This window comes from Nocardia sp. CC213A (genome assembly GCF_030766805.1).
Lineage (GTDB): Bacteria > Actinomycetota > Actinomycetes > Mycobacteriales > Mycobacteriaceae > Nocardia > Nocardia otitidiscaviarum.
The window spans coordinates 1-115343 of the sequence record NZ_JASFXA010000021.1 but is presented as its reverse complement, the minus strand read 5'-3'; the positions used below and the strand labels follow the sequence as shown (position 1 = coordinate 115343).

The following is a 115343-nucleotide window of genomic DNA, read 5'->3' as shown; positions in this document are numbered from 1 at the left end:
GCGGTGGCGCTCGGAGGTGTCGCCGGGGCTCGGGTCGTTGTCGTGGCCGTCGGGCATCTCGAAGTTGAGCACGGGGTAGGACAGGTCTGGTTTGTCGTTGAGCGCGGCGACGGCCGGATCTTTGCCGAAGGCTTCGATGGAGGCGATCATCGGCGACCAGATGTATTTCTCGCCGGGTAGGAGTTTGACGGGCAGGTTGATCCATTCCTTGGCGGCCAGGTAGCTGGCGCCGTAGAGCTCCTTGCGGTGGTTGTACTCCGCGGTCGCGTCGTAGTTGTTGAGACCGATCTCGGCGGCGAGCCCGCCCTCGACGAGGCCTTGTAGTCGCCCGGAGTACACCGCGAGATCTTGGCCGCCGTCGCCGCGGGCGAAGGCGCGGTCGAACTCGTAGGCGGTGGCGATCGCCGCGCCGTTGAGCAGGGCCCCGCCTTCGCCGTCGGCGTTCATGAGCGCGAAGACGCGGGTGGCTTCTACGGGGTTGAGGGTGCCGAATCCGTGTGTGCCGACCAGGTTTTCGTCGACGTCGACCATGTTGCCGACATACGGTACGAGCGCTTTGGCGATGTAGCGTTCGGCGGTGTTGTCGTCTTTGAACAGTGTGTCGAAGTTGTTGACGCCATCGGGGGACTTCGCGGAGGAGATGATGTCGGCCAGTGCCCGCGCGGACTTGCCGGCCTGGGTGGCGTCTGCGAGTTGGCTTTGATAGTCGGGATGCCCGGGCGGCACCTCGACGTGGGCGTTCTCGGGAATCCAGTTGAACATCTTCTGCACTGGTGAGTTCTCGACGCCTTCGGGCCAGTCGTGCTGGGCCAGCGCCATGACGGTGGCATCGCGGCGGTAGTCCGCGCCCAGCTGTTCCGGGGTGCCCTCGCCGGTGAAGATGATCGCCGAGGCGTCGGTGTTACGGGAGGCGACCTCGACGGTGTTGCGGATGGTGTCCTGCAGGACAGCGGGGTCGCTTGGAAGGGCTCGTTGCGTACCGGGGTCGGTGACGACCTCGGCGAGGAACCCGCCTTGCCGGTACAGCTCGGTGCTGAGTTTCGTGCCCGGGGTGTAGCCCTCGTCGGCGAGTGAGAGCGCGGTGGTGAGCCCGCGCAGGTTCTCATAATGCGCCAGCCCCGCCCGGTACTGGCCGACGTTATCGGGATCGGGGTAGGTGATGGTGTTGCCGTCGGGTAGATGTCCGGGTTCTCCGGGCTGTTGGGCGGTGGGAAATTCGACCACGCGGCTGGAGATCAGGTCGCGGTATTCCTGCGGCAGCTGTTCGTAGCCGCCCTCGATCTGCTTTCCGTCGGCCTTGACGCCCTTGACGTTCTCGTTCGACAGCAGCATGAACGAGTTCGCCAGTGCCTGCGCCTTCGCCTGCCCTTCCGGTCCCTGGGAGTTGAGCTGTTCGCTGAGCCGGGAGAAACCTTCCGGCCCGGCAGTGTCGAGGAATCGTTGCGTGAACTCCAACGTCGAAGCTGGCACCACCACCGACCGGCCGTCCTGCAGAGCGGCCTGCTCTTCATCGGTCAGTGTGACCTGGTCGAGAATGGTATCGACCTGGTCGAGCACCTCTGGAGGGATCTGGTCGGAGCTGTTGACCTGTGCGCCCAGCCGTTCGCCGGTCGTGCCGTCGACCGCGGGATTCTCCACGCCCGGCCCGTGGCTCGGCAGTTCGGCCATGGCCTCGTTGATGCCCGTGGCGACGCTGTCGGCCATGGCCCCGGCCGCGATCAGCCCGGCCTGCAGCGACGATGTGTACTGCTCGGCCTGCCGCTGCAACGCCGCGAGTTTGATCGCCGCGCTAGCGCTGTCCTTGTCTGACATAGCGTTGGCCAGCTGCGACAGCGACACCGTCACCGTGCCGTCCTCACCCCACAGATAGCCGCCCGCGGTGATGGTGGCCAGCAAGTCGGTGACGGTCGTTTTGGCGAACCGCAACGGCTCCACCCCGAGGGCGATCGCCTGACCCGCTGTCTCGAGCGCCCCGGCGGCTTTGTACCCCTGATCGCGGATCACCATGCCCTTGTCCCGGGCGGCGGTACCGAACTTCCCGACCAGATAGTCCACGGAGTTGCCGACCGCGTTGTAGGCGTTATCGAGGTCGGTCGTGAACCGTGCGGCCTGCTGCGTCCAATAGGTTCCCTGCCGAGCCAATGCGTCGAGGTCCCACGCCTTCACCTGCGATACGGTCGGGATCGACGTCCCGCTCACCGCAGACCCTCGCCTAACCGCGTGAACCCACCCGCGGTCTGCGCCTCCTGCGCCAGCACCGCCGCCAGCCCGTTGTCGGTACGCACAGCCAGCACCCGCACCTGCTCGGTGGCCGCCTGCATAGCATTGGTCGCCGTCGTGGAACCGGACAGGCACGCCGCATTGATCGCGGTCCCGGGCAGCAGCGGACTCATCGAGATAGCCGACTCGAGTGTCTGGTCGTCCGCGCGGATCGACGCCAGCGTGTCCGCCGCCGAGTTCAACGTGGTGACTAATCCGCGTGTGAGTTCCGGATCGACGTAGATGAACTCCTCGGCGTCATACCCCACAGCCGATCCCCCTTTACGTGCCTACCAGTACGTTTCCGCCGGTCACTCTACTGGACCAGCACCACGGGCTCCACGGCCAAGATCAGGACCCACTACCAGTCGTTGTCGGCGGCGATGGGCGAACGCGGCCGCAACGGACTGTAATCCTCATCGGCGGGATCGCCGCGCCCGTAATCGTGGGCTGGCGAAGGGGAGGGCGCCGGATTCGCTCCCACCGCGGTGGGCAGCGACCGTTCGGGCGCATCGCCGATCTCGGCCACGACATCGGTCACCCGAGGGTCCGCCCACGCCTCTCTGACCAGATCCTCGACCTCGGCTTGGGCCTGCTCTCGTGCACCGTTGAGCAGGCGGGTGAGCAGCGGCCCTAGCTGCCGACCACCAGGAAAGACGCCCTCGTCGATATGGACCGCAGCAACCCGCCCGTCGGCGTGCACACTCACCGAAACGCCAGCAACCTGCTGCACAGCGTGACCGCTGGTCAACGCGTCAGCGACCTTATCCAGCTTCGTCCCCAGGGACTCGCTGTACGCGGGCGGATTCGACGGCGCTGAACTCACTGGATAACCCCCTGCCTGCTTCGGGCGTGCTCGTCGATCACAGTACGGGACACATCAACGGAACGAACCTGCGTCCCGGCGCAGCTGGTCCGAATGTCACGGACCGCCCGCTCGTTGTTCGAACCGCTGGAATCCGGCGCATTCGCCGCGCCTGGGTTCGGCGGATCGGTCATGCTGGATGCGGTAGCCGTGCGCAGGGGGCTGGTCACGATGCAATCAAGGTGCTGTCCGATCACGTCGGCGAGCAGTTGCGGCTCTCCGAGCAGCACCTCGACGAGACCGCGGCGAATCAGGCTGCCTGGCACAGCTATTACGCGCAGGCGCAGACCGAGGGGGAGGCCGCCAAACGCGCCAAACCCTTCTGGAAACGGATACTGGCCATCCCCACCGAGGCCGAGGAAGCCGCACAGCACCACGTCGACCAAGCCGCTCGGCAGGTGGCGTGGGCGGACTACAGCACGCAGCAGGCATACGGCCGGATGCAACAGCACGGGTCGGGTGCCTACGGTGAGGACCTGCTGGCCTGGAACCTGTCGGCCCTGCCCGACGACTGGGTCATGCTGCGCGGCTACCGAAACCGGCGCGGCGAGACCGACAGCGTGCTGATCGGACCCGACGGAATCTGGGCCATCGAGGTCAAGCGCCGCCGAGTTCTGCTACACGCGGTCGACGACCAGTGGTGGTTCCAGAAGATCAGCACGCGCGGGAATGTGTACGAGTCCGAATGGGCCGTCGACGGCGGCGGCCGCAGCTGGCCTCAGCAGGTCGGCCAGATCGCGCACGACCTGGAGACATGGCTGACACGACAAGGGCATCAGATCGCAGTCCACACAGCGGTCATGCTCATGCACGAGCACGCCCAACTCGTCGAAGTAGCGAACCCCGCGGTCGATTTCGTCGGCACCGACCCCCACCGGCTCCTGAATACGATCAAGTGCCTCTCCTCGCACCTGACCCCAAGCGACTGCGCCGACGTCGTTCGGCTGGTCGAGCGCGACCATCGCTTCCACGCCAACCGCCGACGACCGTGAATCGATATCGGGTCTTGTCCATGGCTGCTGGCAGTCCGTTCCTCGGATCCGTCCATCGAATAAACGCCCAGTACTTCGCCCCTACATCCTCCCGGGTCATCCGGCGACCAATGATTCGCAGAAGCGACTCGGAACGTCACACCTGGCGACTACCTTAAGAAGGTGACTCCAGCGCTACGTGCAGCAGAGTTCCGCATTCGGCCTGCCGGGATCTTCAGGAGCTCTTGGACACCCTTGCGGGCCGTGAGGTCGACTTGCCCGCCCTTCGCGCGCTTCCTGCTCGATCCGCCGCCCGGAAGCTGACATGTACATGAATGTTGTTGTACCAGTACACTTTCCAGTGTGTCAGTGGTGGAGCGTAACGTTCTGTCGGCTTGGAGCTAAGCCATGATGAAGGTGCTGCGCGTGTGCGCGGCTGACGATGGGAGTGCCGGGGATGGGCATTGGGGATGAAGTTCGGCGCAATGTGGAGCTCAAGAAGCCGCTGACAGCACTGATCAACAGGGGGTGTCTGCCGGTTGGGGGCATTTTCAGGCTCGACTATGATTCAGCGATCGTCCTCACCGATGACTTCAAGAAGCGCGAGGCGGGCGGCGTACCGCGGGGTGGGTTCCTACTCGCGGTTGCCGGCGATAACACCGACTCGGGATTCATCCTTGAGGATCAGGAAATTATCCTTCTCCGAGTGCGGGGGACGGCACCGCTTCCCAACGAGTCGGAGCTGATCCAGACTCGATTGGCGGTCGTGCGCGATGCCGGTGCGTCAGGCGTCGGGTTCGACGACGTCACCGACGTGCTTACCCGAAATGAGCTGCAGCAGTCCGCCTTTGATTGCGAGGTTCTCGGCACCTTCTACACGGAGACCGACGACCGCGAAGCGTCGATCGAGTTCGGCGCCGATATCGACAACGTTGTGGTTTCCGCTCGCTATCAGGTCTTCTTGCCTTCGACGAAGGTGCTGTCCTGGCTGGCTTCCTACCCCGAGCCCGCCCAGGCTCGCGATTCCTTGCCTATCGGGAAGGTTCGATTCGCCGCAACCCGACGGAAGGCACTGATCGCTGGCACCGACCAGGCCGAGGTCCGGATCGATGTTTCGGACTTCATCGGCCGCAAAACGGCGGTGTTCGGCATGACTCGGACAGGAAAGTCGAACACCATCAAGACACTGGTTACGGCGGTACATCGGTATGGTTCGGAGCACGACCGTGCCATTGGCCAGTTGATCTTCGACCCGCAAGGTGAATACGCCAACGTCAACAGGCAGGACGGTACGGGACTCCGTCTACTGGGGGACGACGACAGCACTGTTCGCATATATAAGGTCGAACCGAGCCAGTCCGACAGCCGCGAGAAGCCGCTACGGATCAACTTCTACGACCGCGAGGTACTCGAGGCCGCCTGGAGCCTCGTGAGCGACGCCACCTGTTCGGTGAATACCAACTACGGCAGGGACTTTCGATCCGCAGTTCTTGCCGAACCCGATGTCAACGACCACAGTGAGCGATCCCGGTGGGGCTGGGCGCTGGTCGCCTTCTACGGCCTGCTCGCCAAATGTGGCTTCCCGGGCGCCTCATTTCCACAGGAACTGAAGATTACCGCACCAGCGGCACCGATGAACGCCTTCATGACCGCGAATCCTGATGCTGTACTTCAGGTCGGAAGGGCTGGAAATTATCGCGTAAAATCGCCTTCTGCCGCTCGTGCTCTGGCAGAATGGGTGGGCGAAAACCCCGATGACTTCCCTAAGTGGCATGACACCGAAAGATGTCACTTCAGTGCTGTTTACGGCGTTTATAAATATACGGGCGTAACCTCCGCGATCCGCGCAATCCGCCCGTTCCACGGCGCCCAGTCGACTGGAGACGTGAGCGAACATCTGTGGCAGGATATGCTTGCTGGCCGTTTGGCGATCGTTGATCTTTCCAGCGGCAACGACGAAGTCGCCAAGGTCATGTCCGAGATAATCGTCAACCACCTCCTCAATCGCGCGGGGGAGCGATTCCGTTCCGACGACGAAGCAGTCGATATGCAAATCGTTGTCGAAGAAGCCCATAACCTCTTCGAGCGAGGTGGGCGCAACGTAGTCGACGATCCCTGGGTGAGGCTGTCCAAGGAAGCAGCTAAATACCGCATGGGCCTGATCTACGCGACCCAAGAGGTCACCTCCGTCGACAAGAGAATTTTGTCGAACACCTCGAACTGGTTAATAGCCCACCTCAACTCCGGCCACGAGACGCGGGAGTTGGCGGACTACTACGACTTCAAGGTCTGGACACCAAGCATCATCCGTGCCGAGGATATCGGCTTCGTACGGATGAAAACTTACTCGGGCAAGTACATCGTGCCGGTACAGATTGCCAAGTTCGACCACAGCATGGTCAACGCCGCCCGCAAGGCCGCCGGCCTTGAGGCCGTGTACGTCCAGCCCGAGAGCGAGTAGTCGATGTCCTACACCGGAGAGAAGGCTTCCCGTCTAGGACACGTCGGCACAGCCCGTAACCAGGCCGTCAAAGACGCCCTTGAGCGTTGGGCGGTCACCAGCGCACGCCCGACTACCGACAGCGACATTGCCGGACTGTGCGCACCGCTCAAGGACTTGCCGTTGGTCGGGAGTATCGACGACGTGGACTTCTCGATCACGGTCGATGGTTCGGACACCGAGGTTGAGGCGACACGCGACCACCCCACCGTGAAGGTCGGCTACCTTCGGGTCGCCGGATCAATGGTTCGACTAGATGTGTTCCGGGAACTCGCGCGCGCCAGATACATCGACCCGCGGGATGTCCGGCAAGCTCACAGCGAGTATGCATTCGACGTCGCTCTTCCCGGCTGCCAGCTTGCCCGCCCGGGTATGAGTGGCGTCGAGACCTGGCGGGCCGAACTCGATGACTTCCTCAGCAGCGCGCGCTTTGACTCCAGCACCACAATGACGCTCGCTGACGGACTTCTTGCGTTGCACGGCACCCGCGATGCCCCTGCCCGCCGGATCGGATTACGTGTGTGCCCCAGTTGTGGGCTCAAGGCCACAGATGCTTCGACCCTCACCGTAACCCGCACCGGCGGGTCCTGTCCTTCATGCAAGAAGCCCCTGTTTCTGGCGGATGTGCTCCGCACATATGAGGAGTACAAGGTCGAGGGATCGAACTTCGAGCCGCTCGGGCGTGTCATGACCGCAGCCGAACGCCTGATGTCTTTGTGCTATTTGAACTTTTTTGCCGACAGCGCCCCCGACGTGCTAAGACACACGATCTTCATCACCGACGGTCCGCTGGCACTCCACGGGCCCCTTGCCCCACTCAAGAGGCGCTTCCAGGAACATCTGAGCGATCTCAGCAGTTGGTGCACGCAAAGAGAACTGGCGGCACCGCTCATGGTCGGTATCGAAAAGCAGGGCGCCTTTGTCGAACATGCTGAGCTGATTAAGGACTTGATCCCGGCCGGTCACATGATGCGGCTCCCGACCCGCTACATCAACCGAGTCCTGGGGAGACCAGAGGGCAATCAATACGGCGAGGACGAGTTCTACGGCCGACGCTTCATATATCGCACGCGTGCGGGCGACCCCCTGGTGATCACAGTCCTGCCAGCAGCGGGACTTTCACCCTACAACCTGAAGACTCCCGAGGTCGAAGGCTGGGATGCCTACCCGACGCTTCGGCTGATATGTGAGGTGCTGGACTCACTCAGAACTCGCATGTACCAACATGCCGTCGTTCCTGTCGCGCTGGCTCACTCGGCGGCCGCGCTGCCGCTCGGCGTCGGGCGATCTGTGCTAACTATGATGGCGCAACAGAACATCCCAGGGCTGAAATCCGACTTCCAGGCGGTCAAACCACCGACTTACTTCAGCAGATAGGCGGGACCGTGCGACCGAACGTTCAACAGTCCGGCAGAATACCACCATGCCGTCGTTGATCTTGCCGCCCGCTAACCTCGACGCCCGCGAACTCGCCAGGGGCGCACATCTTTACGGCTCTGGCGAAGCGATCAACACCAAGCCACGCCCGCTGGTGTCAGAGCTGGATCCAATCTCACACGACCTCGCCCACGGCCGCTACCAGTCGCCCCTGCGCTACCCCGGTGCCAAATCATCGCTCGCGCCCGTCCTCGGGCGGGTGATTACCTCGGCGAAAGAATCACGGGAGGTGCCCGAAATCAACCTCCTCGTAGAGCCATTCGCGGGTGGCGCGTCAGCATCACTGCGCATGATCGGCGACGGCACTGTCGAACGCATCCTTCTCGCCGATGCAGACCCCCTGGTCACCGCCTTCTGGCAGGCCGCCGCCGATGACACAGAGCGCCTGGTCGATCGGATGCACGACGAGTGGAAGCGCTACGTCCGGGACGGCGGCCAGAAGGCCGTTGAACGGTGGGACCACTGGCGCACTTGGACCCCCCGCCCCCGAATGAAACCGCGCAATCGTCGGCTGGCGACCGCGACGCAATGTCTGTTCCTGAACCGGACTACTTTCTCAGGCATCTTGCACGGCAAGGCCGGGCCGATTGGGGGGCGGGCACAGAAGAGTGCGTATCCGATTAGCTGCCGCTGGAATCCAGGTGCGCTCGAAGACCGACTTCGATATATCGGACATCTCTACAAGACGGGCCGTCTTGTAGACGTCTGGTGCAAAGATTGGCGCCAGACATTGGACGACGTTCCCGAGTACTACCCGCAGCTCCTTCCATCCCGGGTGGTCGCCTACCTCGATCCGCCTTACGTCGAGAAGGCCTCTCACCTCTACCGGGCCTCGTTCGATCCCCTCGGAGGCTACGGCGGCGACGGGCTCGGGGCGGCCCGACCCAGCGACTACACTCTGCATCTCACTCTGGCTGACTACCTTAGAACGAAGGCGCAGTTCCGGTGGTTGTTGAGCTACGACAACTACCCTGCACTCACCGAGAGCAAGTGGCTCTACGCCCACAACCAGATGACACCGTCGCACTCTGACCGCGAAGTGCTCGGCGTACGCTCCTGGCGAATCAGCAAACGCCTAGTCAGCACTCGGTACTCGGCAGCTGGTCGAGTCGGAAAGCGGGCTGCCGAGGAACTGCTGATAACGACTCTCCCGCCGGCCACCGTTCCGATCGACGAGGAGCTGCGTGCGCTCAAGAACACTCCCACCACGAAATAGGAGTGAGAGACCCGAACCTATCGCGGCTGCGGGAGGGGGTCGTCCCACTCCGGAATCGTCAACGACCCCAACGACTGGTGCGACGAACATGACACACCTACCTACATCGTCGACCTCATCAAACGAATCATCACTGTCAGCGTCGAGACGATGAAGCTCGTTGACCAGTTGGGTGAAGCCGTATAGGTCCGCTGCCTGCAGTCCCTGAAGTCACAACGCAAAGTCCGCTTCGGCTATAACTGTCCGTGAAAAATTCCCCGGTTGGCACTGTTCCCATCTATGTCGGGCCCCGCCAAGGGCCGAACCTGCGATAAGTCCTAGATGGACGGCACAGCGCTATATCGTGGTACGGGACGAAGGATTTGACCCAGCCCAAAACTACCCCAAACTTTCGGGGTGACTATTGGTGATCAGCCATGATCTGTCAGGCGAAGAATTTCGTCATCACCCCAGGTAGCGCACGCTACGGGGACTGTGCGTGATCGGCCGTGACGCCAGAAGACCCCCGAACCCTTAACAGCGGGTTCGGGGTTCGAGTCCCTGATGGCGCACCATATTCGGTGCGATCGCACCACACCGCATTCGGCGGCGGACAGCCCGGGCCACCGAAAATCTGTTCACCTCGTGCTGCCGACCGATTCCGGTTCACCACGGTCTACCTCGGTGAACCGGCGGTCAGGTCGGCCGGGCACCGATCACATCCGGTGTTCGAGTGCACTGCGACACGTAGCGGTCCGGATGGCCACTGACCATGTCAGTTCGGTCCTTGCCCGAGCGCCGCACATCAGTCGACCTCGCTTGCTGAAGGCCGGCAGAAGCGAAGTCCACAAGCGCGACGATGGCGTGATGAAACCACTATCCGCTTCATCTGCCGTTGTCGATGTGATTCCCGCTGTGACGCTCGGTGTGCTACCGCATACATCGGTGGTGTTCGCAGCGCTGCCTGCCCTGGCCCCCGAGTCCGCGCGACTGGATCCGGGTACCGACCAGTTTTTGTTGGCCGCGGCCCGGCTCGATGGCTCCGGCCGATTTCGTGCCCAGGCATTGCTGCGAGCGTTGGGCTGGCCACCATCGACACGACTGGAACTGCGTCAGACCGCGACAACAGTGACCATCCATGCCGACCCCGCCGGAAGTGCCATGGTCACGGCACGGGGACTCCTCGCGCTACCGGTGGCGACGCGACGCTGGCTCGGCGTCGAGGCCGCAGCCCTTGTCGTGGTGATCGCGCTACCCGCTCCCGGGCTGATGATCCTGGCCGCACCCGATCGGTTGGTCGCGGCGTTGTTGCAGTGTTCGGGGGCCGGTCATGTCTGCTGACCCGGACCGGATCGCCGAGGCCCGCCGAGTCTTGGCGGCTTTGGGGGTGAGCACGGCGGATTTGGAGCAACGCCCGCCGGTGCCGACGCTGGACGAGTACCTGCCGCAGATCATGGGTGCCGTCGGGCCCGGCATGCTGCGAACCTACCGCCCGTATTGGAATCACCTGTCGGTGGCGTTCGGTACGCGACGCCTGAACACGATCACAGCCACCGAGATCGAGAACCTCGAATATCGTGTCGCGGCCAACGCCGCCCAACGCAGCAGCAATCGCTACGGCCGATCCGCACGGGAGTCGTTCATCGCCGCGGCCCGCGCCATCTACAGCCGCGCCATCGCCGACGAACTGCTGCCGGCCGGATCGTCCCCGGCGCACCGAGTCGCCAAACCCCGCCGGTTACCCAGCACACGACGTGCACTGACCGCCGCCGAGCTCGAACAGATCAACACCGTCGCGCGGTCCTCCGGTAACGACCCGGTCCTGGATGCGCTGCTGCTGCGATTGCACACCGAAACCGCCTGCCGCCGCGGCGGTGCCCTCGGGTTACGGGTGTGTGATCTCGACGCCGAGGAGTGCCTGGTGCGACTACGGGAGAAGGGACAGACCATCCGGTGGCAGCCGATCAGTCCACCCCTGACCCAAGCGTTGATCCGCCTCGCCCACGCGCGAGGCGCCGGGAAACCGGGCACGAACCTGCTGCGCTACCGCGACGGTCGGCCGCTGACCTACCGCCGCTACGACAACCTGTGGAACCGTGTACGTGACCAACTGCCCTGGGCGGCCGCACAAGGCGTGTCGACGCACTGGCTGCGCCACACCACTCTGACCTGGGTCGAACGCAACTTCGGCTACGGCGTGGCCCGCGCCTACGCCGGACACACCGACCGAGCGGGCGCATCCACCACCACCTACATCAAGGCCGACGTCCAGGCCGTCGCCGGAGCATTGGCCGCAATGACCGGCCACCCGCACCCACTCGCCATCGACCCCGACAGCTACCCCGCAACCGCGCGGATCACCACCGCCCGGTCAACCGGGCCACATCCATCGTCCTGATGGTTGCCGTGACCTAGATCCTGCCTTGCCGGGGACTGTCGCGCAGTCCCGGCACAGCTCCCCGTCGTCCGAGCATCGGGCGGCGGGCGAATCGTCCCGCAGCGACACCCTCGGTCCCGGTCCTCACCCAGAGCAGCACAATCGCTCAACCTGTGGAAGGGCACAGCGAGGTTGGGCCTGGCTCTCGGGGGATGTGTCGCCTGCCAGGGTGATGGGACCACCGTTTTGCCAAGAGTATGGGACCGGGTTGCGTCCGGTCGCGGGGCCGTGTCGATGGTGACCGACGACCGGGCTGCCGGTCAATCCGGGTCGGTCGGATCGGCTGGTTTGCTGCGGCGCGGCTTCTGCCGCTGCCGGTAGGACTCGCCCTCGACGACGAGTTCGTAGGCGGCTGATTGCAGCCGGTCCATCGCCGACTGCGCCAGCAGCGGGTCGGCCATCATGGTCAGGATCTCGGGTGGTTCCCGGTTGCTGGTGATCACGGTGGAAGCCTTGCGGTGGCGTTCGACGATCAACTCGTAGAAATCGTTGGTCTCGATGGCTTCGAGCCGATGCAACGCGCCGCGGCCAGCACTACGCCAGCGTCCTGATCGACGCGGCCACCCATCAATGCATCGACGTGCTGCCCGATCGCCGCCGTCAGGTGTCGCAGTGGAGAGAGCGGTGCCGACAAGGTTGACCAACGCGCCCTCCTTTCGGCTGGTGGAGCAGCTCGAGCAGGCGGCTCACGGGCATGGCTGCGGCTGCAGCTTCGGCCCTGGCTTGCTGGGCGATCGTGAGAGCCTCATCGATCTGGCGGGCAAAACGAACGGCCGTGCCAGCAGGAGACGCGCCTGACCCGAGTGATCGTCGCGCTCGTGCTGGCGGTACTCGCCGCGGTCGTGGTCGCGGCGTTCACCTCCGGTGAGACCTTGTGGCAGCGACTGGAATTCGGTACCGATATCACCGTCGACGGGGTGCTGCAGGCGGCGGGGCTGTTGTTCTTCGCGTTCGCCGGGTACGCGCGCATCGCCACCCTCGGCGAGGAGGTGCGCGACCCGGCGCGCACCATCCCGCGCGCGATTCCGCTCGCCCTCGGTATCACCCTGGTCGTCTACGCCGCGGTCGCCGTGGCCGCGCTCGGGGTGCCCGGCCCGCAGCGGTTGGCAGGTGCGGGCCGAGCACCTTTGGCCGAGCTTGTTCGGGCGGCGGGCGCGGACTGGCTGGAGCCGGTGGTGCGCACCGGAGCGGCGGTCGCCGCACTGGGGTCGCTGCTGGCATTGATCCTCGGGGTGTCCCGCACAACCTTGGCCATGGCGCGGGATCGGCATCTGCCGCACAGCCTTTCGGCGGTGCATCCACGTTTCGCCGTGCCGCACCGCGCGGAGGTGGCCGTCGGGGTGATCGTGGCCATCGTGGCCGCCACCGCCGATCTGCGCTCGGCGATCGGATTCTCCTCCTTCGGCGTGCTGCTCTACTACGCGATCGCCAACGCCTCGGCCTGGACGCTCACCCGCGCCGAGAACCGTCCTGCGCGGGCCGTTCCGGTAATCGGGTCGGCAGGCTGCGTGGTGCTGGCGTTCACGCTGCCGGGCGGCATCGGTGCTGACCGGAATCGGGGTCGTGACGCTCGGGGCCGCACTGTACGCACTGCGGCGGCGCGGCATCTCCGCCGATACTGGATCCGCAGGCAGTTCGTAACGACATCCCGAACGCGGAAGGACAAAACGTATGTCCGAGAACCGAACTCGCTACCTCGATCGTCTCACCGCCACCAGCGCACCCGCGGCGGTGATCCTCATCCGCGGCTATGTGGGCGCGATCTTCCTGTTCGAAGGGATCCTGAAGTTCGCGCGCCCCGGCACCCTGGGCACCGGCCGCTTCGACAAGGCGGGAATCCCGGCCCCGGGATTCTTCGCCCCGCTGGACGGGATACTCGAAATCAGCTGTGGCGTACTCATTCTCGCCGGATTGCTCACCCGGGCGGCCGCGGTCCCGATGATCGTGAACATGCTCGGCGCGCTCCTGATCACCAAATCACCGATTCTGTGGGGCGATGCCGCGCTGTTCTCCGGCAAGTCCGGCTGGTGGGACTTCGTCCACGAGTCCCGCACCGATCTGGCCCAACTGACCGGCAGCGTCTTTCTGCTCCTCGTCGGTGCGGGCGCCTGGTCTCTCGACTCGCGTCGGAGCGCTCACCATGCTTCGGCGCCGGTATCGCGCTGAGACATTCACGGCTCGTTCCCGAGCACCTCGCGGGCCAGCTCCCGCAGCGTGCGCCGATCCTCGGCCAGAGCGCCACGCCCTGCCTCCGTGGCCCGGTAGACGCGCCGGGTCCGCCCGTCCACCACCTGCTGCTCGGATACGAGCAGTCCGTCGGCTTCGAGCCGATGCAGCGTCGGATACAGGGTGCCGGGACTTATCCGATACCCGTGATGGGCGAGTTCCTCGGTCAGCCACGCGCCGTGGACCGCACCCTCGGCGGCGTGATGCAGGATGTGCAGCCGCACCGCCGCCCGCTGAAACTCCCGCACCACACCACCTCACCCACGCGATGACGAAACCGATATCGGAATCCGATCCTACGGCGGTGACCACACCGACAACAGCGACGCCCACGGCCGACCCGTCCGGCAATTCCGGGCTGACTCCGCGACGGCGAGGACTCGCCGCGAACCCGAACCGATCAACTCCGACATCGACCTGATCGACCGGCATGCGCCCTTCTACGGAGGGAGGCCGATCCGACACGCGGCGCAGGGTCGTCATCGACGGGCCCTACCCACGCCCCTGCCTTCATGATCACCGACCGGGTCCGTCCAGTGGGACCATGGATGCACACGCGAGTCGCCGTGGCGGCGGCTCAGCCGACCGCCGGATCTCAGCGACGGTGCACAGGTCCGGTATCGCGAGTAGAGGTGAGCACGATGCGATTGGCGGGCGAGGCATTACGACTGACTATTTTCATCGGCGACAGCGATACCTGGCATCACAAGCCCCTCGCAGCGGAAATCGTGCACCGCGCCCACCGCAGCGGGCTGGCCGGGGCGTCGGTCTTCCACGGCGTGGAGGGCTATGGAGCCACCTCCCTGATCCACACCAGCCGACTGCTGTCGCTGTCGCAGGACCTGCCGGTCGCGATCGTCATCGTCGACGACGCGCAGCGTATTCGCCAGTTCCTGCCGCAACTCGACGAACTCGTCACGGAGGGCATGGTCATCCTCGATTCTGTCGAGGTCATCCGCTATGCGACCAGCGAGCACAAGAGGCGCTAGCGGCGACCGGCCGGGCGGTGATCTCGCCCACACGCGAGCCGCGCAGCGGCGGCCACGCGGCTACCCTGTGAACAACGATGCGGCGGTGGGGCTCGCCGCTCCGAGACCGGAGAACCGCGGCACCAGCGCCGCCAACAGTCCCTACCCGATACAAACCCCTAGCGGGTGGATCGAGTAGGAGAACTCTGTGACCAGCGAGCCGACCGTGGCCCGGAAGTCCGGCGGCACCGAACCGATCGATTCCGATATCGACCTGCGCTCCCCCGCTCAGCGCGGCGAATTGCCCCGCACGCATGGAGTTGTGCTGGCCGTTATCGCCGCCGGCGGTGGACTGGGCGCGGCGGCCCGCTACGGGCTCGCGCAGCTGTGGCCGACCGCACCCGGCGGGTTCCCGTGGGCGACATTGGCCGCCAACATGATCGGATGTTTCCTCATCGGCATGCTGATGGTCGCCGTCACCGAGATGTGGGTCGCTCACCATCTGCTGCGACCGTTCCTCGGGGTCGGCGTACTCGGGGGGTTCACGACCTTCTCCACCTATGCCAACGACGCGCGCGCCTTGCTGCAACCCGGCACGGTCGGCATCGCCTTCGCCTATCTGGCGGGCACACTGGTCTGCGCACTGTTCGCGACTCTCGCCGCCGTGCGGCTCACTCGCGCCGGGTACGAGACAATCCGCCGCCGGGCCCAGGAGGCGGCGGCGTGAGCGCGGTCCTCGTCGTGATCGGCGCGATGATCGGCGCACCACTGCGCTATCTCACCGACCGCGCCGTCCAGACCCGCCACGACAGCGTATTCCCTTGGGGCACATTCATCGTCAACCTCACCGGCTGCCTCATCCTGGGCGGGCTGGCCGGGGCCACGATCTCCACACCGTGGTTCGCGTTGCTGGGCACCGGATTCTGTGGCGCGCTCACCACCTACAGCACCTTCGGCTACGAAACCGTCCGGCTCGCCGAACAGCGCGCCTACCTGTTCGCGTCACTGAACATCCTCATCAGCGTGACCGCCGGGCTCGGCGCGGCGCTGCTCGCGTACACCACCGTCCAGGCCGCACTGGCTTGAAGTCCGTCCTGCCCTGTGACCGGCTACCGAGGCGAACGAAGTCGTGCCGGTCTCGCGTTGAATGCCATTGTGTCGGAGCTGTTTGCGACGATAGGGATGATGACTTCGATCGATATTCCGGCGCTTCGCTCCGCGCTGTATCCCTTGCTCGTCGACGGCGGCCACAAAGATATCGCAGCCCGATTTCGGGCGCTGGGCGTGATCGAGCCCGAACATGAATCCGAATACCCGCCGTCGAAGGCCCAGCGCGTCGCGGGTGTGCTGCGTGTCCTGCCGGATGCGGAGGTTCCTCGTGTGGCCGAACAACTGTTACGTGAGGCCGATTACCTCGCGCCGGGAACACGCATTGCCGTGCAGGACCTGCTCTGGGCAGGGCAAGGTCCGGTGATCGTGGAACGCACACGGCGTGAGTTGGCGGACGACCTCGACATCGAGGATCTGGCAGTCGACGCTGACCGACTCCTGAAGGTTCTCGCACGGTGGTGGGACATCGACTCCGGTGACGCACTCGAGGGTTGGATCGGCAACTCACCGACCCTGCGCACCGAAGTCCGGCAGCACGTGTTCCGGAATTCCGATTGGTCGGCCTCCGAACTGTTCGACAGGCTCGGCGCGTACGAAGCGGTCGATCGCAGGTTCGCAGGGTTCCTGCAGGATCTGGTGTCTCACCAAGCCGTGATCCACGAAACCAACCAGCGCCGCATCGTCGCGGCATTGACGCCACACTTGAATCGGATCCACCTGGACTTGCGTGAGGAGGGAACCGAAAACGGGTACCCGGTGTTCCGGTTGGTGCCGACCGGAACACCCGCCGCGCGTACCCCGAAGAGCATCGTCTTCGCCTCGACCCGCAAACCCGATCTGCGTGTCAGCAGCGTCGTGGACAACGAAATCGAGATCGTGAACAACGGCAGCGACGTCCTGGTGTACGACCAGCCGATCGGTTCCGACGGGCTGCGGTGGCGTGATCTGCACGCATGGTGGCAACGGCACCACCCTGAGCAGGACACTGACACCGCCAAGAACGCGCTCTACCGCCGGCTCCGCCTCTCCCTACCGGAAAACTCTCCGCCCCAACAGATTCTGTTCCAGCTGTACCACGAGATCCACCGGGGCCACATCTACGACCTGCCAGCACTGTTGCCCGAGGTCTGGCTGCACTGGGACCACAGGACGGTCGCGCAACGCGGAGTCCGCGCACTGCTCGGGCAGCGGATGGATTTTCTGCTGCTGCGCGGCCGGTACCGAATCGTCCTGGAAGTCGACGGAGCTACGCACTACACCGACCGGGATGGAAATCCGTCCCCTGCCGAGTACGCCCGCAATACGCGCATGGACCGGAGCCTGCGGCTGCGCGGCTATGAGGTATTCCGCTTCGGCGCCTCGGAACTGCGGTCTCCCGAACAAGCCGCCCCGCTGCTCACCAACTTCTTCGAGGAGTTGTTCGACCGATTCCCAGACCACAACGCATCATGATCTTCAACGCCCATCCACGTGCCTTCACGCATCCGTTGTCGGCATATCGACTCTCACGACTGCCCACGACGTTCGAGGAAGACGGTGTCACGCCACACGCCGTCGAGTTGCGCGATGCGTTCGCGGACGCCGACGGTGCGGAACCCGGCCGAGTGGTGCAGCGCGATGCTGGCACGGTTCTCGGGGAAGACGGAGGTCTGCAGTGTCCATAACCCGGCCTGATCAGCGGCGATGACCTGCGTGCGGAGCAGCGCTTTGCCGACGCCTCGACCGCGCATCCCATCGGCGACATAGACCGAGGTTTCGGCGACGCCGCGATAGCACTCCCGCGCCGACACGGAAGTCGCTGCGGCCCAACCCACTACGGCACCATCGACCTCGGCGACCCAGCGGTGCTCGGGAAGCCACTTACCGTCGAGGTCGTCCCGCGCGGGGGCCTCGGTTTCGAAAGTGGCGTTGCGCGTGGCGATTCCCTCGGCGTAGATGCGTAGCACCGCTTCCCAGTCGCGTTCTTCGAGAGCACGGACAGTGACGTCGTCGGGGATGTTGTCGGGGCAGCACGGCTGCGGCGGCAGTACTCCCATCACGGCGTCGGCGGCGTGGGGCAGGCCGGTGCAGCAGGCGGGGTTGATCGCGACCACGGTGCTGGTGCGGTCCTTGTGGACGTTGACGAAGCCGACCTCGGCGAGCTTGCGCACGTGGTGGGAGACGGTGGGCTGGCCGACGCCGAGGGCTTCGGCGATCTCTCCGATCGTGATGCCGGCCGGGCGGGTCGCGACGTGATGCAGCAGCCTCACCCGGGTGGGGTCGGCCAGGCAGGCGAACCAGCTCGCATAGGTGGTGGCATCGGCCACCGGTAGCGCATCGGCGCGGAGATCGGTGGCCGGTCGGACGACAGGCATGTCCAGCGACGTCATGCCACCACTATATCGATGAGAATCGATGGTTGCATCCATCGACATTCGTCGATACAGTTCGAGTCGATAATCGATGGGCATCGATGGAAGGATTCGTGATGGACGAGCTGCCCGTGGTTGTAGTGGGTGCGGGACCGATCGGCCTGGCGGCCGCGGCCGAGTTGCGGGAGCGGGGCCTGACTCCGCTGGTGTTCGAACGCGGTGCGAGCGCGGGTGCGGCGGTCTCGGAGTGGAATCATGTGCGCACGTTCTCGCGCTGGGGTGAGCTGGTCGCTCCGGCCGCGCGGCGGCTGCTCGAGCCGACCGGGTGGACCGCACCGGACCTGGATTCGTATCCGACCGGCCAGGAGTGGGCGCGTGACTATCTGATTCCGCTGGCGGATGCCTTGGGCGACAGCGTTATTCGGCTCGGTGTCGAGGTGGTCGGGGTGACCCGGCGGGGCCGGGACCGGGTGGTGGACGCTGGGCGCGACACCGAGCCGTTCGTGGTGCGGCTGCGCTCGGCCGACGGCCACGAGGAGAGGGTCACTGCACGCGCGGTGATCGATGCGTCGGGCACCTGGACAGGCCCGAATCCGCTGGGCGGTGACGGCCTGCCCGCGCTCGGGGAAGGCGCTGCCGCGGAGGCGATCTCGTACCGAGTGCCCGATCTCGGCGATGAGCAGGACCGCGCCCGCTACGCCGGGGTCCATACCGTCATAGCTGGTAGCGGGCATTCGGCGCTGGCGGCGATCGTGGCGTTGGCCGAGTTAGCGCAGGGCGCGCCCGGCACACGACTGACGTGGGTGCTGCGCCGCGGTGAGGTCGGCAATACCTTCGGTGGCGGTGAATCGGATCAGCTGCCCGCGCGTGGTGCGCTCGGCCTGCGGGCCAAGGCCGCTGTCGACTCCGGCCTGCTCGAGGTCGTCACGGGATTCCGAACGGCGGCAGTCGAGTCGGCCGACGGCGGTATCGCGCTGGTCTCGGAGGCTGGGGCCCGGATCGAGCACGTGGATCAGGTCGTGGCGCTGACCGGGTTCCGGCCCGAGCTGTCCTGGTTGTCGGAGATCCGGCTCGGCCTCGATCCGGTGCTGCAGGCCCCGGTGGAGTTGGCTCCGCTGATCGACCCGAACGTGCACTCCTGTGGCACGGTGTATCCCCATGGGGTGAAAGAGCTTTCGCACCCCGAGACCGGCTTCTACCTGGCGGGCATGAAGAGCTACGGACGCGCCCCCACCTTCCTGGCGCTGACCGGTTACGAGCAGGTCCGCAGCATCGCCGCCGCGCTCGCCGGGGATCACGAGTCGGCCAGCCGCGTCGAGCTCACGCTGCCCGAGACCGGCGTCTGCGGAGGCGCGGGCGTGTTCGACGAGCCCGACACCGCCGCCGAGAGCAGTGGCGGCTGCTGCGCGGCTCCGGCGCCGCAGCTGATCACGCTCGGAGTCGGCGCGCGGTAACCACTGCTCCATGACCGACACCGAGATCCCCTCGCGGACCGGCACTCTCACCCGTGCCGGTCTGCGACGCGTGCTGACCGTTCTGTGCCTCACCGAGATCACCAGCTGGGGCATCCTCTACTACGCCTTTCCCGTCCTGGGTATGTCCATCTCCCGCGATACCGGCTGGTCACTGCAGGTGATCACTGCCGCGTTCTCCCTCGGTCAGCTCGCCGCGGCCCTGGTCGGCATCCCGGTGGGCCGCATCCTCGACCGGGTGGGTCCACGCACCGTGATGACCGCTGGCTCGGTCCTCGCGGCGGTAGCGCTCCTGGTCGTGGCTGCGGCACCGAATCTGGCTGTGTTCTATGCGGGGTGGCTGATGGCGGGGGTCGCGATGGGTGCGGTGCTGTACCCACCGGCGTTCGCCGCGCTGACCCGCTGGTGGGGCGAGGACCGTATCAAGTCCCTGATGATCCTCACCCTGGTCGCCGGTCTGGCCAGCACAGTGTTCGCGCCGCTCACGGCGGTGCTCAACGAGCACACCGATTGGCGCGCAACTTATATCGTGCTGGCCGTCGTGCTGGCCGTGCTCACCGTGCCCCTGCACTGGGTGGGGTTGCGCGGTCGCTGGCCGCATCCACCGGCTCCGGCCGACGATGCCTTCGCCGATCACGCCGCGATCGTGCGCAGCCGAGGCTTCCTCGCCTTGGTGGTCACCTTGTGCCTGGGTGCGTTCAGCACGGCGGCGGGTGTGTTCAATCTCGTTCCGCTGCTGGAGGAACGAGGCTTTTCCACCGGGTTGGCGGCGGTCGCGCTCGGGCTCGGCGGCGCGGGCCAGGTGCTCGGACGGATCGGCTATCTCCCGCTGTCGGCCCGCACCACCGTCACCACGCGCACCGTGGCGATCCTCGCCTTGACGGCGGTCGCCACCGCGCTGCTTGGCGTGGGCTCCACCGTCACCGTGCTGATCGCCTTCTCCATCGGTGCCGGACTCATCCGCGGGCTGTTCACCCTCGTGCAGGCCACCGCCATCACCGACCGGTGGGGCGCAACCCATTACGGGCGACTCAACGGGCTGTTATCCGCTCCGGTCGTGATCGTCATGGCCGTGGCCCCGTGGGCGGGCACCGCGTTGTCGGCGTGGACCGGCAGCTACGCGAACTCCTACTTCCTCCTGGCAGCAGTCGCGGTCCTGGCCGTCCTCACGGCCGGGGCCGCGCGCATCACCACCGCATCGAAGGCACTTCCATGACCAGCGAATACGACGCCCTCGTCATCGGCGGCGGCCAATCCGGCCTCGCCGCCACCCACCACCTCACCCGGCACGGCCGCGCCGTCGCCCTGATCGAAGCCGGACCCGAACCGGTCGGATCCTGGCCGCACTACTACGACAGCCTCACCCTGTTCTCTCCCGCCCGGTACAGCTCGCTGCCCGACATGGCCTTCCCCGGTGACCCCGACCGCTACCCGCACCGCGACGAAGTCGTCGACTATCTGCGCCGCTATGCCCGCCGAATCGACGCGCACTTCCACCTGGGGCAGCGTGTGGATACCGTCACCCACGACGGCCACACCTTCACCGCCCACACCAATACCGGTGCCACTCTCACCGCGCCCCGCTTGATCGCGGCCACCGGATCCTTCGGAACCCCGCACCTGCCCGCGCTGCCCGGTCAGGACGCCTTCGGCGGAAAGCTGCTGCACGCCAGCGACTATCGCAGTCCTTCGGACTTCACCGGCCAGCACATCATCGTGATCGGGGCGGGCAATTCCGCCGTGCAGATCGCCGCCGAGCTGGCGCTCACCGCGACGGTCACTCTCGCGACCCGCGCACCGGTCAGGTTCGTTCCCCAACGCCCGCTCGGCCGCGACGTGCACTTCTGGTTCCGGGTCAGCGGATTCGACAGGCTGCCGATCGGCCCGCACCTACGAACTCCGCCGACCCAGCCGGTACTGGACACGGGCCGATATCGCGTCGCCCTTGCCGCCGGAAAACCCACCGCCAGAACGATGTTCACGCGCCTCGACGACGACGCAGCCGTCTGGCCCGACGGCACCCACACCCCGGTCGACACGGTCATCCTGGCCACGGGCTACCGTCCGCACGTGCCCTTCCTGGCGGAATTGGGAGCGTTGACCGAGACCGGACTTCCCCGACATCGCTCGGGCTTGTCCACCACGCACCATGGTCTCGGTTTCCTCGGACTGGAATGGCAGCGCAGCCCCTCATCGAACTCGCTGCGCGGCGTAGGACACGACGCTGCGTGGCTCGCGTCGCGCCTGTGAGATCTCGAAGACCGGAGCGCAGGGTTCGAGTGGTTAGCGGTTGCGCGATTCGCGGCGCACTCGAACCAGCTGGCTCTGCTCACCAGGCCGGACCGGCTGGTGACCGAGGAGGTCGACTACTTGCTCGGAGTGGGTCAGGAGGGCAGCGTAGGCACGGTACCGACGGTGCAATGCCTGGACGGAATCGTTGTCGCCTGCAGTCATAGCGTGAACGAAGTCGTCGCGAACAACGGCGTTCGCTCCCGCGCTCAAATACGTGCGCTCGAGCAGTTCCAGCGCTTGGTCCCAGGCGGCTCGGCTGCGTTCGGTCGCGGACTCGAGTGCGGCGGCGATATCGTCGCCGGGTTGCGGGAAGAGTTCACGCATCCGCAGCTCTATCGCATCGATATGGGATGTGTCCGGTATCGACCCAGTCGCCGCGGCGATCTCGGCGTCCAGCTCGCTCAGACGCTCCAGGAGCTCTTGCGACGGCTCGCTGGCCAGTTCGCCAACCGGAAGTTCGATCGTGGCGATGGTGTCGATCACGGCCGGATCGATCGCCAGCGACAACGAGCCCATTGCCTCGTGAACATTGAGGTAGCGGACTGCGAGTAGCCCGGAGTCCTCCAATTCATCGATGCCGAGCCGGCTTGCGGGATGGTGGTTTTCGTCGCGGAAGCCCTCCTCGATCGCCTCGGCGGCGATCCGGAGCGTCACACGGTGCAGGTAGAAGACACTGTCCGCGTCGGCTTGATTCTGCATGCGGCGCAACATGTTCTCCACCGCCGCTTCGTAGGTACCCAGGTGTAGCGCGCGAGTCAGCAGTCGCCGGCGCACTCGCTCGGCCGAGACCATGCGGCTCAGCCCGCCTTCATCGAGTCCTGCGCATGCCTTGTCTTCGTAGCCGGAGGACGGCCAGTCCGGATACGTGCTGCTGTGGAACCAGACCGCTTGTGCCGCCACCTCATTCGACAACAGCGGGTCCGCACTGTCACGCAGGGCAGCACTCGCCGGACCGTAGTGAATGTCCGCCTCGCAGTGCGCGCAGGGAGATAAAGCGTCGATGCCCATCCGCTCGTGATATCGGTGCGCGGTGATGACGGTCGTCTGCCCGCACGCGGCGCACCACATGCGGTAGTCGTAATCGAACCCTGCCAGCGCGGGACCCTCAGCAACCACACCGACAACCTAACGTCCCCGCCCCACCGAGCGGCCGACGCCTCCGATCATCGGCAGCAGTTGGGATCCAGCACGAAACACAACGCGGACAACGCATCACGGCGGGCGCGATGATAGATGTTCATGCCTCGCCGTTCGGACTCGACCAGACCCGCCTTCCGCAGCTGGCCCAGGTGATGGCTGACCGTCGATTCCGCCAGCGCCAGCGCCGCGGCGAGGTCCCCGGTGTTCTCCTCACCCGGCTCGGAGGTGAGCAGCAGCGACATCAGTTTGACGCGGACCGGGTCGGCGATCGCCTTGAGGCGCAGGGCGACCTCCAGTGCGGCGGCATCGTCGATCGGGCCCGCTGCCACAGGTGTGCAGCACACCGGTGCGGACATGTCGATCACGGGGAGTGCTTTGGGCATGAAACCATCCTAGACAGGATATTGACATATGTCGAAAAGGTGGCGCAGACTGAGCGGGTCAGCTTTTCGATATATGTCTCACAACTGGAGGTTGGTGCCATGTCTCAAGCTCAGGTCCCGTTCTCGGGCAACGAAACCGCCGCTGTCGAATTCGCGTCGACACAGCAACCGGTGCCGGGCCGGTCGGCTCCGTGTTGCGGCACTGCGGAAGAGGCCGCTGCGGAAGGAGCCTGCTGCGGCACCGCGGCCAAGCAGCAGGCTATCTCCACCGGCCAGAGCTGCTGCGGCTAGGCCCGGCGAGGATGTGGGAGGTAGCCATGACTCTCGATCAGGATGGGCTGCGCGAACAGGTGCGGGCTCGATACGCCTCGGCGGCACGGCAATTCACCGAGACCGCGCACATCTCCGACGACGGTTGCTGCAGCGGGGCCGACTGCTGCTCCGGGCCCGCCACTTTCGACCCGGGCGGATTCGGAGGGAGTCTGTACACCAGTGACGATCAGGCCGGCGCACCCGCCGACGCCGTGGCCGCCAGTCTCGGCTGTGGTAATCCGGTCGCCGTGGCGGATGTGCGCGACGGTGACACCGTGCTGGATCTGGGCAGTGGGGCCGGGCTCGATGTCCTGCTCTCGGCCCGCCGTGTGGGACCGACCGGCAAGGCGTACGGGTTGGACATGACGGCGGAGATGCTGGCCTTGGCCGAGCGCAATGCCCGTGCAGCGGGCGCGGACAATATCGAATTCCTTTCCGGCACCATCGAAGCCATTCCGCTGGCGACAGAGTCGGTGGACGTGGTGATCTCCAACTGCGTGATCAACTTGTCGGCCGACAAATCGGCGGTGTTCGCCGAATCCTTCCGGGTCCTGCGCCCCGGAGGACGGCTAGGCGTCAGCGACGTGGTGGCCGAGGACCATCTCACGCCTGCCGACCGTGCCGCGCGCGGCGATCACGTCGGCTGCATCGCCGGAGCACTGACCTTCGCCGAGTACCGTGCCGGGTTGGAGGCGGCCGGCTTCGGCGCTATCGAGTTGATTCGGTCGCATCAGGTCGCCGATGGCATGCATTCGGTGATCGTCAAGGCCGTGAAACCACTCTGACCGACGATGAAGAAGATTCCGGGCTCGTCGGCTATCCGCCGATAGTGCGGCGTGCCGACCTGGCGGTCGCATCGAACCTGTCCGCGGTCATGGGCAGCAGTCCGGTGACGAGCCCGAATCCGATGATGCACCCGCCGAGTTGGGCGGTCATGATGACGGACGCATCCAGCAGCGCCAGGGTGGAATCGGCAAGAAAGAGATACCCGACAACCAGGGCGGGGTTGCCGAGAAATTGGGCTCCGACCCATGAAGCGGAGATCGCGAGGTAACTACCCAGGACGACGGCGGAGACGAGTCGACGTGTCACGAGGGCAAGGGCGAGAGCGACAAAGCCTCCGGCCGTCAAGAATTCGGCGAACACCTCGAGCGCTCCCGGATTGCGGGAGATGACCCGAGTGGAGTGGCCCGCAGCGATACTGCCAACGAGGGCGGTAGCGGCAATGGCGCCGAACTGCTGGGTCGTCACGCGCAGCACAGTTCGGGTGAAGGTCGGGCCACTCCGACGCTCGAGCATCCACTCCGCGACTGCTACAACAGGATTCACCGACACCTGGACGACGGGAACGAGGACGAAGAATGCGCTCAGCGCCGTCGTGAGCGCCACAAGACTGAAAGCCATCCGAGCTTCGGACTCGTACGGGAAGAGCCGCCGCGAGACGAATACGGATCCCAGTGCCATGGTCGTCAACACAGCGGTGGCACCGAACTCACTGAAACAGCGCCGGATTTCAACGGCAGCGTGCCGCCTGCGCCACCACGAACTCGAACTGTCGCGCGTCGGCCCGGATGAGCGGCAACCCTCCGAGCCTTGAATCGACATATCCCGATCCTGACGGTCGCCGAATCGGGCATACAACATACGGCGGATGAACGCCTGATGAGTACACACCCATTCCGGGGCTATCGGTCGTCCTCGGATTCGGTTGGGCCACAGCCGGTCCGCGTGCGGCCGTCGGGAGCGACCAAGGGGAGCGACCGCTGCCGCTGCGGAGATGGCGGGTTCCCGGCGGCCAATGCCGTCGCGAACCCGCCTATCACGTCAATTATCGGTGAGCCGGCGGACAGCGCCCCCGGTCAGGGGCGAACCGTGCGGCGCGGATGCTTACCTGCCGATTTGCCCGCCGTCGCGCTTCCAGACCACGACGACCGAGGGGCGGGGCTGCGCGGTGCCGCCGTCGGGCCAGTGCGAGGTCGGGTTGTCGGGGGTGGCGGTGTCGGATTCGCCCGGGTGCTGGACGCACACCAGGACCCGGTTCTCCTCGATGATCGGTCCGCAGGTTTCCGCGCCGATCGGGACGGTGAGGAATTGTTTGGTCTCGCCGCGGCGGTCGCCCTCGAGGACGACGGAGAACAGGCCGTCGTTGGATTTGAGCGCATTGCCGTCGGTGGAGATCCACAGGTTGCCGTGCGGGTCGAAGGCGACGTTGTCCGGGCAGGAGATCGGGCTGACCTGGTTCTTGTCGAAACCGGCGAAGTAGGTGTCGGCGGCCTTGGGGTCACCGCAGACCAGCAGCAGCGACCAGGTGAACGTGGTGCCCTTGTGGTCGTCGTCGATCTCGAGGATCTGACCGTTCTTGTTCTGGTTGCGGGGGTTGACCTCGTCGACGCCCGCGTATCCTTCCTTGCCGCGGTTGGAGTTGTTGGTCAGGGCGGCATACACCTTGCCGGTTTTCGGGTTCGGCTGGATGTCCTCGGGGCGATCCATCTTGGTGGCGCCGACCTTGTCGGCGGCCAGGCGCGTGAAGACGGCGACGTCCGCGGCGCTCATGCCCTCGACCAGCGATACGCTCTGCCCACCGGCTCGCGCTTCGAGCAGTGGCAGCCACTGTCCGGTTCCGGTGAATCCCTTGTCCGAGGGGACTTTTCCGGATCCGTCGATCTGGTCGGGGTGGTCGCCGGTGAACTTGGCGACATACAGGGTGCCCTCGTCGAGGATGGTCATGTTCGCCCGGCGGGTGGCGGCGTCGGTGCCGGACTTGATCTTCTTCGAGGAGACGAACTTGTAGATGTATTCGAATCGCTCGTCGTCACCCATGTAGGACACGACCGTGCCATCGGCGGTCACGTGGATTTCGGCGCTCTCGTGCTTGTATCGGCCCAGGGCGGTGTGTTTGACCGGTGCGGCATCGGGATCCCAGGGGTCGATTTCGAGGACCCAGCCGAATCGGTTGGCTTCGTTGGGTTCCTGGGCGACATCGAAGCGCTTGTCGAACCGTTCCCAGTGGCGCGGAGTATCGACCTTGCCGACGCCGTAGCGTTTCGCGCGGGCGGCGGCGGTGGGGTCGGCGGCCTCGCCGGCGAAGTAGCCGTTGAAGTTCTCTTCGCCCGACAGCACAGTGCCCCAGGGCGTCACGCCGCCACCGCAGTTGTTGAGGGTGCCCAGCACGGTGGTGCCGGAGGGATCGGCGGAGGTCTTGAGCACATCGCTGCCCGCGGCGGGGCCGGTGAACTTGATCTCGCTGGTCGCGGTGATACGCCGGTTGTAGCGGGAGAAGGCCGGGGTGAGCTTGCCGGACCCGGTTTCTCCATGGACTTCGACGACCGTCAAACCGTGTGCGGCCAAGGCGATGTCGTACTGCTCGCGGGTCACCGTCTCCGATTGGAAGCCGCGGAACATCATCGGTTCGGTGGTGTACTCGTGGCTGACGACGAGTAGATACTTGTTCGATTCGCCGGGAATGGGCAGCAGGGCAGCGTAATCGGCGTTGAATCCGAACTGCTTGGCTTGCGCGGCGGCGGTTTGGTTGTCGAAGTCGAACTTCGGGGCGTCGGCGAGCACCGGGTCGCCCCAGCGGATCACGACCTGCTGGTCGTAGCCCTCCGGGATGACGACCTCGTCCTTGGTATTCGGTGCGACGATGGTGAATTCCGTGCCGGTTCCCGGGCTACCGCCGGTAGCGGTCGGTGCGGTTTCGTCGTCGCCGCAGGCGGCGAGCAGGCTGCCCGCTCCCACTGCGAGCACGGCGGCCGCGCCTCCTTTGAGCACGCCACGGCGCGACATCGCCGAGACGATGTCGCCGAAGTATTCGCCCTCCGAGGTGTTCGACACCTCATGCGAGCATGCGTTTCCGCACTTGTACTGGCAGGTGAGGGCGGCGCGCGAGGACTGCCCGTCGTGTTTTACGAAGAGGGCGAGCGGTTTCAGGTTCACAACTACTCCTGGGCTGATTCGACCAGCCGGACGCTAAGCGCGCTGGGCTATCCCGAGGAGTAGCGCAGATGAATACCGCACAAATTGATCGATATTTTTGGATTCAATCCGGCGCAGGTCGGTCTTGCCGCCCCGCACCGCGAAGCGGTCTCTGTCCCGGATGCCGTCCGGTCAGCACGCGCGATTATCGCAGCGATGGCTGCGTAGCGGCCCGCCGGTCCGCAGGATGGCTTCCATGGTGTCGAGGGCATCGTGATCGACGCGGTACCAACTCCAGGTGCCTCGTCGTTCGCGAGTGAGGATTCCGGCCGCGACCAGGATCTTCAGATGGTGGCTGAGGCTGGATTGGGGCATGTCGAACTCTTCGGCCAGATCGCAGAAGCAGCTTTCGCCCTGCGGCGCGTGGTGGACCAGGGTCAGCAGTTTCACCCGGATGGGGTCGCCGAGCGCCTTGAACAACTTCGCCACCGCGTCGTGGTCATCGGTGGCGAGTACTGCCGGGGGCGCGGTCGAGGTGGGTGACGATGCCATGATCGACATCGTGGTCACTCAGTGTGAACGTCCGATGAACGAGTCGGCACCTCGAACTGGTAGCCGAGTCGGCGTACGGCCCGGATCCACTCCGGGTGGCGGTCGTAGTCGCCGAGCCGTCGTCGCAGTCGCATGATGTGCACGGTCAGGCTGTTGCTGGCCGCGGACCGGTCGCCCCACAGCACCCGGATCAGCTCCTTGCGAGTGACGACCGCGCCGGGGCGCTCGGCCAGGTACCGCAGCAGCGTGAATTCCATGGGCGGCAAGGCGATCTCGTGGCCGTCGAGCCACATGCGCGGCACGATCCCGTCGATACGCAGCCGCCCCAGATCGATCGGCACCGGCCGGAGCTCGAGTGCCCCCGGCCTGCCCGCCAACGACCCCAGGATGGTCAGCAACTCCACCGCCCGGTACGGGCGGCGCACCACCGCCGTCGCTCCGGCACCGGTGGCCTCGGTAGCGAATTCTCCCGATTCGGCGTCCGCGCCGACGACGATGGGCAGGTCGGGTTCGTCTCGGCGGACGACGTCGAGGAACTCGATCGGGCCCAGCAGCCCGCGGACCGGGCCCAGCACCACCGCGTCCGGGCACATGCGGCCCAGCGCGAGCAGCGCGACGGCGGGATCGGCGCAGACCCGTAGTTCGACCTCCTGCCCGGTCACCGCCAGCGCGAGCGCGGCGGCGATGTCGGCATCGTCGATGACGAGCACCGCGAGCCGATCGCGGCGGCGCAGCGCCTCGGTGACACAGATGCGGCGACGCGTGCGGAACTGTGTGTCCGAGCCCTCCCACGCTGCCACCAGCGCGTCGTCCATGTCAGCCGAACCGGCCGGAGATATAGGACTCGGTGCGCGGGTCCTGCGGGTTCGCGAAAAGCTGTTCGGTGGTGGTGTATTCGACCAGTCGTCCGGTGCGCTGGCCCTTCTCGTCGGCTTCGGCGGTGAAGAACGCGGTGCGCTGCGAGACGCGGGCGGCCTGCTGCATATTGTGGGTGACAATGATGATGGTGAACCGTTTCGCCAACTCCGCCATCAGATCTTCGATCTTGCCGGTGGCGATCGGGTCCAGCGCCGAACACGGCTCGTCCATCAGGATCACCTCCGGCGAGGTGGCAATCGCCCGCGCAATGCACAGGCGCTGCTGCTGACCACCGGACAGCCCGTAAGCGTTCTGCTTGAGCTTGTCCTTGACCTCGTCCCACAATGCCGCGCCGCGCAACGCTTTCTCGACGGTCTCGTCCATATTGCCGTTCATGCCGGTGACGCGCGGACCGTAGGCGACGTTGTCGTAGATGGATTTCGGGAACGGGTTGGGTTTCTGGAACACCATGCCGATGCGGCGGCGCACCTCGATGACGTCGACCTCCGGGGCGTAGATGTCCACCCCGTGATAGGCGACCCGGCCGACCACGCGCGCCCCCGGCACCAGATCGTTCATGCGGTTGAGGCAACGCAGCACCGTGGATTTGCCGCAGCCCGACGGGCCGATGAGCGCGGTGATCTCCCGGCTGCCGAAATTCATATCCACATCGGTGACGGCACGGAAGTCCCCGTAGTACACCTCGAGATCGTCGAGGGAGATGACGCCGTCGGGATCGCCTTCCACCGGCGGAAGTTCACCGGGACGCTCGATATTGATCAGCGGTGTCCGGGTGCCCACGGCATCGGTTTCGGCAGGGGGCATGGTTGACTCCTTCACTGGCGGTTCACCACCGGCGCTGGTAGCGGTTGCGCAGCCAGATCGCGACCGCGTTCATGGCGAGCAGGACGATGATCAGCAGCAGGATCGCGGCATAGGCCAGATCGCGAAATGCCTGGCGGTCCTGCGGGACGAGGTTGTAGATCTGCACCGGCAGTGTGGTGTAGCGGGAGAACACGCCGTCGGGGTTGAAGGTCACGAAGGTCGTGGCGCCCACCAGGATCAGCGGCGCGGCCTCGCCGATGGCCCGCGACAGCGCCAGGATCGCGCCGGTGGTGATGCCCGGAATGGCGGCGGGCAGGGTCTGCTTCCACGTGGTCTGCCACAGTGTCGCACCCAAAGCCAGTGAGCCGTCGCGGATCTCGCGCGGCACCGCGCGCATCGCCTCCCGGGTGGTGATGATGATGACCGGCAGGATCAGCAGGGCCAGCGCGATGCCACCGGCCAGCACCACCCCGCCGATCGAGATCGGGCCGCGCACGACGAACGCGAGGGTGAGGATGCCGTAGATGACGGCGGGCACCGCCGCCAGGTTCTGGATGTTCAACTCGATCAAGCGATTCCACCACCGCGTTTGATCGGCGTACTCCTCCATGTACACCGCCGCGCCGATGCCGAGCGGCAGCGCGATGGCCGCGGTGAGCAGGCACACCCAGATGGTGCCCCACAGCGCCGAGGCCACTCCCGCGTTCTGGGGGCGGATCTTCGACGGCTGTTCGGTGACCAGGTCGGCGTCGAAGCGCAGCAGCCCCTTCTGCACGATGATCGCGAGGATGAAGAACAGGAACACCGTCACCACGGCCAGACACGCCCACAGGGTCAATGCGAAGACGATCGAGGCGGTGTCGCGGCGACGTCCGGACCGCAGGTTTCGAACCAGATCGGCTGTCGGAGTGTGGAACTGCATCAATACACCTGCCGATACTTGCGGACCAGCCGGATGCTGATCAGGTTGATCACCAGGGTCATCAGGAACAGCAGCGCGCCGACGGCGAACAGGGCGTAGTACACCGGGCTGCCGTGCGGGGCGTCGCCGGAGGCGATCTGCGCGATGAATCCGGTCATGGTCTGCGCGCCCTCGCGCGGGTCGAACGACAGGTGCGGGCGGCTGCCGGCGGCGATCGTCACGATCATGGTCTCGCCGATCGCGCGGGAGATGCCGAGCACGATGGCGGCCACGATGCCCGAGATGGCGGCCGGGAACACCACGCGCAGTGTGGTTTTCATGCGGTTGGCGCCGAGCGCGTAGGAGCCCTGCCGCAATTCCAGCGGGACCGCGGACATGGCGTCCTCGCTGAGCGAGGCGACCGTGGGTACGATCATGAAACCCATCACGATGCCCGGCGCGAGATTGGTGTAGATGCCCTCGAAGGTGATGAACCGCGCCAGGATCGGCGTGATGATCGTCAACGCCAGAAAACCGTAGACCACCGTCGGGATGCCCGCGAGAATCTCCAACAGCGGCTTGAGGATTCGCCGCGCCCGCTCGGGTGCGTACTCGCTGAGGTAGATCGCCGTTCCCAAGCCGAACGGCACCGCCACGACGAGCGAGATGGCGGTGATCATCAACGTGGAGACAACCAGGGGCAGCACACCCCAGGATTTGTCGTCCCAGGCGAACTTGTCGCCGAACGCGGCGGTCCACTCGGTGCCGAACAGGAACTCGATGACCCCGACATGGCGAAAGAACTCGCCCAGCGGCAGGAACAGCGACAGCACGATGCCGACGGTGACCACCACCGACAGCAACGCCGAGCCCAGCAGCGACAGCCGAATGATCTTCTCCCCGATGCGGGAGCTCTGCGGGCGCAGATCGACCGGCGCGCCCGTCCACACGGCCGAGGGGCCGCCCGATTCCGGGCGGCCTTCGGTATCGCGCTGTCGGACGGTCATTGACCGGCCTTGTCCTTGATATCTGCGAGGTCGGCTCGCGCATCGCTGATCTGCGCGGAGGTCATCGGCACGAACTGGGCCGCCTCCACGATCTCGGTGTTGTTGTCGATGTAGAACTCGACGAACTTCTCCACCTGCGGCTTCTTCACGCCCCTGTCGGAGACGTAGATGAACAGCGGGCGAGCCAGCGGCTTGTAGGTGTTGTCCTGAGCCGCCTGCACCGACGGCGCGACACAGCCGCTGCCGCCGTCGATTTCGACCGCCCGCAACTTGGCGGCGTTCTCCTCGAAGTAGGAGAAACCGAAGTAGCCCATCGCACCCTTGGCGCCGGCCACCCCCTGGACGGTGATGTTGTCGTCCTCGGACGGGTTGTAGTCGGTGCGGGTGTCGCCTTCCTTGCCGTTGATCGCCTCGGTGAAGTAGTCGAAGGTGCCCGAATCCGCGCCCGCGCCATACAGAGTCAGCGGTTCGTTCGGGAACGACGGGTCGACCTCGCTCCAGTTCTTGACCGTCGAGTTCGGCTCCCAGATCTTCTTCAACTGCGCCACGGTCAGGCACTTGGCCCAGGTGTTGTCCTTGTGCACCACGACCGTCAGCGCGTCGTTGGCCACCTGGATCTGGCTGTAGTTGATCCCGTTGCCCGAGCACTGTTGCTTCTCGGAGTCCTTGATCGGACGCGACGCGTCGGAAATGTCGGTCTCGCCGTTGCAGAACTTCTTGAATCCGCCACCGGTACCGGATGTTCCGACCGTCACCCGGACTCCGGAGTTCTTCTCCATGAACAGCTCGCCCGCGGCGGCCGACAACGGCTCCACCGTCGACGATCCGTCGATGACGACCGGACCGGACAGATCTTCGCCGCTACCGGAATCACCCCCGCCGCAGGCGGTCACGGTCAGCGCGGTGACGGCGCCGAGTACCAGCAGGTGCACGCGCTTGACTTGGCGCATCGTCATGGTGAATTGCCTTCCTGTTCAATCCCGTTGCCCGGCCGCCGCGGTCGGACCCTCATCCCGGGACATCTGTATCGAAATATTTCGATGTGAACGGGGCGTGAACGCGGAACGGACACCATGCCTAAAGGCCGATAAATTTCGATCCAGAAACGGAGATGGATGTGGCCCGGTACGCCTCGGCATCGGAATTGCCTTGCGGCACAGGTAAATATCCTGCGACCCTCGCCTCGGACGGGGAGTTCAGCGACTCCGACAGCTCGCGCACGCGGGTGGCGATGTCGTCGCGGATCAGGCGCATGCGCTCGATCCCGTCGATCCCGCGCTCGGAGGGCTCATCGGTGTCCCAGTTCTCCGATCGCGTGCCGGGCACCGGGTCGAGCCGAGCTTCGCGACCGAGCGTGACGACGAGGTCGACGTCGTAAAGCAACTGTGGATCAATGGCTTTCGGTGTTTCACCAGTGATGTCCACACCGAGCTCGAGCAGCGCTTCGACCGACAGGGCGTTGAGAGCGACGCCGGGTTCGGTGCCGGCGGAGTACACATCGACACTGCCGCCGCTGGCATGGCGCATCAAACCGGCAGCCATCTGCGACTTCCCACCGTTCTTGACGCACACGAACAGCACCGACGGCTTCTTCGCCGACGAATGAGACACCCCGGTCGTGACGAGTTCTCCGGCGGTGAGCGTATTGGCGGCGAGGTCCCCGCGCTGGGCGAGCCACCGCTCGGCGTCGATGGCGGCGGAGCATCCGGTGCCCGCGGCGGTGATCGCCTGCCGATAGGTGTGGTCCACGAGATCACCGGCGGCGAATACGCCGTCCAGCGAGGTGGCCGTGGTCGGTGACTGCACGCGCACGTAGCCCGCAGCATCGAGTTCGACCTGGCCTTTGACGAGTTCGTTGCGCGGGTCATGGCCGATGGCGACGAAGACGCCGGTCACTTCGAGGGTGAACTGCCGGCCCGTGACGGCATGGCGGACCACCAGACCGGTGACGCTGCCCTCTCCGACGATCTCGACCGGCTCGACGCTGGTGAGGAATCGGATCTTCGGGTTCGCCTTGGCTCGCTCCACCATGATTCGCGAGGCCCGGAATTCCTCCCGTCGATGCACCAGGGTGACGCTGCGGGCGAACCGAGTGAGGAAGGTCGCCTCCTCCATGGCGGAGTCGCCACCGCCGATCACCGCGATGTCCTGGCCGCGGAAGAAGAATCCATCGCAGGTCGCGCAGGCGCTGACGCCGCGCCCGAGCAGGGCGGCTTCGCCCGGTACACCAAGGTATCGAGCCGCCGCGCCCATCGCCAGGATGACGGCGTGGGCTCGATGGACGGTATCCCCGGCGACGACCTTCTTGATCGGCCCGGCCAGGTCGAGTTCGGCGACGTCTTCGGTGCGAACGTCGGCGCCGAACCGCCGGGCCTGTTCACGCATCTGTTCCATGAGGTCGGGGCCCATGATGCCGTCGCGGAACCCGGGGAAATTCTCCACCTCGGTGGTCGTCATCAACGCGCCGCCGAACTGAGTTCCCTCGAACAGCACCGGCGCGAGTTCCGCTCGGGCGGCATAGATTCCGGCGGTGTACCCCGCAGGTCCGGAGCCGACGATGATCAGGTCGTGAACCGTGGCGGGAGATGTCATGGGAGCTTCCTTCGGGTCGTGCCGGGTCTTGACACCACATTATTGCTCAGTGATCATTGAGTCAATGAGTACTGAGCAATCTTGGTCTGCGGAGCGGCGTGCCGACGTGCATGCCGCGTTGGCCGATACCACCCGGCTACGCATCGTGGATGCGCTGGCCGTCGGTGACATGTCGTCGTCGGAGTTGTGCGGGCTGTTGTCGATCCCGACGAATCTGATGGCACATCACCTCAAGGTGCTTGAACGCGTGGGGTTGGTGGAACGCGGCCGGTCCGAGGGAGATCGGCGGCGCAGCTATCTGCGCCTGCTGCCCGGTTTCGAAGGAAAGCTGCTGCCGCACAGCAGATATGCGGCGACGCGGGTCGTATTCGTGTGCAGTCGCAACACGGCGCGGTCCCAGCTCGCCGCAGCGGCCTGGGCGCAACGCAGTAGCGTGCCGGTGATCTCGGCGGGCACCCACCCCGCCGAACAGGTGCATCCCGGTGCCGTGGCGACGGCTCACCGACACCGGATCCCGATGCGCCCTCGACGACCGCAAGGCATCGAGGGCCTGCTGCGATCCGGCGATCTCGTCATCGCCGTCTGCGACAACGCGCACGAGGAGCTGCCCTCGGGAATCGAACGCCTGCACTGGTCGATCCCGGATCCGGTCCCCGCCGGAACCGACGAGGCGTTCGACCACGCGCTCGAGCTCATCGCCGACCGCGTCGAGCGGGTCGCGGCCACGGTCGAACACGTCGCGGGCGAAGCCCCGCACCCCTGATTTCCGTCCTCACCTTTCTTCCAGCAATCCAGGAGCTTGTCATGACAGAATCACCCGTCACTGAGCCGGATCACCGGCGCGCGGAACTGTCCATCGATCAGAAGCTGCCGCTCAAAACCGCCGCGACCCGACTGCAATCGGAGTTCGCCACCACCTTCGGTGTGGAGACCATCGAACGGTTCCTGCACTCCTCCTACGACCAATTCGCCGGTCGGGCAACGATTGTCAACTTCCTGCCGCTGCTCGCCGAACGGTTCGCCCGCCAGCGCCTGCGCGCCCTGGCCAAGGTGGAAGGCAAGATCACCGACGGCAAGCCCACGGTCCTGTTCCTGTGCACGCACAACGCCGGTCGTTCCCAGATGGCACTGGGCTGGTTCACCCAGCTCGCCGGGGAGCACGCCGTCGCCTGGTCGGGCGGCTCGGAGCCCGCCGGGGAGATCAACTCCGCGGCCATCGCGGCCATGGCCGAGGTCGGCATCGATATCGCGGGAGAGTTCCCCAAACCCTGGACCGAGGAGATCGTCCGCGCCGCCGACGTCATCATCACGATGGGCTGCGGCGACGCGTGCCCGATATACCCTGGCCGCCGCTACGAGGAATGGGTTCTCGACGATCCCGCCGGTGCCGACGTCGCCACGGTCCGCCCGATCCGCGACGAGATCGAACAGCGAGTCCGGCGCCTGCTCACCGAACTCGACGTCCCGATCTCCTGAGTTCGGCCCCTAATGCGTGGACGCGCCCGCCCGATCCACGACGGCGCCGGTCAGGGAGGCCAGTGCGGCGACTCCCACCGGACTGACGGCCTGCGCGGGCACTACCGCGCAGCGGGTGGCGTACTCCGATGCCACCCTGCGGATCTCGGCTGCCTCACCCCAGCTACGCCGTCGCAGCAGCGGCGATTCGGTACCCGCTGCGGCGACGGAGTTGTTGATCACCCAGGCCCATGGCGTGATGCCGGCGCGTTCCAGATCAGCCTGCAGCTCTGCGGCCTCCAGGACGGGGGTCGTCTCCGCGAGCGTGACGAGTACGACCTTGGTTTCCTCGGGGTCCTGCAATCGCATCAACGGTGTTGTGAAGGACCGGCTTTCGCCCATCTGCCGCGCGACTTCTCGGTGATAGGAGCCGGTCGCGTCGAGCAGCAGCAGGGTATGGCCGGTGGGTGCGGTGTCGACGACGACGAACCGATGACGGGATTGGTGCACGATGCGCGAGAAGGCTTGGAAGACCGCGACCTCCTCGATGCACGGTGACCGTAGATCCTCCGCCAGCGCGGCTCGGCCCTGCGCATCGAGTTTCGCGCCCTTCGTGGCGAGGACGCGCTCGCGATAGGCGTCGGTGGCCTCGGCCGGATCGATGCGCGACACCTCCAGATTCGCCAATCCGTCGGCGATGGTGGCGTCCACGTGCGCGGCGGGGTCGGTGGTGGTCAGGTGCACGTCGTGCCCACGGGCCGCGAGGGCGACCGACAGTGCTTCGGCGATGGTGGTCTTGCCGACACCGCCCTTACCCATGCACAGGATCAGACCGTGCCCGGCGACTTCCAAGTCGTCGACCAACGCCGCAAGAGGCGCGTCGGGAATCGCAGGCACGGGGATCTCGCCGGGCTCTGCCGCCGTCTCGGGGTAACCGGTGAACAGGTGGTCGAGGGCCGACAGTCCGACGATATCGACCGGAGCGAGTTCGAGCCGGTCGCAGGGCAATCCGGCCAGCGTCGCGGGCATGGCGGCCACCGCCGCCTGCTCGCGGCCGTAGATGGCCTCGGCCAGCGGATCACCATCGGCGGGCTGGGGCAGCATGGCGTTGAGGACGAGAAAACGGCTGCGGATCCCGGTGGCCGCGAGTTCGGTCGCGGTGCGGTCGAGTTCGGCGAGCGTCGAGGGCTGCGCGCGAGCGACCAGCACCAGGCGGCTACGAGCCGGATCCTGAAGTGCCGCAACAGCGGCGGCATAGTCCGCGCGCTGCCGCTCCAGACCCGACAGCGGGCCCAGGCAGCTGGCGTCGCTCTTCCCGTTGTCCAGGAAGTCCGTCCACGCGCCCGGCAACTGCAGCAGCCGGATGGTGTGCCCGGTGGGCGCGGTGTCGAACACGATGTGATCGAACTCCGCCGCGGCGCTCTCGGCCAGCAGACCGGTGAACTCGTTGAACGAGGCGATCTCGGTGGTGCAGGAGCCCGACAGCTGCTCGGTGATGGCCTCGATCTCCTTGACGGGCAGCAGGTTCCGGACCGGCCCTATTATCCGCTCCCGGTACGCGTGCGCGGTCTGCTCCGGATCGATCTCCAGCAGCGACAGCCCGGAAACCGCGGGCGCCGGGGTGACGGTCGCACCGACGGTCACGCCGAAAACATGCCCGAGGTTGGACGCCGGATCGGTGCTGACCAGCAGCACCGTGCGGCCGGAACGCGCGAGCGCGAGTGCCGACGCACAGGCGACAGAGGTCTTGCCCACCCCGCCTTTACCGGTGAACAGCAGAAAGCGCGGCGGATCGGTGAGGAATCCCGGTTGTGCGACCGACATCAGCAGCAGCCGCTGTCGGGTTCACACGACGTGCTCGCCGACAGATCGAGCAACCGAACTCCGCCCGGTGGCGACACCCGCGCGGGTTCCGATACTCCGGCCCAGCGCGCGAGCTGGTCGCGGCTGGGATACTGCCCGGTCAACACGGTCACGCCGTCGACCAGGACCAACGGCAGCCCTTCGGATCCGGACAGCTCCAGGAACCTCCGGACCGCGTCATTGGCCGCGAATACCATTGGGTCGCCCGCGAGGTTGTGGCGAGCAACCGTGCCGCCCCGGCTCGTTACCCAATCCAGGTCGGCGGAGAATTCCACCAGCGTCTGATCGACGTCGGGGCCGCAGACGCCGGTGTTGCAGCACAGGGCGGGCTCGAAGATCTCGACGGTGCTCACGGGCATTCCTCTCAGGCGCGGGCGGGAAGCAGTTCGGCGATCAGATCCTCGACGCGCTTGCGGATCTCGTCGCGGATGGGACGTACAGCCTCGACTCCCTTGCCAGCAGGATCTTCGAGCTTCCAATCGCGGTAATCCACACCCGGGAAATATGGGCAGGCGTCGCCGCAACCCATGGTGATGACGACAGTGGAGGCTTCGACGGCGTCCGGGGTGAGAATCTTCGGAGACTGATCGGTGATGTCGATGCCGAGCTCGGACATGGCCTCGACGGCGGCGGGATTGAGGCTGTCCCCCGGTGCGCTACCGGCGGAGCGCACCTCGATGTCCTCACCCGCCAGGTGGGCGAGGAACCCCTGCGCCATTTGAGAGCGTCCGGCGTTGTGCACGCAGACGAAGAGCACGCTGGGCTTGGATGCCATGAGCGGAGAAGTCCTTTCAGGAGGAAGCGGGGAGCTGTTCGGTGGTCTCGTGCGGGACGATGACATCGTCCGCAGTCCCAGCGCTGTCGGGATACAGCCACGCGATGGCAGCCAATCCGATGGCGGCACCGAGCATTTGGGCGGCAATGTAACCCGGCGCCGAACCCGGAGCGATACCGGCGAACGTATCGGAGAAGATCCGGCCGATGGTGACCGCGGGATTCGCGAACGATGTCGAACTGGTAAACCAGTACGCCGCACCGATATACGCCCCGACCGCGGCAGCAGACAGAGCCGCGCGCCCCGAGCGCGCCAACGCGAAGATCACCGCGATGAGTCCCGCCGTCGCCACCACCTCACCGAGCAGGTGCCCGCCGGTAATGCGGTCGTGCGTCGAGATCTGGAAGGCAGGCAGATCGAACATGGCATTGGCCAACACCGCTCCCACCGAACCGCCGGCTACCTGCGCGACGATATAGCCGAGCAAATCGACACCGGTGATACCGGTGCCCCGGCGGCGGCCCATCAGCCAATCCGCCGCCGACACCACCGGATTGAAATGCGCGCCGGAGATCGGACCGAACACCAGGATCAGAACCGCGAGCCCGAACACCGTCGCCGTCGAATTCTCCAGCAACTGCAATCCGACATTGCCGGGCGAGAGCTGCTCGGCAGCGATGCCCGAGCCGACGACCACCGTCACCAACAGCGCGGTCCCGAGAAACTCGGCCACCAACCGACGCGCGAGCCTGTTCACTGCCCCAACTCCCCGGCCTCGGCAGTCAGCAGATGCGACAGCTGTCGCAGCGCCGCCGGTTCCGCCCGGTAGTACACCCACGACCCACGCCGCTCACTGCTCAGCAACCCTGCCTCACGCAGCACCTTCAAATGATGGGAGATGGTGGGCTGACTGACATCGAACCCGTCCGACAGATCACACACGCACGCTTCCTGCCCGACATGGCTGACAACCACGCTCAGCAACCGCAAACGCACCGGATCCGACAACGCCTTGAACACAACCGCCATCCGGGCAGCGGCATCAGCAGTCAACGGCTCCTGCGCCATCGACGCGACCTCGCACGGCTCCGACACCGCGACGATCGGCAGACCTGACTTAGACACTCGTCGATATTGACAGTCATTGAATCGGTAAGCAAGCGAACACCTGGTGAACCCACCCCGCCCCACACCCCAAAGTTCACGAACCACGCCTCGCGCTGGACCAAGGGAGGCGCAAAGATGCTGTTCTCAACTCACCGCAGATTCGGGCCTGCGACCAGTCCAGGGTCGGCAAATTTACGGCCTTGACCGGCCCCGATCCGAGGGCTAACGTCTAGCGCATGAACCCCTACAGCCTGTCTGTAGGCGGGCAAAGTGTGTCAAAGTCCCTGATGGCGCACAGCGAGAAACCCCTGACCGAAGAATTCTGGTCAGGGGTTTCGCCGTTTCATCAGCGACGACGTGGGGTGCCCGAGCGACATCAGGGCTTGTAGTCGCTCAGAATGCTTGCCGCCCTGGCACAGGCGAACGGTTGTCCGCTCATGTGCGCTGGCCTGGTTCGGAAGGACTCGAGGCATCGCGGGTGAGGGCCAACTCTGCGTCGATGCGGCGTTGCTCGGCATCGTGGAGATTTTGATAGTGCTCCACTCGGGACTGGTCACCGACCTTGTCGGCCGCGGCGACAGCGGACCGCAATGCCGCCAACGGCAAGCCGGGTACGTCGCGTGCCTGCCGGTCCGCCTCGGCGAACACCTCCTCGCCCAGCTCGCCCTCTGCGGAACCGACCAGCAGGAACAGCTCCTCCACGTACATCCGCCCCAGGCCCACTTCTGCCCATCCGGACACGCCGTCGAGGGCTCGGCGGCACTCGCGGAGCGCATCCCAGGCGGCATGGTGGTTGTCGGCCCGGCGCTCCAGTCCGGCCAGGGCGAGCCAGGACGACGCCGAGTCCCAAGGGGTTTCGGCGTACACCAGGCTCTCTCGCTGGACCCGGGCCGCTTCGGCGTGGGCCCCTAAATCAGCCAACTGGTGGCGGAGCTGCCCCAATGTGGCACTGTCCCGCTCACGACCGGCGAGCCACCGGTCCAGCTCCCGGCGTGCCAGTTCACGGTCGCCGGCCAGTTTCGCGCGCCCAACCCAGGTCAGCGGGTCCTCGGCACCAGGATCAGCGGGGAAGCGCGACCGCTGCCGCTGCCACCACTTCGCCAACCCGTCCTCGGACACGCACGGCCGACCCTCTCCGTCGAGCAGAAGCTCGAGTACCGGGCCCCGGTCGGCGTGCCCGCTGTCGCGCACGTAGGCGATCGTGGCCCGCACCCCGGCAGCGCAGAGATACTCGCGGTCATAGCCACACCAGGTGTCGAAATTGGCTCGCTTGATCTCCCAGTGCAGCCACACGTCCTCCACTCGCCGGTACTCGGCGAGCAGCAGACCGGCCAGGTCGGTCTCCTCGCTCAACCCCTGGAACGGCGCCTCGCGGCGGCACCGCGCCTCCTGCTCGGCCACCCATCGAATCAATGGGAGGTCGTCGGGTCCGCGATCGTATTGCAACGCCCACAACACGGTCGCTCGCCGCACCGCGTTCCGGTCGCAGTCGTATCCATCGGCACCCGTGGCCCGCTCATAGCGCAGCTCCCGCCACACGCCCGCCGACCCCCGCATCCGCGCCAACTCATACCGCGCCGCCTCCATCACCCGCCAAGGATCCCACGAACCGGTGGGATGCTCATGCTGTCGTACACCTGAGTGGCGGGGGCCCTCGTCATCCCAGCCCTGTAACGCCACCCGGCTATGGGTGACGATCGTCCGCCACGACGCCGACGTAGTTTCCAAACCGGGATCGGGGATGGTCCATCGTGTCGTCCCGGTGGACATATCCAGCAAGGACAGCGCGCCCCGGTCAGCCTGCTCGCGTACGAGCACCGCTTGATCGTCGCCATCGATGGAAACCCCCGCGGCAGAACCGATCCACACCGCGTCTCCCGTTGCGAGATCGAACAGCTGCGGTCGCCCATCGGAGGTCACCGCGGCAATGCGTGACCCGCTACCGATGAATTCGTCGCTGCCCCACGGGGCAAGCGCCAGCTCACATTCGCCGTCGGCTCGTCGGCCGCTGTAGACAATGGATTCCTCTGGTGCTGTGGCCTTCTCGGCGTCGACACGCTTCAAGAAGACTCGGAAGTGAGGATCATCGTGATCAGACCCGACCAGGAACGTGCCAGCGCCGACAAGATGCCAGCCGCGGCTCGGCAGACGCCCGGGCAGGACCGGGCCCGTCTCCGCCTCCACCAGCGCCCACGGCGTCCGCGTAGGCTCATACACGTTCACCGGCAGATACTCCGGCTCGGCGGGCGCGGTCATACCGTGGATTCCCACCGTGTCCTCGGTAACCACGCCCGCGGGCAATGGCTGCGCCCACAGCGGGGCACCGGTCCGCACATCGTGACGCATCAGTTGTCGATCGACCACCTGGGTGCGCCCTCAACCGCCGGCTGCACCGATTCCGTTGTGCTCGTGATAGGAGCGACATGAGAATTCGACTCTGCCCCTGTGCATCCCGCTGTCGCCAGCACCACAGTCAGACTCGCGACAACCGAAAACAGACGCACGATCCCGATGCTGCGGTCACCCGTTGGCGCGCGGTGGTTTCCAGTTCGCGGCTGTCTTCCTCGTACGAGATGCGTACCCGAGACGACGACAGCAGCCAGGTGTCGTTCCGCCGGGTGAGGCCGATCGTGTAGCGGCAGCCGATCACCCAGATCCGTTCGCCGACGGCCTCGGTGAGCACGTGCGTGACTCGGGCGTGAGACCGCGCCGTCGCCGTGGTCTCGGAATCCAGCTCAACCACGATCGGACCCAGTAGGTGCCGCGTGGCATCGAACCCTGGCAGGAATCCCCGCAGTCCGGCCAGGAAATCGTGGTCCTCTCCGACCGGCTGACCCAGCTGACCGGGGCTGGAGTCGTCGAGCGCAGACGCACACCCGGGTGGCCGGCCCGAGTCTGCTACACGCTCACCGAACGCGGACACGCGCTTGTCCCGGTACTGCGGGTCCTATGGGACTGGGGCTCGCGCCCCAGGTGACCACCAACCTCATCACCAAAGCCGTGCTGATGGGCGGCGTCATCGGGTGCGCGGTACTGGCGGTCGATTCCAGGCCCTACAACGCGCGCATGTACTGAGAAAGTCAGTGACCTGCGGGGAGGACCGGCGGAGGGTTACTGCCTGGAACATCCGTGCGCTCCGATACGGACGAATACCTAGGTTCCCTCGACGGATGCGCCGAGGACTGGCGCATCGAGTACGGCAATCCGTTGCGGAAACAGCAAGCTTCTTTGCCGCCGCCGGTCCGCCGCGGGCACGCTCAGGTCATGCAGCGAGACAGCACCACCGACAGTCTTCTCGATGTCGTCATCATCGGCGGTGGCGCCGCCGGCCTGACCGCCGCGCAGGTGCTCGGACGCGCCCGCCGCGCCGTCGCGGTGATCGACAGCCACCTCCCTCGGAACGGGCCCGCCGCGCACGTGCACGGGTTCCTGTCGCGGGACGGAACGCCGCCCGCCGCCCTGGTGGCCACCGGACGGCAGGAAGCACGCGAATACGGCGTCGATCTCATCGACGAGCACGTCACCGAAATCTCCTGGCGTGGAGTCGATCCGGGATTCGTTGTGCAGCTGACCGATGGGCGAGAGCTCGAAACCCGTGCGATCCTGGTCAGCACCGGCCTCCGGGACGAACTGCCGGACGTCCCCGGGCTGCGGCAGCGGTGGGGCATCGATGTCCTGCACTGCCCCTTCTGCCACGGCTACGAGGTCCGCGACGAACCGATCGGCGTCCTGGGGGGCGATGTCCGAGAACTGTCCATCCACCAGGCATTGCTGCTCCCGCAGTGGTCGAGCGATGTGGTCTTCTTCCCCAATGGCATCGAGCTGACGGACGGAGAACGAGCTCGCATCCACGCTCGCGGTGTCGAGATCGTCGAGGGACCCGTGCGCGGCATCGTCGTCGACGACGATCGGCTCCGCGCGGTCGAGCTCGAGGACGGGCGACTCGTCCCCCGAGCGGCGCTCTTCGTCGGCCCCAGATTCATACCCAACGACTCCCTGCTGACCGGGATCGGATGCGATGTCGGAACCCACGGATTCGTCACCGTGGACGGGACCGGCCGAACCAGTGTGCCGGGCATCTGGGCGGCCGGAAACGTGGCCGACCCTCGGGCACAGGTGATCACCGCCGCGGGTGCCGGATCCGCCGCCGCTATCGCGATCAACGGATACCTCCTCGAGCGGGATGTCGACACCGCCCTCGCCCGGCGAGACCAAGTGCCGCCGGACGACATGTTCTCGCCCGCGATGGAACGTGAGGTCAGCGCGATCGTCCTGCACGCGAAGCGTTCCGACCCCCGCTCGCCACTGTCCTGAACACCACATCTCGCACGACACCACGGTCACGCGTTCGCGAGACCGGCGCCGAACCGCAGAGCACACTGCTCGACGACCAACCACTGTAAAAGGAGCACTCACATGAAGAACAACGAGACGACAGCCACCGACGTGCAACTTCCCACCGTGTGCGCCCCGGGCGAGGGCCTGCGGGTCGCATCGGGCGGGATCGTCTACCGCTTCCTGGCCACCAGCGCCGAAACCAACGACAAATTCTCCCTTTTCGAAGCTACTCTGCGCCCCGGGGAGGGCTCGCCGTTCCACGTGCACAGCCGTGAGGAGGAGGCGTTCTTCGTCCTGGACGGCGAGGTCGCCTTCTACACCGAGACCGAACGCATCCCCGCGGGGCCGGGGACGTTCCTCAACGCTTCGGTCGGGGTGGTTCGTGGTTTCCGCAACGAAACCGACCGCAATGCACGGATGCTCATCCTCGTGGCACCCGCCGGTCTGGAGGGCATGTTCCTGGAGGACGGCACCATCCTTACGGATCCGACGCAGGAAGCGCCCCGAGGCGGCACCGAATGTCCGGTCGTCGCCGGGCAATACGGGATCGAGGTCATGCCCTACGACCTGCCGCCCGTGTAGAGCGGCGGAGGTTCGAGAGCATGGAGAACAATCGCGTCCACACCTTCAGGGACGACGCACTCGCCGATCTGGATGCGTGCGGGATCGCGACGCGCATCGCCTCGGGCGAGGTCTCGGCGCGCGAAGTCGTCGAGGCCGCCATCGCCCGGGCACACGACGCGGACCCGATTCTGCGCGGCCTCGCCATCGAAGACTTCGATCGCGCAGTGTCCGCCAGTGACCGTTGTGGCGGTGGGGCCTTCGGCGGCGTGCCGACCGCGATCAAGGACAACACCGCCATGGCCGGGCTGCCGACACAGTTCGGCAGCACCTCGTTTCGCGCGGCCCCTGCTTCGGCGAACGGACACTTCGTCGACCAGATGGTGCGCACCGGAATGATCCCGATCGGGAAGACCCGGCTACCCGAGTTCGCGTTCAATGTCACCTGCGAGTACTCGCGCGCCGAACCGGTCCGAAACCCTTGGAACACCGACTATTCCGCGGGCGGTTCGTCGGGCGGCGCCGCGGCGTTGGTCGCCTCCGGGGTGGTTCCCATCGCCCACGCCACCGACGCGGGCGGATCCATCCGGATCCCCGCCGCGGCGTGTGGTCTCGTGGGCCTCAAACCGTCCCGTGGACGACTGGTGGAAGATGTTTCGGAGAAGGCCATGCCGCTCAGAATCGCGGTTCAGGGCGTCCTCACGCGGTCGGTTCGCGATACGGCACGCATGATGTTCGAGGCCGAGCGCCGCTACCGAAACCCCCGACTGCGCCCCGTGTGCGATGTGGCCGGTGCCAGTCGTACTCGCTTGAGAATCGGAGTCCTGTCCGCTCCCACCTCGAGCCCGGTCGACCGGGAAACGCGGGAATCCATCCGGGTCACGGCGGATCTGCTGGCATCTCTCGGGCACCACGTCACCGCGGTAGCGATGCCCGTCCGAGCGGACTTCCTGAACGACTACCTGCTGTATATGGGGCTGCTCATGACCTCCATCCGGATGGCCGCCACTCAGATCGTCGGGTCCGGCCTCGACCGGGCCGAACTCGAGACGACAACCAGCGGCCTCTGCGATCAGTACCGGCGCGCGTTCATCCGCACACCGATCGCTCTGCATCGACTTCGACAGGTGCAGAAGCGATTCAGATCGACATTCGACCACGTGGACGTACTGCTGTCGCCCGTGGTCGCGCACTCGACGCCGGTTCTCGGCCACCTGTCGCCGGATCAGCCGTTCGATTCGTGGTTGGAGCGACTGAGCGCCTTCGACTGTTACGCGCCGCTGAACAACATCTCGGGCACGCCTGCCATCACGCTCCCTCTCCACCGAACGCGATCGGGTCTGCCGCTGGCATCGCACCTGTCGGCGAACATCGGAGACGAACGCACCCTGCTCGAACTCGCCTTCGAACTCGAGGAAGCGATGCCGTGGGCGCGAATCGACGCCCAGCCACAGCCGATCCCGCCCCCCGACCGGGTCGGGAGTGTCGATGCCGAGCGCGATGCCTCATGATCGCCTCGGTGTCATTCCGGGGAAGCTGTGCCGTGAATCGTTGCGGCAGTGTGCGATTCCGATCCGGGTGACTGATACGCAATGTGTCCAGCACCGATAAGCGTAGCTGATCAACAGTTGCCGAATTGGTGTTGTTCGGACCACGCGACCCTGGCAGTCTGTCCTCAGTTGGCAACCAACAGAACGGACCTTCATGCGTAATTGCTTCCGCGCCAGTGTTTTCGCCATCGTCCTCGCGGCCGCGCCGGTGGCCGCCGTCGCTCCTGCCGGGGCTGTGCCGCTGGAGGAGTCCCGGCCCAGCGCGGCCCAAGCAGTCGGCGATCCCTGCTACAACCCTCGCGATCTGCCGTCCCTGCTCTTCTGCCTCCTGACCCGGATACCCATTCCCAGCGGCCTCTCGTCCGAGGGATGACGACGCCGCGCACGGTCAGCTGCTGGAACCGCTGGGCAGCCCCGACAGCGAACCGGTGCCGAGTTGGGGGTCACCGGTGATCTCGACGGTGAGCGTTTTGGTGGAGGAACCCTGGGTGGCCACGATGGTGTACGTGCCCTTGGCCGGGGGTCGCCAGGTGCCGCGTATCGCGCTGCGCTCCCGGTCCGGATAGTCCAGGCGCTCAGGCGAATCCAGGTCGCGGCCGTTGATGGTCACGGTGGCGGGCAGGTCGTAGTCGGGGCCGAACATGCGGGCCATGACCGTGCAGTTGGCTCCCACGAAATCGCAGGCGACCGGTACTTCACTGTTGCCCCAAGCGTAAATGGTGATGTCGTCCACCTCCGCGGAGGCCGCGGGAGCCAACACGGCCGGTAGGAACAGCGCGCCCGCCCAGGCGGCGGTCGATCCTGCGATTCTCATGGTTCGGCGATCCTTCGTGTCGTGGTGATCGCTCCGGCGCTCAGCCGGAGAGCCGTACGCGTCGCCAGGGTTGCAGAATCCGTCCGGGGTCGAAACCCCGAAAACCCAGGGCTTGACCATGGTCTGCCGCGATACGACCTGCCCACGGGGGGCGAAAACGTTCCGATCGGCCCGCGCCGTCACGCGGGCCGGACGATCCGCGGGCCCGCCAGCTGGCCAGCGACTACACCGCCGCCTGGGAGGCTGCGGACATCGACGCCATCGTGGCTCTGCTCGCGGCCGACGCCCGCTACGCCATGCCGCCGTTGCCCGAATGGTATGCCGGCCGTAGCGAGATTCGAGACTTCCTGATCGCGGGTCCGGCCCGGTTCCGTTGGCGGTTCCTGGCGACGGTCGCGAACGGTCAGCCCGCGTTCGGCACCTATTGGCGGGACGAGCGGCGGGACGCGTTCGTGGCGATGGCGCTCGACGTGGTGGCGGTGCACGACGGTGCGATCATCGATCTCACCGCAGCCGTCGAAGGCGCGGCGGCTAGTCCGGCATCCGGGACATGAGCCGGTGAACGGCTTCCGCGGTCGGCGTCACCCACGGTGCGGCAGGCTTTCGCGCTCGGGCAGAGTCACCCGGACGACGGCCGCGACCTGAGCGCGGAGTTGATCGAGATCGACCGGTTCGGGTCCGCGGGTGAGTTCGTCGAACAGGATCCCGTCGATGAGGGCGATGGCCAGCCGGGCGCGGTGGGGGTCGCCGGTGAGCGCCGACGCCATCGCGTGGAATTCGGCGATGACGCTTCCCATCGCCGACTCGATCAGTGCGCGGCTGCCCGGGTCGAGCCGCAGGATCATGCTGGCGCGACTGCGGATGCGGGCCGGGCCGAGCCAGTGCGACAGGGTCGCGGTGGTGCCGTCGACGAGTAGGCCCGGGTCCAGGTCCGGCGTGAGGGGGCCGGGCCGGTACCGGTCGATATCGGCGCGGTCGAGTTCGCTGATGCGGTGCAGCACCGCGGCGAGCAGGTCGCTGCGCGCCGGGTAGTGGTAGCTACAGGTTCCCGACGGCAGCCCGGCCCGTGCGTCGGTGGCGCGGTGGGTGAGCCCTCGAAGACCTTCGGTGCCGATGATGTCGGTCGCCGCGTCCGCCAGCAGGGTTTTGCGATCTCGCGCACTTCGTTCCACAACCTCGACACTACAGCTGTAGCATCCACTACAGCTGTAGCGGACCTGCCCGCGCAGCCCGGACGAGGAGCGGCTATGCGTTATCTCCCCTATCGAATCGGCGCGTGGAGTTGGATCGCGACCGGCGGAATCCACGCCACGGCCGATATCGTCTCGCGGTTCGTCGTCGCGGACACCGCCGCGGAACAGGTGATGCGCCGCGAGCGCTTCGCACTCGCGGGCGGCTCCAACGACCTCTACACCCTGAATATGGGATTCAGCATCGCCATGGGTTGCAGCATGCTGCTGGCGGGCGTGCTGTTCCTCCTGGCCGCACGCCGCACCGACCCGATCGAGCGAACCCGCCCGATCGCCTTCGTCGGTCTCGCCTTCTCACTCGGCGCGTTCGCCCTCGCCGCGGCCGTCATCAAACTGCCCCCACCCATCCTCACCTTCGGAATCGCCTGCCTCGCTTTCGGTGCGGCGGTGATCGCTCCGAGTCGGCAACACAGTGGTGCCCGTCGGCACGCGACGGCGGCCGGAAGCGCCTGATCCGACCTTCGGCCATGGCCGCCGCGGCGCGGACCCGATAGCCGAACGGGCTCGCGCGTATCGAGCCGGGCGGAGTTCGTACGCTGGCCGGATGATGCCGAACATGTCGAAACCCTGGCCGTCGCGTCGGGATGAGCGCGATGTTTGAGCTGCTCGGGATCTCGGTCGAGGGGGCGTTGGCGGTCGTGTTCGCCACGGCCGGGATGTACCTCGTGATGGTGGTCCTGGTGCGGCTGCTCGGGCAGCGGGTGTTGTCGGGGATGTCGAGTTTCGATCTGGTCGCGGTGATCGCGTTCGGGGCGGTGATCGGTCGGGCGGCGCTGGGGGACTCGCCGCGTCTCGCCGGTGGGGTTGTCGCGCTGGTGACGCTCATGACCATTCAGGCCCTCGTCGGGGTGGTGCGGGGTACCCGGGTCGGCTCGCGGGTGGTCAACCGGCCGGTGCTGCTGATGGCGGGACGGGAGGTGTTGGAGTCGCATCTGCGCACCTGTCACGTGTCCCGGTCGGAGCTGCATTCCCGGTTGCGGCAGGCGGGCATCAGCCGTCCCGACGACGTCGGTGCCGTGATCTTCGAACCGTCCGGCGGCATCAGTGTGCTGCGTTCGGACCGACCGATCGATCCCAGCCTGCTCGCCGACGTCGTCGGGGCGGAACTCCTCGATCAGGGACGCGCCCGCGACTGAGCGAACGGAGCACGTCCCACGCTACGGAACCCGGATCAGCGCGCGACGAGCGGGTGAAATGGATGACCGATGCGACCGCCCCAGCTGAGCGGGATCGGTCCGCGTCGCCGGGTCCTGACAGGTTCGTCCGCGCACCGCCGACATGCCGCTGCTCCGAAACACTATGGTCGAAGCTGCCGCAGGTCGCGCGCACGAGCCGGTCACGGCGGACGATCCGCCGGGCCGAGGAGTAAGGACGAGGGAGGAATTCACGATGGGTGTCAGTCTGGCCAAGGGTGGCAATGTCTCGCTGTCGAAGCAGGCACCGAATCTGACCGCGGTGGCGGTCGGACTCGGATGGGATGTGCGATCCACCACGGGGACGGACTTCGATCTCGACGCGAGCGCCTTGGCGTGCGGCGCGGATCGGAAGGTGCTGTCGGATCAGCACTTCATCTTCTACAACAACCTGCGGTCGCCCGAAGGGAGCATCGAGCACACCGGCGACAACCTCACGGGTGAGGGCGAGGGCGACGACGAGGTGATCAATGTCGATCTGGCGAATACGCCGCCGACGATCACCAATATCTTCTTCCCGGTGTCGATCCACGAGGCCGCGACGCGGCAGCAGTCGTTCGGCCAGGTTCGCAATGCGTTCATCCGGGTGGTGGATCGCAGCAACGGCACCGAGCTGGCGCGCTACGACCTCACCGAGGACGCCTCCACCGAGACGGCGATGGTGTTCGGGGAGCTGTACCGCAATGGTGCGGAGTGGAAGTTCCGGGCCGTCGGGCAGGGCTACGCCTCGGGGCTGGCGGGCATCGCCCGCGACTACGGCGTCAATATCTGAGGCCGGCCTCGGCCACTGCCCGGGGCGGGCAGACCCGCACGCTCCCAGGACCATCCGCACGATTCGACACGCCGTCCGCTCGATGCCAAGCTCTCCGGGGTTCGAACTCCGAAAGAGAGTGTGGCGGTGGAGGATACGGTGGGCTCTGCATCCCGAGCAGACTGGCGGGTGGCCTTGGAGCGGTGGGTCGACTCGCCGCGGGTACGCAGCGCGACAACCGCGCTCATCCTGGGCAATGCGGTGGTGCTCGGCGTCGAGACCTCCGCGGCGGCGCGGGCGCATGCCGGAGATCTGCTGGCGGGCCTGGACCGCGCCTTGCTGGCGGTATTCGTGGTGGAGCTGCTGCTGAAGCTGATCGCGACCGGACCGCGGTTCTTCCGATCCGGTTGGAACATCTTCGATTTCGCGATCATCGGTATCGCGCTGGTGCCCGCCGTGGGGCCGCTGTCGGTGCTGCGCACCCTGCGGGTGCTGCGGGTGATGCGGCTGCTGTCGACGGTGCGGCGGCTGCGCATGCTGGTCGACTCGCTGGCCCAGGCCCTGCCCGGCATCGGCTGGTCCGCGGCGCTGCTGGGACTGCTGTTCTACGTGTTCGCCGTCGTCGGCACCGAGATGTTCGGCCAGCGGTTCCCGGACTGGTTCGGCGATCTCGGCCGCAGCCTCTACAGCCTGTTCCAGATCATGACGCTGGAAAGCTGGTCGATGGGCATCGCCCGCCCGGTCATGACCGAATACTCCTACGCCTGGCTGTATTTCGTGCCGTTCATCCTGCTCACCAGCTTCGTGGTGCTGAATCTGTTCATCGCGATCATCGTCAGCGCCACCCAGGAAATCCATGACCAGGATCAGCGCGCCGAGCTCGAGGCGCGCGAGACGGCTGCGCACGCGGAGCGCCAGGAAATGCTGGAGCTGCTGCGTACCGTCAACGCCCGGCTCGACGCGCTCGAACGCGGCCTGGACCGAGAGCGACTGGTGTAGAACGCCTTTCCGGTCGGGCGGAGCGGTCAGTTCGCCCAGGGCGGTGCTACCACGGTGCCGTCGAGCAGCTCTCCGGTGAAGCCGACGGTGGTGGACACCAGCACGGTGGCAGGGCCGTCGGAGTCATTGCCGAGGGCGATGGTCGAGCCGGTGGGGGCGACTGCGGCGTCGCCGGGTGCGAGGGTGGCGGTGACGCCGTCAACGGTGAGGGTGATCGCACCGTCGAGCAGGACGAAGGCCTCCTCACGCAGAATGCGGTGCGGGACACCGGCGGTGGCGGGGGCCACCTCCACTTTCCAGACGCAGACCTCGGCGCTGCCGGAGGACGGGCGGATCAGCGGGGTGAAACGGGAGCCGTGCAGGTGGTGCACGGGTGCATCGGCGGCGCGGACTACGGGCATCGACACTCCTATCGGTCAAGCAACTTGTCTAAATAGTCAAGCTTGTTGACCTTCTTGTCAAGTGCCAAAATCTCCCCTATGCCCGCTTCCGCTCAGGACCTGCCGCTGCTCCTGCTCGCCGCCGCCGCGGAGGTCACCGATGCCATCCACGCGGGTGTGGTGGCGGCCGGATTCACCGATGTGCGGCCGACGCACGGGTTCGCCTTCGCCCGCATGGCCCCACACGGGGCCGCGGTCGGGGAGATCGCCGAACACCTCGGGGTGACCAAGCAGGCGGCCAGTCAGCTGGTGGACGAGCTGGTTCGCAAGGGCTACGCGGAGCGCAATCCGCATCCGCAGGATTCCCGCGCCCGGCTGATCACCCTGACCGAGCGCGGATGGGCCTGCACCCGGGCGGCCGATGCCGCCGCGGCGGACCTCACCGCCCGCTGGGCCGCCACGCTCGGCGATTCGACACTGGGCGCGCTGCGGGACGTGCTGGCGCAGGTGGTGACGCCCGGACGGGTCCGACCCGCGGCCTGGTGAGTGCGGATTCGCCGATCAGGTGAGACCGGCGAGATCGGCCAGCACCTCCGAGGCGGTCACCTCCGTCAACGTGTCGAGATCGCCTGCGGTGAAGCAGATCTCGGTGATCTTCTGGACAGGGTGGATGTCGACGGCTCCGACGACGATGCCCGGATCCAGCTCGACGATCAGCTTCAGCCCCGCACCCAGCGCGCGGTACAGGCCCGGCTGGACGCCGCCGTCCTGCGCGGCCGCCCGGTCCCAGCCCCGGCGAGTGAGTCCCAGCAGCGCACCCACCGAGACCTCGACCCCGTCGAACCGCCGGATCCGGCGCGTGGCGCGCTCCTCCGGCGTGAGCGCGTACACGGGCCGCCCGAGCTGCCGGAACGGTTGGGTGATCTCGTAGTCGGCGAAGACCTCACCCCAGCGCGCGACCGCGTCGCCGAGTTCGAGTGGGTGGGCGATGCCGATACGCGCCGATTCCGGGAGCCCCACCGGCGCATCCTCGATATCGGTCGGCGTGAAATCCTCCGCCAGCCGGAAATTCGTCTCGCCGGTCGTCCACACCAGACGGCGTGCGAGATGCCGCAGCAGCGGATGCGTCACCAGGTACCGGTCGAATTCGGCTGCGCTCCAGCGTCGCTGCGTGACCATCGCCCGCTCCAAGCGGAGAATCTGATCGCCGACCACACCGCGCGCGGACTTCTTCAGCACACCGAAGCGCTCATAAGCGGCGGGTGCGAGCTCGCCGTCGTCCTTGACGCCGGGTTTGGGCAGCGTCTTGCGCCGCGTGCCCGACTCGTCGATCACGAACGGTGACAGTTGCTCGTCGAATCCGACGGTGAAGCGGCGCGGCCCGTAGTCGAGCAGCAGGGTGCCGTCCGCGTCCAGACCGAGGTCGGGCACGAGGCGATCGGCGAGTTCGTCGGCGGTCAGGCCGCGTGCGGTGGCGGCGAGGTGCAGACAGCCTTCAGCCGTGGTTCGCTGGCCGGGAGCCTTGGCGCGCTGGGAGATTCGGTGCAGGTGCAGCAACGCGATGTCGGTACCGATGGCTCCGAGCACGCCGATGGCATGCTTGTCGCTGCCCGCACCCGGCCAGCGCAGCAGCAGCGCGCCCAACCGCTCGACGGCCGCGTCATCGGCCAGCCAGCAGAACTGATCGACGACCCAGGCGTTGCGGGCGGGCATACGGGCGTGCAGCCACTGCTCGAACAGCGCCCAGCCGAAGGCGGCCAGCGTTCGGGAATCGCACTGCTCCACGGCTTCTCGCAGCCCCGGATAGGCCTGCGCGGGACCGTTCCACCGGTAGCCGGGCGACAGCGCGAGCCCGCCGATCAGATTGTCCCGCGCGGTCGCGGACAGGGGGCTGCCGTCGTGCAGGCGCACCTCGGGCAGCTCGTCGCGATTCAGCCAGGGCAGCTTCGGCGGTTTGGCGGGTTTGTCCACCGGTCCGGTCTGCACGACCTCGGGAGTCTCGACGCTCAGCAGTCGCGCGACCCCGGCCGCCGTCTCCTCGCCGAACACGCGGGCAGCCGCCACGACCTCGGCCACTCCGTGCGTCTCGGCAATGAGAGCCAATGCGGCCGTGGCCTTTTCCCGCGGAAGCCGGCGCTTGGCGAGCGCGTCGGGCACCAGATAGGGCACGGCCGTGAGACCGTGCCGGCTGAACCAGCCGCGAGCGATCCGCTGCGCCGATTTCAAGCGCACCAACCAGTCGGCCATCAGGCGCGCCACCTCGACCTCGAGGAAGGGCACCAGCGCCGGGCCGTTGTCGTAGGCGTTGGACTTGGCATTCGAGACGATGACGTGCAGCGCGTCGCATTCGAACCGGGCGGCCAGCATCCGAAGATCGTGTCCCGCCCCGATTCCGGTGAGGCGCGGTTGCCACTCCGGCAGCAGCGGTGCCACCAGTTCGACCGGTGCGGCACCGAACATATTCGCTTGATACGAGGGGCGGGTGATCGCGCCGTCGCGGTAGGCCCGCACCACCTGACCCCAGTCCTCGGCACCAATCAGGGCACTGGCCGGGCGCAACCGGTCCGCGAGCCGCAGCCATCCCTCCCGTTCACCCGGTTCCCAGACGGCGCTCCGCTCCGTGGGCGGTTTCAGGCCGGGTACCAGCGGTATCTCCTTCGCTCGCTCGGCCGCCGCCGCCGCGGCGGCGGCCCGGGCCTGCTGCTCCCACAGCGGGTCGACGAACAGTTCGGGCAGTGCTGCGCTCATGCGTGTCGATCTTCCGTTCTCCGAGCAGGTTTCAGGCAGTATGCCGCAGCGTCCCGACACCCGGCACGGTCGTATTGCCACCGATGGCTCGGTCGCCGCGGCGCTGTCGGTGGCCGGGACTACCCTGGAATCGCCCCCTTCGAAAGCCTGGACCATGAACGACGCCGAGAACGACGACTACGCCCACAGCAAGGCCGCCGAACACGCGCGCCTGGACAAGGCGCGGCGGCTGGCGGCGTATGTCTGGCTGCGCGATATCAGCAGTGCGGAGCTGCGGGAGCTGCCCATGGCGCAGTTGCGCAAGCTGGCGCGGGAGGCGGGGGTGAATCCGCCCGGCAGCGAGGAGACATGGCAGGTGGTGGCGCGACTGCTGGACGCGAAGGATGCGTGGGCGGCGCGGCATCCGGACCACCCCGCGGCCCGGCGCAGCCATGCCGACGAAAAGATCACCTGGGTGAAGCCGCCGGTGAAACCGTGGGTCACCGGCGAACACTGATCCGCCCCCGGCCGTACGAACGCGGTGCCGGAATCATGTCGACTCTTGACATCAAGAAATGAACTGGCGTTCACTGCTTGGGTGTCCCCCGATGACGAGAACCATGCCGGTACCCGCCCCGCGGCCTGGCGCGACGACCTGACCGGCGGCGCGGATTCGCTGTTCGCGGATCGGCCCGAACCGGTGAACTCCTACACCGCGCGCACCCTCACCTACGAAGTGACCGGCCGCATCGCCCGCATCACCTTCAACCGGCCCGAGCACGGCAATGCCATCACCTCCGACACCCCGATCGAACTGGCCGCCGCGGTCGAGCAGGCCGATCTCGATCCGCGGGTGCACGTGATCGTGGTGAGCGGCCGCGGCAAGGGCTTCTGCGGCGGCTACGACCTGTCCATCTTCGCCGAGGGCGCGGGCAGCGGCGGCTTCGGACCGGCAGGCGGGACGGCCGACGGCAGCGTGCTCGACCCGGTGGTCCAGGCGCGCAACCACGACCCCCGCGGCACCTGGGACCCCATGGTCGACTATCAGATGATGTCGCGGTTCAACCGCGGCTTCGCCAGCCTGCTGTACGCCAACAAACCCACCGTGGCCAAGGTGCACGGATTCGCCATCGCGGGCGGAACCGATATCGCACTGTTCGCCGATCAGATCGTCTGCGCCGAGGACGCCCGCTTCGGCTATCCCCCCACCCGCACCTGGGGCATTCCGGCCGCGGGCATGTGGGCGCATCGGGTGGGCGATCAGCGCGCCAAGCGACTGCTGTTCACCGGCGACAGCCTCAGCGGCAAGCAGGCCGCCGAATGGGGGCTGGCCATCGAAGCACCGCCCGCCGAGCGGCTCGACGAGCGCACCGAAGAACTGCTGCGCCGGATCTCGCTGGTGCCGATCAACCAGCTCATCATGGCCAAGCTGGCGCTCAACAGCGCGCTGCTCAATCAGGGCGTAGCCAACTCGGGCATGGTCAGCACGGTGTTCGACGGTGTCTCGCGGCATACGCGCGAGGGGTACGCCTTCCAGATGCGCTCCATGACAGCGGGATTCCGCGAGGCGGTCCGGGAGCGCGACGAACCGTTCGGCGATTGGAAGCGGGCGCAGTTCGCGCGGGACCGAAGCGAGACCCCCGCCACCACAGCGGAATAGCGCCGCACGACCGGAGACGACCACCGCGATCCACCGCGGGCTCGGTACGGCTCCCGCAACGCTAGTCGAGCGCACCCTCGCGCTCGACCGCCTCCGCCACCTTCTCCCCCAGCGAGCGCAGCGCCGCCGCCTCGGCGTCGGTCATATGGTCGATGAAGGCCCGCCGGACCAGTTCCACATGATTCGGCGCGGCGTGTTCCAGGGCGGCGCGACCCGCATCGGTCAGCCGCACCTCGCGCCCCCGCGCGTCATCGGTGGCCGGGCACCGGGACACCAGGCCGCGCCCGTCCATCCGGGCGAGGTGTTTGGACAGGCGGCTCTTGTCCCAGCAGATCTCCGCACCCAGATCCTTGGCGCGCAGCTCTCCGCCGTGTGCCGACAGCGCGACCAGGATCTCGTAGTCCGAGGGTGAGAGCCCGTCGGCCGCCAGCCCGGCCGCGATGGCGGCGTCGAGACGCTGGCGCATCCGGATATAGGACTGCCAGGTCTGCTGCTCCTCGTCATTCAGCCAACGCACCATGGAATAGATCTTAGCCGCTAATGGTTGACATGGACACCAACAGGCCCACAGGAGGTTTCCATGCCCGCCATCACCGTCGACAACATCCTGGTGCTGCCGCGGCTCCCGCGCCCCGACGCCGCCACCGGACGCGAGCGTGCCGTCCGCACCCTGGTCACCGCCCACAGCCAGCGCGAGGGCGCGGGCTTCGAGGTGCGGCGCCCCTTCCCCAGCGTGGACCTGCGCACCGCCGACCCGTTCATCCTGCTCGACGAGATGGGCCCGGTCACCTACGAACCGCACGAGGCCAAGGGCGCGCCCTGGCATCCGCATCGCGGTTTCGAGACCGTCACCTACGTGCTCGACGGCAGCATGGTCCACCACGACTCGCACGGCGGCGGAGGCGTCATCGGCGAGGGCGATACGCAGTGGATGACGGCCGGGTCCGGCATCCTGCACGACGAGCTGCCCGCCGAGGAACTGGTGACACACGGCGGCCGGATGCACGGCTTCCAGCTGTGGGTGAACCTGCCGCGCGACAACAAGATGGCCGCGCCGCGCTACCAGGATCTGCGCGCGAGCGAACTGACCCTGGTCAGCTCGCACGACGGCGGGGCGCTGGTGCGGATCATCGCCGGGGATATCGGCGGATTCTCCGGACCGGGGTCGACCCATACGCCCATCGCCTACGCACACGCCTCCATCACGCCGGGCGGGCGGCTGGAAACGCCCTGGCCACGCGACTTCACCGCCATGGTCTACGCGGTCTCCGGCAGTGGCGCGGTCGGCGGCCGGCCGGTGACGGCGGGCCAGTTGGCGGTGCTCGGGCACGGCGATTCGCTCACCGTGACCGCCGACGCGAAACAAGAAACGCGCACCGGCGATATGGAAGTGCTGCTGCTGGGCGGTCGACCCATCCGGGAACCGGTCGTACAGTACGGACCGTTCGTCATGAACAGCCGACAGGAAATCATCGACGCCATCGAGGATTTCCAAGCCGGGCGAATGGGCCAGATTCCCGCGGAGCACCGCACGGGGCACCGCCTCGGAGAGTGAAACGCGGCGAAACGGGCCTGCATGCAATGCTTCTGCCTGGATGAATAGCGCAACCGGTTGACAATGCAACGGTCCGTTGTGATGGTGGACGGCGGACCGGACCGGCCACCGTGCCGTTCCCGGCAGCGGTGGCGCCCGCGTCGAGCCGGTCCGCCCCGTCCATCGCGCACGAAAACACAGAGGAATACATGAACGTTCGCAGGCTCCTCGTCACCGCCAGCGTCGCGGGTCTGACGACTCTCGCCCCCGCCGCGGCGGCCGTCGCCCAGGTTCCCGCCGGATCCTCGGGCACCGGCTCGTCCACCATCGACACCGGCTCGGCCGCGGTCGGCTCGGCCCAGCTGTCGCAGACCGGCTCGGCCGGCGGTTCCTACCGCAACTGCGATGACGCCCGCGCCGCCGGGCACGCACCCCTCTTCCGCGGCGAGCCCGGATACGGCCCGCACCTCGACCCCGACGGCGACGGCTTCGCCTGCCCCACGGTCTGATTCGCGACGCCATCGCACTCAGACAGAAACCCCCGGTGCCTCGATCGCACCGGGGGTTCGGCATTTCTCCGCATACCTGCCCGTACCGGTGACCCGGATCGGCGGCGGGACCGCTCTCAGTCCCGGAAGATCTTCACCAACAGCAGCAGGAGGAACAGCAGCCCGGCCCCGATGAGGCTGTACTTGATCTTGGGCTCGTTCACCTTCGCCACGAACGCCTGCTTGGTGTTGTCGGCCAGCCGCTGGGGATCGGCACGCACCGCCAGCTCGTCGAGGGTGTTCGCGAGCCGGTGCCGCGCGGCCTCGATCTCGCGCTGAATGTCCTCGGTATCCCTCGCCACGTCACACTCCTGTCTCAGGCCGCTCCCGTTGGGCGGCGCGATCGTCGTCCGCCAGCCGGCCGCCCATCGCCACATCCGCCGTGGTGAGTAGGGCAAACCCGATGTGCGCCGGCCTGCCAGCGAGTGTATAGCCCGGTGCCGGATCGGCTAGCGTGCTGGCATGACCGAGAATCACCGCCTCAGTCCCGGCGACACCGCCCCCGCCTTCACCCTGCCCGACGCGGACGGGAATCCGGTATCCCTGTCCGACTTCAAGGGCCGCAAGGTGATCGTGTACTTCTACCCGGCGGCGAGCACCCCCGGCTGCACCAAGGAGGCCTGCGACTTCCGCGACAACCTGGCCGAACTGAACGGCGCGGGCATCGAGGTGGTCGGCATCTCCCCCGACAAACCCGCCAAACTGGCCAAGTTCCGCGACAACGAGCAGCTCACCTTCGCGCTGCTGTCCGACCCGGACAAGGAGGTGCTCACCGCGTGGGGCGCCTTCGGCGAGAAGACGATGTACGGCAAGAAGGTCACCGGCGTGATCCGCTCCACCTTCCTGGTGGACGAGCACGGCAAGATCGAGGCCGCCCAGTACAACGTGCGCGCCACCGGGCACGTGGCCAAACTCCGTCGCGACCTGGCGGTCTGAGCACGACGAAGGTCCGGCCATCCGTCGGTTGGCCGGACCTTCGCGCGGGTTCCGCTGTGCTACAGCGCTATACGCGCGGCAACAGCTGCACCGCCCACTTCAGCATCATCGCCCAGTGACTGTCCCACCAGCTCTGGAATTCGGGCGTGCCCAGCGGCGGCGGAGCGGACTCGCCCGGGAACAGACCGAAGCCGTCCGGCGCGCCGACCGGGTTGGTCGGTGCGGGGATGATGGACTGCTGGCCCACGCCGGTCTCGCGCTCCGCGGGAGCGTCGAGCAGCGGTTTGGGACCCATGAGACCGAGCGGCTCGGAGTCCACCGGACCCCAGCCGGAGGTACCGGGATCCAGCGTCACCACGGTCGGCTCGGCCGCGGACTCCTCCTCCAGCACCGCACCTGCCTCCGAGGGTTCGACGACCGCGGGTTCCCAGTGCGTCTCATTGGACGAACCGACCGCCGAACCGGAATCGGCGATGGCCGGATGCGGGCCGCGGTGACCACCGTCCGCATTGATCCGGGCGTCGGTGAGCATGGGTTCGGGCACCGTGCGCGAACTGCCGCTGGCCGAGTACACCCCGCCCGCCACCAGACCGCCCGCGAGCACACTGGCCGCCGCGAACAGCGCCGCGGTGCCGCGGGTCCGCTTCATCCGCTCGGCCGCCTCGCCCGCGTACTCGACCTCCGGCAGCGCGGCCAGTGCCGCGCCGATGGCCGGGGCCTGCGCCGCCACCGCGCACGGGATGATGGGCGCCCCGAATCCGGCCTCCAGCGCCGCCACCACGGTGGGTTCGCTTGCGGCCGAACCGATCAGCACCACAGCGTCGGGACGCACCCCGGCCGCGTCGAACTGATCCCAGGCCGCGGTCACGGCGGCTCGCATGGTCTCCTCGGTGGCCGCGCCGCCACTGAGCGACACCGCCGCCAGCACCCGGGTGCGATCCCCGTCGATGAGCGAGAACGCCTGGAAGCCGGGCACGACCTCGCAGATGGCGAGATCCTCGAATTCGTCCACCCAGGTCATGGCCCGCGCGGCCGCGAGATGCGAGGACTTGGCCGAGACCAGCGACGCCTCGTGCCAGCGCCCGGAGGCCAGCCTGGTGACGATCGCGCGCCGCTCGGCGGCATCGCGGTAGGCGACCGCGGCCCCCACGACGTCGCGATCGGGACCGATCTTGTCGGCGACGGCATCCATGACCGCCTCGACAGCCGCGGCGAGGTCCGCCTTGGTCTCGCCGCCGACCCTTCCGGTGAGGTGCAGCAGCACTCGCTCGGGCAGCTTGTCGCCGTCGTCCGCGAGCGCCACAGCATGGACGGTGCCGCGTTCGGTGGAGACACCGATGGTCACCGCTGATCGAACTACCGCAGGAACAACCACAGATTCAGCCTTCCGCCTAGCGCGTTGGAGTCCAGCCGCTATAAGCAGCTGCAATGAGTGTTCGACGCCACACTCGGCGCGGATTGGTCATAACCGATGGGCCTTCGGAAAACACGCAGGACACCGCCGCGTGTCATCAGCGTGTCGCTACCAGTAGCCTGTTGAACGTGGAAACGCGCACGGGAGCGAGGGCAACGCCGAGGCCCGACCCTGCGTTGGAGTTGCAGGACGACCCGCAAGAGTTGATGCCCCGCCGCCGCCCGACGCAGGAACGGAGCAAACGGAAATTCGACGCACTGCTCCAATCGTCCAGGGAACTGCTCGTCGAGGTCGGCTTCGAATCCTTCACCTGTGAAGAGGTGGCGGCCCGCGCGGAAGTGCCCATCGGCACGCTCTACCAGTTCTTCGCCAACAAGTACGTGATCGTCTGCGAACTCAATCGCCAAGACCTGGTGGCGGTTTCGCAGGAGCTCGCCAACTTCCACGGGGAAGTGCCGTCCATGGACTGGCTGCGCTATATGAACAGCTTCGTGGACCACATGGCGCAGCTGTGGATGACCGACCCGTCCCGGCGCGAGGTGTGGCTGGCCATGCAGTCCACGCCGTCCACCCGCGCCACCGGCGCGATTCACGAGAAGGAGTTCGCGGAGGTGGTGGCGCAGATGCTGCGGCCGCTGATGCCGCGCACCCCCCGCGCCCGCCGGTCCATGATGGCGCAGGTGCTGGTGCACGTCGTGTACTCGATGCTGAACTTCTCGGTGCAGGACGGGCTCAGCCACGATGCGGCGGTGGCGGAGCTGAAGCGGCTCATGGTGGCGTATCTGCTGATCGCCGAGAAGGAATCGCGCACGGGCGGGCAGAAGGGCGCGGGGAGCTAGCCGCATGCGGCGGCTCTGCCCTGCGCGCATCGGCGGCTCGGCAGAGGATGCGCGCGGGCGTACACACATGGCGCGCTGCGAATACGTGTCCGGCGGACTACGTGCCGATCAGAATTACGTGCCGATGAGATCAGCCAGCTCGCCCGGATCCTCCAACACCACCATGGCCGCCGCGGTGTCGCCGTCATGGGTGAGCGACAGGTGGATTCGCACGCGCGGCAGGAATTCCGCGGCGAGGCCGTGCAATCGGATGCTGGGGCGGCCCCAGGCGTCGTTGACCACCTCGATGAGCGGGTACGGGTTGTCGCCGACCTGCGGGCTGCGCGCGAAACGCGAGGAGGCCCACGCCTTGAGCACCGCTTCCTTCGCCGCCCAGCGGGCCGCGTAGCTGCGGGCCGAATCGGTGGACTTGCTCTCGCAGTAACGGCGCTCCCCCGCGGTGAAGCTTTCCCGCAACATGGTGGTTCCGGTGCGTTTCAACTGCTCGGAGAACTCCGAGATCGTCACCAGGTCCAGTCCGATACCCAGGATCGTCAACGCGCCGCAGCTCCTCGTCGGTCGGTGTGCAGTCGTGGTCGGCTGAACATACCAGCGGAGCCTACGGGTCCGTAGGCTCCGCTGGTAGTCGATCGGTTCCGCTGGCTGACAGCAGTGCTTTGGTTTGCGCCGCAAGCGTTCCCGGGTCCGGGAGGCAGCGCGGCGTCGGAGGGGGCTGCGCTTGCCCACCCTGCGCCCCTGGCGCAGACTGCCCAAGCGCAGCCGGTTCCGGTCAGCTACAGGCCGGACCCCGCTGGGCGATGTAGACCCCGTCGGTGCCGAGGCGGGCGTCCCGGGTGAGCAGGACGTCTGCCTCGAGCTGGCGGGACTGCTTGGCGGGGGTGCCGTCGCCGCCGAGGCGACGGTCGGCCGGGCGCTCGTAGAGGGGCGCGCCGCCGCACATGGCCTCGACGAAGCGCTGGCGGCCGTGCAGCTTCCGCTCCTCGGCCTTGCGCAGGTACTCGTCGCGCCGCTCGGGGTCGATGGCCTGGACGAACGCCCGCGGGTGCACGACGGCGAGCAGCCCGGAGACGTGGCCGAAGCCGAGCGAGGTGACCAGACCGGCCTTGAGCGGCAGGCGATCTCCCACGGCAAGGGGTTCGCGCAGCCACACCAGATGCGGATACTCGCGCATCTTGGCGTCCACGCAGTCCAGGCTGCGGTTGGGCGGGATCACGCCCTGCTCCAGCACCTGGCACAGGCCGATGAGCTGGAAGGCCGCCGCGCCGCCCTTGGCGTGGCCGGTGAGGGTCTTCTGCGACACCACGAACAGCGGTGCGCCGTCGGACCGGCCGAGCGCCGTGGCGAGCCGCTCGTGCAGTTCGGACTCGTTGGGATCGTTGGCCGCGGTGGAGGTGTCGTGCTTGGACACCACCGCGATCTCGTCCGGCGCGACGCCCAGCTTCTTCAGCTCGGCAGCCAGTTTCGACTCCGGACCGCCGCGACCGGCGGCCAGCGCGCCCAGCCCGGGAGCCGGAATCGAGGTGTGCACGCCATCGGCGAAGGACTGCGCGAAGGCGACCACGCCGAGCACCGGCAGGCCCATCTCGACCGCGACGCTGCCGCGGGCGAGCAGCACCGTTCCGCCGCCCTGGGATTCGACGAACCCGCCGCGACGACGGTCGTTGGCCCGGGAGAAGTAGCGGTCGCTGATGCCCTTGGCGCTCATGGCCGCCGAATCCGCGGTGGCCGACATGTCGCCGAAGCCCACGATGCCCTCGATGCCGAGATCGTCGTAGCCGCCGGCCACCACCAGATCGGCCTTGCCGAGCCGGATCTTGTCCACGCCTTCCTCGACCGAGACCGCCGCCGTGGCGCAGGCCGCGACCGGGTGCACCATGCCGCCGTAGGAGCCGACGTAGCTCTGCACCACATGGGCCAGCGCCACATTCGGCAGCGCCTCCTGGAGGATGTCGTTGGCGCGCGGCTCTCCGAGCAGGTTGTCGATGTAGAGCGAGCGCATCGAGGACATGCCGCCCATGCCGGTGCCCTGGGTGTTGGCCACCATGGCCGGGTGCACCCAGCTCATGAGTTCGGCCGGGCTGAAGCCGGAGGACAGGAACGCGTCCACGGTGCAGACGATGTTCCACAGCGCCACCCGGTCGACGGAGCCCGCCATATCGGCCGAGATGCCCCACCTGGTGGGATCCCAGCCGGTGGGGATCTGGCCGCCGACGAAGCGCGACAGCTTGGCCTTGCGCGGCACCCGGATCTCGGTGCCCGCCTTGCGGGTCACCTGCCAGTCGCCCGCCCCCTCGATCGGCGTGACGACGGTCTGCTCCGGGTTGGCGGCGTGGAAGGCGCGCGCCTCGGCCTCGCTGTTGACCACGAAGGTCAGATCCTTGTCCAGGAACACCGAGGTGAGCAGCGGGGCGGTGTTGTCGATCATCGCGCCGTCGTCGGCGTAGCGGCGCACGCCGCAGCGTTCCACCACGGTGTCGTGGTAGCGCTCGGCCAGCTCGGATTCGTCTACGTAGTCACCGGTTTCGGTGTCGTACCAGCCCGGCTTGGGCTCGTTCTCCCAGGTGACCAGTCCGGTGGTCCAGGCCAGTTCGAGCACGCCCGCGGCGGAGAGCTCGTCGGAGACCTCCATCTCGAAGCGGGTGCGCGCCGAGCCGTAGGGGCCGAGTTCGCCCGCACCGACGATGACGACCATATCGTCGAGATCGGCTGTCACCGCGCCCCATTCGGGTACCGGCAGCGCCGACGACACCATGGTCGGCGGGGCGGGCAGCGCCGGAATGGTCGCGGCCTTCGCGGCCGTATCCTCCTCGGCCGCCGCGGCTTCCGCGGCCTCCCTGCCCAGCGCGGACAGATCCAGTTTGGCCCCGGCCAGGCCGCCGGTCAGGTCGATCTGTTGCGGTCCCTGCGCGGTGACGCCGCGCGCCCGCTCGGTGCACCACTTGAGCAGCTCATCGGCCATCTCCTGGGTGGACCAGGTCTGCACGCCCGCCTTCTCCACGGCCTCGACCAGCGGATCGTTGTGGCCCATGAGGCCGGTGCCGCGCACCCAGCCGATGAGGGCGTGCACCAGGGTGACCCGCTGCGCCCAGGACTTCTCGGCCCGCCACTTGGCGACCACGGCGTCCAGCGCGGCCTTGGACTCGCCGTACGCGCCGTCACCGCCGAAGAGGCCGCGGTTGGGCGAACCCGGCAGCACCACATGGAGTTTGGCGTCCACGTCGTGGTCCGCGCCCAGCTTGGACAGTCCGCCGATGAGGCGCTCGACCGACCAGAGCAGCACCCGCATCTCCATTTCGGCGCGGGCTCCGGCGTCGGCGAGGTCACCGGCCACCCGCGGCGCCGCGAAGGGCAACAGCAGGGTGGGGGTCATGGCCTCCTTGACGAGCACCTTGGCGCCGCCCGCGGTGTCGGTCTGCTCGTTGCCGACCCACTCGACGAGGGCGTCGATATCGCTGTAGGAGGCCATATTCGCGGGCACCACCCACAGCGCGGCGCCGTGGCGGGCATGGTCGCGGTAGAGCTGCTTGTAGAAGGCCAGGCGGGCGTCGTCGAGCTTGGAGGTGGTGACGACGACGGTCGCGCCGCCGCCGAGCAGCCGCCCGGTGGCCGCCGCGGCGATGGAACCCTTGCTGGCACCGGTGATCACGGCGATCTCCGAGGACCAGACACCGGGCTCGGTCACCTCGACGGCGGCCGCGGCGATGCGTCCGTAGAGACCGGCCAGCACCGAGCGGGCCTCGTGCATGGCGCGCTCACGCCACCAGTTGGCCTGCGCGGCAACCGCTTCTCCGGCACCGACGTAGCCGTCGACCGGCAGTTCGTCCAGTCCGGCGTCACCGCCCAGCCACAGCCGCGCGAGATCCTCGCGGGCGCTGGCCCAGCGGTCGTCGATGAGGACAGCCTTACGGGCGTCGAAGGCGGGAGCGACCAATCGCGGCCAGTCCGAACCGAGTTCGGCCGAGACCAGGTCCACCAGGGTGTCGTCGGTGGCCTCCGGTGCGGAGAGCTGTTCGGCGTGGCCCAGCGATTCCAGGATCACCCGGGCGGCCTGCGCCAGCACGCCGTCGCGGCCGGTGATCTGCTCGGTGAACTCGCCCAGCGCGGCGGCGTCGACGGTCGCGCCGCCGCCACCACCGGCCGACGGCATCGACACCGCGACACCCCGGCGAGCGGCCACGGCCTGCACGGCGGCGTCGATGGCGGCGTCCACGGCCGCACCGTCGCCCAGCGCGCCCGAGACCAGCCCGCCCAGATCGCCGCCGCGCACGGACGCGCCCTCGCGGGTGCCGAGCGAGACCTCGGCGGTGACGTGGCTGGCCCAGCCGTCGCCGAGCCCCCACACCTTCTTGACGCGCTCACCGATGGCGGCGGGACGCTTGCCGGAAGGGCCGAAGACCTTGCGCAGATGGTCGCCGATGGCATCGGAGAGCACCGAGCCGAACGGCTTGTAGGTGCGGGCCAGGCGGTCGACGGTGGCCGAGAGCGCGCCCATGTCGGCGTCGGCGGCGCCGTCGATGGCGCCGAGGGAGAGTTCGGAGCCGAGGTCGACCAGCAGCTGGTTGCGGCGCGAGGAGACGCCGTCGCACAGGCCCTCGATGGTGTCCACCGGACCGATCTGGTCCAGCCGCAGCTTGGTCCACAGCGCGATGAGCACGCGGGTGGCGTCGGCGGCGGAGAAGGCGATGTCGTCCGGAGTCGGGCCGCCGGTCGGGGCGGCCGGAGCGGCACTGGGGGCAGTGGGCGCGGCGGCCGCGGCGGGCGTCGCGGTCTCGGCCGGGGCCTCCTCCGGCTCCTCCACCGGGGCCGGGTCGGTGTCGGTGGAGTACACCACACCGGCCTCACGCTCGATGTTCAGCACCTCGACCGCGGTGTTGGCGAACATCGGCAGCTTGAGCGTGTTCGTCGCGAGGTTGGCCACGGTCGGCGTTGCGGCCAAACCGATTTCGACGAACCGCTCGACGCCGAGGCCACCGTGGGCGGTATCGGTGAACAGCAGGTCCTGGGTCTCGATCCAGCGCACCGGGCTGGCGAACTGCCAGGCCAGCAGCTCGATCAGCACCACGCGGCACAGTTCGGTGGGACGCGCGGCCCAGTCGTCGAAGTCGGCCAGCACCTCGGCGAGCGGTTCGGACGGCACGTAATCGGCGATCTCGGCGATGAATTCGCGCTCCAGCGAGAACGGGCGCGGCACCAGGTTCGGGATGTAGCGTCCGACCAGCAGTTCCGGGTGCAGGTCCGCGGGCAACAGCTCCTGGAGCTTGTGCCGGAACTCCGGCACCCCGGCGCGCAGCACGGTCGAGTGGAACGGCACGTCGATGCCGGGCACCAGTACGAAGGCGCGCTTACCGCCGAATTCGACACGGCGGCGCTCGATCTCGGCCTCCAGGGCCTCGAGTCCGGCCACGGTGCCCGCGATGGCGTACTGCGAGCCGCGCAGGTTGAGGTTGACCACCTCGAGGAATTCGCCCGCCTTCGCGCCCACGGTGGCGACGAAGTCGATCACCGCGGCGTCGGGCACGCCGATCTGCGAGGGGCGGATGGCGGCCATGCGATAGTCGCTGCGGCCCTGGGCATCCCGCGGCACCAGCTCGTGCATGGCGGAGCCGCGCTGGAACACCACCTCGAGCACGGCCTCGAGCGGCAGCACCCCGGCGACGGCGGCGAGCGCGTTGTACTCGCCGACCGAGTGGCCCGCCAGCATCGCGCCATCCACGAAGGCTCCGGCCTCCCGCAGTTCCGCGACCTGAGCGACGCCCAGGGTGGCCATGGCGACCTGGGTGAACTGGGTCAGGTGCAGTACGCCCTGCGGATGCCGGTACTCGACGCCGCGCGCCTTGAGGTAGGTCGGATTGTCGCGCACCACAGCGAGAATCGAGAAGCCGAGGGCCTCGCGAGTGTGCTTGTCGGCGCGGTCCCAGACCTCCTTGGCTGCCTTGGAGCGGGTGCGCGCGTCCAGACCCATCCCCTTGGTCTGAATGCCCTGTCCCGGGAAGGCGTAGACGGTCTTGGGCGGTGCGAGGCGACCGGTGGCGGTCATCACCAGATCCCCACCGCTGTCACCATTACCCGCGCCGCGGGTGCGGCAGGACACCTCGACGACCTCACTGCCGCGATCGACCGCGACGCGCTCGACCCGCACGTCGATCTGGGCACCCGGCCGCACCATGCCCAGGAAGCGGGTGGTCCACGCGGTCAGCGTGCGCGGCGGCAGCTTGTCGGCCGAGTCGATGGCCGAGACGGCGTGCTGCGCGGCGGCCGACAGCCACATGCCGTGCACGATCGGGCTGCCCAGTCCGGCCAGCTTCGCGGCGGCATCGGAGGTGTGGATCGGGTTGTGATCGCCCGACACCTGCGCGAAGGCGGCCATGGCGCGCGGCGCAGTGATGGTGACATCGCGGCGGCGACGGCGCGGGGTGTCGGCGGCGTCGGCGGACAGGGTGCCCGCGGCGCGCGGCGGATCGGTGAGTTCACCAGCGCCGGTGCGGCCGCGAATGGCGAAGCGCTCGGTGAGGGTGGCGATGGTCGGCATGGACATGCCGGTTTCGGGCTTGTCCAGCATGCCGGTGATGCGCACCCGCACCTCGACCACCCGGCCCAGATCGGTGTCCTGGGTCTCCCCCGCCTCGGCGCGCACCGCGAGAACGCTTGCGCCGTCGGGCAGTTCGCCCGCCAACTCGATGCGGTGGTCGAGGTGCACCAGGTCGAGCATGCCCTCGATGACGCTCGCGCCGTCCTCGGTGCGAGTCGCGCCCAGCACCGCGAACACGGCGGGCCAGCACGCGCCTACCAGCACATCGGGCACCGTGCGGCCGTTGGTGCTCAGGTTCTCGGGCAGGCCGGAACCGGTGACGCCCGCGTGGTCGGCGATGAGGTCGGGGGTCCAGGCGGTGTTGACGTGCGCGACCTTCGCGCCGTCGACGGTCTTCACCTCGGGCAGCGCCTGGCCCGCGGCGACGGCCAGCAGCGCCGACATGGCGGTCTCGGCGTCGGCCTCCGAAATGACCGGCGCGCCACCGTTGTAGACCGAGGTGGGGACGGTCATGCGAATGCGCACGGCGTCTTTCGCGGCAGCTACCGCGCCGCCCAGCAGCGGCACCGTCAGTTCCACGTAGGCGTGGTCGGTTTCGGGTCCCTCGGTGGCGCTGAGGGTGGCGCCGGTGGGCGGATGGATCGCGCCCTTGCCGTTCATGGTCCACTCGTGCACATCGCCGAGCCGGTGGACGGGGTTGACGGTGGTGCGTCCGGCCCACTGCACGTCGGGGGCGGCGAGCACGGTATCCAGTGCGCCGTGGGCGATATCGGCGCGGCGGCGGCCGTCCACGGCGGCGGGGGCCAGGCCCGCGCGCACCATGGAGTAGGCGGCGTCCTGCTCGAAGCGGTCCAGCAGCTCACCCACGGGCTCGTCCGCGCGGGTGATGCCCGCGACGGCGACGGTGCCCGGGATGATGCACACCTGGTCGGCGCTGTAGCGCGGATCGTGGGCCTGCCACAGCGAATCCGAGCGCCACCAGCGGCGCACGTCCTGGTCGACGACCGGCACGAAGTTGACCGGCTTGCCGGGGGTCTTGCACAGCGAGATGAAGAACGGCACGTCCGCCGGGTGCAGCACGGTGTCCGCGGCGGCCGGGTAGCGCTCCTTCAGCGTGCACAGCGCGCGCACCGGCTCCTCGAAGGCGGCGTCATCGGCGAAGAGGGTCTCGATCTCGCCGCGGTCGGCCTCGTTGAGGCGGGATTCGGTGCGGCGCATCATCTCCGCGAAGCGGTCGCGCCAGGTGATGTCCAGCCAGACCGAGCGGGTGGCGTCGGCGATGGCGTCGGCGAAGTCGCCGCCGCAGTCGAAGTCCTTGGGGCGGTCCAGGCCCACCGCCAGTTCGACGTAGCGCTCCAGCCACTCGCCATAGGTCATGGTGGCGACGTCGCCGAAATACGGCTTGGCGGTACGGTCGAGCGCCTCGATGATCTCGTCGCGGCGCTCGGCGACGGCCTCGGCGTCACCGGCGACCTCGTCCAGCAGGCGGCCGGTACGGGAGGCGGCATTGTCGATCTCGTGGATGTCGGCACCCAATTGGCTGCGGCCGGAGGCCATTCCGCCACTGGCGGTGCCCGCGCCCACCCAGTCCGGGGTGCCGGGGGTGTCCACCAGCATCCGCTTGACCTCGGGCGCGGTGGTGGCCTCCAGGGTGGCCATGGCGGCGGTGCCGACCAGCACGCCGTCCAGCGGCATCACCGGGTAGCCGTGTGCCTGCGACCAAGCGCCGGTGAGGTATTCGGTGGCGCGCTCGGGGGTGCCGATGCCGCCGCCGACGCAGACCACCACATTGTCGCGGCCGCGCAGTTCGGCGTAGGTCTCGAGCAGCAGGTCGTCGAGGTCTTCCCAGGAGTGGTGACCACCGGCGCGACCGCCTTCGATATGCATGATGACCGGGTAGTCCGGCACCGCGTCGGCGATGCGCAGCACGGCCCGGATCTGGGCGACGGTGCCGGGCTTGAACGCCACGTGGGTGATGCCGGCCTCGGTCAGCTCCTCGATGAGGGCGACGGCCTCCTCGAGTTCCGGGATGCCGGCGGTGACCACCACGCCGTCGAAAGGCGCACCGGCGCTGCGGGATCGCTGCACCAGGCGCTTGCCACCCAGCTGGAGCTTCCACAGGTAGGGATCGAGGAACAGCGAGTTGAACTGCACGGCGCGGCCCGGATGCAACAGCGTCTTCAGCTCCGCGACCCGGTCGGCGAAGATTTGCTCGGTGACCTGGCCGCCACCGGCGAGTTCGGCCCAGTGGCCCGCATTCGCCGCCGCCGCCACGATTTTCGCGTCCACGGTGGTGGGAGTCATGCCCGCGAGCAGGATGGGCGAGCGGCCGGTGAGGCGGGTGAAGGCGGTCTCCACCACAATGCGGCCATTCGGCAGGCGCACCGGCTTGGGCGCGAATTCCGCCCAGGCGGGTGCGATCTCGGGGGCCGCGCCCGGGGTGAACAGGCTGCGCTGGCCGGGGCGGGTGGAGGCGGCGAGCACGCCGACGCCGGTGCCCTTGAGCGATCCGGCGGTCAGGCGGGTGAGCAGGTCACCGGGGCCGAGGTCCAGAATCCACTGCGCGCCTTCGGAAACGACCTCGTCGACGGTGGCGACCCAGTCGATCGGATCGACCAGGATCTCCTTGGTCAGCGCGGCGGCCAGTTCGGTGTCGAGTCCGCACTGCCCGGCCCAGGTGCTCACCAGTTCGACGGTCTCGGCCAGGGCCGGGTGGTGGAAGGCGACCTCGACCGGAATGTCCTCGAAGACGGGCGCGAACACCGCGCCGCCACGCTTCTTGGCCTCGCGGTCGCGGGTCTGCTCGGCGCTGATCTCGACGCAGCGCTGCCGCACCCGGTCGAGCTGGGCCACCGGGCCGGAGAGCACGGCGCGGCGGCGTCCGTTGCGAATGGAGACCACGGCGGCCTTGCTCGCATCGACATCAGCCGACACCTCCTCGACCACGGCCCGCAACCGGTCGGGGTCGACATGAGAGACGGCGACCATGGGCATGCGCTCGCCCACCGGCACCAGCCCGCGACGGCGGGCGATCAGACCGGCGGCGGCCCCGATCAACTGGGCCAGCGCGAGCATCTCGGCATCCCGCTCGCCGTGCGCGGCGGCGGCGGTAGCGGCCAGGCGGCCCTGCGAATGACCGATGTAGGCCACCGGAGCCTGCGCGACAATATCCAGGCCCTGCAGCCGCAGCGCGCGCAGCGCGGCCACCTGGGTGAGGAAGACGCCGGGCATGGAGACCGCGGCGGACCGCAGGATCTGCGGCGACGGGGCCGCCGAGACCTCACCCTGCTCGGGGTCGGCGATCTCCTCTTCGAGCATCCAGCCGATGGGATCGAAACCGACCGGCCGGACCACGAGCAGCTGCGCCGCAACGGGTTCCAACCGCTGCGCGGCCTCGTTCACGAGCGCGGTGAGCTCCGGTTCGAGCGCGGAATCCCGCCCGATCTCCTCCAGCTCCCGCAACCACTGGGCGCCCTGCCCGCCGAACGCCAACGCGTACGGCGCGCCGCCCAGCAACCTGTCCAACAGCGACGACCTGACCCCACCCTCCGAGGCCTTGCGCGCCACCCTCGCCCTAGATCCGGTCCCGGTGCTCTCGTTGATCGTCAAGACGTTCGACTTCCTTCTCGTAGCGGCTTGCCCCCGCAGGACGGGGCCGCGCTCTCGTCGCGCAGGTCTTCCCGAGGCCACCCGGCCCTGGTAGTGCCGAGGATTCCACAAAATCATGAGGGGTTCCTCATGTTTACCCCTACACACGACCCCCTACCGCGCAGTATTCAGGTACGTCCGTCCCAGAACGATCAGAAACATGACTCCGCCTCATGTTTGAACCCCCAGGTCCACGCGGTTACACCCATGAAGGAAAGTTGAGCCTCCCTCACATTAGCGGTTACCAAATCGTTATAACCCCTGGTAGGGTTACTGACCAGTACGCCACACCCCACCGGTGCTTCGCTAACCCGGTCAATCCCGGTAGAGTTTGGACGGTCGTACCATCAGCGCGAGTGGCGAAATTGGCAGACGCGCCAGATTTAGGTTCTGGTGTCCACGGACGTGGGGGTTCAAGTCCCCCCTCGCGCACCACGTTTCACATCTCGGCGGCCAACCCCCGCCGAGCACCGGATTCGTCCGTTTTTCCCGGCGAGCACGCACCGAAATCACATCGTCGTAACTTTCCAGCAAACGCCACAGTGCATTCGCACATCAGGCGTGCGCACTCAGCGTGCAGTGAAGATCAGACCCGGGACAGCACGCTGGGGTGAGCGGTCAGCAGTTCGTACCCGACAGCTTCCTGTGGGAGCCGGAGGCCGCCAACGAGCAGATCACGAGCGCGGACCGAGAGCGGCCCCAGCCACGCGGCGACTTCGGCAGCGGTTGCCGCGGCGATCGGAGCCGTCGGCCGTGTACACCGAAACTCGAAGAGCAGCTCATAGAGAGGCAGGGCTGGAGCGACAGCGGGGAGACCGGCCCGGGTCGCGGCGATGTGGGCTGCCGTTGGAATCTGCAATCCCTTCAGGTCGATGTCACCGAAGTAGAGAATCCGGTCGGGCTTGGGGGACAGCAGAGATACCGACAGCACAGCGGAGGGAAATTGGCCGCCGGTGCCGTAACCGACGTGCCGGGCCGGTCCGCCTGCAGCCGCGTGTACCCGCGTGACTTCCAGTAGCGAAGCATAGGTGTGATGGTTCTCCGCTATCAGCAAAGCGGTGCCCTGAGGATCCCGAGTACCTGAAACCCATTGCGAAACGAAGGGAATGGGCACCGAGTGGCAGCGCAGAAGCTCCAGGGTCAATGCCCCCGAGCGGAACAGCCGAGTCGACAGGAGTCCGTCGATCCGCTTCTCGTCGCCGAAGAGCTCCAACGACCGCTCCCGTTGCGGCACACTCGGCCGATCGGCACCCCCGTCACGCAGGAACGCTGTCACCAGCTCCAGCACGCGGATTTCGTCGTCTCTGGTCGCGATCCGCCCCGCTGCTTCGAGAGCTGCGGGCCATATCCGGCGGGCCTTGGTCTCGCGGACAACTCGTTCGCGGGGCGGCCTGCGTACCCATTTCGGCAGCGCCGGAGTATCTCTGGCGTCGAAATGCTTTGCACCACTAGGCAACACAACGAGTCCGGCGGCGGCCAATTCGTCCAGTGCCGAGCGGATCTCATCACGCGCGGTCGGCACCGTCGCCAGGCTGCGATCGAATGCGACTGCCGCGCTGTATAATTCTTCGATATCGACCTTCTGCCTCGACGCTCGCGCCATGTGATCGGCCAGCGCGCGGGCCAATGGACTCGGGCTCATTGCACTGCACCACGGGCCGGCTCGTCCCGTGTCACTCCGACGCCGGTGATGCCTTCAACCGCAGTTGCGGAGCGCTCCTCCAGAACTACGTAGCGCCGGGTGCGCAACGCGCCCGGCGCGTTGCGCAGGCGCAGCACATTCGGGAACTGCCCGACAGCACCGAGATCTTCCACACCGGTCGTGTAGACGAGTTGTACACCGTGCGCCTCCGCGACATCGCGTTGCAGGCGCAGCAGCGCCACGTGACTGGCCGTTCCGAGAGGATTGTCCAGCACCAGCGTTCCACCGAGCGCGGCCTGGCCCCTACCGCGGTTGATGGCGCGCAGCCGTGCCAGCGTGCAGTAGAGCGCCACGCACACGGTGAGCTTCTCGCCACCGGAGAACTTGCCGAGGTGGGTCACATCGACAGGCTCGACCGCCAGGTCGCTGTTCGGCTTGAGAACTTTGACGCTGAATCCGCGCGGCGCCACGGCTTCGTGCACGCATCGTTTCAGCAGGGCCAGCCCCTCCGGTTTCGATCTTTCGGCGACTACGCGATCGACAACCGCGTCGATCCGAGCGAGCAGATCCTCTTCGCCGCTGGGACGAGCGAAACGGATGCGGAGGAAGTGCTGATCGGCCCAGCCACCCAAGGTTCCGGGCAGCTTCGAATGGCGATGCGCGGATTCCAGATTCGAAAGAACCTCGTGCACCAAGGCGGCGATCTCCACCACCACCAGACGCTGGTCCCGGCCGATGTCGGCGAGCTGGCCGTCTAGCGTTGTCCTGCGCACCTGCATTTCTCGGGCACGGGCGCTTGCCCGTTCAGCGAGAACATCGGCGTCATCGCTGGTGAACCTGTCTCGGATTGCATCCGGGATACGGGAAAACCGGCTCTCCGAAGCCAACTTCCGCACCACTTGAATGGCGTCGTCAGTCCGTCCGCGCGCCGCTGTAGCCGACATCGCAGCGGTGGTCAGGTCGCCGATCACCGAGTTCAAGTCGGCTTCTGCCTGTTCATCGGTGCCGGCGTATGCCGTTACGCCGGTGGGTATCTCATTCGGAACAGCGGCATCGGTGAGCCGGTTGGCTCGCTGAGCGAACACCTGCGCAGCCGTCTTGGCCTCACTCGCGGATTCGTCCGCCTCCCCGGCCTCCCGGTTCAGAACGGTCACCCGGCTGCTCATCTCGGTAGCCTGCGCGGCCTGTGCCTCGGCACGCTCACGGGCTTCAGACTCGGTGGCGGGGTCGGTGTCCAGTTGGGCGTATCGAGGTCTGTCCCGCGGAGTTCGGCTCTGTACCTCCTGCTCTGCCTGTTTGAGTTCGGCAAAGGCCTCGCCCAGCTCACGCTGCGCGGCCTCGGCCGCTATCCGCGCGTTCTCGTGTGCGGTGGCACGACGCTGGTCGTCCTGGCCGTCGGCGGTGGCCAGCAATATGTCGGCGCGGGCACGGATATCCTCCGCGAAGCCCGCCAAGATGCGGTCCGCACGTTTGCTCCACTCCACGAGTCCGTTGAGCCGTTCGGCCAGAACGGATTCCGCCGCAATCGTTTGCCACTGCGCATCCAGCCCGGTGAACCTCGCCTGCAAGACGGACAGCGGCGACGAGTCCGTAGCGATGTCCTCGACCTCCTGCCCGCTATCGAGCAGAGAGATCTTGCGCTCGGCGTCCAGGTACCGTTCCTGGTTGTAGCCGTGTTTGACAGCCCGTTCGCGCGCAGTGCGCTCGGCCTTCTTGTATTCAGCCGCGCGATCGACGGCTTCCTTCGCCAAAGCCGTATACCGATCAACGTCACGGTCCAATTGCTCTATGCTGCCCTGAATTTCAGGAACCTCACCGACTCGGTCCGCAAGTGTTTTCAGCCGCTCTATCCACTCCGCCAGCTTCGTGAGTTCCTCGGAGAGGCTCTCCTCGGTTTCGGCGTCCACCGTCTCCTGTTCGTCGAGGTTCTCGATCTCACCTCGGAGTTGCCTGTCCGCGCTCTCGAGATTCTCGATTGCTTCCCGATACTCGTTGATCGTCTGCTCCAGTGCGGACAAGTGACCGGCTGGACAGTCTCGCAGGAGTTCGTTCAAAGCGCCCTGGAGCGCGCGGTCTTCTGCCACTTGCGCGTGGATGTTCTCGATCCGCTGGTCCTGGTTGTGCCGCCGGAGTTCACGTATTGTGCGCGCCTGTTCCGCGGCTACCGGATCGAACAGCGCGGGGTCGTTGGGGATCACGGACCACCGTGGCCGCGCAACGCTCAACGCTTGCTGGAGTTGCGTTGCGGTACATACTGTCACATGGGCGACCACACACAGGTCATCTGATTCAACCGCCTCCCAAGCCTTTTCGAAGGCGTCGTCCGCTACAACCACACCAGCCGCGAGTTCGGCGACCACTGGATTGCACAGCATTGTGTCACGGTCGGATTCGGCGACGAGGTCACGCAGCAGTTCCCAGCCCGGCCGGGCGGTTATACCCGCGTCGGTGATGATCTCGATGACGCGTTGCGCATCCCGAGTAGTGGGCAGGAACGAGTCGGTACGCAGTCCGGCCAGCGCTCGGTCGTCATCCGCCGCATCGACGCGAGTGTTGACGATGTCCGACTCCGCCGACGACACCGCATGTGCCAGCGCTGCGCGAAGCTCGGCGGCTTCGGCCCACAGGTCGAGACGCCCGTCTTCCTCGAGCTGTACGAGTTCAGCGAGCCTGACGTGCGTGGCCAGATCATCGACTCGCTCTGAGAGAGTTTTGTGCTCACTGGTAAGTCTGTCTCGCTCAGCACCTTTGGTCGCCATTTCGGTCGCGAGCCTCGTGCGCCTATCGCTCAGCGACTTGCGCTGCCGCGGCCGCGCCCGTCGCCGCTTTCGCACCGCTTCGAGCTGCCGCGCCGACTCACGGCGGGTTGTCCACATCCGCGCCAACATCGTTCGAGGGGCTGTTTCTCGATCCGGTAGATAGCCTCGGTCCACGGCTTCACCCACGGCGCTGTCGATATCGACCAGCTGACCCCGCAGACTATCCGCATGCACGCTAGCTTCGGTGGCTAGCTTCTGATTATCCTGTGCGCAACGAGATTCGATTTCGGCACTCGACTCCGCCTGTTCTGCAACCGCGAGTTCACGTTCCTGCGATGCCTGTTCGACGGCGGCCAAGCTCCCATACCGGGATTTCAAGGCTGCCGCGGCAGCGTCGCGGGCCGCCCGCAACGGGGCGGTCTGCCGATCCTCCGAAGCGATCTGTGCACGAACGGATTCCGCTTGGTGCTCGGCTTCCATCCGCTCGGCCAGCGGCTCGACGGCCGACCACGCGAGCGCCTCCTGGTTGGCGTTGTCCGCTATGAGCTTCTTCTCGTTGTGCGCCGCGAGCGCCGTAGCGCGCCGCCGAATGGCCGCGATCCGGAACAGCTCGTTCGCAATATCGTTGACCCGCTTGCGATCTGCGTCGAGTCGCACCGCGTCCCCGCGAAGCCGGTCGGCTTCCTCGACGAACCAATCGTGGTCTGTCTGCTGCGCCACGGCAGCGCTCCGGAACTCACCTGCCAGCCGTGCGGCGTCCTGCCGAGCCCGGGCCGCTTTTCCTTCCTCCTCCTGTGCCTCCGCGTGGCGGGCGGCCAAGGTATCCAGCTTGTCGGCCATCTCAGCACAGAAGTCTCGATCCACCAGCAGATCCGGCTTGCGCCCGAGTATCTCGATGACATTGTGCAAATTGGATGCGACCAGCTCTGGCTGGGCTGTGTCGACCGTGAGATCGATCAGGAAGTCGATGAACTTGTCGGACGACGGGAAATTGAACATGTCCGCCACTCCGCCCTCGGAGTGGTTCATCTGCTTCTGGTACCCGAACAACGCGGGGTCCAGGTTCCGTGCGGTGAGGGTCTGCATCCACTGAGTACGTTGATCCGTAATCGCGAACGCGAACTGCTGTGGCCGAGACGCCGCGACCTCCCGCAGGGAACGAACGAAGTCGGCCAGCGGTCTGAGGCGGCCTGTGTCGTCGTGAACAGGAAGCCGGTCGAGGTCCAGAATGCCCGCCACCACGAAGAATGTGTAGTACCAGCACTTCAGCTTGTCCCGATCCCGATCGGGATCGGCAGGCTTGCGGCGGTCCGCCCACTCGTATACCGCGCCTGTGACCAGCCGCGCGGGAGGTAGCAGGCTGTCATCGGACCGCTCGACCCATTCGGCGACAGTGTGACTGGTGTCGCCGGTCGAAACGTAATCCTCCAGGTACCGTTTGACGGATTTCCCCATGAAGTCCTTGCGGAGGGGCAACAGCAAGGCGAAGAAGAGCGACAGCAGGCTCGACTTTCCGCCACCGTTGCGCAGCCACAGAATCGAATCGACGGGTTCGCCCGCCTCATCTGGACCCGACGACATGTCGAGCGTGAGATCGGTGAACCTGGCGGCACGGTCTCCGACGCTTGCCAATCTGAGACGAGACAGCTGGTAGGTCACGATGTAGCCTCACCATCCTGGTTGCCACGCCGAATCGATGCCAGTACTTCATAAGTGGCATTGCCTGCCAGATCACCCGCCTGTACTCGGAATCGTTCGAGCAATTGGAATGTTTCGGTACCGCGCGCTGGAGCGGGCCGAGCGAGCCCTTGGTCGACCATCCAACCGAGTACATGCGCCACCCAGTACGTCGACGATGCCGGAGACCGTCGTGCCCGGCCCTTCCCCCTGTCCGCCTTGTACCCGGGTGACAGACGGTCGTAGATACGCCACGCCTCGTCAAGAGCATCGTCATCGGCCGGCGTGTGCTCGGGCGAACGTTTGAACCGATCGCAGATCTCACGGAGGAACCGCTCGATCTCGCCGACCGATACCCAGCGAATCCTGTCGTCATCGAAGTCTGCGGGCGTCGGAAACGCATGGGCGGCAACCGCGACGCTGACCAGACCCACCAGCAATCGGTCCGACACACTGCCGACATTCGGCAGATCCGACAGGCGATACGCGAAAACGGACTCCCGCCGCACCCCGAGAACCAATCCGAAGTCCGAGTCGGAAAGCACCCGCGCGTCGAGCCCCTCGAGGACACTGTCCACAGCATTCCTGAACTCCGTGTCCGCGCGATAGCGCCCGAGCAGAAGCCGATAATCCGAGTCCGCGGTGGGCCGGAGCTTCGGTCGCAGAGCACAGCCGATCAGCACACCCACGTCTGCGAGATCGCGTTGGCCGAGAGTCACGAAACCTCCCAATCTTCTGGTGGTGCCATCGAATACGCTTCGGCCCACCGAGCCAGCGCATCCTCGTCCTCGGCGACGATCAGATCGTCACCCGACCAGCCGGGAATGCCGATCCGCGTGCCATCCGCATCGACGGCCGCTGTCGCACCGAGGATCCTGGTCGCCGAATCCACGGCGGCGGACACATCCTGGGCTGTCTCCGGCGCATAGGTCCACAGCACCGCGAGCACAATCAGCCGCTCCACAGCGGAACCGTCGACCCCATTGGGAAGATCTGTTTGCCGCGCCGCGAGGAGCAGGTTCGACAATCGTGCGGGTAGCCTGACGGCATCGACCACACGTGCGGCGGTGACCAGCACCTCCGTGGGCACTGCGGGTGGATCCGGATCGCCGAGTTCGTCGTCGGGCTCAGGCGATTCAGCGGGCGTGGCTTCGCGCCTTGGGGCAAGCAGGTCGTCGACCAGATCAGCGAAGCGGGCTATTCGCGGCACTCGGGTGCCCGCCACCAGCACGGCAAACGTTTCGGCGGGCTCTATCGCCCGATCCGCCGACATCGCGAGCAGTGGCATGAGGACGCCATCGGTGAGGTCGGGATTCCGCAAACCGCCCACCGGCCGAAACGACTGACGCGCCTGTTCGTCGAGGAAGATGGTCCGCGCACCGAGCAGCCTGCCGTGCAGCTGAGTGTGGCGGTGGCGACACTCCTCCAGGAGATTCGCGATGCGCGCTGACGCCGTGGCCACTGACGGCTCCACATCCGCCGCATCCAGCGCGCCTCGCACGTGGTCGAGCAATCTCGACTCCGCGCTGAGGCGCTCCTCCAAATGTGATCGATTGCGCTCCAACTGCTCCGGCACCCGCTCGGCCCACTGTGTCAGTACTGTGCGGATGTCTCTGACGGTGTCGGACAGCAGCACACGAAGCTCGTCCGCATATCGCACCGATAACAGCCTCGAGCGCTCCGCCGCTTTCTCCGCCTGCCCGAAGGCTCCTCTTTCAAGTTGTCTGGCAAGCATCAGTTCGATCGCGGCCTGCTCGTCCTCGACGTCGAACTCCAACCCGCCGACCAGCGCATTGATGGCGTCCGCCGACGCTCTCAATACATTCACGCCCCTGACGTGATCCTCGTACTCGGTCAGCAAGCGGAACTCCACCGTGGTAAGCCGATGACGAACAGTGCCGTCAGATTGTCGGCCGAATATCGAGATCGCGTAGCTGAATGGAGCCTCACGCTCCCGGCGGTTCAACAACGCATCCACCACATACCGTGCCACTGCTTCGTGCTCACCGGTGGGACGCTCAGCATGCGCGGCACCAGACAACGCCGCCAGGCTCGCGACTGCCTCGTCGTAGGTGACCTCATCATCGAAACCCTGTCTGGCGATGACGATGTCGATGGCGGCGAGGGCAAGCGTCACGACGTCGTATTCGTACTCACCCCACGTCTGGCGGATCGCGCTGTCCGCCGCATCGGCCACAGGCCTGGTCCGAAGCAGCGCCCGAACCCGTTCACCGAAGGACTCGTCGAAGACGGCGCGCCCCATAGTCGAAAAATCACTCACACGGCCCCACCACTCACGCATTCACCGTATGTGCTACGACCGACAACGTGTCGGCAATTGGCAAGCTATACAACAGAGTTGATTGTTGGTACCCAGAGGATGTTACCGATGGCCGAGCAGGCCGTGTGCACTACCGGGATTCTCCGCCCGAGTCATATCGTCGTACCAACGAATCGAGCAATCCACGCAGTGGCCCGTTGTCACCGCGCAGCGAAGCCATCGATGCCTGCGCGTTCTCGTCGGGATCGAGGCCGGTCCAGTCGATCATCCAACCGGACTCGCGAGCCAGCTGACCGAAGAAGGCTCGCTGAGCACGGCCGTTGCCCTCTCGAAACGGATGAATCGCATTCACTTCGGCCAGATAGTGCGTCAGCTTCCCGACGAACTCGGTTCGGTCGAGACCTCGCAGAAAGCGGTCAGCCATGAGCGCTGCGAAAACCTCAGCCGCATAACTCTCGATATGCCGCGGTAGACAGAACGGATCCGACTTGGCGATTCCCACGACGCGAATCTCCCCGGCCCATGGATACACGTCCCCGAAGATTTCGCGATGGAACGCGCACAGATGATCCAAGTCGTAGCGGCCGGGCAGCGACCGGATTCCCAGCTCGGCCAGGGCGGCCTGGCTCAGATCCGCTTCCGCCTGCCGTAGCCGAGCGGCATCGATAATCCCGAGCCGGTTCCGCAGCACGCCCGATTCCGGATCGAGGTACGGATCAACCGTCACGCGGCGCCGTACAGATCCCGGACGAGCTCCCGCATCCGCGTTGTGCTGATCTCACCGCGCGCCCATTGCTCCATGATCGCCTCGGCCGCCCCGCTCGCCGACTCCCCCTCGGCCCGAACCGACGCCGCCGCCTGCGCCAGCGACCGCGACCGCTCCGCCGTCAACTCCTCGAACACCTCGGCAGCCACCACCACGGCCTCGGTCTTACGATGTGACCCGACCCCAACAGGGCGGCGATCCCCCCTGCGAAATCGCGCCAGCACCCCCGAAAGCTGCTCACGCGCCTCACGCACTGACAAGGTTTCCATAAAGAAAGTGTACCTAAATGTGTACACAATTGGGTGTTGAACTGGGCGATAGTGTGCAAAGCGTTGTTGAGCTGACGATCACCTTCCCGAGAGAGGCGATGCCGCTCCTTGTCGGCGCTGGCGATCTGGATCGGCGCGACACCGGCATGCACAGCGAAGGCACCCGAGGTGCGAAACCGCGATGCGCGGCCGGTACGGCCCAGCAGGCGAGTGGCTACGACCGGGCCGACGCCGACGACGTCGAGCAGGCTGCTGCCGGATTCGGCGACCGTGTCCTGCATGCGTTGCTGGTTGGCCTTCAACCGGGTATCCAGGGCCCGAACCTCGGCGACCAGTTCCCAGGCCAGCTCCTTGCGGACGCGCTCGACCGGCGAGGCCGGCCGGATTCGCCGCAGGGTGTCGGCAGCCCGATCGGCGGTCAAATCGGTGGACACGCCACCGGGCAGTAGTTCACGCATCACGGCGTGCAGCTGGTTGACCGTCCGGGTGCGTTGCCTGGTCAGGTTGGTGCGGCGCTCGTCGAGCATCCGCAGCACGGTGGCGGCGCCTTCGGCCTCCACCGGGACGGCGTCGCCCTGTAACGCAGCAACACTCGCCGCCGCGGCCGCGTCCAGTTTGTCGTTCTTGCGACGGCCTCCTCGCGAGAGCTCCCGCACGCGCGCGGTCGCCGTCGCTGGCACGTCGGTCACGGTCTCACCCTGCGCGATCAGCCACTGGGCCAAATGCCGGCCCAGGCCCCACGCGTTCTCCACTGCCCACCTGCGCTCTGGAAATCGTCTCGCCCACAACAGAAGTCGCCGATACTCCGGCAACCTCGCGTCGAGGCGGATCGTCTCGAGCGTCTTGTGGTCGCCGCTGTCCAGCGCTGCGGCAGTGTGCGTGGACTTGTGCGGGTCCACCCCGATCACGACGGTCAACCGCGTTACCCTTCACTCGCTTCGGATGAAGAAGCCGCGGGCGACATTCCGGCTTTCGGCCTGTGTATCTCGCACCTCTGTTGAGTCAGACCCGCGGCCGGTACCGAGCCGGGACGCAAACCCCCAGCGAGCCAACCCCATCGGGCGGCAGGAACCTCACGAGCCAGCCCCGACCCGGCACCTCCGGCAGGCTACGACTGGTGATCATCCAGCACGCCCGAACCGGTGCATCCATATAAGCCGGAACCTCATAGCAAACGCAATATTGCGCTCGACTACAGACGCGACGGTCCGAAGCCAGTAACAGCTGGCGAGCTGGTAGCCACGGCTCACGGATCAACTTGCTCGATCAGCGGAAGATGGCGACTCGTCTCAGCCACCGAGCGACCCCCGCATCCATGGGGCTTGACCAGCGCGGGGGGTAGGCGTCGGGGAGTAGGTCTACGAGCATCGTTCGAAGCTCATGCCGACCGTGGTGCAGTACTGGCATCAAGGTGTGCGGTGTTCCGGGCGGGAATGGCGCATCCGCGATGAGATCATCGACGGTGAAATCGGTATCGAGCCATCGGATGAGGTCACGCAGATCCGCGGCGGGGCCGCTGTCACCGGTCCGGAGGTCGGTCAGCTCGATCTCCTGCAGCCCGGTTTCGTAGATGGTGTCGTCACGACGGTCGCCGCGTACAGCGTGTAGGCCGGAACGGCGCACCAGGCATGGAAAGCAGTGACCGCAGTGATAACTCGGCCGCTTCGGACTCGTGGGGTGACCGCAACTGACCGTCTGTTCCAGCGTCGACCAACTGAGCCCGGCGTCGAGGGCGAGTGCGCAGACCTGCCCCTTGGTCTTGTGGAGCAGGGGGTTGTCGACGGTGACACCGCCCCCGAGCCGGGTGATGAGTTGGTTGATCGCGTACAGCGTCCAGGGGTGTACTGATCTCGTCGAACAGGCCGACCGCCGACCGGGCGTCAGCGCCGGATTGCAGGCCAGCTGTCCGTTCTCGGGCACCATCACGTTCTGCGCACCATTGATCGCCGCCAGGCAGACGGCGGTGGCGATGTACAAGAACCCACGTGAACGATTGGAGTGGTCCAATGCCCCACCGTGGGGGCTCAGTCGCGTCGGTTCCATACGAACCGTCTCCGGGGGCGCCAGCCGCTTGATGTCCTCGAAAACCCTGCGTTGACACCGACCCACGGTAGCGTCGTAGGCGACGAACAAAGCCCGCTCACTGGTGTCCAGCTGTCCTGCGCGCTGCGCTGCGTAGGCCGTTGAATCCAGACCACCGGAAAACAACGCGACGTGCGTGTACTCCGGCTGGACTGGCAATTGCCCCTGCGAACCGACCCCGCCGTGCACTCGGACGTCCCAACGATCTCCCGTAAGCACCTGCAACAGATCGTTCAGGAGAGTGCAGTGTGGTCCCCATCGGTCCGGCTGAAAGACTTGGATGGACATGACGATTGTGCGGGTCCAGTTGTCGGCGGTGCGGTCACGGGGTGAACGCCGATCTGCCAGGTAGACCGCTCGCGCGACCCGCCAGAGGTCCTGCGCCCACATCTGGTCATCGACGAGGGGTGCCGTCAGCATTCTCGCGTGCTCGGGCCGGTCACGAAAGCCGGAGTCGGACAACCGCTCCCAGCCGGTGTCGATACCCCGAGCATGGTCGGAGACGGAGTCGTCGATCGTGTAGCGGTACTGGAATACGGGATCACTCATCAGAGTTCTCCGTCCCCTGGTTCGGTAGGCCGAGCATCCGCCGTACCGTCTCCTCTACGAGGTCGCGGGCCAGCTCGGCGACGGGCATGCCGTCGCCTCGCTGATGCTGCTCCTGGCACGGATCGAGCGCATCCACAATCTGTTCCGCGCCCCATTCCGCGATCATTCCTCCAGGGTCGATGAGATACAGCCCCGGTAGCCAGATAGCGATCTTCGCGGCGACGACCGACGTGATGACCTCGATCAGCAGCCTTTCGAAGAAGACCGTGTAGATCAAACAGAACACGTCACTACCCAGTCGGACACTGCCCCCGGAGGCGTCGTACTCGACGGCTCGAGAGAACCGTGGATCCGTCTCCAGGATCATTCGACCGCAGTAGGCGGCGGCCTGCCGCGCCGCACTTGCTGCCGGTGTCGCGGCGACGCCGACCACGCGCTCGACAAACCCCTGCACGAATACCGCCGCCCGGACATCAGGCGCGTCGGTCGGAGACAACTCGACAACCTCCGGGCCGACCGTGCACAACGCCTCGAGCACGTCGACGAGGTTCTTGCCGGCAACCACCATCGTCGTACGAATCCCGAAGGCGTCCGGTTCGTCACGAACGGCCTGCTTCAGCGCATTAATACTCTGCGACACAGCTCGCTTCGTCTGGTCGGCCGCGACGCGTTCTCCGGCATCTACGACCTCAGTGGGCCGGGTGTCGGCGTGCCCATTTCCGGACGCTCGGGCTGCGATACGCCCCAATTGCATCAGCCGCCGGTTCGGTGCCAGCCACACGCCACCTCTCGGTCCCGGCCATCGTGTCGAGGTCCCCACCACGCCTCCTACATTCACCCGCAGGGCCTCGGGAACGGCGCCCTGGCTGTGCACCTGAACGTCGATTGTATCGAGCCAGACAAGTCGAATGTGATGGAATCGACTGCGCCACAGTATGTTCCATGGCATTGCAACCTTCAGCAACCGTCGGATGGTCTATCGAATGCGCCGTAGCAGCTGTTCGCATCCTCACCGAAGCCCAACTCCGCCACCGCGATCCAAGAGCAGATGACCGGACGCTCTCGATTCAGCAGGATTGGGCGTGAAATTCCTATAGACCAGCGGTTTTCCTCGGTTGGGTGAGCTCCACCATTCGCGTATTCACGCGACAGGGACGTCGCCTCGCCGCGCCTATACGGCAGACCACCGCGGCGCGGCGGTGTACGCCGTTCACTGCCAAGCGCGCAACAGATCCTCAGGCCCCCAGCAGGTAGCGACCGGCAGGTCACCGTCGACTCCGGACCGCGAGACCGCCACCAGCGGCGTATCGAACTGGGTCCCTGGAATCGCGAGCACACTGCGGACGAGGGCGTCGTAGTCGTGGCGGTCGAACGGCCGGTCCTCGAGCCATTTGATCGAGCCGACGAAATGCACTGCGCCCGCGACGGGTTCGCGGTCGGCACCGATCAGGTCGATCTCCGGATTGTTCTGCCGGTTCCACCAGCCACCCACCGCCTCGGTCCCCCGGCCGCGTTCGATGAGCGGAATTCCGCGTTCCAGGAAGGCCAACCAGAACCGCAGGTAAGAATCGGCGATGCGGTAACGCTTGTTCTTGCTGTCCGGCTTGGTCGACAACGGTAGATCCGCAGCCACGATGCGCTTGGCCTGCAATGTACTCAGCAACGGTGTCAGCGTGCCCGCTGCGGCTCATGCCCGGACGCCACGACTGGACGATTTCCGGGAACTCACCCGTAATCAACAGCGCATCCATCGCCTCGGCCGCCGACAGCTCGGTCATGGCCTGCACATCGGCCAACTGCAGCGGTGCCACCGTCATTTTCGTCGCTCGCCCGAAGAACGGGCGACCGTGTGACTGCAAGGCCTCCATAACCGAAACGTCACTGCCCACCAGCACCAGCAGCACCGGTTTGGCCGACAGATGCCGATCCCACACCGTCTGCAGCGCCCCTTCGAACTCGGAGTCCTGCCCCACCAGCCATGGCACCTCGTCGATCACCATGATGCTCGCGGCATCGTCCGGCAGCGCGATGGCCAGCGTCCGTAGCGGCGAATGAGCCAACGTCGCGACGAAGTCCTCCCGCTCCGCGACAGGGTTACGCCCCCGCGTCGCTCTAGAAGACACCTCCAGCAAGAAGAATCAACACATCCTACTTAGATTCAATCTAAGTAAGAATTGATCTATGTAATCCATCCCACACTGCTGCCACCGTCACGGCAACCCTCCGCGGGTACGGCGCCGATGCGTGGGACTCATTCCGGGAGTGCGAACGGCACCTTCGAGGCACCACCGCATCATGCGTGACACCGACGGGCCGAGCAGCGGGCGGTGGGGACGGTGCACCCGCCAACCTACTGATCCGGCAGGATCTCGACGTACCCCTCCGACCCGTGCACGCGGATGCGCTGCCCGTCTCGGATGCGCTCGGTAGCGTTTTCCACGCCGACGACGGCGGGGAGGCCGTATTCGCGGGCTATGACGGCGCCGTGGGTCATCAGGCCGCCTACCTCGGTGACGAGGCCGGAGATGGTTACGAACAGTGGGGTCCAGCTGGGGTCGGTGTAGGCGGTGATCAGGATGTCACCGGGGGCGAGGTCGGCTTCGGCTATGTCGGAGATGACTCGGGCGCGGCCTTCGACGGTGCCGGCGGATACGGGCGTGCCGGGCAGGGCGGTCGGGGGGAGGTCGGCGCGGCGGTAGGCGCCGGTGATCATTTCGCCGTCCGAGGTGAGCACCCGGGGTGGGGTGAGGGTTTGGTGGGTGCGGAAGGCTTGTTCGCGGTCGCGGAGGAGGGTGTGGTCGGCGCGTTGGGTGCGCACCACTTCGCGGAGTTCGTCGAAGCGCAGGTAGAAGATGTCCTCGGGGGCGGTGAGCACTCCGGTTCGGACGAGGTGTGCGGCCTCGCGCAGGAGGGCCTGCTTGTAGACGAAGTAGCGGCTGACCATCGCGTACTTCGGGTACTCGCGGTAGCCCGTGAAGGTGCGGAGGCGGTCGATCATCGCTTGGGTCTCAACGGCTTTCGACTCTCCGCCCGGCAGTGCGCGCAGCCGCTCCAGGAGGTCGCGAGTGTGCTGTTCGGCGGCGCGCAGGCCGTCCGCGAAACGCTGCTCGGCCGCGCCCGGCGCGAAGTTGGCGATATCGGCGAGGAGGGTCGGGACGAGGGCGGCGGGGTGTTCGCTCCAGCGCGGGCGGGTGATGTCGATTTCGCCGACGCAGCGCATGCCGTAACGGTCGAGGAAGGCGTCGAGCGCGGCGCGGGCCGCGTCGCCGCCCGGACGCTGCGACAACTCGTCCAGGAAACGCTGGCCGTCGACACCGGTATCGGCGACCTGCCGCAGGTAGTCCACCACGTCCGGGTGCGGCCGGATGGCGTCGGCGACATCCAGTAGAGCCAGGCCCATTTCGGCGGTGACATTGCCAGGCACCGACTGTGTGAGTACGTCGGCGGCGTTCGTCTCCCCCAGCCAGGTCCGCAACCGGTCGTTGAGCCAGCCCGCCGCATCCATGCCGGCCATGATCGCCTGTCGGCTGCGGGGGTTGAACAGGATCCGCCGGAGTTCGCCTTGGATATCGGCGGCGATGAAATCCAGTAGGGCGGTGCCGGTTTCGGCCTCGATGTCATTCTTCAGCGCCGCGAGGGACTGCTCGCTGGCGGCGATCAGTTCGGCGACCAGTTCCGGGTCGGCGTCGATCGGCGTGGCGGCCTCGGCCGCCGGGGCGGCGGGGGTCGCGTCCGGGACCGTGGGAATGAATTCGCGGTCGACGATGGTGCGCAGCGCGTCGCCGGAGAGCGGATCGGATTGGCTGAAACCGTCCACCAGCGCCTGCCGCGCGGTCGGCGACGACAGGGCGCGGGTGACGTCGACGAACAGGCGACCACCCGCGTGCCGCATGGGCGCGGGGCTCGTCAACTGCCACACCGACAATCCCAGCGGCGTCATCGCATCGGTCATCATCTGCTGGTGACCGACCGACAGGTAGACGTGGTTGTCGTCGTCGGCGGCCTCGGGGACCGGGAACAGGGTGGTGATCGGACGACTCTGGACGATGCGGAAATCCGGGTCGTCCAAACACCATTCGATGTCCTGGGGGCAGCCGAAATGCGCCTCGATGACGCGGCCCAGCCGTGCCAGCCGCAGGATCTGCGCGTCGGTCAGCACCTGCCGGTGCTGTCGCTCCGGCTCGATCTCCCGGATCTGCGTGCCGCCCGCCGGGTTCGCTTCGACAGTCAGCTTCTTGGTGGCGACGCTCCGATCGGTGATCGCGTCGTCGCGAACCCGGTAGACGTCGGCGTTCACCAAGCCGGACACCAGCGCCTCGCCGAGGCCGAACCCGGCGTCGATGGAGACGACCTTCCGGTCCGAGGTGACCGGGTCGGCGGTGACCATGACGCCCGCGGCCCGCGGGAACACCATCCGCTGAACGACCACCGCCATATCGATCGCCCGGTGGCCGAAGCCGTTGCGCTGCCGGTAGGTGACCGCCCGTTCGGTGAACAGGGAGGCCCAGCACCGGCCGATGTGTTCGAGAATCGCCCGCACGCCGGTGACATTCAGATAGCTGTCCTGCTGACCGGCGAACGACGCGATCGGCAGGTCCTCGGCGGTCGCGCTGGACCGCACGGCACAGGCGGTATCCGCGCCCAGCCGGGCGTACGCGGCGGCGACCGCCGTCGCGATATCGCCCGGAATGACGAATTCTTCGATCGCACGACGTATTTCGGCACTGAGCGCAGCGATGCGGGTGCGATCGTCCGGAGCCAGGGCCGTCAGTTCGTCGAGCTGAACCTCGAGGGCGGGCAGCTCGGCCAGCACCCGACGGAACGCCTCCGTGGTGACACAGAAGCCGTCCGGCACCCGAACACCGTCGATCCTCGCCAACTCCCCGAGGTTCGCACCCTTCCCGCCCACACCCGCGATCCGGCTCCGGTCGATGTCCGCGAAGTCCAGCACATAGGCCATTCGGCTTGCTCCTCACCTGGGGTTTCGGCATGTAGCGAGCGATTATGGACCAGATCTCGATTCGTCATGAGCGACGCCGATCGGCTATACAGTAGAAGGGGGATGGCGACGACCTCCGCCGCAGCACAGCGGTTCTCGACGGGTAGTCACTCGGACGCGCCCGTGACCACCCATCATTTCAGCGAACTCGGTTCATCGCCGTACCGGTTCCTCCGCCCAGCACTCGACGCCATCGGCGGCCGCCGCCGGGCCATGTACGTATACCGGGTCACGTCCGGCGTGGCGCTGCCGCTGGTAGTCGTCCAGCAGTCGGAAGGCTACGGCCCCCAGCGGGATGATAGCGGCCAGGTTGACCGCGGCCATGACACCCATGAAGACGTCGGCGAGGTTCCACACCAGGCTCACCGAGCCCAGCGCGCCGCCGAAGACGGCCAGCAGCACCAGGATTCGGTATCCCTGGAGGACCGACCGACTGGTGGTCAGGAATTCGATGTTCGCTTCGCCGTAGTAGTAGTTGCCGATCAGTGAGCTGAACGCGAGCAGTGCGACGATGAGGGTCAGCGCGTGTCCTGCCCAGGAGCCCAGCGATTGCTCGAGCGCGCTCTGGGTGAGGTCCGCACCGCGCCGCTCGGACAGATCCGGGTTGGTGGTGAGAATGATGAAGGCGGTGACCGAGCAGATCAGCAGGGTATCGAAGAAGACACCCAGAGATTGCACCAGTCCCTGCTTCACCGGATGGCTCACCTGGGCGGACGCGCCGGCGTTCGGCGCCGACCCCAGCCCCGCCTCATTGGAGAACATGCCGCGTCGGACGCCGTGCTGAATGGCCGCGCCCACCGCGCCACCCGCGACCTCGCGAATACCGAAGGCACCGCCGACGATATCGGCGAGGACCCGAGGCACATCACCGATATTGAGCACCACGACGACGATTCCCAGCAGGATGTATCCGATCGCCATGACCGGCACCAGCACCTCGGTGACGCGGGCGATACGGCGCACGCCGCCGAAAATGATCAATCCGAGCAGCAGGGCAAGTACGAACCCGACCAGTACGGAGAACGCGGAACCGTCGGCCGCGAGCGACCGTCGACCGGTGGCGACAATGGCATTCGACTGCACGGCATTGAAGACGAAACCGAAGGTGAGGGTGATGACCACCGCGAACAGCGCACCCATCCAGCGCCGCCGCAGCCCCCGCTCCATGTAGTAGGCGGGACCGCCGCGAAAGGTGCCGGGCTCCCGGTCCCGCACCTTGTACAATTGCGCCAGCGTCGATTCGACGAAGGCCGATGCCGAACCGACGATCGCCATCGTCCACATCCAGAACACCGCGCCGGGGCCGCCGAGCGTGATGGCCGTGGCCACGCCCGCGATATTTCCGGTCCCGACCCGGGCCGCCGCGGAGATGGTGAAGGCCCCGAAGGCCGACACCGGGCGGGTGCCGTCCGGGCCCGGCTCCGCGCGCTCGGTGATCGCCCGGAACATCTCCGGCAATAGGCGTAGCTGCAGGAGCCTGCCGCGCCAGCTGAAGTACAGGCCGGCGCCCACCACCACCGGAATCAGTAGCCAGGTCCAGAGGCCGCTGTTGATGTCGACGATCAGCGAATCGAGTGCTTCCACCGATGCAGGCTAACCGCCGGCGAACCCGACGACGCGCATCCGCCCCGGCCAGCCATGTGATGCCCGGCGGGACCCTGGGATGCCCCCGAATCGAGATATAGCTAACACTAGCCTAACCTAAATTAGGTGAGGCTATGCTTCTCGCAAAACGAAGCGGTGCACGTCGAGCGGACCCTTTCCATACACGGCGACTCCGAGTGGTGACAGCGTGCCGCTATGGAGACCGCCGCGCAGGCCGCTCGACCTCGCACCGTTGTTAGCTTACCCTAACTTAATTAGGGTACGCTAACCCAGCGAAAGTGGATCTGCGAGAGGCGTTCTCATGGTGGTTGCTCGTCCCGAGGCGAGTTCGGGTGTCGATGGTCGAGCCGAGGCTTCTCGGTCCGATATGCCCAGCTCAGCGGCACCGAGCTATGAGCTGACGTCGCGGCGGATCGAGATCGAACGCGATACCGAGACCGCGCACCGGTGGCTCAACCATCCCAAGTCCGCGTACTGGGGGATGGTGAACAGCAGCCTGGCCGATGTGGAGCGGCTGATCCGGGAGGCCGAGGCGGATCCCGACCCCCGATTCGGCATGCGGATGGGGTATTTCGAGGGCGAGCCGCAGTTCCTCTTCGAGCTCTACAACCCGGTGACCAGCGATCTCGCCAAGCCGGGCACGGGGTATGCGCACGAGCCCGGCGATATCGGCATGCATCTGCTCGTTTCCAGCAGTGAGCGGCGATTGGCCGGATTCACCGGGAACGTGATGCTGCACATCATGCGCACGGCGTTCTTCGACTGTGGCGCCGAGCGGGTCGTGGTCGAGCCGGACCACCGCAATCTGGATGTGCAGCGCCTCAATGCCGCCGTCGGGTTCCGCGTCGTGGGCGACTTCCCGGTCGCCGACAAGATCGCACGACTGAGCTATTGCACGCGCGCCGATTTCCTGCGAGCGACCGACAGCGGGCGCTCCCTGGCGACCGATCAGCTCGAGAACCCCTGAGAAAGTAGCGTTTTGAACAGCACCGTGGCCTCCGCCCGCCGATCCGCGTACTGGCAGACGTACGAAACCCGGATCGCGAAGAAAATCCTCGCCGAGTTCTGTCACGAGCGTTTCGTGCATCCGGTCGAATTGTCCCCCGGCGTCTTCGTGGTCCACTCCGACGACGGGCGGACCGAGTATTTCTTCCGCGCCGAACTCCTGTCGCTGGACAGCTGGAGTATCGACGAGAACTCGCTGCGCCGCGTGCGGGCGGGTGAGGAACTGCGCATCGACGCGATCCAACTCGTCATCGACCTCAGCGGTTCGCTCGGCATTCCCGCCGAGGCACTGCCGGAATATCTGGAGGAGTTCACCAATACGCTGCTGATCAGTACGAATCGTGCCGACGCTCGGCGTATTCCGGTGGCGGAGCTGGCCCGCGCCGACTTCCAGACCATCGAGCGCACCATGACCGAGGGGCATCCCTGCATCGTGGCCAATGCCGGTCGGCTCGGATTCAGCGCCGCCGATGTCGAGCGCTACGCCCCGGAATCCGGGCAGCGGTTCCCGCTGACCTGGGTGGCCGTGCGCCGGGAGAACTGTGAGTTCGCGGCGGTGGCCGGGGTCGACTACGCCGCTCTGGTCCGCGACGAGCTGGGCGCGGAGACCCTCGCGCGCTTCGACGGCGTCCTCACCGAGCGGGGACTCGACTCCGCCGCCTACTACTACATGCCGGTGCACCCGTGGCAGTGGGTCGAGAAGGTCGCGCGCGTCTACGCCATCGATATCGCCGAAGGGCGCATCGTGGAACTGGGCGAGGGACCGGATCTGTATCAGCCGCAGCAGTCCATCCGGACGCTGTTCAACACCACGCATCCCACCCGGCATTACGTCAAACTCGCGCTCTCCATTGTCAATATGGGATTCACGCGCGGGATGTCGGCGGACTACATGCGCAATACCCCGCTGATCAACGACTGGGTGCGCGCGCTGGTCACCGATGACGAGTACCTGAAATCGCTGGATTTCGAGATGCTCTACGAAGTCGCGGCCATCGGCTACCGCAGCCCGAACTACACGGCCATCACCCAGCCCGGCTCGGAGTACCGCAAACTGCTGTCGGCACTGTGGCGGGAGAGCCCGATTCCGCTGGTGCGCGACGGTGAGCAGCTGGCCACCATGGCCGCGCTGCTGCACGTCGACCACGACGGGAATCCGTTCGTGGCGACCGTGGTTCGCGAGTCGGGCATTCCGGTACGGGACTGGCTGCACCGCTATCTGCGGTCCTACCTGCACCCGATCGTCTACCTGCTCTACAAGTACGAGCTCAAGTTCTCGCCGCACGGGGAGAATCTGATCCTGGTGCTCGACAACGGCATTCCGGTGCGGGCCGTGCTCAAGGACATCGGTGAGGAGGTGTCCATCTTCGGCGAACCGGACGACCTGCCCGAATCCTGCCAGCGGGCGCGGGCGGAGGCGACCGACGACATCCGCAATATGGGTGTGCTCTCGGATGTGTTCGACGATTTCCTGCGCCATCTCGCCGCCGTATTCCATGCCAGCGGGCTGCTGCCGGATCGGGACTTCTGGGCCGTCGTCGCCGAGAGCGTGACCCAATTCCAGGAACTGCACCCGGATCTGGCCGACCGGTTCCGCGCCTGGGACCTGTTCGCGCCGACCTTCAAGGCGATCCATATGAACCGGCTGCAGCTGACCAACAACCGCCGGATGGTCAACCTCGGAGATTCCTATTCGACCCTCGTCGACGATCGGCACGAACTCGTGAATCCGATAGCCGCATTCCGGCCGTCCGCGACTCGGGAACACACGACTCGGGAACACAAGGAGGTGGCGGTTTCGTGACCACCGAGCCCACGAACAACCCGGATGTGGAAATCATCCGGGACGCCTGGGGCATTCCGCATATCACCGCGACCTCTGCCGCGGGCGCGCTCTTCGGTCAGGGCCACGCCTGCGGGACCGATCGCGCCTGGCAGCTGGAATTCCTGCGACTGCGCGCCGAGGGCCGCACCGCTGAGGTCTTCGGCAGCGACAGCGTGGGCTGGGACGAATTCGCCCGGCGCGCCCGCCTCGACGCGGCGGCCCGGCGCGTTTTCGAGGCGTCCTCTCCGCGCACCCGGGAACTGGTCGCGGCCTTCGCCGCCGGTGTCAACAGCACCCTGGACGCGGCCGACGCCATCGAGTTGACCGAGTTCGACCACACCCCCGCGCCGTGGCGGCCGTGGACACCCATCTCGGTGTTCATCGTCCACAATGTGCTGTTCGGCCGGTTCCTCACCAAGCTCTGGCGACTGCACGCGTGCCGCGCACTGGGTGTGGACGCGCTGGCGCTGTTCGACTGCGAGGGTGTCGATGACACCACCGATCGCGTACCCGCGACGCCGGACGGCGCCTTCGTCGCCGAACTGCTGCGATGGCTTCCGGACGCTGCCACCGCCGGTCCGGCTCCGGAAGCCTCGTTCGGCGACGCCATCTCGGGCAGCAATGCCTGGGGCGTGGCCGCGGCCCGCACCGCCACCGGCGCACCGCTCATCGCGGGCGATCCGCACCGGTTCCTGGAACTGCCCGGCATCTACCAGCAGTTCCATCTGGCGGCACCGGAATTCGACGTGGTGGGCTTCTCCTTCGCGGGCGTGCCCGGGGTGCCGCACTTCAGCCACTCCGGCTCAGTGGCCTGGGGCATCACCAATGCCATGGGCGACTATCAGGATCTCTACGTCGAGAAGCTGACCCGCTCGGGCACCGCCGTGTACGCCGAATCCATCGACGGCACCACGCTCGCCGAGACGCACACCGAGCAGATCCGAGTGCGCGGCGGCGAGCCGGTGCGGGTCGAGATCATCGTCACCGACAACGGGCCGGTCATCTTCGGCGGTCCGGACGAGGCGTTCGCGCTGAGCCTGCGCACCCCCATGCTGAGCGATCCGGAGACCACTTTCGACGCCGCCATGGATCTGCTGTTCGCCACGTCGGTGCCCGAGGTCGAACAGGCGCTGCGGCAATGGTCGGAGCCGGTCAACCGGATCGTCATCGCCGACACCGGCGGCAACCTGACCCACCACGTGGTGGGCAGCATGCCCGAACGCGCGGACGAGAACTACTGGCTGCCGGTGCCGGGCTGGGACGAGCGCTACCGGTGGCGCGGTTACACCGGCGCGTCCGTGTGGGACGAGACCTTCGACGCCCGGGTCGCCGACTACTCGGTCATCGCCAATCAGCGCATTGCGAAATCGGTTCCGCTGCAACCGATCACCACCGAATGCGCGGCACCTTTCCGCGCCGACCGCATCGACGCGCTGCTCGCGGCGACCACGGCCGTGTCGGCGGCGGACTGCGAACACATCCACCGAGATGTCACCGTCGACGCCTCGGATGTGATCCAGCGGCTGCTGCGCACGCTCACCGGGCTGAGCCCGCGCGCCGAGCAGGTGCGCCGCCGACTGCTCGACTGGGACCGCACCATGCACGCCGACAGCACGGACGCGTACGTCTACGCCGAGGTGCGCGCCCACCTGGTGCGCGCCCTCACCGGTGACGCCGCACTGGCCGGGCTGGGCGCACCCCATCCCTTCGGCCGCACCTTCGATCCGTGGTTCGTGGTGGGTACCCGCATCGCGGCGGCGCTGGATGCCGTGGTGGACCGGGCGACGCCGCTCGGGGTGGAGGTGGACCGGCTGGTCCGGGAATCCGTCGAAGCGGTCGCGGCCCGGCTCGAGGCGGCCGAGGAGATTCCGACCTGGGGCAGCGTGCATGTGTTCGCGCCCATCCACGGTTTCGATCTGGTCGGCGCGAGCCTGCGGTATCCCGAACTGTCGGCACGGATTCGGCCGAGTCGGCTGCCGCTGGGCGGGGATGCCGAATGCGTCTTCGCCAATGCCAGCGCCGTCGGCTTCTCGCACGCGTGCAGCGTCGGTTCCGCCGCGCGCTACGTGTGGGATCTCGCCGACCGCGACGCGGGCCGGTGGATCGTGCCGCTGGGGGTGAGCGGGGACAAGCGGTCACCGCACTTCGAGGACCAAGCGCCCCTGTGGGCGCGCGGCGAGCTGGTCGACATTGTCAGCGACTGGGCCGTGCTGCGCGAAACCGCAAGCCAGCGTGCCGAATTCAGCCGTGACCCGGGATCGGGCGGTTTCCGGCCCACCCGGGCGACGCGCCCGCATTCCGCCGATCCGACGCTGGGAGAAGTATGACGACCCTGACCGACGCGCGATTGGAACTGCTGCGCCGACGCCTGGCCGCCGCGGGCGTGGCCGCCGACCGCTCCCCCGCCCCGGAAGCGACGCCCGCCCCCGAGCTGCCGGACGGCGCGCTGCGCACCGCCGAGCGGCGCATGTGGAAGATCTACGAACTCGATCCGAATTCGGTGTCGCACAACATCGGACTGATCCTGGACTTCGAGGGCGGCTACACCCTCGACGGCGTGATCGCCTCGTTCGAGACCATGGTGCGCAATGGCGGAGTGCTCGGCTCGGTGGTCGCCACCGAAGACGGCGTCCCGCGCCGCGTACCGGCCCGGGTCGACGGGCGCTGGGTCGAACCGGGCGCGGTCTGGGAGTGGGGCACCGTCCCCGAGCGGGCCGGCACCCGGCGCGAGGGCAACGGCGCGACCGAAACCCGCCGGGGCGATGCCGCTGCGGGAACCGATCAAGCGAACGAGGAGTCCGCGCCCGCTCAGCGGGAGGTGCAGACTCTCGCTGCCCCCGGTCACGGCGCATCGGAGCGACGACGAGACGAAATCGCCGCCGTGGCAGAGGTTCTCACGCGCACCCCGTTCGACCTGACCGTAGAGCCACCGTTGCGCGCACGGATCTACGCCGGTGCGGGCGAACGCGTGACGCTGGTGTTGGTCGTGCATCACCTGGCGGTGGACGACACCTCGTGGCCGCTGCTGCTGGGCACGCTGACCACCGGTGCGTGGCCCGCCGAGACGGACCGCCCGAACCGCTCGAACGCGCCGGTGACCACCGACGAGGTGGAGCGCGCGCTGCGCCACGCGCAGGACACCTGGGCCGCCGAGGGGATTCGCTTCCCGCTGTCCGGAGAGCTGCCCGCGATCAGCGCGGCCGAGAGCTGGCTGTCGCCCATGGACGAGAGTCCGGGCGCGCGGTTCGAGCGGCCGCTCGAACGGGCCGCCGTCGCGGCGCTCGAGGGGGTCGCCCGCGAGGTCGGATCGACGTCGAACGCGCTGCTCATCGCGATCTGCGCGGTCACCGTGTATGCCCTCACCGATGCCGCGGACCACGTCCTGCTGGTCCCCGCCGACAACCGGCGGCAGGGCGAGAGCCCGGACACCGTCGGCTACAGCGGCAATATCGTCCCGATGCGCTTCGCCTTCGCGCCGGACGCCACCGTGCGCGCGGCGCTGCGTGACGCCGTATCGGTGGTCTACCGGTCCATGGAATTCACCGGCGTCGACTACGGCACCGTGCTCACCGCGCTGCGCGCGGCGGGTGGGCGATTCCCGGTGGCCGAGATCATGGCCTCGGTACGCAATGCCCCGCTGCGCGGCATCCCGATCCCCGACGGTCGGCGGGTCGACTGCGCGTCGGTCTTCCACGGGGTCGGCAACTATCCGCTGACACTCGCGTTCGAACTGGGTGCCGATGACGGCGTCCACCTGGAGGTGGATCACCAACCGGAGGCGGTCGACGCCGCCCGCGCACATCGGGCGGCGGCCATGGCCACGGCGCTGGTCGCCCGCATCCCCGGAGCCTTGGACCGCCCGCTGGCCGAACTGGTCGGCGCGGTACGCGAATCCGAGACCGGATAGCCGGGCGCCGAGCCCAACCGCCGCCGAATGCGACCGCGGCACCAGACATTTCGAATCATCCCCCCGCCCAGACGTAACGAGGTCTACCTGTGTCACCTGAATTCGAGTCCCCCTGGGGGAGAGCGTCCAAGTTCGCCTCACCCGGCGACGGCTGGACCGCTGTCGGCGGCGGTCTGGCACAACTCGCCGCCGCGGTCGAGCAGAGCCACCACCGCTCGCCGCTGCCCTCCGGACAACCGGCCGAGATGCTGGACGCCGTCGCGGCATCGCTGGGGGCGGAACAGGTTCCGGACGACGGTGTGGGCGAGGCCGCCGCACTCGCGCAGCTGGCCGACGTGATCGCCCGCTACGGACTGGATCTCACCCACAAGCTGTGCGCAGCGCATCTGCAGCCGCCGCCGCTGACCGTGGCCGTGGTGGCCGACGCGCTGGCCAGCGCCACCAATGCCTCCCTGGACACCTACGACTCCGGCCCGGCCACCCTGGGCATCGAGCAGTGGACCATCAGCGCACTGGCGAAGCTGGCCGGATTCGGCGAGAACGCGGGCGGCGTCTTCGGTCCGGGCGGGTCGTACTCGAATCTGCTGGCTCTGCTCATCGCCCGCGACTACGGAGCCGCCCGGCAGGGCATCGACATTCGCCACAATGGCGTGAGCGCACTGCCCCGACCGGTGGTGCTGTGCTCCCAGGTGGCGCACTTCTCCATTCACCGCGCCTGTGCCGCACTGGGTTTGGGTGAGGCGGCGACCATCCCGATCCCGGTCGACGCCGACCACCGGATGATTCCGGAGGCCCTGGAGGCGACGCTGGCCGAACTGCGCGAGAGCCATACGCCGGTCGCCGTCGTGGCCACCGCGGGCACCACCGACTTCGGCTCCATCGATCCGCTGCCCGAGATCGCCGATATCGCCGCGCGCCACGGGGTGTGGATGCACGTCGACGCCGCCTACGGTTTCGGTTCGCTGTTCTCCGACAAGCTGGCTCCGCTGCTGCGCGGTATCGAGCGCGCCGATTCGGTGACCCTGGACCTGCACAAGGTCGGCTGGCAGCCCGCCGCCGCGAGTGTGCTGCTGCTCGCCGATCAGCGCCGGTTCGCCTCGCTGAACCGCTCGGTGGCGTACCTCAACCCCGACGACGACGTGGAGGCCGGATACGGCGGCCTGCTCGGCCAGACGTTGCAGACCACCCGGCGTCCCGATGTGCTCAAGGTGGCGGCGACCTTCCTCGCCTACGGCCGCAGCGGCCTGGGCCGGATGCTCGACGCCTGCCACGACCTGGCCCGCTACGCCGAAGCCCGCATCACCGCCGAACCGCTGCTGGAACTGGTCGCGCCGGTGACCCTGACCACGGTCGTATTCCGTTACCGCTGTGAGGATCTGGACCTGGACCAGGTGAACGGCGAACTGCGCCGCCGCCTGATCAGCTCCGGCACGGCACTCATCGGCCGCACCCAGGTGCGCGTCGGCGGCGAGGGCGAGCCCCGCACCTGCGTGAAGCTCACCCTGCTGAACCCGGAGACCAGCGCGCGCGACATCGACGACCTGTTCGACGAATTGCTGCGGGTGGGATTGGAAGTGGAGTCCGAGGGCTTGCGCAGCGGACACGACGAAATGGTGAAGGTCCATGAGTGAAATCGAGTCGGTCGACATCCTCGCCATCGGCGCGGGTCCGTTCAATATCGGCCTGGCGGCCATGGCCTCCACGGTCGACGATGTCGAGGTCCTGGTGGTGGACTCCGTCGAGGAGTTCCACTGGCACCCCGGCATGATGTTCGAGGAGGCCAAACTCCAGGTCAGCTTCCTGTCGGATCTGGTCTCGCTGGTCGACCCGACCCACCCCATGTCGTTCCTGGCCTACCTGGCCGATGTCGACCGCCTGTACCCGTTCCTGGTGCGCGAGGACTTCTTCCCCACCCGTCGCGAGTACGAGGCGTACCTGCTGTGGGCGGTGCGGCGGCTGTCGTCGCTGCGGTTCTCCACCACCGTCGACGCGGTGCGCTGGGACGACGAACACGACCGCTTCGAGGTGTCGGTGACCACCGGTGGCACCGCCTCCACCATTCACGCCGGTCATATCGTGGTCGGCGTGGGCACCGAGCCCGCCATCCCGGCGGCGCTCGCCACCACCTCGCCGAAGCTCATCCACAGCGCCGACTACCTGCACCACCGCGAGGACGCGCACGCCGCGGGCGCGGTGACGGTGATCGGCTCCGGCCAGTCCGGCGCGGAGATCGTGGTCGACCTCCTCGAGGCCAACCTCGACGGCGGCCCGGCGGTGCAGTGGTGGACGCGCACGCCGTGGTTCGCGCCGCTGGACTTCACCAAGCTGTCGCTGGAGATGACCACGCCCGCGTATATGGAGTACTTCCACGGGCTGCCCGAGGACACCCGCGACCGCGTGCGCGCCGGACACTGGCAGTTCCACAAGGGCATCTCCACCGACACCCTGGACCGGCTGCACGATCTGCTCTACCGCCGCGAACTCAAGGAGAAGCCGCAACCGGTGCGGCTGCGCAACGGTGTCGCGGTGGAGGGCATCGACACCCTCGACGACGGGCGGCTGCGCATTCGCGGACGCCACCGTGACACCGGAGCACTGCTGGCTCACACCGCCGATCTGGTCGTCGCGGCCACCGGCTACCAGCCCCGCGCGCAAACGTTTCTGGACCCGATCACGGACCGGCTACACCGGGACACCAAGGGCCGCTTGGTGATCGAGGGCAACCACGCGGTGGCCGCCGACACCGCGCTGGCCGGACGGGTGTTCGTCGCCAATGCCGAGGCGCACGCGGTGGGCGTGTCCGCGCCGAACCTGGACATCGGCGCGATGCGCAATGCCAAGATCCTCAACTCGGTCCTCGGCCGCGAGGTCTACCGCTTGCAGCGCAATACGGCGTTCACCAGCTTCGGTGTCGGTGACGAGGAAGTCCTCGACTGACACCGTTTCGGCACTGTTCACCAATTCTCTTCTGTTTCAAGGAGTTCGACATGTCCGACCACATCAGCGACGCGCTGAACAGCATTCTCGAAGAAGACCTCGATCTGTCCCTGGCCGATGTCACCCGGTCGTCGCTGCTGATCGAGGATCTCGGCGTCGACTCGGTGGCCTTCGCCATCGGCGTGGTCGCCATCGAGGAGCGGCTCGGCGTGAAGCTGACCGAGCGAGAGATGTCGCAGGCCGCGTCGGTGGGCGATCTGGAAGACCTCATCCGCTCCAAGGTCGGTTCGTGACCGTGACGACCGCACCGGAGACCTACGAGGAACTGCTCGACCGCGTCTTCGACGACCAGGTGCTCGCCTGGACCGAAGCGGCCGAGCAGGACAAGAAGTTCCCCCGGGTGCTGCTCGAGCATCTCGGCAAGGAGGGCGTCTTCGCCCGCAAGTGGGAAGACCGCAAGCTCACCGACCTCGGCAAGCATTTCGCCCTGGCGCAGCGCCTGGGCGCGCTCAACTCGGCGGGCATCGGTGTCGGTGTGAGCCTGCACGATTCGGCCATCGCCATCCTGCGACGGTTCGGGCGCAACGACTTTCAGCGCGAGCTGGCCAACCGGGCCATCGAGACGCAGGCGGTGCTGTGCATCGCGGCATCGGAGGAATCCGGCGGCTCCGATCTGCAGATCGCCCGCACCATGATCGAGCCCGAGGGCGACGGCTACCGGGTGGTGGGGCACAAGAAGTTCGTCTCGCTCTCGCCCATCGCCGATCAGATCATGGTCGTCTGCCGCAGCGCCGGGGACGGCTCCTCGGCTGACCACGGCAATGTGGCGCTCGCCATCGTGCCCACCGCGCAGGTCGAGATCGCCACCCCCTACGAGAAGCTCGGTGCGGGACCGCTGGACACCGCCGCGGTCACCATCGACACCTGGATTCCGGAGGAGGCGCTGATCGGGCGTCCGGGCACCGGTCTCGCCATGATCAGCTGGGGTCTCGGGCACGAGCGCTTCTCGGTGGCCGGACAGATCGCCGGAGCCTGCGAGGTCATGCTCGGCGTCACGCTGGCCCGCATGATGGACCGCACCCAGTTCGGCAAGCGGCTCTACGACCACCAGGCGCTGCGGCTGCGGCTGGCCGATCTGCAATCGCGGGTCGACATGCTGCGCTACGCCCTGGCCGGGGTCGCGGCCGAAGGGAAGATCAACCTGCGCACCGCCGCCGCGCTCAAGGCCACCGCCGCCAATCTCGGCGAGGAGGTGGCCTCGCAGTGCCTGCACATCTTCGGCGGCATCGGCTACCTCGAGACCGGGCTGCCGATCGGACGCTGGTGGCGGGATATGAAACTGGCCCGTGTCGGCGGCGGCACCGACGAAATCCTGTGGGAGCTGGTGGCCGCGGCCATGAAGCCCGATACCGCGCGATACCGGACGATGTTCGAGAACCAGGTGGAACTGCCATGACCGACGCCAGCGCACCCATCGAACTGGCCCCACCCGACCACACCTACCTGCACCTGGACGGCAAGGGTCGCCCGATGCACTGGGCGATGCTGCTCGAACTCGAAGCAGGCGGAGAACGGCTCACCCTCGACGCCATCCGGGACCGGGTGGCCGAGCGCATCGGCCTGTTCGACATCTTCCGCGTCGGCATCGCCGAAGGCCGGTGGCGCGCACCGCGCGTCGTGCTGACCGACCGGCCGGACCTCACTCGACACCTCACCGGCGGCGACTTCACCGATCAGGCCGACCTGCGGCGGCAGCTGGCCACGCTGATGGAGACGCCGCTGCCCCGCCCCGAGCCGCTGTGGCACATCACGCTGCTGACGCCGCGCGGTGACGGTGCGCAGCGCATCCTGCTGCGGGTGCACCACGCGCTGTCCGACGGCATCGCCGGGGCCGCCTTCGCCGCCCTGCTGGCCGACGGTACCGCCGACGATCTGTCGGAATTCGAGCGTTTCGCCACCAGCCCGCGTTTCCGCACCCCGCCCGTCGAGCCGGAGGTGCTGAAGGAGTCCAAGGCCGCCTTCAACGACCAGTGGGCCGCCGGGCGCACGGGCCGCGGCTGGCCCAAGCTGACCAAGAACGGCCGCCGCGAGGTCGCGACGACCGGCATCTCCACCCAGGAACTGCGCCGCGCCGCCAAGAAACACGATGCGACGGTGCACGAGTTCGTGCTCGCCGCCATCGGCCGCACCCTCAGTACCATCCCGCCCGGCGCCCCGGCGCAGACGCTGCGGGTGACCCTGCCGGTGACCAACGATCCGGAGTTCCGGCACACCGGCAACGCGGTCATCGTCACGCCGCTGAACCTGCTCGGCAACGAACCCGACCTGGGTCGCCAGATCGAGCGCTGCCGCAGCGAATTGGCGACCATCGAGCGGCGTCGGCCGGAACTGACCTCGGCCGCACCCGACGGCGGCCCGGCGCTGCCCTGGCCGGTGCAGCGGGTCATCGCGCACGCGGCCATGGCGCATATGAGTCCCGATATCCACATCGGCATCAATCCGGGCTTCTCCCGGATTCGCGCCGTGCTCGGCCGGCGCATCGCCGAACTGACGCCGCTGTCGCCGCTGGCCGGATACTCGTTCTCGGTGACCTCCCTGATACTGGGCAATCGCACCTCGTTCGGCGTCGTCACCGACCCGGCCGCCCTGCCCGCGGGTTACGCCGCGACCTTCGTAGAGAACTTCGACCGCGTGCTGCGCGAGGCAGCACCGTCGGCATGAGCCGGGAAGAGACCGGAAGAGTCATGAGCACAGTCACCGATCTACTGTTCGAGCAGCCCGCATCCACCACCACCGGCCTGTGGAGTGGAAGCGACACAACGGAATTGGCCTTCCACAGCTGGGATCAGGTGCGCTCGCGCGCCCGCCGGATCGCGGGCGGGCTGGCGGGCGCGGGCGTCGAACACGGCGGGTCGGTCGCCATCCTCGCCGGTGAGCCCGCCGATGTGGCGGCGCTGGTGCAGGCCACCTGGCTGCGCGGGGCGGCCTTCACCATGCTGCATCAGCCGACGCCGCGCACCAATCTGGAAACCTGGGTGGCCGATACCCGCGCCGTGGTGGCCATGCTCGGCGCGGCGGTGATCGCGGTCGGCGAGCCGTTCACGGCGGCGGTGCGCGATCTGGACCTGGGCGCGCCCGTCGTGTCGGTCGAAGAACTGGCCGCCGCCACCGAGGTGGAGCCGGTGTCCACCGCTGAGGACGATATCGCGATTCTCCAGCTGACCTCCGGCACCACCGGTGTGCCGAAGGCGGTCGCCATCTCGCACGGCAATGTGCGACAGAACCAGCACGCCATGATCGCCGCCGCCGGGTTCCGGCCCGAGAGCGACGTGGTGGTGAGCTGGCTGCCGCTCTATCACGATATGGGCATGGTGGGCATGATGCTGACGCCCATGATCGCGCAGGCGACCACGGTGATCACCACCCCACTGGCCTTCCTGAAGAGCCCACTGAAGTGGGCCGAGTACATCACCCGCTTCGGCGGCACCTACACCGCCGCACCGAATTTCGCGTACTCGCTGCTCGCCCGGCGGCTCAAGCGCGCCCCCGAGGGCGCCTACGACCTGTCGACACTGCGAGTCGCCGTGAATGGCGCGGAGGTCATCGACGAGAGCACCCTCGACGAATTCGTCACCCAGGCGGCGCGTTTCGGCCTGCGACCGGAGGCCGTCATGCCCGCCTACGGTATGGCCGAGACCACCCTCGCGGTGTCGTTCGCCCCGGTTGACGAGGTGTTCTCGGTGGATGTCATCGACGGCGAAGTGGCCGAGCGCGACGGCGTCGCGCGCCGGGACGGCATCGAGCGGCCGCGGTCCCTGGCCAAACTGGGCGCACCCGTGCCGGGTATCGAACTGCGCGTGGTCGACGAGCGCGGCACCGTGCTGCCCGCCGACCGCATCGGCAGCATTCTGGTGCGCGGCGACGCCGTCACCACCCGCTACCTGGGACCGGACGGGTACGCGTCGGCGGTGGACGCCGAAGGCTGGCTGTCCACCGGCGATCTCGGCTATGTCACCGCGAGCGGTGAGGTCGTGGTCACCGGCCGGAAGAAGGACGTCATCATCGTCGCGGGCCGCAATATCGCGCCGACCGTGGTCGAGCGCGCGGCGGGCACCGTGTCCGGCGTGCGTCCCGGTGGTGTGGCGGCGGTGGCGGTGCGACTGCCCTCCATGGCCCGCGAGGGCATCGCGGTCATCGCCGAATCCGATGCCGCCGCCGACGCCGATGCGGCCGAACGGATTCGCAAGGAGGTGGCGCGCGCGGTGTACGACGATGTCGGCATCGCGCCCGCCGTGGTCACCATCGTGACGAAGGGGGCGCTGCCGAAGACCCCGTCGGGCAAGCTGCGCCGTTCGCTGGCCACCAGCCTGATTCCAGCCTGAGGACGCGACAGGCGGTGTAGGACAACGAAGAACGGGGCCGGATCGGAATTCCGATCCGGCCCCGTTCTCGTCGTACGGGTCAGCGGCGTCTGGGGTCAGCGGCGCTGCTCGGCGGCGTGGCGATACCCCCGTACCGCCAGCGGGCCGAAGACGACGATCAGGCCGAGGGTCCACACCACCGTGAGGACGAGCGGTTTCGCCACCGCACCGCTCTCGGTCAGGCCGCGTACGGCGTCCACCGCCGGGGTCATCGGCTGATGCCGCACCACCGGCTGCAACCAGCCCGGGTATTCGGAGACCGGCGCGAAGCCGCCGTTGAAGAACAGCAGCAGCAGGAACAACCCGCCCAATTGCTGCACGGCCTGCCGCCCCGACGCCACCGTGGCCATGGCGATCACCGGCACCGCGATGCCGACCGCGAACACCATCGGCACCAGCACCGCGCCGACGGCGGCGGCGATCCCGTGCTCGAAGCGGAAGCCCAGCGGCACCGCCACGGCGAACAACACCACGGTGGCGATACCGGTGCGCAGCGCCTCGGCGAGCAGCCGCCCGGCGATGAAGCCCGCTCGCGGCACCGGCAGCGTCCAAGTGCGCGCCAGCAGCCCGGTATCGCGTTCGGAGATCAGGCTGATCGCCGTGGCGAGGGTGCCGAACAGCGCGCCCACCAGCGCCACCAGGCCGGTATTGCCGTACACGCTGTCACCGCCGCCCATGGCGGTCACCGTCTTGCCCAGCACCAGCTGGAACATCAGCAGCATGAAGGCGGGAAAGACCAACGACTGCACCACGATTCCCGGGTCGCGCGACCAGGATCGCAGCAGCGCGCCCGCATGCACGAGAGACTGACGTAGCAGCGGAACGGCTTGGCGCGGCGGCCATGTCGTGGCTGTCGCGGTGGAATTCACTGCGGTGGACTTGGATTCGACTGTGGTCATGGCTTCCTGATTCATCGGCTCACCTGCGCCCGGCCCGCCGCGACGATCGCGATGCCGCCCGCGGTGAGCAGCGCCGCCGCCCAGACCAGCGCGGCCGTCAGATCGATCCCCGTCCCGGTCGCCAGCGCCCGCAGCGCATCGGTGAACACCGACATGGGCTGATTTCGGACGAAGGGCTGCGCCCAGTCCGGAAACCCTGCCGCCGGAACGAGTCCCGTGGACGCCATCACCAGGATGAGCTGCGGGATCATAAGAATGCTGGCGATGGACACCGAATTACGCGCGACCGTGCCTACCGCGTCGGTGAGCATGCTCAGCGCCAGCCCGAAGACCACCACCAACGCCAGGAAAGCCAGTGTGTGCCAGGCGGACCCGTGGAACCGGAAACCCAGCGCGTAGCCGATGCCGAGACCGCCCGCCAACGCCAGCAGCATGCGCACCACCACCCACGCCATCCGGCCCAGGAACGGCGTGACGCGCGGGATGGGCAGCGACATCATGCGTTCGTGTACCCCCGCACGCGCGTCGTGCCCGGCGGTCTCGGTGGCGGTGATGGCGGTGAACAGCCCGGCCTGCAACAGGATGATCGGGGTGAGGAACTGCGCGTAGTCACCGCCGCCCAGTTCGAACTGCCGATGCAGCGGCACGTAGAAGCAGACGAAGAACACGACCGGCCCGAAGACGGCGAAAATCGCGTCGCCGGAACGGATCGCGGCCACGATCTTCTGTCGGGCCAGGGTGGCGGTGGCCGCGCCCAAACCCACCGAGGCACGGGCGATGGAGCCGCCGCGCGCCGGTGTGGCGGACACGGGGGTGAGGGTGGTCGACGACATCAGTGCTTCTCCGTGAGTTGCAGGAACACCTCGTCCAGCGACGGCTGCCGCAGCCCGATGTCCACCACGTCGATGCGTTCCCCGCGCAACCGCGCGATCACGTCGGACACGGTGTCCATGCCGTCGGGGGCCCGGACCACCAGGCGCGGGTGCACGGTGCCGGCGGTCCCGTCCGCGGGGGCGTCGACCAGTTCGAAGCCGTCCAGCAGCGACAGCACCCGCGCGGTGTCGTCGCGCTCGATCAGGGTCACCTCGCAGACGGCCGCGCCGACTTGCTGTTTCAGCTGGCCGGGCGTACCGGCGGCGACCACCGAGCCGCGGTTGAGCATGACGATGTGGTCGGCGAGCCGGTCGGCCTCCTCCAGGTACTGCGTGGTGAGCAGCACCGTAATGCCCTCGCCGCGCAGTCCGGAGACGGTATCCCACACGGCGGCGCGGCTGCGCGGATCGAGCCCCGTGGTCGGCTCGTCCAGGAACAGCACCTCCGGGCGGGTGACCAGCGCGCTGGCGATGTCCACGCGCCGCTGCATACCGCCGGAGAGCGCGCCGACCCGCCGGTCCCGCACCGCCGCCAAATCGAATTGCTCGACCAGTTCGTCGATCCGGACCCGCAGCGCATGTCCGCGCAGACCCGTGAGCTTGCCGAAGACAGCCAGGTTCTCCACGGTGGTGAGTCCGGAGTCCAGGGCGGCGTACTGCCCGGTGAGCGAGATCAATTCGCGCACCCGCGCCGCTTCGGCGACCACGTCGCGCCCGCAGATGCGGGCCTGTCCCGAGGACGGCCGCTGCAGCGTGGACAGCAGTGTGACGGTCGTGGTCTTGCCGCTGCCGTTGGGGCCGAGCAGGCCGAGCACCTCGCCGGGCGCCACCTCGAACGATATCCCCTGCAACGCCGAGACCTCGCCGTATGTCTTGACCAGATCGACGACCTGTATGGCGGGTTCGGTCGACACCGTGCATCCTTTCGTTCTTTTGTTAGGCAAGGCTAGACTAACTTACCGGGAGCGTATGTGTGACCCGTCTCGCTCCGCACCAATCGCTTTGGGAGACCTCACACTTCGGCGGCCACGCCCGACTTAGGATTGACTTGCCTAATTTGCCTGGCTAGCGTGTGCTCTCGCTGCACGTTTCGCACGCTGTTCGAGAAGGGCTGTCATGCCAAAGTTCATCAAAGTCGCCGCCATCGCCGTCTTCGCCGCCATCCTCGGCCTGGGCTTCGCCCAGCCCGCGGCCGCCGATGTGTCCATCCGCGATTCGCAGGTCTCCGACCTCTACGTCCGCGCCGACGTGCCGAGCCTGCATCAGATCGAGAAGCAGTTCGCCGCGTTCTGGAACCCGAACATCGGCATGGACGCCAAGGTCGAGGTGAGCTACAACGGCCCGGCCGCCCGCGGCGCGCTCGAGCGCGTGATGAGCAACAGCGCCACCATGGACTTCTTCTCCATCCAGGGCCGTGCGCTCGGTCCGGTGAACGTCGCCGGCAACACCATGTCGGTCCAGGTCGAGGGCCTGATGGCGGGCTTCCCGGCCACCAGCACCACCTACCACTACATCCGCGAGGGCGGCCTGTGGAAGTTCGACTGGAAGAGCATCTGCCAGTCGATGCAGTGCGCCGGTAACCCGAACTTCGGCTACTGAGCCACCGCTGACATCCCGGCGCGGCCCCCTGATTGCGTCCACGCGATCCGGGGGTCGCGTTTGTCATGTCAGCCGCCCCAGAGAAACGAATTCGATTGTGAAACAGCTTTTCAGGACTTCCCTATGATCACCGTTCGCGGCGTGTCCAAACGCTTCGGCGACACCGTCGCCGTGGACGACGTCAGCTTCGAGGCCGAGCCGGGGGCCATCACCTATCTGCTCGGACCCAATGGCGCGGGCAAGACCACGGTCATGCGCATGATCGCCGGACTGGCGCGGCCGAGCTCGGGGTCGATCACCATCAATGGCAAGACCCTGCACGACTTCCCGAACACCCTGCGCGAAATCGGGTTCAGCTTGGGCGCGTTCGCCCGCAATCCGCAGCACACCGCCACCCAGCACCTGCTGTGGCAGGCACGGCTGGGCGGGCTGCCGACATCGACGGTCGGCGCGGCGATGGAGCGGGTCGGACTGGAACGGGTCGCCCGGCGGCCGGTCGGCAAGTTCTCCTACGGCATGCTGCAACGGCTCGGCATCGCCTCGGCCCTGCTGGGCGATCCCAAGACCGTCGTGCTGGACGAGCCCGCCAACGGCCTGGACGTCGAGGGCATCCTCTGGCTGCGCGAGCTCGTGGTCGGTCTGGCGGCCGAGGGCAAGTGCCTGCTGGTGGCCTCGCACAATCTCACCGAGGTGGAGATCACCGGAACGCGGGTCGTCATCATGGGCAAGGGCGCGGTGCTGTCCGATACGACCAAGGAAGAACTGGTGGCGAAGGGAACCGAGCCCCGGCGGCTGGAGTCGGCGTACATCGACATCACCAGCGGCAGTGTGGAATACGCGGCGGCCGGGGGTGCGCGCTGATGACGGTCACCTATCTCGTCCAGGCCGTGCGCAGTGAGATGGCGAAGCTGTCGTGGCGCAGTTCGGTGTGGTACTCGGTGGTGCCGCTGGCCGTGGTCATCCCGGTCGCGATCAACTTCGGCATCGCCAAAGCCACCCAGTCGAACGCGTTCCGGGGCGCGGGCGGTATGGACACCAACAACGCCGCCTACTGGATTCTCATCTTCTCCACCTTCATCCTCATGTCGGCCGGAGTGTCCTCGCTCAGCGCGGAATTCTCCGGCCGCACCGCCGAGACGGCCTTCGCGATCCAGCCGCGCCGCTGGATCCTGCCGGTGGCCAAGCTGATCGTGTTCGGCGCGATCTCCGCCGTCACCGCCGGGCTCACCACCTTCGCGCTGCTCGCCGGATTCCCGCGCGTTTTCCCCGAGATCTGGGGCGAGGTCGACGCGTTCTCCGCCGACGGCGTGCGCCTGCTCATCGCGGTGCCGATCTTCGCCCTGCTCATCTGCGCGCTCGGGCTGGGACTCTCGGCACTGGTGCCCAAACCCGGACTGGTCGTCATGATCGTGCTGTTGTGGAAGTTCGGCATCGAGGTGTTCGTCACCTTCATCCCGGGCGATCTGGGGCTGCTGCTGCAACGGCTGTCGCCGTTCAAGAACGGTGAACTCGGAGTGGGACAGCTGGCGACCATCGAGAGCTACTTCGGTGGGCAGAACGGCTCGCTGGTGTACTTCGCGGCGCTGTGTGTGGTGATCTTCGTCGCGGGCACCGTGCGGCTGTCCATGGTGGACACCCGAAGCGAGTAGACCGCACGCGCGGACACGACAACGAGCACGACAACGAGAAGGCCGCCCGGCCGGAACCTTCGGGTTCCGACCGGGCGGCCTTCGTTCTGTCGCGAACTCGGTGCTCGAATTCGCCGGGCGGTCAGACGCGTTCGGCGGCGGCGATCCGCCAGTGCGAGGCATTCTGCTGATGCGCCCAGAACTCCGCGAAGCGCCCCGAGACGTCCAGCAGTTCCCGGACGGTACCGTCCTCCACGACGCGCCCGTCCTCCAGGAAGAGCACCCGGTCCGCGCCCGCGATGGTGGACAGCCGGTGGGTCACCACGATGCGGGTGCGACCGCGCGGATCGTCACCGATGGCGGCCACCACGGCGGCCTCGTTCTCCGCGTCGAGCGCGCTGGTGCCCTCGTCCACGAGCAGCACCGACGACTCCTTCAGCAGGGCGCGGGCGATCGAGACCCGCTGCCGCTCACCGCCGGACAGCGCGGTGCCCTCGTCGCCGACGAGGGTATCCAGGCCGTCGGGCAGGCGGTCGGCGAAGGCGTCCACCCGCGCCAGCCGCAGGGCGGCGGCGAGCTGCTCGGCATCCGCGCCGGGATTGCCCGCGAGCACGTTCTCCCGAATCGTCCCCGCGAACAGGTACGGCTGCTGGAACACCATGCTGGTATCGGCCGGGCGGTGCGCCGCGTCCACCGACGCGCGGTCGACGCCGCCGATCCGGACGCTGCCGGAGGTGGGCGTCTCCAGGCCCGCCACCAGCGCGAGCAGGGTGCTCTTGCCGGAGCCGGACGGGCCGACGACGGCGGTGGTCTCCCCGGCCCGGAACTCGAGATCGAGTCCGTCGAGCACCGGCGCGCCGTCCCCATAGGTGAAACGCACGTCGCGCAGTTCGACCGCGGCGGGCTCACCGTCGGCCCGGTCCGCCGCGGGCGCACCGGCCGGTCCGCCCGCGTCGATGACGGTCCGGATGTCGCGCAGAGCGTTTCGGCTCGTCTCCACGGCAGAGGCCAGATCGCCCATGGCGGCGAACGGCTCCAGGAAGCGCACCACGACCACGATGAGCGCGATCGCCTCCGGAATGCCGATGGTGCCGCGCACCGCCAGCCACGCGGTGGTACCGGCGAGCAGCAGCAGGGCGATCTGGCTGGCCAGGCTGAACAGCACCTGGCCGGGAATGTTCAACAGCAGCAGGCGAACGGTGGCGCCGTGCTGGGCGGCCAGCGCCGCACCGGTCTGGCTGCGTTCGGGTTCCACCCGGCGGGCCGCGCGCAGTGCGGCCTGGGTGCGGGCGAATTCCAGAATGCGTTCGGTGAGAGCGCTGTTGGACTCGGCCGCCACCCGATCGGCGTGCCGGGTGATGCGTCCGGTCGCCCACAGTGCGCCCAGCAGCAGCGGCACCGCCAGCAGCGCGACCACCGCGAGCTGCCAGGCGATCGGGATCAGCGCCACGGCGATGGCGATCGGCAGCAGGATCGCCTGGATCACCGGGGTCACCAGATAGCCGACCAGACCCACCAGATCCGGTCCGGTGGTGGCGATGGCGCGGCGGGTGGTGGCCGCGTTGTCCTCGCTGAACCAGCGCAGCGGAATGCGCGCCACCTGCGTGGAGACATCGCGCTGCGCGTGATCGAGGATGGTGAAGCCGAGGTCGAAACCGACCCGGGAGGCGATGGAGTCCACGATCCAGCCGCCCGCCACGGCCACGGTCAGCAGCGCCACCCAACGCCAGGCGTCGGCCGGGGTGTCGCCCAACAACGCCGCGACCAGCGGCACCACGAACACCACCGCGATGGCGCGCAGAATGGTCGAGATGACGGTCAGCGCCAGGTAGCGGGCCACCAGGCCGCGCTGCTCGGCGGGCAGCAGCATCAGTATGGTGCGCGTCATCGCACGGTCTCCTTCACATCGGCGGCGACGGCTCCGGCCTGCCACAACTGCTGGTAGCGGCCCTCGGCGGCGAGCAGTTCGCCGTGGGTGCCGGTCTGGGTGACGCGCCCTTCCTCGAGCACGACGATCCGGTCGGCCGCGGTGATGGTGCGCAGCCGGTGCGCGATCACCAGCACGGTGCGGCCCACGGCCAAGCGGTCGAGGGCCTGCTGCACCAGGTATTCCGATTCGGGATCGGCGAAGGCGGTGGCCTCGTCCAGGATCAGCACCGGGGTGTCGGCGAGCAGCGCCCGCGCGATGGTGAGGCGTTGCCTCTCACCGCCGGACAGCGTGGTGCCGGAACCGAGTTCGGTGTCGTAGCCCTGGGGCAGCCGCAGAATGCGCTCGTGGATCTGGGCGTCGCGGGCAGCCCGTTCGATGGCGTCGTCGGAGGCGTCCGGCACGGCGAGGGCGATGTTCTCGCGCACGGTGCCACGGATCAGCTGGGTGTCCTGGAAGACGAAGCCGATGCGGGTGTACAGCTCATCGGGGGTGAAGGTGGTGATGTCGCGCCCACCCACCCGGATCGAGCCGCTCTGGATGTCGTGGAAGCGGGCCAGCAGCGCGGCCAGGGTGGACTTACCGGCTCCGGAGGGGCCGACGAGCGCGGTGACGGTGCCCGGCTCCAGGGTGAGCGAGATATCGGCGACCACCGGGACGCCCGGACGGTAGCCGAAGGTGACGTCGTCGAATTCGACATGGCCCGGCTGCTTCTCGGCCGCCGACGCGGAATCGCCCTCGCGCACCGCGAGTTCGGACTCGTCCAGGGCCACCTGGATGTGCTGGGCGGCCAGGCGACCCTCCCGCAGACCGGACAGGCCGTAGCCGATGCCCAGCAGGCGCGAGCCGAAGGTGGTGCCCAGGAACAGGAACGGCAGCAGGTCGACCGGGTCGATCCGATCGGTCACCACGAGCGCGGTGCCCACGGTGAGAATGATCCACAGGAACGTGACCGGGCGGGTGATGAGGTCCATGGCGGACTTCTTGCCCACGAACGGGCGCTGCCAGTTGTCCAGGAAGCGGATGTACTCGTCGAGGCTGCGCCGGAACGGGGAGGCGGCCGCGCCGCCGAACACGCGGATCACCGGCTGGCCGTCGAGGTAGGAGGTGGCCTCGGCGTTCATGCGCTCGGCCCAGCGTTGCGACTGCATGATCTTGGGGCCCGAGGACGCCATCATGGTCAGCATGGTGAAGACGTAGCCGAGCACCGGGACCAGCAGCACCAGCGCCAATCGCCAGTCCACCCAGAACAGGTAGCCCAGCACGGCCAGCGGCGCGACCACCGCGGCGACCGCGTCGGTGACGGCGTGGGTCACCAGGTAGTGCAGTGACAGGGTGTCGCCGGTGATCAGCTTGTTGATCTTGCCGGAGCCGCGGGCGGTGAACCAGCCCAGCGGCAGCTGGGCCAGCTTGCTCAGCAGGCGACCGCGCAGATCGCGGCTGAAGCGGGCGTCCACGGTGTGCAGCCACAGTTGCAGGGCCGATTCCAGCACCGCGCCGACGGCGAACAGGCCCAGCGCCCACAGGCCCAGGGACCACAGGGTCGATTCGTCGCTGCCCGCCAACAGCTCCCGGGCCAGTTCCACCAGCAGCACGAAGGGAGCGAGCTGGACCAGGGTCACCAGGATCTGGAGGATGCCCGCGACCCACAGCTTGGCGCGGATATCGGCGAACAGGCGGCTGCCCGCCTGGGAACGCCAGCGCCCGCGCGGGGCCGCGACGTTCTCGGCATCGGGCGCGCTCGGGGCGGCCGGGGTGTCGACGGCCGGTTCGATGACCGTCACGGTCTCCTCGACCGGCGTCGCCTCGGCGGCGGCCGCGGCCTGCGCCCGCTCGGAGCCGTCGCGCTCCTTGCCCATGGACCGACCGTGCACCCAGTACGCCTGGGCGTAGACATCGCTCTTGGGGAATCCGAAGTCGTCCTTCAGGCGCGCGCGGATGTGCTTGAGCGACTTGGACTCCGGGCCCGCCCACGCGTACCAGTTCGACCAGTCGCGGGCCTCCAGGGCGGCGGCGAGGGAGTTCTCCGAGGTGCGGGGCACCCAGTGCACCCGGGCGCGCGGATGCTCGGTGAGCGGGATGAGCAGGTCGTCGTCGTGGTGCTTCTCCAGGTACACCTCGATCGCCACCTGCGGCGGCACGGCGGCGAGAATCGAATTGATGGCCGGAATCGAGGCGGAGTCGCCGATCAGCAGGTATCCGGCAGGCAGGTCCTCGGGGATCGGGAAGCCCTTGGAGCCGAACGAGGCCACCTCGACCATTTCCCCGCCCCGCACCCGGCAGGCCCAGGCCGAGGCCGGTCCGGCGGGTTCGTGCAGGACGAAGTCCACGGCGAAGCGACCGGTGTCCAGATCCGCCTCGGCGATGGTGTAGCCGCGCTGGAATTCGGCGTCGGAGCCCTCCGGATCCGGGAACCAGATCCGCAACCAGGCGGTCGGTTCGAGAGTGATCTCCTCGAAGAGGCTGGGCGAGCTCAGCCAGACCCGCAGCATGCGCGGTGTCGTCTGTTCGGTGTCGAGTACCGTTGCCGTGTGGTACTGAACGCCGAAGCCGCGTAGCACCGCCCCCTGAAACCCTCTGCGCGCCATTATCGCCTGTCCTCCGATCGGTGTGCGGCGGAGGCGGCCCCGCGCCAGCGCCGGCCGCACGGTCTCTCAGCTGGGGTTCCCACCTCCGACTTTGGGTAGCCTACACATACTTGGCGCGCTGCGGACCCGCAGGCGGCCACCGAACCACGCCGACAAGATCGAAGATTCGACCCGGCGGAATTCGGGTACTCCCTGCCCAGCGAGCCATCGTGGAGTCGAACCGAACCCGGAGGCCGACGATGATGTCGAAAAAGCGGACCGAATTCCGCTCGCCCAACACCGAGATGGCCGTTACGCCCACCGAGCGGCCACGCCCCAACCGTTCAGCCTGGGGTCACACCCGCTTCGACGCGCAGATCGCGCGCCTGCGCCGGGAAGCCCTGGCGGCCCTGGACGAATCCGACCGCGGCTAGCGGAGGCGGTGCGCGAGCGACCGGCGTTCGTCCGCGACACCCGCCGCCACCTCGGCGATCTCATTGCCGATCAGGGCCGCGAAGGTCCTGGCATCCGCCGACCTCGCCACCGTGGGCGGGCCGGGGACGATCACGTAGCGACCGTCCCCCGGCAGCTCCCGCCAGCGCAGCAGCCTGCTCACCCGGCCGCGCGGACCGAAGTCCGAGACGCCCTGCGCCACCTCGACCCAGCCGACGCGCGACGGCACCGCCGCCACGAACCGGCGGGCGATCTCCAACTCGGTGTCCTCGAACGACTCCAGGGCCCGGTAACGCTCACAGCTGTAATCCAGCCTGTCGGACAGCACGTCCAGCACCAGCCGCGCCCGGCGGCCCGGCGGCGCGTCCGGCAGTGCCGCCACCACCGCATCGGCCAGTTCGGCCGGATCGCACGCGGCAATGGTGAATCCCGCGCTGTGGTCGACCGTTTCACCGGGCAACTGCCGGAGCAGATATGCCTGCCCGCCGCGGACGATCCCCAACAGCCGGATACTGCTCGCCGGGTCCTTCGGGACACGGGCATCGGCCGCGCGGACGGCGATGCGGATTTCCGGCCGCGCCACCATCCGCAGCACCTCGCGGACCTCGGACGGCACGCTGTCCCGCAACCGCTCACGCGCCCGAGCGAACTCACGCACATAGTCGTCGTGCAGCGGGATGCGGCTGGTGCAAACGAACGGATGCGGCAACTCGTCCTCGTCGTGCTCCGACCAGAGCACCACGAACTCCAGATCCCCGAAGGTCCAGTCCGGTGTCATTCGTCCAGCACCGGCCGGGAGACGATGAGCGGCACCCCGAGCCCCTCCTCGAGGTGGTGGTCGCCCTCCAGATAGTCCGGCCGCTTATGCGTGTTCCCGTCCTTGCCCGCGTTGCCGCCGTGCGCACCGGTCGCCCCCGGCGTGCCCGGAATCCCTGCCATCGGCGTCGCCGCACGGGTGGAGGCGGCAGGCAGGTCCACCGGCGGGGTGGCGCGCGGGAACAACCGGGCGGACTGCGACGCATCGCGCACCGGCGAAATGCCGCCGCCACCCCCGGCCCGGCCGCCGCCCGCCGCACCACCGGGCGGTCGTTGCGCCGCGGGATCGGCGGGGCGCGCCGGGACCCGCGCGGGGTCCACGCGCGCCGCCGGGGTCTGGAGACCCTACAGCGCGCTCTGAGCGGCGGTGAGCGCCTGCTGGGCGGATCGCAGTGCGCTGTCGGACAGTTTGCCGGAGG

At 67.4% G+C, this 115343-nt stretch carries 100 protein-coding genes, 1 tRNA gene and 3 pseudogenes (1 of these 104 running past the window's edge); 51 read left to right on the top strand and 53 right to left on the bottom strand.

The window, feature by feature from the left end; translation table 11 throughout:
• From QJS31_RS30570 to QJS31_RS30560, 3 genes are all read right to left on the bottom strand, one after another.
• Positions 1–2199, bottom strand: partial view of a hypothetical protein gene (locus tag QJS31_RS30570; RefSeq protein WP_306358305.1) — the 5' portion only. It extends 330 nt beyond the left edge of the window; the window shows 2199 of its 2529 coding nt (coding positions 1–2199); it begins with the start codon at positions 2197–2199; the stop codon falls past the left edge of the window.
• Positions 2196–2528 (bottom strand): hypothetical protein, encoded by a 333-nt coding sequence (locus QJS31_RS30565; RefSeq protein WP_306358304.1) that lies wholly within the window; start codon positions 2526–2528, stop codon positions 2196–2198. Before QJS31_RS30565 ends, QJS31_RS30570 begins: the two co-directional genes overlap by 4 nt.
• A 92-nt stretch (positions 2529–2620) precedes the next feature.
• Positions 2621–2968 (bottom strand): hypothetical protein, encoded by a 348-nt coding sequence (locus QJS31_RS30560; protein ID WP_306358303.1) that lies wholly within the window; start codon positions 2966–2968, stop codon positions 2621–2623.
• A gap of 338 nt (positions 2969–3306) precedes the next feature.
• Between QJS31_RS30560 and QJS31_RS30555 the strand changes: the two genes are divergently transcribed.
• The 6 genes from QJS31_RS30555 to QJS31_RS30530 all read left to right on the top strand — a co-directional run bounded on the left by QJS31_RS30555 (position 3307) and on the right by QJS31_RS30530 (position 11625).
• Positions 3307–4116 (top strand): nuclease-related domain-containing protein, encoded by an 810-nt coding sequence (locus QJS31_RS30555; protein ID WP_306358302.1) that lies wholly within the window; start codon positions 3307–3309, stop codon positions 4114–4116.
• A gap of 436 nt (positions 4117–4552) precedes the next feature.
• Positions 4553–6556 carry an ATP-binding protein gene (locus tag QJS31_RS30550; protein ID WP_306358301.1) on the top strand — a complete coding sequence of 668 codons (2004 nt, stop codon included), beginning with the start codon at positions 4553–4555 and terminating at the stop codon, positions 6554–6556.
• A gap of 3 nt (positions 6557–6559) precedes the next feature.
• Positions 6560–7972, top strand: a complete 1413-nt coding sequence (locus QJS31_RS30545; RefSeq protein WP_306358300.1) for a hypothetical protein — start codon at positions 6560–6562, stop codon at positions 7970–7972.
• Positions 7973–8018: 46 nt separating this feature from the next.
• A complete protein-coding gene (locus QJS31_RS30540; protein WP_306358299.1) occupies positions 8019–9248 on the top strand; it encodes a DNA adenine methylase in 1230 nt (409 codons plus the stop codon).
• 738 nt (positions 9249–9986) lie between these two features.
• On the top strand, positions 9987–10568 hold the full coding sequence (locus QJS31_RS30535; RefSeq protein ID WP_282776471.1) for a hypothetical protein: 582 nt from the start codon (positions 9987–9989) through the stop codon (positions 10566–10568).
• Positions 10558–11625 (top strand): site-specific integrase, encoded by a 1068-nt coding sequence (locus QJS31_RS30530; protein WP_282776469.1) that lies wholly within the window; start codon positions 10558–10560, stop codon positions 11623–11625. Before QJS31_RS30535 ends, QJS31_RS30530 begins: the two co-directional genes overlap by 11 nt.
• 299 nt (positions 11626–11924) lie before the next feature.
• On the opposite strand, the pseudogene QJS31_RS30525 reads toward QJS31_RS30530, so the two are convergent.
• Positions 11925–12185 (bottom strand): annotated as a pseudogene (locus QJS31_RS30525) (ATP-binding protein); the annotation flags it as partial.
• Positions 12186–12443: 258 nt separating this feature from the next.
• Here QJS31_RS30525 and QJS31_RS30520 point away from each other — a divergent pair.
• Positions 12444–13305: pseudogene (locus QJS31_RS30520) on the top strand (APC family permease); the annotation flags it as partial.
• A 30-nt stretch (positions 13306–13335) separates the two neighbouring features.
• A complete protein-coding gene (locus tag QJS31_RS30515) occupies positions 13336–13830 on the top strand; it encodes a DoxX family protein (RefSeq protein ID WP_282776467.1) in 495 nt (164 codons plus the stop codon).
• Between the two features lie 5 nt (positions 13831–13835).
• Here QJS31_RS30515 and QJS31_RS30510 read toward each other — a convergent pair whose 3' ends face one another.
• A complete protein-coding gene (locus tag QJS31_RS30510; RefSeq protein WP_282776466.1) occupies positions 13836–14138 on the bottom strand; it encodes a PadR family transcriptional regulator in 303 nt (100 codons plus the stop codon).
• Positions 14139–14531: 393 nt separating this feature from the next.
• On the opposite strand from QJS31_RS30510, the gene QJS31_RS30505 reads away from it, so the two are divergent.
• The 4 genes from QJS31_RS30505 (at position 14532) to QJS31_RS30490 (ending at position 17420) form a co-directional block, all read left to right on the top strand.
• Positions 14532–14879, top strand: coding sequence for a DUF190 domain-containing protein (locus QJS31_RS30505; protein WP_282776464.1), 348 nt, complete (start codon positions 14532–14534; stop codon positions 14877–14879).
• Positions 14880–15066: 187 nt separating this feature from the next.
• A complete protein-coding gene (crcB, locus tag QJS31_RS30500) occupies positions 15067–15585 on the top strand; it encodes a fluoride efflux transporter CrcB (RefSeq protein ID WP_306358298.1) in 519 nt (172 codons plus the stop codon).
• The gene (gene crcB, locus QJS31_RS30495; protein ID WP_282776462.1) at positions 15582–15944 is read left to right on the top strand and encodes a fluoride efflux transporter CrcB; all 363 of its coding nucleotides are present in this window, start codon (positions 15582–15584) and stop codon (positions 15942–15944) included. The genes crcB (QJS31_RS30500) and crcB (QJS31_RS30495) overlap by 4 nt, the downstream gene beginning before the upstream one ends.
• A 69-nt stretch (positions 15945–16013) precedes the next feature.
• On the top strand, positions 16014–17420 hold the full coding sequence (locus tag QJS31_RS30490) for a hypothetical protein (RefSeq protein ID WP_306358297.1): 1407 nt from the start codon (positions 16014–16016) through the stop codon (positions 17418–17420).
• A gap of 53 nt (positions 17421–17473) precedes the next feature.
• On the opposite strand, the gene QJS31_RS30485 is transcribed toward QJS31_RS30490, so the two are convergent.
• Positions 17474–18337: a GNAT family N-acetyltransferase gene (locus QJS31_RS30485; RefSeq protein ID WP_282776483.1), complete on the bottom strand. Its 864-nt coding sequence runs from the start codon at positions 18335–18337 to the stop codon at positions 17474–17476.
• A 98-nt stretch (positions 18338–18435) separates the two neighbouring features.
• Between QJS31_RS30485 and QJS31_RS30480 the strand changes: the two genes are divergently transcribed.
• From QJS31_RS30480 to QJS31_RS30470, 3 genes are read left to right on the top strand one after another with little or no spacing between them, the layout of a single operon-like run.
• Positions 18436–19773, top strand: a complete 1338-nt coding sequence (locus QJS31_RS30480; RefSeq protein ID WP_282776459.1) for an NAD(P)-binding domain-containing protein — start codon at positions 18436–18438, stop codon at positions 19771–19773.
• Between the two features lie 10 nt (positions 19774–19783).
• A complete protein-coding gene (locus QJS31_RS30475; RefSeq protein ID WP_282776457.1) occupies positions 19784–21007 on the top strand; it encodes an MFS transporter in 1224 nt (407 codons plus the stop codon).
• Positions 21004–22041, top strand: coding sequence for an NAD(P)/FAD-dependent oxidoreductase (locus tag QJS31_RS30470; RefSeq protein ID WP_282776455.1), 1038 nt, complete (start codon positions 21004–21006; stop codon positions 22039–22041). Before QJS31_RS30475 ends, QJS31_RS30470 begins: the two co-directional genes overlap by 4 nt.
• A 33-nt stretch (positions 22042–22074) precedes the next feature.
• On the opposite strand, the gene QJS31_RS30465 is transcribed toward QJS31_RS30470, so the two are convergent.
• Together QJS31_RS30465 and QJS31_RS30460 are read right to left on the bottom strand one after the other, a co-directional pair.
• Positions 22075–23199: a hypothetical protein gene (locus QJS31_RS30465; RefSeq protein ID WP_282776453.1), complete on the bottom strand. Its 1125-nt coding sequence runs from the start codon at positions 23197–23199 to the stop codon at positions 22075–22077.
• A 47-nt stretch (positions 23200–23246) separates the two neighbouring features.
• Positions 23247–23606: an Rv2640c family ArsR-like transcriptional regulator gene (locus tag QJS31_RS30460; RefSeq protein WP_282776450.1), complete on the bottom strand. Its 360-nt coding sequence runs from the start codon at positions 23604–23606 to the stop codon at positions 23247–23249.
• Positions 23607–23923: 317 nt separating this feature from the next.
• On the opposite strand from QJS31_RS30460, the gene arsM reads away from it, so the two are divergent.
• A complete protein-coding gene (arsM, locus tag QJS31_RS30455) occupies positions 23924–24703 on the top strand; it encodes an arsenite methyltransferase (protein ID WP_282776448.1) in 780 nt (259 codons plus the stop codon).
• A gap of 31 nt (positions 24704–24734) precedes the next feature.
• On the opposite strand, the gene QJS31_RS30450 is transcribed toward arsM, so the two are convergent.
• From QJS31_RS30450 to trxB, 10 genes and pseudogenes are all read right to left on the bottom strand, one after another.
• Positions 24735–25523: a hypothetical protein gene (locus QJS31_RS30450; protein WP_282776446.1), complete on the bottom strand. Its 789-nt coding sequence runs from the start codon at positions 25521–25523 to the stop codon at positions 24735–24737.
• A gap of 282 nt (positions 25524–25805) precedes the next feature.
• The gene (locus QJS31_RS30445) at positions 25806–27854 is read right to left on the bottom strand and encodes a PhoX family phosphatase (RefSeq protein ID WP_282776444.1); all 2049 of its coding nucleotides are present in this window, start codon (positions 27852–27854) and stop codon (positions 25806–25808) included.
• Between the two features lie 171 nt (positions 27855–28025).
• Positions 28026–28385: a helix-turn-helix transcriptional regulator gene (locus QJS31_RS30440; protein ID WP_282776443.1), complete on the bottom strand. Its 360-nt coding sequence runs from the start codon at positions 28383–28385 to the stop codon at positions 28026–28028.
• A 14-nt stretch (positions 28386–28399) separates the two neighbouring features.
• The gene (locus QJS31_RS30435) at positions 28400–29200 is read right to left on the bottom strand and encodes a response regulator transcription factor (RefSeq protein WP_282776442.1); all 801 of its coding nucleotides are present in this window, start codon (positions 29198–29200) and stop codon (positions 28400–28402) included.
• Position 29201: 1 nt separating this feature from the next.
• A complete protein-coding gene (gene pstB / locus QJS31_RS30430) occupies positions 29202–30068 on the bottom strand; it encodes a phosphate ABC transporter ATP-binding protein PstB (RefSeq protein WP_282776441.1) in 867 nt (288 codons plus the stop codon).
• A 22-nt stretch (positions 30069–30090) separates the two neighbouring features.
• The gene (gene pstA, locus QJS31_RS30425) at positions 30091–30990 is read right to left on the bottom strand and encodes a phosphate ABC transporter permease PstA (protein ID WP_282776440.1); all 900 of its coding nucleotides are present in this window, start codon (positions 30988–30990) and stop codon (positions 30091–30093) included.
• Entirely contained in the window at positions 30990–31976 is a 987-nt protein-coding gene (pstC, locus tag QJS31_RS30420; protein ID WP_282776439.1) for a phosphate ABC transporter permease subunit PstC, read from the bottom strand. The genes pstA and pstC overlap by 1 nt, the downstream gene beginning before the upstream one ends.
• Complete coding sequence (locus QJS31_RS30415; RefSeq protein ID WP_282776438.1) at positions 31973–32932, bottom strand: PstS family phosphate ABC transporter substrate-binding protein; 960 nt, start codon at positions 32930–32932, stop codon at positions 31973–31975. The genes pstC and QJS31_RS30415 overlap by 4 nt, the downstream gene beginning before the upstream one ends.
• A 121-nt stretch (positions 32933–33053) precedes the next feature.
• Positions 33054–33548, bottom strand: a complete 495-nt coding sequence (locus QJS31_RS30410; RefSeq protein ID WP_282776481.1) for a low molecular weight phosphatase family protein — start codon at positions 33546–33548, stop codon at positions 33054–33056.
• A 60-nt stretch (positions 33549–33608) separates the two neighbouring features.
• A pseudogene (trxB, locus tag QJS31_RS30405) lies at positions 33609–34568 on the bottom strand (thioredoxin-disulfide reductase); the annotation flags it as partial.
• A 64-nt stretch (positions 34569–34632) separates the two neighbouring features.
• Between trxB and QJS31_RS30400 the strand changes: the two are divergent.
• Both QJS31_RS30400 and QJS31_RS30395 read left to right on the top strand, forming a co-directional pair.
• The gene (locus tag QJS31_RS30400) at positions 34633–35331 is read left to right on the top strand and encodes a helix-turn-helix domain-containing protein (protein ID WP_282776437.1); all 699 of its coding nucleotides are present in this window, start codon (positions 34633–34635) and stop codon (positions 35329–35331) included.
• A gap of 41 nt (positions 35332–35372) precedes the next feature.
• On the top strand, positions 35373–36044 hold the full coding sequence (locus QJS31_RS30395; protein WP_306358296.1) for an arsenate reductase ArsC: 672 nt from the start codon (positions 35373–35375) through the stop codon (positions 36042–36044).
• Positions 36045–36053: 9 nt separating this feature from the next.
• Here QJS31_RS30395 and arsA read toward each other — a convergent pair whose 3' ends face one another.
• The 7 genes from arsA to QJS31_RS30360 all read right to left on the bottom strand — a co-directional run bounded on the left by arsA (position 36054) and on the right by QJS31_RS30360 (position 42574).
• Complete coding sequence (gene arsA, locus QJS31_RS30390; protein ID WP_306358295.1) at positions 36054–37847, bottom strand: arsenical pump-driving ATPase; 1794 nt, start codon at positions 37845–37847, stop codon at positions 36054–36056.
• Positions 37847–38239, bottom strand: a complete 393-nt coding sequence (arsD, locus tag QJS31_RS30385; protein WP_282776434.1) for an arsenite efflux transporter metallochaperone ArsD — start codon at positions 38237–38239, stop codon at positions 37847–37849. Before arsD ends, arsA begins: the two co-directional genes overlap by 1 nt.
• An 11-nt stretch (positions 38240–38250) precedes the next feature.
• Entirely contained in the window at positions 38251–38661 is a 411-nt protein-coding gene (locus tag QJS31_RS30380) for an arsenate reductase ArsC (protein WP_282776433.1), read from the bottom strand.
• A 16-nt stretch (positions 38662–38677) separates the two neighbouring features.
• Positions 38678–39418, bottom strand: a complete 741-nt coding sequence (locus tag QJS31_RS30375) for an MIP/aquaporin family protein (RefSeq protein ID WP_282776432.1) — start codon at positions 39416–39418, stop codon at positions 38678–38680.
• Positions 39415–39729 carry a helix-turn-helix transcriptional regulator gene (locus tag QJS31_RS30370; RefSeq protein ID WP_282776431.1) on the bottom strand — a complete coding sequence of 105 codons (315 nt, stop codon included), beginning with the start codon at positions 39727–39729 and terminating at the stop codon, positions 39415–39417. Before QJS31_RS30370 ends, QJS31_RS30375 begins: the two co-directional genes overlap by 4 nt.
• A 474-nt stretch (positions 39730–40203) precedes the next feature.
• The gene (locus tag QJS31_RS30365) at positions 40204–42024 is read right to left on the bottom strand and encodes a hypothetical protein (RefSeq protein ID WP_282776430.1); all 1821 of its coding nucleotides are present in this window, start codon (positions 42022–42024) and stop codon (positions 40204–40206) included.
• A gap of 217 nt (positions 42025–42241) precedes the next feature.
• Positions 42242–42574 (bottom strand): nuclear transport factor 2 family protein, encoded by a 333-nt coding sequence (locus tag QJS31_RS30360; RefSeq protein WP_282776479.1) that lies wholly within the window; start codon positions 42572–42574, stop codon positions 42242–42244.
• On the opposite strand from QJS31_RS30360, the gene QJS31_RS30355 reads away from it, so the two are divergent.
• The 6 genes from QJS31_RS30355 to QJS31_RS30330 all read left to right on the top strand — a co-directional run bounded on the left by QJS31_RS30355 (position 42527) and on the right by QJS31_RS30330 (position 46590).
• Positions 42527–42745, top strand: a complete 219-nt coding sequence (locus QJS31_RS30355; protein WP_306358339.1) for a helix-turn-helix domain-containing protein — start codon at positions 42527–42529, stop codon at positions 42743–42745. The two genes, QJS31_RS30360 and QJS31_RS30355, sit on opposite strands and share 48 nt — an antisense overlap.
• Positions 42718–42843 carry a hypothetical protein gene (locus QJS31_RS30350; RefSeq protein ID WP_282776487.1) on the top strand — a complete coding sequence of 42 codons (126 nt, stop codon included), beginning with the start codon at positions 42718–42720 and terminating at the stop codon, positions 42841–42843. Before QJS31_RS30355 ends, QJS31_RS30350 begins: the two co-directional genes overlap by 28 nt.
• A gap of 189 nt (positions 42844–43032) precedes the next feature.
• A complete protein-coding gene (locus tag QJS31_RS30345; RefSeq protein ID WP_282776477.1) occupies positions 43033–44082 on the top strand; it encodes an NAD(P)/FAD-dependent oxidoreductase in 1050 nt (349 codons plus the stop codon).
• A gap of 102 nt (positions 44083–44184) precedes the next feature.
• Entirely contained in the window at positions 44185–44688 is a 504-nt protein-coding gene (locus QJS31_RS30340) for a cupin domain-containing protein (RefSeq protein ID WP_282776428.1), read from the top strand.
• 20 nt (positions 44689–44708) lie between these two features.
• Positions 44709–46178, top strand: a complete 1470-nt coding sequence (locus QJS31_RS30335) for an amidase (protein WP_282776427.1) — start codon at positions 44709–44711, stop codon at positions 46176–46178.
• Positions 46179–46371: 193 nt separating this feature from the next.
• Positions 46372–46590, top strand: a complete 219-nt coding sequence (locus QJS31_RS30330) for a hypothetical protein (RefSeq protein WP_306358294.1) — start codon at positions 46372–46374, stop codon at positions 46588–46590.
• 15 nt (positions 46591–46605) lie between these two features.
• Here QJS31_RS30330 and QJS31_RS30325 read toward each other — a convergent pair whose 3' ends face one another.
• A complete protein-coding gene (locus QJS31_RS30325; protein WP_282776426.1) occupies positions 46606–47031 on the bottom strand; it encodes a hypothetical protein in 426 nt (141 codons plus the stop codon).
• Between the two features lie 131 nt (positions 47032–47162).
• Between QJS31_RS30325 and QJS31_RS30320 the strand changes: the two genes are divergently transcribed.
• Positions 47163–47585, top strand: coding sequence for a nuclear transport factor 2 family protein (locus tag QJS31_RS30320; RefSeq protein WP_306358338.1), 423 nt, complete (start codon positions 47163–47165; stop codon positions 47583–47585).
• A 27-nt stretch (positions 47586–47612) separates the two neighbouring features.
• Here the strand turns inward: QJS31_RS30320 and QJS31_RS30315 are convergent, their stop codons facing one another.
• Positions 47613–48203 (bottom strand): TetR/AcrR family transcriptional regulator, encoded by a 591-nt coding sequence (locus tag QJS31_RS30315; RefSeq protein WP_282776425.1) that lies wholly within the window; start codon positions 48201–48203, stop codon positions 47613–47615.
• A 75-nt stretch (positions 48204–48278) separates the two neighbouring features.
• Between QJS31_RS30315 and QJS31_RS30310 the strand changes: the two genes are divergently transcribed.
• The 4 genes from QJS31_RS30310 to QJS31_RS30295 all read left to right on the top strand — a co-directional run bounded on the left by QJS31_RS30310 (position 48279) and on the right by QJS31_RS30295 (position 51224).
• Entirely contained in the window at positions 48279–48734 is a 456-nt protein-coding gene (locus QJS31_RS30310) for a hypothetical protein (RefSeq protein ID WP_282776424.1), read from the top strand.
• A 140-nt stretch (positions 48735–48874) separates the two neighbouring features.
• Complete coding sequence (locus QJS31_RS30305) at positions 48875–49417, top strand: DUF421 domain-containing protein (protein ID WP_282776422.1); 543 nt, start codon at positions 48875–48877, stop codon at positions 49415–49417.
• Between the two features lie 253 nt (positions 49418–49670).
• On the top strand, positions 49671–50246 hold the full coding sequence (locus QJS31_RS30300) for a TerD family protein (protein ID WP_029926806.1): 576 nt from the start codon (positions 49671–49673) through the stop codon (positions 50244–50246).
• Positions 50247–50384: 138 nt separating this feature from the next.
• Positions 50385–51224: an ion transporter gene (locus QJS31_RS30295; protein ID WP_282776419.1), complete on the top strand. Its 840-nt coding sequence runs from the start codon at positions 50385–50387 to the stop codon at positions 51222–51224.
• 26 nt (positions 51225–51250) lie between these two features.
• Here QJS31_RS30295 and QJS31_RS30290 read toward each other — a convergent pair whose 3' ends face one another.
• Entirely contained in the window at positions 51251–51625 is a 375-nt protein-coding gene (locus QJS31_RS30290) for a cupin domain-containing protein (RefSeq protein ID WP_282776417.1), read from the bottom strand.
• Positions 51626–51703: 78 nt separating this feature from the next.
• On the opposite strand from QJS31_RS30290, the gene QJS31_RS30285 reads away from it, so the two are divergent.
• Positions 51704–52150: a MarR family winged helix-turn-helix transcriptional regulator gene (locus QJS31_RS30285; RefSeq protein WP_282776415.1), complete on the top strand. Its 447-nt coding sequence runs from the start codon at positions 51704–51706 to the stop codon at positions 52148–52150.
• Positions 52151–52165: 15 nt separating this feature from the next.
• On the opposite strand, the gene QJS31_RS30280 is transcribed toward QJS31_RS30285, so the two are convergent.
• The gene (locus QJS31_RS30280) at positions 52166–54352 is read right to left on the bottom strand and encodes a DUF4132 domain-containing protein (RefSeq protein WP_306358293.1); all 2187 of its coding nucleotides are present in this window, start codon (positions 54350–54352) and stop codon (positions 52166–52168) included.
• On the opposite strand from QJS31_RS30280, the gene QJS31_RS30275 reads away from it, so the two are divergent.
• The gene (locus QJS31_RS30275; RefSeq protein WP_372341725.1) at positions 54351–54848 is read left to right on the top strand and encodes a hypothetical protein; all 498 of its coding nucleotides are present in this window, start codon (positions 54351–54353) and stop codon (positions 54846–54848) included. The two genes, QJS31_RS30280 and QJS31_RS30275, sit on opposite strands and share 2 nt — an antisense overlap.
• Positions 54849–54929: 81 nt before the next feature.
• On the top strand, positions 54930–55991 hold the full coding sequence (locus QJS31_RS30270; protein ID WP_282785209.1) for a crotonase/enoyl-CoA hydratase family protein: 1062 nt from the start codon (positions 54930–54932) through the stop codon (positions 55989–55991).
• A 61-nt stretch (positions 55992–56052) separates the two neighbouring features.
• On the opposite strand, the gene QJS31_RS30265 is transcribed toward QJS31_RS30270, so the two are convergent.
• Complete coding sequence (locus QJS31_RS30265) at positions 56053–56511, bottom strand: MarR family winged helix-turn-helix transcriptional regulator (protein WP_282785210.1); 459 nt, start codon at positions 56509–56511, stop codon at positions 56053–56055.
• A gap of 60 nt (positions 56512–56571) precedes the next feature.
• Between QJS31_RS30265 and QJS31_RS30260 the strand changes: the two genes are divergently transcribed.
• Both QJS31_RS30260 and QJS31_RS30255 read left to right on the top strand, forming a co-directional pair.
• Positions 56572–57546 (top strand): pirin family protein, encoded by a 975-nt coding sequence (locus tag QJS31_RS30260; RefSeq protein WP_282785211.1) that lies wholly within the window; start codon positions 56572–56574, stop codon positions 57544–57546.
• A 188-nt stretch (positions 57547–57734) separates the two neighbouring features.
• Positions 57735–58034, top strand: a complete 300-nt coding sequence (locus tag QJS31_RS30255; RefSeq protein ID WP_029926791.1) for an excalibur calcium-binding domain-containing protein — start codon at positions 57735–57737, stop codon at positions 58032–58034.
• Between the two features lie 116 nt (positions 58035–58150).
• Here the strand turns inward: QJS31_RS30255 and QJS31_RS30250 are convergent, their stop codons facing one another.
• Positions 58151–58375 carry a DUF3618 domain-containing protein gene (locus tag QJS31_RS30250; protein WP_282785212.1) on the bottom strand — a complete coding sequence of 75 codons (225 nt, stop codon included), beginning with the start codon at positions 58373–58375 and terminating at the stop codon, positions 58151–58153.
• A gap of 160 nt (positions 58376–58535) precedes the next feature.
• Here QJS31_RS30250 and bcp point away from each other — a divergent pair, with 160 nt between their 5' ends.
• Positions 58536–59009 carry a thioredoxin-dependent thiol peroxidase gene (bcp, locus tag QJS31_RS30245; protein WP_282785213.1) on the top strand — a complete coding sequence of 158 codons (474 nt, stop codon included), beginning with the start codon at positions 58536–58538 and terminating at the stop codon, positions 59007–59009.
• 67 nt (positions 59010–59076) lie between these two features.
• Here bcp and QJS31_RS30240 read toward each other — a convergent pair whose 3' ends face one another.
• Positions 59077–60354, bottom strand: a complete 1278-nt coding sequence (locus QJS31_RS30240) for a hypothetical protein (protein WP_282785214.1) — start codon at positions 60352–60354, stop codon at positions 59077–59079.
• Between the two features lie 275 nt (positions 60355–60629).
• On the opposite strand from QJS31_RS30240, the gene QJS31_RS30235 reads away from it, so the two are divergent.
• Positions 60630–61262, top strand: coding sequence for a TetR/AcrR family transcriptional regulator (locus QJS31_RS30235; protein WP_282785216.1), 633 nt, complete (start codon positions 60630–60632; stop codon positions 61260–61262).
• 114 nt (positions 61263–61376) lie between these two features.
• Here QJS31_RS30235 and QJS31_RS30230 read toward each other — a convergent pair whose 3' ends face one another.
• Together QJS31_RS30230 and QJS31_RS30225 are read right to left on the bottom strand one after the other, a co-directional pair.
• Positions 61377–61799 carry a holo-ACP synthase gene (locus QJS31_RS30230; protein ID WP_282785215.1) on the bottom strand — a complete coding sequence of 141 codons (423 nt, stop codon included), beginning with the start codon at positions 61797–61799 and terminating at the stop codon, positions 61377–61379.
• A 232-nt stretch (positions 61800–62031) separates the two neighbouring features.
• Positions 62032–71400: a polyketide synthase gene (locus QJS31_RS30225; protein ID WP_306358292.1), complete on the bottom strand. Its 9369-nt coding sequence runs from the start codon at positions 71398–71400 to the stop codon at positions 62032–62034.
• 389 nt (positions 71401–71789) lie between these two features.
• Between QJS31_RS30225 and QJS31_RS30220 the strand changes: the two genes are divergently transcribed.
• Positions 71790–71874: transfer RNA gene (locus QJS31_RS30220), tRNA-Leu, on the top strand.
• Between the two features lie 151 nt (positions 71875–72025).
• Here the strand turns inward: QJS31_RS30220 and QJS31_RS30215 are convergent.
• The 12 genes from QJS31_RS30215 to QJS31_RS30160 all read right to left on the bottom strand — a co-directional run bounded on the left by QJS31_RS30215 (position 72026) and on the right by QJS31_RS30160 (position 90047).
• Positions 72026–73081, bottom strand: coding sequence for a Wadjet anti-phage system protein JetD domain-containing protein (locus QJS31_RS30215; protein WP_282776782.1), 1056 nt, complete (start codon positions 73079–73081; stop codon positions 72026–72028).
• Complete coding sequence (locus QJS31_RS30210; protein WP_306358291.1) at positions 73078–77499, bottom strand: hypothetical protein; 4422 nt, start codon at positions 77497–77499, stop codon at positions 73078–73080. Before QJS31_RS30210 ends, QJS31_RS30215 begins: the two co-directional genes overlap by 4 nt.
• Positions 77496–78236: a hypothetical protein gene (locus tag QJS31_RS30205; RefSeq protein WP_282776785.1), complete on the bottom strand. Its 741-nt coding sequence runs from the start codon at positions 78234–78236 to the stop codon at positions 77496–77498. The genes QJS31_RS30210 and QJS31_RS30205 overlap by 4 nt, the downstream gene beginning before the upstream one ends.
• A complete protein-coding gene (locus QJS31_RS30200; protein ID WP_282776787.1) occupies positions 78233–79798 on the bottom strand; it encodes a hypothetical protein in 1566 nt (521 codons plus the stop codon). Before QJS31_RS30200 ends, QJS31_RS30205 begins: the two co-directional genes overlap by 4 nt.
• Before the next feature lie 130 nt (positions 79799–79928).
• On the bottom strand, positions 79929–80525 hold the full coding sequence (locus tag QJS31_RS30195; protein ID WP_282776788.1) for a Fic family protein: 597 nt from the start codon (positions 80523–80525) through the stop codon (positions 79929–79931).
• Positions 80522–80719: an antitoxin VbhA family protein gene (locus QJS31_RS30190; RefSeq protein WP_282776790.1), complete on the bottom strand. Its 198-nt coding sequence runs from the start codon at positions 80717–80719 to the stop codon at positions 80522–80524. The genes QJS31_RS30195 and QJS31_RS30190 overlap by 4 nt, the downstream gene beginning before the upstream one ends.
• The gene (locus tag QJS31_RS30185) at positions 80686–81741 is read right to left on the bottom strand and encodes an IS110 family transposase (RefSeq protein ID WP_282776820.1); all 1056 of its coding nucleotides are present in this window, start codon (positions 81739–81741) and stop codon (positions 80686–80688) included. Before QJS31_RS30185 ends, QJS31_RS30190 begins: the two co-directional genes overlap by 34 nt.
• Before the next feature lie 358 nt (positions 81742–82099).
• Positions 82100–83335 (bottom strand): 7-cyano-7-deazaguanine synthase, encoded by a 1236-nt coding sequence (locus QJS31_RS30180; RefSeq protein ID WP_306358290.1) that lies wholly within the window; start codon positions 83333–83335, stop codon positions 82100–82102.
• Between the two features lie 121 nt (positions 83336–83456).
• A complete protein-coding gene (locus tag QJS31_RS30175) occupies positions 83457–84104 on the bottom strand; it encodes a hypothetical protein (protein WP_282776793.1) in 648 nt (215 codons plus the stop codon).
• A gap of 570 nt (positions 84105–84674) precedes the next feature.
• Positions 84675–85127, bottom strand: coding sequence for a hypothetical protein (locus QJS31_RS30170; protein ID WP_282776795.1), 453 nt, complete (start codon positions 85125–85127; stop codon positions 84675–84677).
• Between the two features lie 687 nt (positions 85128–85814).
• Positions 85815–88424, bottom strand: coding sequence for a rifamycin-inactivating phosphotransferase (rph, locus tag QJS31_RS30165; protein ID WP_282776797.1), 2610 nt, complete (start codon positions 88422–88424; stop codon positions 85815–85817).
• A gap of 192 nt (positions 88425–88616) precedes the next feature.
• A complete protein-coding gene (locus QJS31_RS30160; RefSeq protein ID WP_282776799.1) occupies positions 88617–90047 on the bottom strand; it encodes a sodium:alanine symporter family protein in 1431 nt (476 codons plus the stop codon).
• Positions 90048–90435: 388 nt separating this feature from the next.
• Here QJS31_RS30160 and QJS31_RS30155 point away from each other — a divergent pair, with 388 nt between their 5' ends.
• The 10 genes from QJS31_RS30155 (at position 90436) to QJS31_RS30110 (ending at position 104124) form a co-directional block, all read left to right on the top strand.
• Positions 90436–91035 carry a GNAT family N-acetyltransferase gene (locus tag QJS31_RS30155; protein WP_282776801.1) on the top strand — a complete coding sequence of 200 codons (600 nt, stop codon included), beginning with the start codon at positions 90436–90438 and terminating at the stop codon, positions 91033–91035.
• A gap of 12 nt (positions 91036–91047) precedes the next feature.
• Entirely contained in the window at positions 91048–92877 is a 1830-nt protein-coding gene (locus tag QJS31_RS30150) for an IucA/IucC family siderophore biosynthesis protein (protein WP_282776803.1), read from the top strand.
• Positions 92874–95225, top strand: a complete 2352-nt coding sequence (locus tag QJS31_RS30145; RefSeq protein ID WP_282776805.1) for a penicillin acylase family protein — start codon at positions 92874–92876, stop codon at positions 95223–95225. Before QJS31_RS30150 ends, QJS31_RS30145 begins: the two co-directional genes overlap by 4 nt.
• Positions 95222–96805 (top strand): condensation domain-containing protein, encoded by a 1584-nt coding sequence (locus QJS31_RS30140; protein ID WP_306358289.1) that lies wholly within the window; start codon positions 95222–95224, stop codon positions 96803–96805. Before QJS31_RS30145 ends, QJS31_RS30140 begins: the two co-directional genes overlap by 4 nt.
• An 89-nt stretch (positions 96806–96894) precedes the next feature.
• Positions 96895–98436 carry an aminotransferase class V-fold PLP-dependent enzyme gene (locus QJS31_RS30135; RefSeq protein ID WP_306358288.1) on the top strand — a complete coding sequence of 514 codons (1542 nt, stop codon included), beginning with the start codon at positions 96895–96897 and terminating at the stop codon, positions 98434–98436.
• Positions 98429–99742, top strand: coding sequence for a lysine N(6)-hydroxylase/L-ornithine N(5)-oxygenase family protein (locus QJS31_RS30130; RefSeq protein ID WP_306358287.1), 1314 nt, complete (start codon positions 98429–98431; stop codon positions 99740–99742). Before QJS31_RS30135 ends, QJS31_RS30130 begins: the two co-directional genes overlap by 8 nt.
• Positions 99743–99792: 50 nt before the next feature.
• Positions 99793–100035 (top strand): acyl carrier protein, encoded by a 243-nt coding sequence (locus tag QJS31_RS30125; RefSeq protein ID WP_039810932.1) that lies wholly within the window; start codon positions 99793–99795, stop codon positions 100033–100035.
• Entirely contained in the window at positions 100032–101198 is a 1167-nt protein-coding gene (locus QJS31_RS30120) for an acyl-CoA dehydrogenase family protein (protein WP_306358286.1), read from the top strand. The genes QJS31_RS30125 and QJS31_RS30120 overlap by 4 nt, the downstream gene beginning before the upstream one ends.
• Positions 101195–102463 carry a wax ester/triacylglycerol synthase domain-containing protein gene (locus tag QJS31_RS30115; protein ID WP_306358285.1) on the top strand — a complete coding sequence of 423 codons (1269 nt, stop codon included), beginning with the start codon at positions 101195–101197 and terminating at the stop codon, positions 102461–102463. Before QJS31_RS30120 ends, QJS31_RS30115 begins: the two co-directional genes overlap by 4 nt.
• Positions 102464–102486: 23 nt before the next feature.
• A complete protein-coding gene (locus tag QJS31_RS30110; RefSeq protein WP_306358284.1) occupies positions 102487–104124 on the top strand; it encodes a long-chain-fatty-acid--CoA ligase in 1638 nt (545 codons plus the stop codon).
• 95 nt (positions 104125–104219) lie between these two features.
• Here QJS31_RS30110 and QJS31_RS30105 read toward each other — a convergent pair whose 3' ends face one another.
• The 3 genes from QJS31_RS30105 to QJS31_RS30095 are packed head-to-tail and all read right to left on the bottom strand — an operon-like array spanning position 104220 to position 106848.
• Positions 104220–105062 (bottom strand): ABC transporter permease, encoded by an 843-nt coding sequence (locus QJS31_RS30105; protein WP_306358283.1) that lies wholly within the window; start codon positions 105060–105062, stop codon positions 104220–104222.
• 11 nt (positions 105063–105073) lie between these two features.
• The gene (locus QJS31_RS30100; protein ID WP_282785875.1) at positions 105074–105895 is read right to left on the bottom strand and encodes an ABC transporter permease; all 822 of its coding nucleotides are present in this window, start codon (positions 105893–105895) and stop codon (positions 105074–105076) included.
• Positions 105895–106848 carry an ATP-binding cassette domain-containing protein gene (locus tag QJS31_RS30095; protein ID WP_306358282.1) on the bottom strand — a complete coding sequence of 318 codons (954 nt, stop codon included), beginning with the start codon at positions 106846–106848 and terminating at the stop codon, positions 105895–105897. Before QJS31_RS30095 ends, QJS31_RS30100 begins: the two co-directional genes overlap by 1 nt.
• Positions 106849–107050: 202 nt before the next feature.
• Between QJS31_RS30095 and QJS31_RS30090 the strand changes: the two genes are divergently transcribed.
• From QJS31_RS30090 to QJS31_RS30080, 3 genes are all read left to right on the top strand, one after another.
• Positions 107051–107533: a hypothetical protein gene (locus QJS31_RS30090; RefSeq protein WP_282785877.1), complete on the top strand. Its 483-nt coding sequence runs from the start codon at positions 107051–107053 to the stop codon at positions 107531–107533.
• Between the two features lie 123 nt (positions 107534–107656).
• Positions 107657–108394, top strand: a complete 738-nt coding sequence (locus tag QJS31_RS30085) for an ABC transporter ATP-binding protein (protein WP_306358281.1) — start codon at positions 107657–107659, stop codon at positions 108392–108394.
• Positions 108394–109182, top strand: a complete 789-nt coding sequence (locus QJS31_RS30080) for an ABC transporter permease (protein ID WP_306358280.1) — start codon at positions 108394–108396, stop codon at positions 109180–109182. Before QJS31_RS30085 ends, QJS31_RS30080 begins: the two co-directional genes overlap by 1 nt.
• 121 nt (positions 109183–109303) lie before the next feature.
• On the opposite strand, the gene QJS31_RS30075 is transcribed toward QJS31_RS30080, so the two are convergent.
• Positions 109304–111049 carry an ABC transporter ATP-binding protein gene (locus tag QJS31_RS30075; protein ID WP_282785727.1) on the bottom strand — a complete coding sequence of 582 codons (1746 nt, stop codon included), beginning with the start codon at positions 111047–111049 and terminating at the stop codon, positions 109304–109306.
• Positions 111046–113676 carry an ABC transporter ATP-binding protein/permease gene (locus QJS31_RS30070; RefSeq protein WP_306358279.1) on the bottom strand — a complete coding sequence of 877 codons (2631 nt, stop codon included), beginning with the start codon at positions 113674–113676 and terminating at the stop codon, positions 111046–111048. The genes QJS31_RS30075 and QJS31_RS30070 overlap by 4 nt, the downstream gene beginning before the upstream one ends.
• 239 nt (positions 113677–113915) lie before the next feature.
• Here QJS31_RS30070 and QJS31_RS30065 point away from each other — a divergent pair, with 239 nt between their 5' ends.
• A complete protein-coding gene (locus QJS31_RS30065) occupies positions 113916–114089 on the top strand; it encodes a hypothetical protein (RefSeq protein WP_282785725.1) in 174 nt (57 codons plus the stop codon).
• On the opposite strand, the gene QJS31_RS30060 is transcribed toward QJS31_RS30065, so the two are convergent.
• Positions 114086–114886, bottom strand: coding sequence for an ESX secretion-associated protein EspG (locus tag QJS31_RS30060; RefSeq protein WP_306358278.1), 801 nt, complete (start codon positions 114884–114886; stop codon positions 114086–114088). The two genes, QJS31_RS30065 and QJS31_RS30060, sit on opposite strands and share 4 nt — an antisense overlap.
• Positions 114883–115245 carry a hypothetical protein gene (locus QJS31_RS30055; RefSeq protein WP_306358277.1) on the bottom strand — a complete coding sequence of 121 codons (363 nt, stop codon included), beginning with the start codon at positions 115243–115245 and terminating at the stop codon, positions 114883–114885. The genes QJS31_RS30060 and QJS31_RS30055 overlap by 4 nt, the downstream gene beginning before the upstream one ends.
• Positions 115246–115343 lie beyond the last annotated feature (98 nt).

What these genes read in the sequence shown, in the direction of transcription:
- QJS31_RS30550 (WP_306358301.1), top strand. Translation starts at nt 4,553, where the DNA reads ATGGGCATTGGGGATGAAGTTCGGCGCAATGTGGAGCTCAAGAAGCCG.
- QJS31_RS30545 (WP_306358300.1), top strand. Translation starts at nt 6,560, where the DNA reads ATGTCCTACACCGGAGAGAAGGCTTCCCGTCTAGGACACGTCGGCACA.
- QJS31_RS30540 (WP_306358299.1), top strand. Translation starts at nt 8,019, where the DNA reads ATGCCGTCGTTGATCTTGCCGCCCGCTAACCTCGACGCCCGCGAACTC.
- QJS31_RS30535 (WP_282776471.1), top strand. Translation starts at nt 9,987, where the DNA reads ATGGCCACTGACCATGTCAGTTCGGTCCTTGCCCGAGCGCCGCACATC.
- QJS31_RS30530 (WP_282776469.1), top strand. Translation starts at nt 10,558, where the DNA reads ATGTCTGCTGACCCGGACCGGATCGCCGAGGCCCGCCGAGTCTTGGCG.
- QJS31_RS30515 (WP_282776467.1), top strand. Translation starts at nt 13,336, where the DNA reads ATGTCCGAGAACCGAACTCGCTACCTCGATCGTCTCACCGCCACCAGC.
- QJS31_RS30505 (WP_282776464.1), top strand. Translation starts at nt 14,532, where the DNA reads ATGCGATTGGCGGGCGAGGCATTACGACTGACTATTTTCATCGGCGAC.
- QJS31_RS30485 (WP_282776483.1), bottom strand. Translation starts at nt 18,337, where the DNA reads ATGACGTCGCTGGACATGCCTGTCGTCCGACCGGCCACCGATCTCCGC.
- QJS31_RS30480 (WP_282776459.1), top strand. Translation starts at nt 18,436, where the DNA reads ATGGACGAGCTGCCCGTGGTTGTAGTGGGTGCGGGACCGATCGGCCTG.
- QJS31_RS30475 (WP_282776457.1), top strand. Translation starts at nt 19,784, where the DNA reads ATGACCGACACCGAGATCCCCTCGCGGACCGGCACTCTCACCCGTGCC.
- QJS31_RS30470 (WP_282776455.1), top strand. Translation starts at nt 21,004, where the DNA reads ATGACCAGCGAATACGACGCCCTCGTCATCGGCGGCGGCCAATCCGGC.
- QJS31_RS30460 (WP_282776450.1), bottom strand. Translation starts at nt 23,606, where the DNA reads ATGCCCAAAGCACTCCCCGTGATCGACATGTCCGCACCGGTGTGCTGC.
- arsM (WP_282776448.1), top strand. Translation starts at nt 23,924, where the DNA reads ATGACTCTCGATCAGGATGGGCTGCGCGAACAGGTGCGGGCTCGATAC.
- QJS31_RS30450 (WP_282776446.1), bottom strand. Translation starts at nt 25,523, where the DNA reads ATGTCGATTCAAGGCTCGGAGGGTTGCCGCTCATCCGGGCCGACGCGC.
- QJS31_RS30440 (WP_282776443.1), bottom strand. Translation starts at nt 28,385, where the DNA reads ATGGCATCGTCACCCACCTCGACCGCGCCCCCGGCAGTACTCGCCACC.
- QJS31_RS30435 (WP_282776442.1), bottom strand. Translation starts at nt 29,200, where the DNA reads ATGGACGACGCGCTGGTGGCAGCGTGGGAGGGCTCGGACACACAGTTC.
- pstB (WP_282776441.1), bottom strand. Translation starts at nt 30,068, where the DNA reads ATGCCCCCTGCCGAAACCGATGCCGTGGGCACCCGGACACCGCTGATC.
- pstA (WP_282776440.1), bottom strand. Translation starts at nt 30,990, where the DNA reads ATGCAGTTCCACACTCCGACAGCCGATCTGGTTCGAAACCTGCGGTCC.
- pstC (WP_282776439.1), bottom strand. Translation starts at nt 31,976, where the DNA reads ATGACCGTCCGACAGCGCGATACCGAAGGCCGCCCGGAATCGGGCGGC.
- QJS31_RS30415 (WP_282776438.1), bottom strand. Translation starts at nt 32,932, where the DNA reads ATGACGATGCGCCAAGTCAAGCGCGTGCACCTGCTGGTACTCGGCGCC.
- QJS31_RS30400 (WP_282776437.1), top strand. Translation starts at nt 34,633, where the DNA reads ATGAGTACTGAGCAATCTTGGTCTGCGGAGCGGCGTGCCGACGTGCAT.
- QJS31_RS30395 (WP_306358296.1), top strand. Translation starts at nt 35,373, where the DNA reads ATGACAGAATCACCCGTCACTGAGCCGGATCACCGGCGCGCGGAACTG.
- arsA (WP_306358295.1), bottom strand. Translation starts at nt 37,847, where the DNA reads ATGTCGGTCGCACAACCGGGATTCCTCACCGATCCGCCGCGCTTTCTG.
- QJS31_RS30380 (WP_282776433.1), bottom strand. Translation starts at nt 38,661, where the DNA reads ATGGCATCCAAGCCCAGCGTGCTCTTCGTCTGCGTGCACAACGCCGGA.
- QJS31_RS30370 (WP_282776431.1), bottom strand. Translation starts at nt 39,729, where the DNA reads ATGGCGCAGGAGCCGTTGACTGCTGATGCCGCTGCCCGGATGGCGGTT.
- QJS31_RS30365 (WP_282776430.1), bottom strand. Translation starts at nt 42,024, where the DNA reads ATGACCGCGCCCGCCGAGCCGGAGTATCTGCCGGTGAACGTGTATGAG.
- QJS31_RS30350 (WP_282776487.1), top strand. Translation starts at nt 42,718, where the DNA reads ATGGGACTGGGGCTCGCGCCCCAGGTGACCACCAACCTCATCACCAAA.
- QJS31_RS30345 (WP_282776477.1), top strand. Translation starts at nt 43,033, where the DNA reads ATGCAGCGAGACAGCACCACCGACAGTCTTCTCGATGTCGTCATCATC.
- QJS31_RS30340 (WP_282776428.1), top strand. Translation starts at nt 44,185, where the DNA reads ATGAAGAACAACGAGACGACAGCCACCGACGTGCAACTTCCCACCGTG.
- QJS31_RS30335 (WP_282776427.1), top strand. Translation starts at nt 44,709, where the DNA reads ATGGAGAACAATCGCGTCCACACCTTCAGGGACGACGCACTCGCCGAT.
- QJS31_RS30330 (WP_306358294.1), top strand. Translation starts at nt 46,372, where the DNA reads ATGCGTAATTGCTTCCGCGCCAGTGTTTTCGCCATCGTCCTCGCGGCC.
- QJS31_RS30325 (WP_282776426.1), bottom strand. Translation starts at nt 47,031, where the DNA reads ATGAGAATCGCAGGATCGACCGCCGCCTGGGCGGGCGCGCTGTTCCTA.
- QJS31_RS30310 (WP_282776424.1), top strand. Translation starts at nt 48,279, where the DNA reads ATGCGTTATCTCCCCTATCGAATCGGCGCGTGGAGTTGGATCGCGACC.
- QJS31_RS30305 (WP_282776422.1), top strand. Translation starts at nt 48,875, where the DNA reads ATGTTTGAGCTGCTCGGGATCTCGGTCGAGGGGGCGTTGGCGGTCGTG.
- QJS31_RS30300 (WP_029926806.1), top strand. Translation starts at nt 49,671, where the DNA reads ATGGGTGTCAGTCTGGCCAAGGGTGGCAATGTCTCGCTGTCGAAGCAG.
- QJS31_RS30290 (WP_282776417.1), bottom strand. Translation starts at nt 51,625, where the DNA reads ATGCCCGTAGTCCGCGCCGCCGATGCACCCGTGCACCACCTGCACGGC.
- QJS31_RS30285 (WP_282776415.1), top strand. Translation starts at nt 51,704, where the DNA reads ATGCCCGCTTCCGCTCAGGACCTGCCGCTGCTCCTGCTCGCCGCCGCC.
- QJS31_RS30275 (WP_372341725.1), top strand. Translation starts at nt 54,351, where the DNA reads ATGCGTGTCGATCTTCCGTTCTCCGAGCAGGTTTCAGGCAGTATGCCG.
- QJS31_RS30280 (WP_306358293.1), bottom strand. Translation starts at nt 54,352, where the DNA reads ATGAGCGCAGCACTGCCCGAACTGTTCGTCGACCCGCTGTGGGAGCAG.
- QJS31_RS30265 (WP_282785210.1), bottom strand. Translation starts at nt 56,511, where the DNA reads ATGGTGCGTTGGCTGAATGACGAGGAGCAGCAGACCTGGCAGTCCTAT.
- QJS31_RS30260 (WP_282785211.1), top strand. Translation starts at nt 56,572, where the DNA reads ATGCCCGCCATCACCGTCGACAACATCCTGGTGCTGCCGCGGCTCCCG.
- QJS31_RS30255 (WP_029926791.1), top strand. Translation starts at nt 57,735, where the DNA reads ATGAACGTTCGCAGGCTCCTCGTCACCGCCAGCGTCGCGGGTCTGACG.
- bcp (WP_282785213.1), top strand. Translation starts at nt 58,536, where the DNA reads ATGACCGAGAATCACCGCCTCAGTCCCGGCGACACCGCCCCCGCCTTC.
- QJS31_RS30235 (WP_282785216.1), top strand. Translation starts at nt 60,630, where the DNA reads ATGCCCCGCCGCCGCCCGACGCAGGAACGGAGCAAACGGAAATTCGAC.
- QJS31_RS30215 (WP_282776782.1), bottom strand. Translation starts at nt 73,081, where the DNA reads ATGAGCCCGAGTCCATTGGCCCGCGCGCTGGCCGATCACATGGCGCGA.
- QJS31_RS30180 (WP_306358290.1), bottom strand. Translation starts at nt 83,335, where the DNA reads ATGCTGACGGCACCCCTCGTCGATGACCAGATGTGGGCGCAGGACCTC.
- rph (WP_282776797.1), bottom strand. Translation starts at nt 88,424, where the DNA reads ATGGCCTATGTGCTGGACTTCGCGGACATCGACCGGAGCCGGATCGCG.
- QJS31_RS30155 (WP_282776801.1), top strand. Translation starts at nt 90,436, where the DNA reads ATGCCCAGCTCAGCGGCACCGAGCTATGAGCTGACGTCGCGGCGGATC.
- QJS31_RS30140 (WP_306358289.1), top strand. Translation starts at nt 95,222, where the DNA reads ATGACGACCCTGACCGACGCGCGATTGGAACTGCTGCGCCGACGCCTG.
- QJS31_RS30130 (WP_306358287.1), top strand. Translation starts at nt 98,429, where the DNA reads ATGAGTGAAATCGAGTCGGTCGACATCCTCGCCATCGGCGCGGGTCCG.
- QJS31_RS30125 (WP_039810932.1), top strand. Translation starts at nt 99,793, where the DNA reads ATGTCCGACCACATCAGCGACGCGCTGAACAGCATTCTCGAAGAAGAC.
- QJS31_RS30115 (WP_306358285.1), top strand. Translation starts at nt 101,195, where the DNA reads ATGACCGACGCCAGCGCACCCATCGAACTGGCCCCACCCGACCACACC.
- QJS31_RS30110 (WP_306358284.1), top strand. Translation starts at nt 102,487, where the DNA reads ATGAGCACAGTCACCGATCTACTGTTCGAGCAGCCCGCATCCACCACC.
- QJS31_RS30105 (WP_306358283.1), bottom strand. Translation starts at nt 105,062, where the DNA reads ATGACCACAGTCGAATCCAAGTCCACCGCAGTGAATTCCACCGCGACA.
- QJS31_RS30100 (WP_282785875.1), bottom strand. Translation starts at nt 105,895, where the DNA reads ATGTCGTCGACCACCCTCACCCCCGTGTCCGCCACACCGGCGCGCGGC.
- QJS31_RS30090 (WP_282785877.1), top strand. Translation starts at nt 107,051, where the DNA reads ATGCCAAAGTTCATCAAAGTCGCCGCCATCGCCGTCTTCGCCGCCATC.
- QJS31_RS30085 (WP_306358281.1), top strand. Translation starts at nt 107,657, where the DNA reads ATGATCACCGTTCGCGGCGTGTCCAAACGCTTCGGCGACACCGTCGCC.
- QJS31_RS30080 (WP_306358280.1), top strand. Translation starts at nt 108,394, where the DNA reads ATGACGGTCACCTATCTCGTCCAGGCCGTGCGCAGTGAGATGGCGAAG.
- QJS31_RS30075 (WP_282785727.1), bottom strand. Translation starts at nt 111,049, where the DNA reads ATGACGCGCACCATACTGATGCTGCTGCCCGCCGAGCAGCGCGGCCTG.
- QJS31_RS30070 (WP_306358279.1), bottom strand. Translation starts at nt 113,676, where the DNA reads ATGGCGCGCAGAGGGTTTCAGGGGGCGGTGCTACGCGGCTTCGGCGTT.
- QJS31_RS30065 (WP_282785725.1), top strand. Translation starts at nt 113,916, where the DNA reads ATGATGTCGAAAAAGCGGACCGAATTCCGCTCGCCCAACACCGAGATG.
- QJS31_RS30060 (WP_306358278.1), bottom strand. Translation starts at nt 114,886, where the DNA reads ATGACACCGGACTGGACCTTCGGGGATCTGGAGTTCGTGGTGCTCTGG.